Source organism: Pseudomonas sp. SDI (assembly GCF_003105155.1).
Taxonomy (GTDB): domain Bacteria; phylum Pseudomonadota; class Gammaproteobacteria; order Pseudomonadales; family Pseudomonadaceae; genus Aquipseudomonas.
Genome location: NZ_QETK01000014.1, coordinates 1 through 114,037, shown reverse-complemented (window position 1 = coordinate 114,037; position 114,037 = coordinate 1). Strand labels below are relative to the sequence as shown.

Annotated in this window: 102 protein-coding genes, 2 tRNA genes, 3 pseudogenes and 1 riboswitch (1 of these 108 cut by a window edge); of the genes and pseudogenes, 64 read left to right on the top strand and 43 right to left on the bottom strand. The window is 63.9% G+C overall.

From position 1 onward, the window contains the following. The 7 genes in view from DCO48_RS11710 to DCO48_RS11680 are tightly spaced (at most 26 nt apart) and all read left to right on the top strand, a layout consistent with a single transcriptional unit that may run on beyond the window. On the top strand, positions 1–208 hold the final stretch of the coding sequence (locus DCO48_RS11710; RefSeq protein WP_116550771.1) for a carbamoyltransferase. 1,550 nt of this gene lie to the left of the window's left edge; the window shows 208 of its 1,758 coding nt (coding positions 1,551–1,758); its start codon lies off the left edge, out of view; it ends in the stop codon at positions 206–208. Further along, entirely contained in the window at positions 192–1,322 is a 1,131-nt protein-coding gene (locus DCO48_RS11705; protein WP_116550770.1) for a glycosyltransferase, read from the top strand. The genes DCO48_RS11710 and DCO48_RS11705 overlap by 17 nt, the downstream gene beginning before the upstream one ends. Beyond that, positions 1,322–2,218: an antimicrobial resistance protein Mig-14 gene (locus tag DCO48_RS11700; RefSeq protein WP_116550769.1), complete on the top strand. Its 897-nt coding sequence runs from the start codon at positions 1,322–1,324 to the stop codon at positions 2,216–2,218. Before DCO48_RS11705 ends, DCO48_RS11700 begins: the two co-directional genes overlap by 1 nt. 3 nt (positions 2,219–2,221) lie before the next feature. Further along, on the top strand, positions 2,222–3,646 hold the full coding sequence (locus tag DCO48_RS11695) for a PIG-L deacetylase family protein (RefSeq protein WP_116550768.1): 1,425 nt from the start codon (positions 2,222–2,224) through the stop codon (positions 3,644–3,646). Continuing rightward, entirely contained in the window at positions 3,643–4,599 is a 957-nt protein-coding gene (locus tag DCO48_RS11690; RefSeq protein ID WP_116550767.1) for a glycosyltransferase, read from the top strand. The genes DCO48_RS11695 and DCO48_RS11690 overlap by 4 nt, the downstream gene beginning before the upstream one ends. A gap of 26 nt (positions 4,600–4,625) precedes the next feature. Beyond that, on the top strand, positions 4,626–5,396 hold the full coding sequence (locus tag DCO48_RS11685; RefSeq protein WP_116550766.1) for a glycosyltransferase family 2 protein: 771 nt from the start codon (positions 4,626–4,628) through the stop codon (positions 5,394–5,396). Further along, positions 5,386–6,552, top strand: a complete 1,167-nt coding sequence (locus DCO48_RS11680; protein ID WP_116550765.1) for an O-antigen ligase — start codon at positions 5,386–5,388, stop codon at positions 6,550–6,552. Before DCO48_RS11685 ends, DCO48_RS11680 begins: the two co-directional genes overlap by 11 nt. A gap of 50 nt (positions 6,553–6,602) precedes the next feature. On the opposite strand, the gene DCO48_RS11675 is transcribed toward DCO48_RS11680, so the two are convergent. Then, positions 6,603–7,241 (bottom strand): toluene tolerance protein, encoded by a 639-nt coding sequence (locus DCO48_RS11675; RefSeq protein WP_116550764.1) that lies wholly within the window; start codon positions 7,239–7,241, stop codon positions 6,603–6,605. A 115-nt stretch (positions 7,242–7,356) separates the two neighbouring features. Here DCO48_RS11675 and msbA point away from each other — a divergent pair, with 115 nt between their 5' ends. Further along, positions 7,357–9,159 carry a lipid A export permease/ATP-binding protein MsbA gene (msbA, locus tag DCO48_RS11670; protein WP_116550763.1) on the top strand — a complete coding sequence of 601 codons (1,803 nt, stop codon included), beginning with the start codon at positions 7,357–7,359 and terminating at the stop codon, positions 9,157–9,159. Positions 9,160–9,282: 123 nt separating this feature from the next. Further along, the gene (gene hldE, locus DCO48_RS11665; protein ID WP_116550762.1) at positions 9,283–10,704 is read left to right on the top strand and encodes a bifunctional D-glycero-beta-D-manno-heptose-7-phosphate kinase/D-glycero-beta-D-manno-heptose 1-phosphate adenylyltransferase HldE; all 1,422 of its coding nucleotides are present in this window, start codon (positions 9,283–9,285) and stop codon (positions 10,702–10,704) included. A gap of 114 nt (positions 10,705–10,818) precedes the next feature. Here the strand turns inward: hldE and DCO48_RS11660 are convergent, their stop codons facing one another. The 4 genes from DCO48_RS11660 to DCO48_RS11645 all read right to left on the bottom strand — a co-directional run bounded on the left by DCO48_RS11660 (position 10,819) and on the right by DCO48_RS11645 (position 14,197). Then, positions 10,819–11,772, bottom strand: a complete 954-nt coding sequence (locus DCO48_RS11660) for a metal ABC transporter ATPase (protein WP_116550761.1) — start codon at positions 11,770–11,772, stop codon at positions 10,819–10,821. A gap of 40 nt (positions 11,773–11,812) precedes the next feature. Continuing rightward, positions 11,813–12,625 (bottom strand): aldo/keto reductase, encoded by an 813-nt coding sequence (locus DCO48_RS11655; protein WP_116550760.1) that lies wholly within the window; start codon positions 12,623–12,625, stop codon positions 11,813–11,815. Then, entirely contained in the window at positions 12,622–13,797 is a 1,176-nt protein-coding gene (locus tag DCO48_RS11650) for an FAD-binding oxidoreductase (RefSeq protein ID WP_116550759.1), read from the bottom strand. Before DCO48_RS11650 ends, DCO48_RS11655 begins: the two co-directional genes overlap by 4 nt. A 67-nt stretch (positions 13,798–13,864) precedes the next feature. After that, on the bottom strand, positions 13,865–14,197 hold the full coding sequence (locus tag DCO48_RS11645; protein ID WP_116550758.1) for a multidrug efflux SMR transporter: 333 nt from the start codon (positions 14,195–14,197) through the stop codon (positions 13,865–13,867). A gap of 87 nt (positions 14,198–14,284) precedes the next feature. On the opposite strand from DCO48_RS11645, the gene DCO48_RS11640 reads away from it, so the two are divergent. Continuing rightward, positions 14,285–15,175 carry a LysR family transcriptional regulator gene (locus tag DCO48_RS11640; RefSeq protein WP_116550757.1) on the top strand — a complete coding sequence of 297 codons (891 nt, stop codon included), beginning with the start codon at positions 14,285–14,287 and terminating at the stop codon, positions 15,173–15,175. 14 nt (positions 15,176–15,189) lie between these two features. Further along, entirely contained in the window at positions 15,190–16,458 is a 1,269-nt protein-coding gene (gene waaA / locus DCO48_RS11635; protein WP_116550756.1) for a lipid IV(A) 3-deoxy-D-manno-octulosonic acid transferase, read from the top strand. A gap of 81 nt (positions 16,459–16,539) precedes the next feature. On the opposite strand, the gene DCO48_RS11630 is transcribed toward waaA, so the two are convergent. Next, positions 16,540–17,973, bottom strand: coding sequence for a TolC family outer membrane protein (locus DCO48_RS11630; protein WP_116550755.1), 1,434 nt, complete (start codon positions 17,971–17,973; stop codon positions 16,540–16,542). 139 nt (positions 17,974–18,112) lie between these two features. Beyond that, positions 18,113–18,217, top strand: a riboswitch (TPP riboswitch). Between the two features lie 146 nt (positions 18,218–18,363). Between DCO48_RS11630 and thiC the strand changes: the two genes are divergently transcribed. Together thiC and cytX are read left to right on the top strand one after the other, a co-directional pair. Next, a complete protein-coding gene (gene thiC, locus DCO48_RS11625) occupies positions 18,364–20,244 on the top strand; it encodes a phosphomethylpyrimidine synthase ThiC (RefSeq protein WP_116550754.1) in 1,881 nt (626 codons plus the stop codon). Between the two features lie 88 nt (positions 20,245–20,332). Then, positions 20,333–21,616, top strand: a complete 1,284-nt coding sequence (cytX, locus tag DCO48_RS11620) for a putative hydroxymethylpyrimidine transporter CytX (RefSeq protein ID WP_116550753.1) — start codon at positions 20,333–20,335, stop codon at positions 21,614–21,616. On the opposite strand, the gene DCO48_RS11615 is transcribed toward cytX, so the two are convergent. After that, positions 21,585–22,331 (bottom strand): RsiV family protein, encoded by a 747-nt coding sequence (locus tag DCO48_RS11615; protein WP_116550752.1) that lies wholly within the window; start codon positions 22,329–22,331, stop codon positions 21,585–21,587. The two genes, cytX and DCO48_RS11615, sit on opposite strands and share 32 nt — an antisense overlap. Positions 22,332–22,514: 183 nt before the next feature. Between DCO48_RS11615 and DCO48_RS11610 the strand changes: the two genes are divergently transcribed. The 9 genes from DCO48_RS11610 to DCO48_RS11570 all read left to right on the top strand — a co-directional run bounded on the left by DCO48_RS11610 (position 22,515) and on the right by DCO48_RS11570 (position 31,783). Beyond that, a complete protein-coding gene (locus tag DCO48_RS11610) occupies positions 22,515–23,132 on the top strand; it encodes an NUDIX domain-containing protein (protein WP_116550751.1) in 618 nt (205 codons plus the stop codon). Further along, on the top strand, positions 23,123–23,575 hold the full coding sequence (locus tag DCO48_RS11605) for a DUF1249 domain-containing protein (protein ID WP_116550750.1): 453 nt from the start codon (positions 23,123–23,125) through the stop codon (positions 23,573–23,575). The genes DCO48_RS11610 and DCO48_RS11605 overlap by 10 nt, the downstream gene beginning before the upstream one ends. 85 nt (positions 23,576–23,660) lie before the next feature. Then, entirely contained in the window at positions 23,661–24,473 is an 813-nt protein-coding gene (gene cpdA / locus DCO48_RS11600; RefSeq protein WP_116550749.1) for a 3',5'-cyclic-AMP phosphodiesterase, read from the top strand. A gap of 112 nt (positions 24,474–24,585) precedes the next feature. Continuing rightward, entirely contained in the window at positions 24,586–25,194 is a 609-nt protein-coding gene (locus tag DCO48_RS11595; protein ID WP_116550748.1) for a YqiA/YcfP family alpha/beta fold hydrolase, read from the top strand. Positions 25,195–25,230: 36 nt separating this feature from the next. Then, positions 25,231–27,135, top strand: a complete 1,905-nt coding sequence (gene parE, locus DCO48_RS11590; protein ID WP_116550747.1) for a DNA topoisomerase IV subunit B — start codon at positions 25,231–25,233, stop codon at positions 27,133–27,135. Continuing rightward, positions 27,132–28,118, top strand: coding sequence for an esterase-like activity of phytase family protein (locus DCO48_RS11585; RefSeq protein WP_116550746.1), 987 nt, complete (start codon positions 27,132–27,134; stop codon positions 28,116–28,118). The genes parE and DCO48_RS11585 overlap by 4 nt, the downstream gene beginning before the upstream one ends. Then, positions 28,115–28,633 carry a TIGR02281 family clan AA aspartic protease gene (locus DCO48_RS11580; protein ID WP_116550745.1) on the top strand — a complete coding sequence of 173 codons (519 nt, stop codon included), beginning with the start codon at positions 28,115–28,117 and terminating at the stop codon, positions 28,631–28,633. The genes DCO48_RS11585 and DCO48_RS11580 overlap by 4 nt, the downstream gene beginning before the upstream one ends. Before the next feature lie 10 nt (positions 28,634–28,643). After that, entirely contained in the window at positions 28,644–30,902 is a 2,259-nt protein-coding gene (gene parC, locus DCO48_RS11575; RefSeq protein ID WP_116550744.1) for a DNA topoisomerase IV subunit A, read from the top strand. A gap of 173 nt (positions 30,903–31,075) precedes the next feature. Continuing rightward, positions 31,076–31,783: a membrane integrity-associated transporter subunit PqiC gene (locus tag DCO48_RS11570; protein WP_116550743.1), complete on the top strand. Its 708-nt coding sequence runs from the start codon at positions 31,076–31,078 to the stop codon at positions 31,781–31,783. Between the two features lie 137 nt (positions 31,784–31,920). Here DCO48_RS11570 and DCO48_RS11565 read toward each other — a convergent pair whose 3' ends face one another. Beyond that, positions 31,921–33,417 (bottom strand): HAMP domain-containing protein, encoded by a 1,497-nt coding sequence (locus DCO48_RS11565; protein WP_116550742.1) that lies wholly within the window; start codon positions 33,415–33,417, stop codon positions 31,921–31,923. A gap of 135 nt (positions 33,418–33,552) precedes the next feature. Between DCO48_RS11565 and serB the strand changes: the two genes are divergently transcribed. After that, positions 33,553–34,767 (top strand): phosphoserine phosphatase SerB, encoded by a 1,215-nt coding sequence (gene serB / locus DCO48_RS11560; RefSeq protein ID WP_116550741.1) that lies wholly within the window; start codon positions 33,553–33,555, stop codon positions 34,765–34,767. 91 nt (positions 34,768–34,858) lie between these two features. On the opposite strand, the gene asd is transcribed toward serB, so the two are convergent. Genes asd through DCO48_RS11545 form a run of 3 tightly spaced genes read right to left on the bottom strand, consistent with a single transcriptional unit; the run spans position 34,859 to position 38,132 of the window. Further along, positions 34,859–35,722 (bottom strand): archaetidylserine decarboxylase, encoded by an 864-nt coding sequence (gene asd / locus DCO48_RS11555; RefSeq protein ID WP_116550740.1) that lies wholly within the window; start codon positions 35,720–35,722, stop codon positions 34,859–34,861. A gap of 15 nt (positions 35,723–35,737) precedes the next feature. Continuing rightward, positions 35,738–36,547 (bottom strand): rhodanese-like domain-containing protein, encoded by an 810-nt coding sequence (locus DCO48_RS11550; protein WP_116550739.1) that lies wholly within the window; start codon positions 36,545–36,547, stop codon positions 35,738–35,740. A 46-nt stretch (positions 36,548–36,593) separates the two neighbouring features. After that, positions 36,594–38,132, bottom strand: a complete 1,539-nt coding sequence (locus DCO48_RS11545; protein WP_116550738.1) for an HDOD domain-containing protein — start codon at positions 38,130–38,132, stop codon at positions 36,594–36,596. Positions 38,133–38,263: 131 nt separating this feature from the next. Here DCO48_RS11545 and motA point away from each other — a divergent pair, with 131 nt between their 5' ends. Then, positions 38,264–39,115, top strand: coding sequence for a flagellar motor stator protein MotA (motA, locus tag DCO48_RS11540; RefSeq protein WP_116550737.1), 852 nt, complete (start codon positions 38,264–38,266; stop codon positions 39,113–39,115). A 3-nt stretch (positions 39,116–39,118) separates the two neighbouring features. After that, positions 39,119–40,144 (top strand): flagellar motor protein MotB, encoded by a 1,026-nt coding sequence (gene motB / locus DCO48_RS11535; RefSeq protein ID WP_116550736.1) that lies wholly within the window; start codon positions 39,119–39,121, stop codon positions 40,142–40,144. Between the two features lie 93 nt (positions 40,145–40,237). On the opposite strand, the gene DCO48_RS11530 is transcribed toward motB, so the two are convergent. The 3 genes from DCO48_RS11530 to rsgA all read right to left on the bottom strand — a co-directional run bounded on the left by DCO48_RS11530 (position 40,238) and on the right by rsgA (position 42,542). Beyond that, entirely contained in the window at positions 40,238–40,639 is a 402-nt protein-coding gene (locus DCO48_RS11530) for a TIR domain-containing protein (RefSeq protein ID WP_116550735.1), read from the bottom strand. Positions 40,640–40,874: 235 nt separating this feature from the next. Then, positions 40,875–41,342, bottom strand: a complete 468-nt coding sequence (locus tag DCO48_RS11525; protein WP_116550734.1) for a toll/interleukin-1 receptor domain-containing protein — start codon at positions 41,340–41,342, stop codon at positions 40,875–40,877. 168 nt (positions 41,343–41,510) lie between these two features. Next, complete coding sequence (gene rsgA / locus DCO48_RS11520; protein ID WP_116550733.1) at positions 41,511–42,542, bottom strand: small ribosomal subunit biogenesis GTPase RsgA; 1,032 nt, start codon at positions 42,540–42,542, stop codon at positions 41,511–41,513. Between the two features lie 93 nt (positions 42,543–42,635). Here rsgA and orn point away from each other — a divergent pair, with 93 nt between their 5' ends. Both orn and DCO48_RS11510 read left to right on the top strand, forming a co-directional pair. After that, entirely contained in the window at positions 42,636–43,178 is a 543-nt protein-coding gene (gene orn / locus DCO48_RS11515) for an oligoribonuclease (protein WP_116550732.1), read from the top strand. Between the two features lie 93 nt (positions 43,179–43,271). Next, entirely contained in the window at positions 43,272–43,883 is a 612-nt protein-coding gene (locus DCO48_RS11510; protein ID WP_116550731.1) for a trimeric intracellular cation channel family protein, read from the top strand. Positions 43,884–43,949: 66 nt separating this feature from the next. On the opposite strand, the gene queG is transcribed toward DCO48_RS11510, so the two are convergent. Next, positions 43,950–45,038, bottom strand: coding sequence for a tRNA epoxyqueuosine(34) reductase QueG (gene queG, locus DCO48_RS11505; RefSeq protein WP_116550730.1), 1,089 nt, complete (start codon positions 45,036–45,038; stop codon positions 43,950–43,952). A 63-nt stretch (positions 45,039–45,101) separates the two neighbouring features. On the opposite strand from queG, the gene DCO48_RS11500 reads away from it, so the two are divergent. The 12 genes from DCO48_RS11500 to DCO48_RS11445 all read left to right on the top strand — a co-directional run bounded on the left by DCO48_RS11500 (position 45,102) and on the right by DCO48_RS11445 (position 59,404). Next, a complete protein-coding gene (locus tag DCO48_RS11500; protein WP_116550729.1) occupies positions 45,102–45,962 on the top strand; it encodes an NAD(P)H-hydrate dehydratase in 861 nt (286 codons plus the stop codon). Then, positions 45,950–46,420, top strand: coding sequence for a tRNA (adenosine(37)-N6)-threonylcarbamoyltransferase complex ATPase subunit type 1 TsaE (gene tsaE / locus DCO48_RS11495; protein ID WP_116550728.1), 471 nt, complete (start codon positions 45,950–45,952; stop codon positions 46,418–46,420). The genes DCO48_RS11500 and tsaE overlap by 13 nt, the downstream gene beginning before the upstream one ends. Positions 46,421–46,423: 3 nt before the next feature. Next, positions 46,424–47,848 (top strand): N-acetylmuramoyl-L-alanine amidase, encoded by a 1,425-nt coding sequence (locus tag DCO48_RS11490; protein WP_218276123.1) that lies wholly within the window; start codon positions 46,424–46,426, stop codon positions 47,846–47,848. Continuing rightward, on the top strand, positions 47,845–49,746 hold the full coding sequence (mutL, locus tag DCO48_RS11485) for a DNA mismatch repair endonuclease MutL (RefSeq protein ID WP_116550726.1): 1,902 nt from the start codon (positions 47,845–47,847) through the stop codon (positions 49,744–49,746). Before DCO48_RS11490 ends, mutL begins: the two co-directional genes overlap by 4 nt. A gap of 1 nt (position 49,747) precedes the next feature. Beyond that, positions 49,748–50,722, top strand: coding sequence for a tRNA (adenosine(37)-N6)-dimethylallyltransferase MiaA (miaA, locus tag DCO48_RS11480; RefSeq protein WP_116550725.1), 975 nt, complete (start codon positions 49,748–49,750; stop codon positions 50,720–50,722). A gap of 91 nt (positions 50,723–50,813) precedes the next feature. Further along, the gene (gene hfq / locus DCO48_RS11475; protein ID WP_065758756.1) at positions 50,814–51,074 is read left to right on the top strand and encodes an RNA chaperone Hfq; all 261 of its coding nucleotides are present in this window, start codon (positions 50,814–50,816) and stop codon (positions 51,072–51,074) included. Positions 51,075–51,086: 12 nt separating this feature from the next. Next, positions 51,087–52,388 carry a ribosome rescue GTPase HflX gene (gene hflX, locus DCO48_RS11470; protein WP_116550724.1) on the top strand — a complete coding sequence of 434 codons (1,302 nt, stop codon included), beginning with the start codon at positions 51,087–51,089 and terminating at the stop codon, positions 52,386–52,388. A gap of 96 nt (positions 52,389–52,484) precedes the next feature. Then, complete coding sequence (gene hflK, locus DCO48_RS11465; RefSeq protein WP_116550723.1) at positions 52,485–53,651, top strand: FtsH protease activity modulator HflK; 1,167 nt, start codon at positions 52,485–52,487, stop codon at positions 53,649–53,651. Then, positions 53,651–54,520, top strand: a complete 870-nt coding sequence (hflC, locus tag DCO48_RS11460) for a protease modulator HflC (protein WP_116550722.1) — start codon at positions 53,651–53,653, stop codon at positions 54,518–54,520. The genes hflK and hflC overlap by 1 nt, the downstream gene beginning before the upstream one ends. 276 nt (positions 54,521–54,796) lie before the next feature. Then, a complete protein-coding gene (locus tag DCO48_RS11455) occupies positions 54,797–55,984 on the top strand; it encodes an ATP phosphoribosyltransferase regulatory subunit (protein ID WP_116550721.1) in 1,188 nt (395 codons plus the stop codon). A 54-nt stretch (positions 55,985–56,038) separates the two neighbouring features. After that, positions 56,039–57,331 (top strand): adenylosuccinate synthase, encoded by a 1,293-nt coding sequence (locus DCO48_RS11450; RefSeq protein WP_116550720.1) that lies wholly within the window; start codon positions 56,039–56,041, stop codon positions 57,329–57,331. Positions 57,332–57,469: 138 nt separating this feature from the next. Then, the gene (locus tag DCO48_RS11445) at positions 57,470–59,404 is read left to right on the top strand and encodes a methyl-accepting chemotaxis protein (protein ID WP_116550719.1); all 1,935 of its coding nucleotides are present in this window, start codon (positions 57,470–57,472) and stop codon (positions 59,402–59,404) included. A gap of 104 nt (positions 59,405–59,508) precedes the next feature. On the opposite strand, the gene DCO48_RS11440 is transcribed toward DCO48_RS11445, so the two are convergent. From DCO48_RS11440 to DCO48_RS11425, 4 genes are all read right to left on the bottom strand, one after another. Continuing rightward, positions 59,509–61,074 (bottom strand): iron ABC transporter permease, encoded by a 1,566-nt coding sequence (locus DCO48_RS11440; protein WP_116550718.1) that lies wholly within the window; start codon positions 61,072–61,074, stop codon positions 59,509–59,511. Next, a complete protein-coding gene (locus DCO48_RS11435; RefSeq protein ID WP_116550717.1) occupies positions 61,074–62,087 on the bottom strand; it encodes an extracellular solute-binding protein in 1,014 nt (337 codons plus the stop codon). The genes DCO48_RS11440 and DCO48_RS11435 overlap by 1 nt, the downstream gene beginning before the upstream one ends. Before the next feature lie 170 nt (positions 62,088–62,257). Continuing rightward, positions 62,258–62,344, bottom strand: a tRNA-Leu gene (locus DCO48_RS11430). Positions 62,345–62,424: 80 nt separating this feature from the next. Further along, positions 62,425–62,511: transfer RNA gene (locus tag DCO48_RS11425), tRNA-Leu, on the bottom strand. A gap of 268 nt (positions 62,512–62,779) precedes the next feature. On the opposite strand from DCO48_RS11425, the gene rnr reads away from it, so the two are divergent. From rnr to DCO48_RS11375, 10 genes are all read left to right on the top strand, one after another. Beyond that, on the top strand, positions 62,780–65,368 hold the full coding sequence (gene rnr, locus DCO48_RS11420) for a ribonuclease R (protein ID WP_116550716.1): 2,589 nt from the start codon (positions 62,780–62,782) through the stop codon (positions 65,366–65,368). Further along, a complete protein-coding gene (rlmB, locus tag DCO48_RS11415; protein WP_116550715.1) occupies positions 65,365–66,117 on the top strand; it encodes a 23S rRNA (guanosine(2251)-2'-O)-methyltransferase RlmB in 753 nt (250 codons plus the stop codon). The genes rnr and rlmB overlap by 4 nt, the downstream gene beginning before the upstream one ends. A 209-nt stretch (positions 66,118–66,326) precedes the next feature. Beyond that, positions 66,327–66,752 (top strand): 30S ribosomal protein S6, encoded by a 426-nt coding sequence (rpsF, locus tag DCO48_RS11410; protein WP_116550714.1) that lies wholly within the window; start codon positions 66,327–66,329, stop codon positions 66,750–66,752. A gap of 28 nt (positions 66,753–66,780) precedes the next feature. Beyond that, on the top strand, positions 66,781–67,011 hold the full coding sequence (gene rpsR / locus DCO48_RS11405; RefSeq protein ID WP_009403887.1) for a 30S ribosomal protein S18: 231 nt from the start codon (positions 66,781–66,783) through the stop codon (positions 67,009–67,011). A 36-nt stretch (positions 67,012–67,047) separates the two neighbouring features. Beyond that, entirely contained in the window at positions 67,048–67,944 is an 897-nt protein-coding gene (locus DCO48_RS11400; protein WP_116550713.1) for a hypothetical protein, read from the top strand. 21 nt (positions 67,945–67,965) lie between these two features. Next, a complete protein-coding gene (rplI, locus tag DCO48_RS11395; RefSeq protein ID WP_116550712.1) occupies positions 67,966–68,412 on the top strand; it encodes a 50S ribosomal protein L9 in 447 nt (148 codons plus the stop codon). Between the two features lie 110 nt (positions 68,413–68,522). Further along, positions 68,523–69,920: a replicative DNA helicase gene (dnaB, locus tag DCO48_RS11390; protein ID WP_116550711.1), complete on the top strand. Its 1,398-nt coding sequence runs from the start codon at positions 68,523–68,525 to the stop codon at positions 69,918–69,920. 101 nt (positions 69,921–70,021) lie between these two features. After that, on the top strand, positions 70,022–72,325 hold the full coding sequence (locus DCO48_RS11385) for a YgiQ family radical SAM protein (RefSeq protein WP_116550710.1): 2,304 nt from the start codon (positions 70,022–70,024) through the stop codon (positions 72,323–72,325). 156 nt (positions 72,326–72,481) lie between these two features. Next, complete coding sequence (locus DCO48_RS11380; RefSeq protein ID WP_116550709.1) at positions 72,482–74,968, top strand: circularly permuted type 2 ATP-grasp protein; 2,487 nt, start codon at positions 72,482–72,484, stop codon at positions 74,966–74,968. Continuing rightward, positions 74,968–75,861 (top strand): transglutaminase family protein, encoded by an 894-nt coding sequence (locus DCO48_RS11375; RefSeq protein ID WP_116550708.1) that lies wholly within the window; start codon positions 74,968–74,970, stop codon positions 75,859–75,861. The genes DCO48_RS11380 and DCO48_RS11375 overlap by 1 nt, the downstream gene beginning before the upstream one ends. Here the strand turns inward: DCO48_RS11375 and DCO48_RS11370 are convergent. Further along, positions 75,858–76,445, bottom strand: coding sequence for a TIGR00730 family Rossman fold protein (locus DCO48_RS11370; protein ID WP_116550707.1), 588 nt, complete (start codon positions 76,443–76,445; stop codon positions 75,858–75,860). The two genes, DCO48_RS11375 and DCO48_RS11370, sit on opposite strands and share 4 nt — an antisense overlap. A gap of 351 nt (positions 76,446–76,796) precedes the next feature. On the opposite strand from DCO48_RS11370, the gene azu reads away from it, so the two are divergent. Next, entirely contained in the window at positions 76,797–77,243 is a 447-nt protein-coding gene (gene azu / locus DCO48_RS11365; RefSeq protein WP_116550706.1) for an azurin, read from the top strand. Positions 77,244–77,327: 84 nt separating this feature from the next. Here azu and nadE read toward each other — a convergent pair whose 3' ends face one another. Together nadE and pncB are read right to left on the bottom strand one after the other, a co-directional pair. Next, positions 77,328–78,155 carry an ammonia-dependent NAD(+) synthetase gene (gene nadE / locus DCO48_RS11360; RefSeq protein WP_116550705.1) on the bottom strand — a complete coding sequence of 276 codons (828 nt, stop codon included), beginning with the start codon at positions 78,153–78,155 and terminating at the stop codon, positions 77,328–77,330. Between the two features lie 6 nt (positions 78,156–78,161). After that, the gene (gene pncB / locus DCO48_RS11355) at positions 78,162–79,376 is read right to left on the bottom strand and encodes a nicotinate phosphoribosyltransferase (protein WP_116550704.1); all 1,215 of its coding nucleotides are present in this window, start codon (positions 79,374–79,376) and stop codon (positions 78,162–78,164) included. 458 nt (positions 79,377–79,834) lie between these two features. On the opposite strand from pncB, the gene DCO48_RS11350 reads away from it, so the two are divergent. From DCO48_RS11350 to DCO48_RS11325, 6 genes are all read left to right on the top strand, one after another. Further along, positions 79,835–80,971 (top strand): ABC transporter substrate-binding protein, encoded by a 1,137-nt coding sequence (locus tag DCO48_RS11350; RefSeq protein WP_116550703.1) that lies wholly within the window; start codon positions 79,835–79,837, stop codon positions 80,969–80,971. Positions 80,972–81,133: 162 nt separating this feature from the next. Further along, positions 81,134–82,048, top strand: a complete 915-nt coding sequence (locus DCO48_RS11345) for a branched-chain amino acid ABC transporter permease LivH (protein WP_116550702.1) — start codon at positions 81,134–81,136, stop codon at positions 82,046–82,048. A 2-nt stretch (positions 82,049–82,050) separates the two neighbouring features. Further along, positions 82,051–83,334, top strand: coding sequence for a high-affinity branched-chain amino acid ABC transporter permease LivM (livM, locus tag DCO48_RS11340; protein WP_116550701.1), 1,284 nt, complete (start codon positions 82,051–82,053; stop codon positions 83,332–83,334). Next, positions 83,331–84,206 carry an ABC transporter ATP-binding protein gene (locus tag DCO48_RS11335; RefSeq protein WP_116550700.1) on the top strand — a complete coding sequence of 292 codons (876 nt, stop codon included), beginning with the start codon at positions 83,331–83,333 and terminating at the stop codon, positions 84,204–84,206. Before livM ends, DCO48_RS11335 begins: the two co-directional genes overlap by 4 nt. Beyond that, positions 84,203–84,919 carry an ABC transporter ATP-binding protein gene (locus DCO48_RS11330; protein WP_116550699.1) on the top strand — a complete coding sequence of 239 codons (717 nt, stop codon included), beginning with the start codon at positions 84,203–84,205 and terminating at the stop codon, positions 84,917–84,919. The genes DCO48_RS11335 and DCO48_RS11330 overlap by 4 nt, the downstream gene beginning before the upstream one ends. Before the next feature lie 679 nt (positions 84,920–85,598). Beyond that, a complete protein-coding gene (locus DCO48_RS11325) occupies positions 85,599–86,366 on the top strand; it encodes an SDR family oxidoreductase (protein ID WP_116550698.1) in 768 nt (255 codons plus the stop codon). 69 nt (positions 86,367–86,435) lie between these two features. On the opposite strand, the gene DCO48_RS11320 is transcribed toward DCO48_RS11325, so the two are convergent. The 3 genes and pseudogenes from DCO48_RS11320 to DCO48_RS11310 all read right to left on the bottom strand — a co-directional run. Continuing rightward, on the bottom strand, positions 86,436–87,545 hold the full coding sequence (locus tag DCO48_RS11320; protein ID WP_116550697.1) for an AGE family epimerase/isomerase: 1,110 nt from the start codon (positions 87,543–87,545) through the stop codon (positions 86,436–86,438). 115 nt (positions 87,546–87,660) lie between these two features. Further along, positions 87,661–88,293, bottom strand: coding sequence for a TetR family transcriptional regulator (locus DCO48_RS11315; protein WP_116550696.1), 633 nt, complete (start codon positions 88,291–88,293; stop codon positions 87,661–87,663). Positions 88,294–88,428: 135 nt separating this feature from the next. Next, positions 88,429–88,749: pseudogene (locus tag DCO48_RS11310) on the bottom strand (phage infection protein); the annotation flags it as partial. A 341-nt stretch (positions 88,750–89,090) separates the two neighbouring features. On the opposite strand from DCO48_RS11310, the gene DCO48_RS11305 reads away from it, so the two are divergent. Then, positions 89,091–91,166, top strand: a complete 2,076-nt coding sequence (locus DCO48_RS11305) for an AsmA family protein (RefSeq protein WP_116550694.1) — start codon at positions 89,091–89,093, stop codon at positions 91,164–91,166. Positions 91,167–91,213: 47 nt separating this feature from the next. Here the strand turns inward: DCO48_RS11305 and DCO48_RS23240 are convergent. Beyond that, positions 91,214–91,297, bottom strand: a pseudogene (locus DCO48_RS23240) (bacterioferritin); the annotation flags it as partial. A gap of 61 nt (positions 91,298–91,358) precedes the next feature. Next, entirely contained in the window at positions 91,359–91,700 is a 342-nt protein-coding gene (gene osmE, locus DCO48_RS11300) for an osmotically-inducible lipoprotein OsmE (RefSeq protein ID WP_116550693.1), read from the bottom strand. A gap of 133 nt (positions 91,701–91,833) precedes the next feature. Here osmE and DCO48_RS11295 point away from each other — a divergent pair, with 133 nt between their 5' ends. Then, positions 91,834–92,724: a triacylglycerol lipase gene (locus DCO48_RS11295; protein WP_116550692.1), complete on the top strand. Its 891-nt coding sequence runs from the start codon at positions 91,834–91,836 to the stop codon at positions 92,722–92,724. On the opposite strand, the gene DCO48_RS11290 is transcribed toward DCO48_RS11295, so the two are convergent. Continuing rightward, positions 92,684–93,595 carry a DMT family transporter gene (locus DCO48_RS11290; RefSeq protein ID WP_116550781.1) on the bottom strand — a complete coding sequence of 304 codons (912 nt, stop codon included), beginning with the start codon at positions 93,593–93,595 and terminating at the stop codon, positions 92,684–92,686. The two genes, DCO48_RS11295 and DCO48_RS11290, sit on opposite strands and share 41 nt — an antisense overlap. A gap of 107 nt (positions 93,596–93,702) precedes the next feature. Here DCO48_RS11290 and DCO48_RS11285 point away from each other — a divergent pair, with 107 nt between their 5' ends. From DCO48_RS11285 to DCO48_RS11275, 3 genes are all read left to right on the top strand, one after another. Then, entirely contained in the window at positions 93,703–94,488 is a 786-nt protein-coding gene (locus DCO48_RS11285; protein ID WP_116550691.1) for a helix-turn-helix domain-containing protein, read from the top strand. A 72-nt stretch (positions 94,489–94,560) separates the two neighbouring features. Beyond that, the gene (locus DCO48_RS11280) at positions 94,561–94,854 is read left to right on the top strand and encodes a PsiF family protein (protein WP_116550690.1); all 294 of its coding nucleotides are present in this window, start codon (positions 94,561–94,563) and stop codon (positions 94,852–94,854) included. Positions 94,855–94,978: 124 nt separating this feature from the next. Beyond that, entirely contained in the window at positions 94,979–95,986 is a 1,008-nt protein-coding gene (locus DCO48_RS11275) for an AI-2E family transporter (protein WP_116550689.1), read from the top strand. 69 nt (positions 95,987–96,055) lie between these two features. Here DCO48_RS11275 and DCO48_RS11270 read toward each other — a convergent pair whose 3' ends face one another. Continuing rightward, positions 96,056–97,321 (bottom strand): Hsp70 family protein, encoded by a 1,266-nt coding sequence (locus DCO48_RS11270; RefSeq protein WP_116550688.1) that lies wholly within the window; start codon positions 97,319–97,321, stop codon positions 96,056–96,058. A gap of 167 nt (positions 97,322–97,488) precedes the next feature. On the opposite strand from DCO48_RS11270, the gene cbpA reads away from it, so the two are divergent. Next, positions 97,489–98,448, top strand: a complete 960-nt coding sequence (gene cbpA, locus DCO48_RS11265) for a curved DNA-binding protein (RefSeq protein ID WP_116550687.1) — start codon at positions 97,489–97,491, stop codon at positions 98,446–98,448. Between the two features lie 2 nt (positions 98,449–98,450). Then, the gene (locus tag DCO48_RS11260) at positions 98,451–98,756 is read left to right on the top strand and encodes a chaperone modulator CbpM (RefSeq protein WP_116550686.1); all 306 of its coding nucleotides are present in this window, start codon (positions 98,451–98,453) and stop codon (positions 98,754–98,756) included. A gap of 92 nt (positions 98,757–98,848) precedes the next feature. Here DCO48_RS11260 and DCO48_RS11255 read toward each other — a convergent pair whose 3' ends face one another. The 14 genes and pseudogenes from DCO48_RS11255 to DCO48_RS11190 form a co-directional block, all read right to left on the bottom strand. Then, positions 98,849–99,370: a GNAT family N-acetyltransferase gene (locus DCO48_RS11255; RefSeq protein ID WP_116550685.1), complete on the bottom strand. Its 522-nt coding sequence runs from the start codon at positions 99,368–99,370 to the stop codon at positions 98,849–98,851. 34 nt (positions 99,371–99,404) lie between these two features. Beyond that, positions 99,405–100,103: an urea ABC transporter ATP-binding subunit UrtE gene (gene urtE / locus DCO48_RS11250; protein ID WP_116550684.1), complete on the bottom strand. Its 699-nt coding sequence runs from the start codon at positions 100,101–100,103 to the stop codon at positions 99,405–99,407. Positions 100,104–100,166: 63 nt separating this feature from the next. Continuing rightward, on the bottom strand, positions 100,167–101,024 hold the full coding sequence (gene urtD / locus DCO48_RS11245) for an urea ABC transporter ATP-binding protein UrtD (protein WP_165840762.1): 858 nt from the start codon (positions 101,022–101,024) through the stop codon (positions 100,167–100,169). Next, on the bottom strand, positions 101,021–102,100 hold the full coding sequence (gene urtC / locus DCO48_RS11240) for an urea ABC transporter permease subunit UrtC (RefSeq protein ID WP_116550682.1): 1,080 nt from the start codon (positions 102,098–102,100) through the stop codon (positions 101,021–101,023). Before urtC ends, urtD begins: the two co-directional genes overlap by 4 nt. Continuing rightward, a complete protein-coding gene (gene urtB, locus DCO48_RS11235; protein ID WP_116550681.1) occupies positions 102,100–103,590 on the bottom strand; it encodes an urea ABC transporter permease subunit UrtB in 1,491 nt (496 codons plus the stop codon). The genes urtC and urtB overlap by 1 nt, the downstream gene beginning before the upstream one ends. A 121-nt stretch (positions 103,591–103,711) precedes the next feature. Continuing rightward, positions 103,712–104,977 (bottom strand): urea ABC transporter substrate-binding protein, encoded by a 1,266-nt coding sequence (urtA, locus tag DCO48_RS11230; protein WP_116550680.1) that lies wholly within the window; start codon positions 104,975–104,977, stop codon positions 103,712–103,714. Positions 104,978–105,177: 200 nt separating this feature from the next. Further along, the gene (gene cycA / locus DCO48_RS11225; protein WP_116550679.1) at positions 105,178–106,584 is read right to left on the bottom strand and encodes a D-serine/D-alanine/glycine transporter; all 1,407 of its coding nucleotides are present in this window, start codon (positions 106,582–106,584) and stop codon (positions 105,178–105,180) included. Between the two features lie 122 nt (positions 106,585–106,706). Continuing rightward, a pseudogene (locus DCO48_RS11220) lies at positions 106,707–108,071 on the bottom strand (PepSY-associated TM helix domain-containing protein). A 60-nt stretch (positions 108,072–108,131) separates the two neighbouring features. After that, entirely contained in the window at positions 108,132–110,204 is a 2,073-nt protein-coding gene (locus DCO48_RS11215) for a TonB-dependent copper receptor (protein WP_116550678.1), read from the bottom strand. Positions 110,205–110,284: 80 nt separating this feature from the next. Beyond that, on the bottom strand, positions 110,285–110,722 hold the full coding sequence (locus DCO48_RS11210; RefSeq protein ID WP_116550677.1) for a DUF2946 domain-containing protein: 438 nt from the start codon (positions 110,720–110,722) through the stop codon (positions 110,285–110,287). Positions 110,723–110,741: 19 nt separating this feature from the next. Next, the gene (locus tag DCO48_RS11205; protein ID WP_116550676.1) at positions 110,742–111,212 is read right to left on the bottom strand and encodes a copper chaperone PCu(A)C; all 471 of its coding nucleotides are present in this window, start codon (positions 111,210–111,212) and stop codon (positions 110,742–110,744) included. Between the two features lie 47 nt (positions 111,213–111,259). Beyond that, complete coding sequence (locus DCO48_RS11200) at positions 111,260–111,646, bottom strand: DUF2946 domain-containing protein (protein ID WP_116550675.1); 387 nt, start codon at positions 111,644–111,646, stop codon at positions 111,260–111,262. Positions 111,647–111,755: 109 nt separating this feature from the next. Beyond that, positions 111,756–112,610: an SPFH domain-containing protein gene (locus DCO48_RS11195; RefSeq protein WP_116550674.1), complete on the bottom strand. Its 855-nt coding sequence runs from the start codon at positions 112,608–112,610 to the stop codon at positions 111,756–111,758. A gap of 33 nt (positions 112,611–112,643) precedes the next feature. Continuing rightward, positions 112,644–113,081, bottom strand: a complete 438-nt coding sequence (locus DCO48_RS11190) for an NfeD family protein (protein ID WP_116550673.1) — start codon at positions 113,079–113,081, stop codon at positions 112,644–112,646. Between the two features lie 441 nt (positions 113,082–113,522). On the opposite strand from DCO48_RS11190, the gene DCO48_RS11185 reads away from it, so the two are divergent. Continuing rightward, positions 113,523–113,831, top strand: coding sequence for a DUF3077 domain-containing protein (locus DCO48_RS11185; RefSeq protein WP_116550672.1), 309 nt, complete (start codon positions 113,523–113,525; stop codon positions 113,829–113,831). The last annotated feature ends 206 nt before the right edge of the window (positions 113,832–114,037 follow it).

Genomic DNA, 114,037 nt, shown 5'->3' with positions numbered 1-114,037 from the left:
GCGCTACTACGACATGATGAAGGCGTTGGAAACCCTGACTGGCAATGGCGTGTCGCTGAACACCTCGCTGAACCGTCGTGGCGAACCGATGATCTGCTCGCCGACCGACGCGCTGAACATGTTCTTCGGCTCCGACCTGCAATACCTGATCATGGAAGACATCCTGGTGGTCAAGGACGGCGCGGACACCTATGACTCGCTCGGCTGATCGTCAGGTCCTGCAGTTTTGTCACGGCTATGACGGGCCTTTCCTCGATTGCGCCCGTCAGTACGCCAGCCTGTTCGCCGGCAGTGGCTACAAGGTCACCACGGTGTTCCTCACCGGCAAGGCCGACCCGCAGGTAGCGGCCGGCTGTGCCAGTGACGAAGTGCTGTTCATGGAGTTCAGTTCCAAGGCCATCCGTGGCCTGAAGCTGGGCGCCATCCGCGCGCTGCGGCAGATCGCCGCCAGCCGCAACTTCAGTTTCTGCATCGCGCATCGCTTCAAGCCGATCTACATCACCCTGCTGGCGACCCGCCTGCCGGTGATCGGCGTGCACCATGCGTTCGATGACTACAAGCGTGGCAGCCGTCAGCTGTTCGCCAACCTGTTCAGCAAGCGCCTGAGCCTGCTCGGGGTGTCGGACGCGGTGCGCGACGACATGCGCAAGTGCCTGCGCAAATGGCCGGCCGAGCGTATCCAGACGCTGTACAACCGTATCGATATCGAAGCCCTGCAGGCTGTGCAGGTGCCCGCTGCCGAAGCACGCCAGGTGCTTGGGCTGGACCCGCAGGCCTGGATCGTCGGCAACGTCGGTCGCCTGCATCCGGACAAGGATCAGGCCACCCTGCTGCGCGGCTTTGCTGCGGCGCTGCCGGGCTTGCCGGCCGGTGCGCGGCTGGCGGTGCTCGGCAAGGGCCGTCTGGAAGCAGACCTGAAGGCCTTGGCCGGCAAGTTGGGCATCGCCGCCCAGGTCGACTTCCTCGGCCAGGTGCCGGACGCCCGGCGTTACTTCCGGGCGTTCGACGCTTTTGCGCTGAGCTCGGACCATGAGCCGTTCGGCATGGTCCTGCTCGAAGCCATGGTCGCTGGGGTACCGCTGCTGGCCACCCATTGCGGTGGCGCTACCGAAGTGGTCGAAGGTGTTGGCCTGCTGTTCCCACTGGGCGATGCCGAGCGTCTGGCCCAGGGCCTGCAACACTTGGCTGGGCTGGACGAAACGCAGCGCCGGGCGTGCGCCGAGCGCATGCTTGAGCGTTTGCAGCAACGGTTTTCCGACAGCGCGGTGCGCGAGGCGTTCTGGCGTCTGCCGCAGGTCGTCGCGCTGGCCGCGGAGGCGTGATGTTCAATCGAATTCAAGCCGTACGCGAGCGTGGCTGGAGTGAAATCGACGCCGCCACGTACGCGCAGGCCTGGCAGCGTTTCGGCGGCAGCGTCGCTACACACCCGCTGGTGATCGAGCAACTGGCGCAACTGGCCGAAATCCCGGTGCGCTACTTGGGCTTTGCACAGCAGGGCGAACTCAAGGCGGCCATTCCGACGTGGGGACGGCACCTGGCGCTGTCCAAGGACGTGCTCAAGCGGCATGGCAAGAAAGGCCTGTTCGACCTGGGCAACGCCGAATTGATCCTGCCGGCGGCGGCCGATGCGCAGGCCCCGCTGCGGCATGCCGGGCGCTATCTGTCCGAGCTGAACCAGGGCCGCTTTACCGGCCTCAAGCCGCAGGCCGAGCAACTGGCCATGGCCCGCACGCCGGAAGACCTGTCGAAAAAGTTCCGCTACAACCAGCGCCGTGAACTGCGCCTGCTGGAAGAAGCCGGTGGCGTGGTAAAGCCGATCAGCGACTTCCGCAGCGACGAAATTGCGGCGATGTACTGCGACCTGTTCCTGCGCCGTTGGGAGTTTGTCGCAACCGGTGCCGAGCGTATGGCCGAGGTGGTCGAGCGCCTGCGCCCGCTGCTGATCGGCTCGGTGGTGTTCCTCAATGAAAACCCGATTGCGATTCAGCTGGTGTACCGGGTCGAGGCGCCAGAGTGGGTGAGCGTCGAATACGTCAATGGCGGCGTCGACCCGCAAACCCGCGACTTCAGCCCGGGCAGCGTACTAAGCTTCCTCAACACCCAGTCCGCATGGGAACACGCCCGGGCTGCTGGCAAACCGCTGCGTTTCTCCTTCGGGCGGGCTGATCGGGAATACAAGGATCGTTGGTGTGGCCGCGTCCCCGTATTTCAGGTCTGACCGATGAGTGCACGCAAGCAGCAATTGCTCAAACAGCACCGTAAACGCAAGCGCCTGGTGCTGCTGGTCGCCTTGTTCGTGCTGCTGGCCAGCACCTGGCTGGCCTGGTGGCTGCCGGTGTTGCTGGGTGTGCTGCTGTGGGTGGGCCACGAAGCCTGGTTCTCCGACCACCTGTTCTACACCCCGGCCAGCGATTACGACTACCAGCTTGATGCCGATCAGCGTCATGCGCTGAAACTGGATCAGGGCACGCTGAGTCTGCCGCAAGGCTGCACGTTGCAAGCGGGCGACACCCTGCTGCTCAAGGTGCGCCTGCGTGGCGGCTGGCTCGGGCGCTTTCTCGACCCGGCGGTGCGTATCCAAGGCGATGTCGACGATTGCCAGGCATTCGAGCGAGGTGTGCAGGGCATTCGCTATCTGAACCTGACCGGCCAGCATGCTGCACTGAACGAAGGGCGCTTGCGCTTGAGTGGGTGGCATTGCCGGCTGGATGACGACGTCGAGCTGTTGGTCTGTCGGCACCCGGATTATCTGCAAGGGCCGCTCCTGGTCATCGCGCCCCACGCCGACGATGCCGAACTGGCCGCATTTGGCGCCTACGCTCAGGCCACGGAAAGCTGGATCGTCACCCTGACTGCCGGTGAAATCGAAACCGAACACTACCGCGACATGGGCCTGGAGCCTGTTGCCGCGGCACGCCTCAAGGGCCAACTGCGCGCCTGGGACAGCATCAGCGTGCCGCTCTGGGCCGGTGTGCCGCAACAGCGTTGCGTGCAGCTAGGCTACTTCTGCCTGCAACTGCCGGCGATGCAGGCCGAGCCGGCGTTGGCGGTGGGATCGCGCGAAGCCGAGCTGCACGACACCCGCCTGTTCCGGCGCTTCAACAGCCTGGCGCTGCGCAGCGATGCCGATGGCGTGCCGTCGTGGCGCAACCTGATCCAGGACCTGGGTGAACTGATCGAGCAGATCCGGCCGGCGACCATCGTGCTGCCCGAACCGCGGCTTGATCCACACCCGGACCATATCTGTGCCCGCGATGCAGTGATCGAAGCCCTCGCGCAAACGCAATGGCAGCCAGAGGTGATCCTGCAGTACGCCAACCACCTGCACGACAACGATCGCTGGCCGATGGGCAATGCTGGCAGCGGGGTGGCGTTGCCGCCGCACTTCGACAGCCAGGTGCCGATGCGTCCCTGGGTTTTACCGGTGAGCACTGAAACACAGTGGCACAAGGCTATGTCTTTGGGCATGATGCACGACCTGCAGCCCAGTCCTCCTTTCAAGCGTCGCCTGCGGCGGTTCCTGCAGCGTTATCTGGCCGGTCGCCAATGGCCGGCTTTTGGTGAAAACGAATTCTTCCGCAAGGCCGTGCGTCGGCACGAGCTGTTCTGGGTCGGCGCGAAGGCTGACAAGAGAGTGCAACAGTGAAAGTCCTTTTTCTGGTTCAGAAAGAACAGCGGGCTATTCTGGACCGTCTGTACGACGGCATCGCCGCCGATTGCGAGTGCGATATTCGCTGGCTGAGCTCTGCCGAACAGGACGACCTGCGCGGTTACTTCCGCCAGCATGTAAAGGTCGAGGACTACGACCGCATTCTGTTCTTCCTGCGCTTCAAGAAGGAAATTCGCCAGGCCGGTTTCATTCGTACGCTGCCTAACCTGGTGATCCTCGAGCACGACGCCTACCAGAATTACATCCCCTGCAAGTACACCGGCAAGTTCAGCGAGTATTACCGCAAGCTGCCGTGGGCACGGGTAATCACGTCCGGTGCGGTGGTCACCCGCAAGCTCTGCGACGAGGGCTTCGATGCCGTGTTCGTGCCGAAGGGCTACGACCAGGCGTTGTTGCGTCATGAGCAGCGCGAGCGCGATATCGAGCTGGCCTTCGTCGGCAGCCTGCGCAGCGTGGCCTATTCCGGGCGCAAGGCGATGCTGGAGTCGATCGCCGCAGTGGAAAACCTGCTCATCACGCGCACCAACTCGGGTGAGGAGTACAGCCAGACCCTCAGCCGTATTCGCTACTTCGTCAGTGCCGATGTCGGCATGGGCGAATACATGATCAAGAACTTCGAAGCCATGGCCTGTGGCTGTGTGCTGTTTGCCTTTGATCAGGGCGAAGAAGAGAATCGCGCGCTGGGCTTCGTCGATCTGCACAACATCGTCCTGTACCGGGACCTGGCCGAACTGCGCGCCAAGTTGCAGCAGTTGCGTGCCGACCCGGCGCTGGCCGATACGATTGCGCGTAATGGCCAGCAGTTGGCCGAGCAGCATTTCACCTTCCATGCCCTGGGTAAACGAATCGTCGAGGCAATGCGCGCGCCGCTGCGTCCGCGAGGCGAAGCCAGCTGGTGGGAAAAGTTGCGTAGCGTCGTCGGCTTTTGAGCCCGCCCTATTTTTTACGAGGAACAATGATGGTCTTCAGCCAAAGCAGTGAAATCACGCTGATGGTGACCAGCTGCGGCCGGTTCGACCTGTTGAAGCGCACCCTGGAAAGCTTCGATCGCTACAACACCGCGCCGATTCGCGAAGTCTTCATTACCGAAGACTCCGGCGACGAGGCGGTGCGCGATTGTGTGCCGGCGCATTGGCGCGAGCACACCACGTGCATCGTCAACAACCCGAAACTGGGCCAGATGCGGTCGATCGACGTGGCCTACGCCCAGATCAAGACCACCTGGGTGTTCCACTGCGAAGACGACTGGGACTTTTACCGCCCCGGCTTTATCGAAGACTCCCAGGCCCTGCTCGAGGCCGACCCGCAAGCCTTGCAGGTGTGGCTGCGCAGCTTCAACCACGATCTGCAGGTGCACAGCCCGTATGTGTTCCTCAACGAACGGCAGGTGCTCGATGGCATCCCGTTCTACCAATTGGGCTCGCACAAGCCCGACTGGCAGGGTTTCTCGTTCAACCCCGGGCTGCGCCGACTGGCCGATTACCAGCAACATGCCCCGTATGCCGGGCACTCCGGGGAAAAAGCACTTTCACGTCTGTACGCCGGCGAAAATCGTTATGCCTTGATCCTGGAAAACGATGCCGTACTGCACACAGGTTTTGGTGGGCATGTCGAGGTGCCGCAAGAGCGCCTCAACAAGCAACGCCGGAAACGCAGGGATCGCTTCAAACTCATTGGAGCGCTGGTCATTGGATTGGTTATAGGTTGGCTGCTGAATGTTATTTAGTGGGGTAAACGTGGAAAACAGAACGAGTCGGCGCTATTTCGGTGCGATGACCATTGTGTTTCTGCTCAGTTACATACTGATGGATTCGTCCAAATGGACGAACAACATCTTTTACGCCTTTATCGCACTGCCTGGATTGGTGTTCTTGATCAAGGAGCGCGGCGCCGGCTTGCTGGCGCAACCGTTGACCTGGGCATGGCTGGCGTTTCTGCTGTGGTTCCTGGTTCCCGCGGCGATTGCCAGTGATGGCCAGTTCTACAAGCACATTCTCTACGTGGCGCTGTTCGTGTTTATCGTGGCGGGGCTGCTCGATGCCGACCTGTTCCGCAGCGGGCCATTTGTGCGTGGAATGTTCTGGATCCTCTGCCTGTACATCTTTGGCTATGCTGCGTATGGCTACCTCACTGGGGTATTTGCGTTCGGTGCGCGGGTAGACTTGTTGCCCTCGCGTCTGCAGAACGTCATTTATGCCAGTATCTGGTTGTTGTGCGCCCTGGCCCTCGCGATGCCCGCGTGGGTTAAGGAACGCCGCTGGATCGAGGCTGGCGCTGCGGTCATCCTCTCGCTGGTGGGGGTCGCGTTTGTAATGCAGACCCGTACGGCATTGGTTGGCGCGGCGTTCCTGTTTGCCATCTGGGCGGCCTGCGTCGTATGGCATTACCCCAAGCGCGGTGTGCTCGGCCTGGTCGCCGGCGCAGTGCTGCTGGCGCTGGTCTTGTGGGCGGTGCGCGACGAAGCCTGGTTCCTGTCATTGCTCAACCGTGGTGACTCGTATCGGGTGGAACTGTTCCGGATCATGACGGGTGAGTGGCGCAATTGCGGCTGGATGCTGGGTTGCGGGGTTGAGTTCGTGACCACGCAGACACTTGGAGGCGGAATGCCGATCCAGCACCCGCATAACATCTTCGTGGCCATGGGGCTTTACACCGGCGGTGTTTCGCTGGCGCTGTTCCTGCTGGTGATGGCCATCACCCTGTGGCAAGCCTGGCGCTTGCGCGATGCCTGGGGCCTGTACCTGGCCTGCGCGCTGGTGATGCTCAACTTCGACGGCAGCAAGCTGATCGGCAACCCCGACGAGCTGTGGCCGCTGGTGCTGCTGCCGGCCGCGATGGTGCTGGGCCGAGTGCTGCAGCAGTCGCGCCGCAACACCTTCTGATGCTTCTACTGCTGTAGCCATCGACCACCCTTCGGGGTGGTCGATTGGTTTCAGGCCAGGGCCAGGCTCAGTTCGTTGGCGTTGCAGGTGGCCTGGGCGCCGAGGTAGGCATTGGCGAACACCGCGTGGCCATCGCCGAGCAACCAGGCGCGATCCTCCTGGTAACGCAGCATGTGCTTGAAGTTGCGCAGGCGCTGGGCCTTGCGCAGTGGGCGGCGGTAGGTGCGCAGGTCGGCGATGTCGATCAGGCCAAGCTGGCCGTCGGGGGTCAGCACCACGTTGCCCAGGTGCGCCGAGCGGAAGTAGATGCCCTTTTCATGCAACTGGGCAATGAACCTGCCCAACTGACGGCGCAGTTCGTCGCCGCTGCTCGGTTCGTCGAGCAGTTGGCGCAGGGTCTTGCCTGGCAGCGGGTCGTAATGCACAGCGTCGCGGGCGATCTCGGCGATGCGGTACACCTGGCGCACCTGCGGGCAGGGGATGGCGCGTTCGGCGAGGGTCTTGCAGTTGTCGGCAAAGCGCCGCGCGTACGGGTACCAGGCGGCCGAGGTGATCAGGCGTTTGCGCCGGAACAGCTTCAGCATCGAGCCGTCGCGCAGGCGTAATACCTTGTCGCCGGTGCCATCGGCTTCCAGAACGTGCGCACCTTCGCGCAGGGCAAGGTAGCGGGCATGGTCGAGCGCTTGCATCGATACTCCGGTGTAGAGGCCCTGAGGCTTGAACGGCCGGCTATCTTACCGCAGCAGGGGGTGGCGAAAACCGCTTGTGATACAATCGCGCCTCTTTTTCACACGACGGATTCTCATGACTGCTCCCGAATCTGCTGCCCCATCGAGCCTGAAGATCTACTTCCGTCTGCTCAGCTATGTGAAGCCGTATATCGGCATTTTCCTGCTCAGTATCGTCGGCTTTATCATCTTCGCCTCGACCCAGCCCATGCTGGCCGGCATTCTCAAGTATTTCGTCGATGGCCTGAGCAACCCCGAAGCGGTGTTGTTCCCGACCGTGCCGTACCTCAAGGACCTGCAACTGCTGCAGGCCGTGCCGCTGCTGATCGTGCTGATCGCCGCCTGGCAGGGCCTGGGTTCGTACCTGGGCAACTACTTCCTGGCCAAGGTCTCGCTGGGCCTGGTGCATGACCTGCGCGTCGAGCTGTTCAACAAGTTGCTGGTGCTGCCCAACCGCTATTTCGACAACCATAACTCCGGGCACCTGATCTCGCGTATCACCTTCAACGTGACCATGGTCACCGGCGCCGCCACCGATGCCATCAAGGTGGTGATCCGTGAAGGCCTGACCGTGGTGTTCCTGTTCATCTACCTGCTGTGGATGAACTGGAAACTGACCCTAGTGATGCTGGCGATCCTGCCGCTGATTGCCCTGATGGTCGGCAGTGCGAGCAAGAAATTCCGCAAGCAGAGCAAGAAGATCCAGGTGGCCATGGGCGACGTGACCCACGTGGCCTCGGAAACCATCCAGGGCTATCGCGTGGTGCGCAGCTTCGGCGGCGAGCAGTACGAGCAGGAGCGTTTCGCCAAGGCCAGCCAGAGCAACACCGACAAGCAACTGCGCATGACCAAGACCGGCGCGGTGTACACGCCGATGCTGCAACTGGTGATCTACTCGGCGATGGCCGTGCTGATGTTCCTGGTGCTGTTCCTGCGTGGCGATGCCACGGCCGGCGACCTGGTGGCCTACATCACCGCCGCCGGTCTGTTGCCCAAGCCGATCCGTCAGCTCTCTGAAGTCAGCTCGACCATCCAGAAGGGGGTGGCGGCGGCCGACAGTATCTTCGAACAGCTCGACGTCGAGCCGGAAGTCGATACCGGCACCATCGAGCGTGATCGCGTCAGTGGCCGGCTGGAAGTGCGCAACCTGAGCTTCGCCTACCCGGGTAGCGAACGGTCGGTGCTCAACGACATCAATTTCACCGCCGAGCCGGGGCAGATGATCGCCCTGGTTGGCCGCTCCGGCAGCGGCAAGTCGACCCTGGCTGGGCTGATCCCGCGCTTCTACCAGCACGAGCATGGCGAAATCCTGCTCGACGGCATCGAGGTCGAGGACTACCGCCTGCGCAACCTGCGCAAGCACATTGCCCAGGTTACCCAGCACGTCACCCTGTTCAACGACACCGTGGCCAACAACATCGCCTATGGCGACCTCGCCGGCGCGCCGCGTGCCGACATCGAGGCAGCGGCTGCCGATGCTTATGCCAAGGAGTTCATCGAGCAACTGCCGCAGGGCCTGGACACCGAAGTCGGTGAAAACGGCGTGCTGTTGTCCGGTGGTCAGCGCCAGCGTCTGGCGATTGCTCGGGCGCTGCTGAAGAACGCGCCGCTGCTGATTCTCGACGAGGCCACCTCGGCGCTCGACACCGAGTCGGAGCGGCACATTCAGGCCGCCCTCGACCAGGTCATGAAGGGGCGCACCACGCTGGTGATCGCGCACCGTCTGTCGACCATCGAGAAAGCCGACCTGATCCTGGTGATGGACCAGGGGCGGATCGTCGAGCGCGGTACGCACCAGCAGTTGCTGGCCGAAAACGGCTTCTACGCGCGCCTGCATGCGATGGGCCTGGACGAGCCGAGCAAGGCCGACATCACCTGATCGCAATAGGCCTGGGCGCGTCCTGCGCCCGGGCCGTCACTGCAGGTAACCGGCTGTAATCTGGCTGGCGCGTTGCCTGTGCTAATATCCCGCCCCTGTTCAATTTGTCTATATGGGTTGCCCATGAAGTTATCCATGCCGCGTTTCGATCAAGCCCCGGTGCTGGTGGTCGGCGATGTCATGCTCGACCGCTACTGGCATGGCGGTACTTCACGCATCTCGCCTGAAGCCCCGGTCCCGGTGGTGAAAGTCGAGCAAATCGAGGATCGTCCCGGCGGTGCAGCCAACGTTGCCTTGAACATTGCCGCGCTTGGCGCGCCGGCGTCGCTGGTCGGTGTTACCGGTCAGGACGAAGCTGCCGACAGCCTGGCCAACAGCTTGCAGGCTGCCGGTGTGCGGTCGATCTTCCAGCGCATTGCCCACCAGCCGACCATCGTCAAGCTGCGGGTCATGAGCCGTCACCAGCAACTGCTGCGTATCGATTTCGAAGAACCCTTCGCCACCGACCCGCTGTCGCTGGGCGCCGAAGTCGACACCCTGCTCGAAGGGGTCAAGGTGCTGGTGCTGTCGGACTACGGCAAAGGCGCACTGAAGAACCACCAGAGCCTGATCCAGGCGGCGCGGGCCAAGGGCATTCCGGTGCTGGCCGACCCCAAGGGCAAGGATTTCTCGATCTACCGTGGCGCGAGCCTGATTACCCCGAACCTCAGCGAGTTCGAAACCATTGTCGGCCGCTGCGCCGATGAGGCCGAGCTGGTCGCCAAGGGCGCTAAGCTGATGCACGAGCTGGAGCTGGGCGCCTTGCTGGTGACCCGTGGCGAGCATGGCATGACCCTGCTGCGCCCGGAGCATCCGGCACTGCACCTGCCCGCGCGAGCGCGCGAAGTGTTCGACGTGACCGGTGCTGGCGATACGGTTATTTCTACCCTGGCGGCAGCGATTGCTGCCGGCGAAGAGCTGCCGCATGCCGTTGGCCTGGCCAACCTGGCCGCCGGCATCGTGGTGGGCAAGCTGGGTACCGCGGCCATCAGCGCACCGGAGCTGCGTCGGGCGATTCAGCGCGAAGAAGGCTCCGAGCGTGGCGTGTTGAGCCTCGACCAGTTGCTGCTGGCTATCGACGATGCGCGGGCGCACAACGAGAAGATCGTGTTCACCAACGGCTGCTTCGACATCCTGCACGCCGGGCATGTGACCTATCTGGAGCAGGCGCGGGCGCAGGGCGACCGGTTGATCGTCGCGGTCAACGACGATGCTTCGGTGAGCCGTCTGAAGGGGCCGGGTCGGCCGATCAACAGCGTCGACCGGCGCATGGCCGTGCTGGCCGGCCTGGGGGCGGTGGACTGGGTCATCAGCTTCCCGGAAGGTACCCCGGAAAACCTGCTGAGCCAGGTCAAGCCGGATGTGCTGGTGAAGGGCGGGGACTACGGCATCGCGCAGGTGGTGGGCGCCGACATCGTCAAGGCCTATGGCGGTACGGTGAAGGTGCTGGGCCTGGTCGAGAACAGCTCGACCACGGCGATTGTCGAGAAAATCCGCAAGCACTGAGGCATCTGCAAAAGCATCGCCGGACGAGCCCGCTCCCACAAGGGAAACGCAATACCCTGTGGGAGCGGCGGTGCGGCGTTCCGACTCGTCCCGCGATGAGGCCCTCAAGCCGTATTACTTGTTCAGCGCCATCTGCAACAGCTCCCGGGCCTTGCCGGTCAGCCGCTTCAACCCCGACTCCGGTTTCTGTGCCACCAGCCCCTGCTGGCGCAACCAGTCCTTCCAGCGAATCCGCTCATCGCGCACCAGCCAGCCTTCCTGGCGGGCGAAGCTCTCCGCCAGATACAGCCCACGGGTACTTGCCGGCACCAGCCGATCCTTTTTCAGCGTGTACAGCTCGGCGCGCGGCTGGCCCTCTTCCAGTGGCATCAGGTACAGGTCCGGCCGGCTCCGGTTAAGCCGCGCCACCAACTGATCGCCCTCCAGCCGCTCATCGACGTGAAACAGGCTGAGCGACTTGGCCTCCCGCGGTACCTGCAGGCGCAGGTCGTAGATCAATTGCAACGATGCCGTCGGCAGGTGCACATAGGCCCGTGGCCGCTCGATCAGTTGCAGGTTGCCGCAGCGCACCGGTCGCGCCGCGCCGGAGTGTGGTGTCAGTACGAACGGCAAGGCTTCGCGGTAGTGCAGGGCGTCGGCATATGGCGCTGGCAGCCAGGTGTCGTTGAAACGCCCGCCGAGCCAACCTTGCGGGGTCTCCAGCAAGCACTCCTCGGCCACTTCCTGCACGGCGGTGTGCAGTGGCAGGTTCAGCTCCTGTGCCGGGACGTAGCCGGAGATCAGCTTGAGCACCACATCGCCACGGTCTTGCCGGCGCTGGCGCACCAACACCCAGTAGTCGCGGTTCTGCCAGTGCAGGGTCAGGCGTACCGAAACGCCGAGGTTGGCCAGCTCCACGGCAAACCGCTCGCTGTCGGCAAGCTGGATGGCCTTGCGCCGCTGCAAGGTCTGGGCAAAGTTCAGCGGTCGGCCGATGCTTTGGTAAGTCAGCCCATCCGGGCCGGCCTCGACGTGCAGCGGCAGGGTCTTGAAGTTGCTCGGGTTCTTGCGGATCAGCGTTCGCGGCATGTCGGCGCCTTCTTGCGTTGGGGTCGGCCGCGGCGGCGGCTCAGCGCTGTTCGAGTACCCGCGCGACGGTCGCCACGTTGTGGGCCAGGTGCACGGGGTTGATGGTGCCGACAATAGCACTGCACACGCCCGGATGGGCAAACAGCAGCTCGAAGCTGGCGCGCACCGGGTCGACCCCCGGGCTCAGGCACACGTGACCGCTGGCCAGGGCCTTCTTTACCAGGATCGCCTTGCCGTGTTCGGCAGCATAGTCGAGCACCGGGCGCTCGCCCTGCTCGTTGAGATTGTAGGTGACCATTGCACAGTCGCCGCGCTCCAGTGCCTTCAGGCCGCCGGCGGCGGTCTTTCCGGAGAAGCCGTAACCGAGGATCTTGCCGTCCTGTTTCAGCTGCTCCAGGGCGTCGTATACCCCTTCCTGCTCCAGGATATGCAGGTCGTTGCCGTCCGAATGCACCAGTACCAGCTCGAGATGATCGGTTTCCAGGCGCTTGAGACTGCGCTCCACCGACAGCCGGGTGTGCGCGGCACTGAAGTCGAAGCGCGATTGGCCGTTCTCGAACTCTTCACCCACCTTGCTGACGATCACCCATTCATCGCGCTGCCCGCGCAGCAGCGGGCCGAGGCGCTCTTCGCTGCGGCCATAGGCCGGCGCGGTGTCGATCAGGTTGATGCCCAGCTCGCGGGCCTGTGCCAGCAACTGGCGGGCCTGCTCGTCGTCAGGGATGGTGAAGCCGTTGGGGTATTTAACGCCCTGGTCGCGGCCAAGCTTGACCGTGCCCAGGCCCAGCGGCGAAACCGTCAGGCCGGTGCTGCCCAGTGGGCGTTGCAGGGTGTGCAGGGTTGGCAGGCTCATGGCAACAGTTGCTCCCACACCGGGGTGGCCAGCGGCGGGTGCGGCAGGTCGGGTAGGGCAGGGTAGTTACCGGGCTTGATGCCGTCGCGTTCGAGGCTGTTAAGTACCCGTTCGCTGAAGTCGGGGGCCAGGGCCAGCTTGGTTGGCCAGCCGACCAGCAGCGGTTGTTCCTCGGCGAGGAAGGCGTTGTCCGGGCGCACCAGGCCCGATTGTGCTGGTTCGGCGCGGTCGATGCGCACGGTGGCCCAGTTGACCTGGCTCAGGTCGACCCAGGGCAGCAGGCTCGCCACTTCCTTTTTCGCGGCGGCGATCTGCGCTTGCGGATCGCGCGCCACGCCGTCGGCTTCGGCCAGGTCACCGCCCAGGTACCAGACCCACTCGCCGTTGGCTGCCGGGTGGCTGGTGACGGTGATGCGTGGCTTCGGCCCACCCCCCAGGCAGTGCGCGTACAGCGGTTTCAGACTCGGGCCCTTGGCCATGACCATGTGCAGCGGCCGGCGCTGCATGGCCGGCTGGCTCAAGCCCAGCGCCTGCAGCAGTTCGGCGTTACCGGCGCCGGCACTGAGCACCACACGTTGGGCGCGGATCTCGCGGCCATCGACGCGCAGGCCGACCAGTTTGTCCTGTTCGCGCAGCGGTTCGATCTGTTCGCCGGCCAGCAGGCTGTCACCGGCCAGTTCGGCGAGGCGGGCGAGCAGGCTCGGCACGTCGACCACCAGTTCCGCCAGGCGGTAGACCTTGCCCTTGAAGGCGCGGTCTTGCAGGGCGGGTGGCAGTTGGTCGCCCTTGACCTGATCGACCCGGCCGCGCACGGCCTTGCTGGCGAAGAAGCTGGTCAGGTTGCCGGCCAGGGTGCCGGGCGACCATAGGTAGTGGGCCTCGGACAGCAGGCGGACCCCCGACAGGTCCAGCTCGCCGCAGCCATCGAGGGCCTCGCGCCAGCGGCGTGGCATGTCGGCAATGGCTTCCGAAGCGCCGGTCAGGGCGCCGTGCAGGGCATATTTGGCGCCGCCGTGGATGATCCCCTGCGACTTGAGCGTCTGCTCGCCGCCGAGGCTGGCGCGTTCCACCAGCACTGTCGAGTAGCCCAGGCGGCGCAGGCGGGCGTTGAGCCAGAGGCCTGCGACCCCTGCGCCGACGATCAGGACGTCGGTGGAAATAACGGATGGCATGCACGCACCTCACAAACTGGGACAGAGGCGCAGTATACAGCCTGTAACGCGATCTACCGTGTGGCGATCAATGCCCGGTGGTTTTCGAGAACACCTGAATCACCACCACGCCACCGACGATCATGGCCATGCCGAGCATGGCCGGCAGGTCAAGCTTCTGCCCGTAGATCAGCAACGCGGCAATACTGATCAGGACGATGCCCAGGCCCGACCAGATGGCGTAGGCGATGCCCACCGGCACGCTGCGCACCACCAGGGTCAGCATCCAGAACGCCACGGCATAGCCACAGACCATCAGCAGCAGCGGCAGCGGCGTGCTCAAGCCCTTCACAGCCTTCATCGAGGCAGTGGCGATGACTTCGGCGCAGATGGCGATGGCCAGGTAGGTGTAGGCATTCATGACGGTAATCCTCTGATCTGGTCGGGCATTTTAGTGGATGACCGGATGCGGTAAAGTCATTTCCCATCTGATTTGGAGATAGGCTAGATGGCCGAGCAGTGGAATCTCGAACAGCTGCGGCTGTTCGTCAGGGTAGCCGAGCAGCGCTCGTTTTCCGCCGTGGCGCGCGAGATGCGCAGGGCGCAGTCGGCGATCAGCAGCGGCATCGCGCTGCTGGAGGCGGACCTTGGGGTGAGCCTGTTCGAGCGCAGCAGTGGCCGCCAGCCGCAGCTCACTGCGGCCGGCGCCGCCTTGCTGGAGGATGCCCGCGAGCTGCTGCGCCAGTGTGAGCGCCTCGACGGCCGCGCGCTGGCGCTGTTGCGTGGGCAAGAGGCGCAATTGCGGGTGGCCCAGGACGAGGCCATGCCCTATCAGCCGGTGATCGACAGCCTCGATGCCCTGGCCACGCAATTTCCGCTGCTTGAAGTGCAGTTGGCCAGCGGCGCCCAGGGCGATGTGGCACGCAAACTGGTGGAGCGGCGTGCCGACCTTGGGCTGTTGTTCCATCACGAGCAGATGCCGGTGGCGCTGGAGCGGCGGGCGCTGGGCAGCGTCGAGATGGTCACGGTGTGCGCGGTGCATCACCCGCTGGCGCAACTACCGTGGGTCAGCCGCCAGCAACTGGCGCGGCACCGGCAATTGCTGATCACTCCGCAAGCCAGCGGCTATCCGGGCGGCGAGCCGATCAGCCCGCAGATCTGGCGCGCCGACAGCTTTTACGCGATGGCCGAGCTGCTGATGCGCGGGCTGGGCTGGGCCTGGCTGCCGCGGCATGTGGTGCAGTACCCGACCTACCAGGCGCAGATGGTCGAACTGGCCAGCGAGTGGACGCCGCCGGCGCTGGTGGTAGAGCTGGCCTGGCGCCGCGACGAGCCGTTGGGGCCGGCGGCACAGTGGCTGGCCGAGCGCTTCGCAGTGCACTTGCGTGCAATTGGCTAGTACACTTCGCCGCCATGAACAGAACCCTTTATTCCCTGCTGTTTCACCTGGGCCTGCCGCTGGTTGCGCTGCGCCTGTTCCTGCGCTCGCGCAAGGCGTCGGCCTATGGCCAGCGTATCGGCGAGCGCTTTGCCTTTGGCTTGCCGGCGCTGAAGCCGGGTGGGATCTGGGTGCATGCGGTGTCGGTGGGCGAGAGCATCGCTGCGGCACCGATGATCCGCGCGCTGCTGGAGCGTTATCCACAGCTGCCGATCACCGTCACCTGCATGACCCCGACCGGCTCCGAGCGGATCAAGGCCATGTTCGCCAACGAACCGCGCATCCAGCACTGCTACCTGCCGTATGACCTGCCGTGGGCGGCGGCGCGCTTTCTCGACAAGGCGCAGCCGCGGCTGGCGGTGATCATGGAAACCGAGCTGTGGCCCAACCATATTCACCAGTGCGCCAAGCGCGGGATTCCGCTGGCGCTGGCCAATGCGCGGCTGTCCGAACGCTCGGCGCGGGGCTATGCGCGCTTTGCCAGGCTGACCCGGCCGATGCTGGCCGAACTGAGCCTGATTGCGGTGCAGACCGAAGCCGAGGCCGAGCGGTTCCGCCAACTGGGCGCGCGCCCGGAATGCGTGAGCGTGACCGGCTCGATCAAGTTCGACCTGACCATCGATGCGCAACTGCTGGTGCGCGCCGCCGAACTGCGCGGGCAGTGGGCCGCGCAGCAACGTCCGGTGTGGATTGCCGCGAGTACCCACGAGGGCGAGGACGACGTGATCCTGGCGGCGCACCGGCAGTTGCTGGAGCATCATTCGGACGCCTTGCTGATGCTGGTGCCACGTCACCCGGAGCGCTTCAACGCGGTACATGAGCTGAGCCGACAGCAGTTCACGACGCTTCGCCGCTCGTCTGGCGAGCCGGTGCAGGCCGATACCCAGGTGCTGCTTGGCGACACCATGGGCGAACTGCTGTTCTTGTATGCGCTGGCGGATATTGCCTTCGTTGGCGGCAGCCTGGTGGCCAACGGCGGGCATAACCTGCTGGAGCCGGCTGCGCTGGAGAAGCCGGTACTGAGTGGGCCGCACCTGTTCAACTTCCTTGAGATCGCGGCACTGTTGCGCGAGGCGGGGGCGTTGCAGGAGGTAGACGATGCGGCGGGGCTGGCAGCGGCAGTGCGCCGGCTGATCGAGCTGCCCCGTGATGCGCAGCGCATGGGCGCCGCAGGGTTGGCGGTGATGAAGGCGAATCAGGGGGCGTTGCAGCGTCTGCTGGAGGGGCTTGGGCAGTTGCTGTGATTCAGCCCCATTGAACCTGTAGGCGCTGGCTTGCCTGCGATCGCCCGAACGCGGACCGGGTGATCGCAGGCAAGCCAGGTCCTACAGCGGCCGCTCGAAATTCGCTGCGGCAGCCTTGGCCAGGTCCGGCGGCAGGAAGTCGCGGTCCGGGTTGTAGTCCGGCTTCAGGTACCGGCTGAGGTCCTGCAGGTCCTGCGGGCTCAGGGTCCCCGCTGCCTGTTTCAGGCGCAGGTTGTCGAGAATGTAGTCATAGCGCGTGTTGTTGTAGTCGCGCACCGAGGTGTACAGCTGACGCTGTGCATCCAGCACGTCGACAATGTTGCGTGTCCCTACCTGATAGCCGATCTCCGTCGCTTCCAGCGCACTCTGGTTGGAAATGATCGACTGCTTGCGCGCCTGCACCTGTTCCACGTCGGTGTTCACCGCGCGGTGCAGGTTGCGGGTGTTCTCCACCACCTGGCGGCGCAGGCTTTCGCGCTGCTGCTCGGTCTGGCTCAGCCGCGAATAGGCCTCGCGCACTTGCGAGCTGGTCAGCCCGCCGCTGTAGATCGGGATGTTCAGTTGCAGGCCGATGCTGGTCTGCTCGGCATCGCCGCGATATGGCTGGCCGGTCAGGTTCGGGTTGGTGAAACCGAGGTTGTCGTTGTCGCCTTTCTGATAGCGCGCCACGGCGTCCAGGGTTGGCGCATGCCCGGCCTTGCGCTGGCGCAGGGTCTCTTCGGCGGCGCTGACGGCGTAGTTGGTCGCTTGCAGGTTGAGGTTCTGCTTGGCTGCGGTATCCACCCAGGCCTTGGCATCGTTCGGTACCGGCAGCACCACCGGCAGGGTATGGACGATGCCCTGCAGTGCGTTGTAATTGCGGTTGGTCAAGGTCACCAGCGCTTCGAAGGCGTCGTCGACCCGGCGCTGCGCAACGATCCGGTTGGCCCGCGCGGTGTCGTAGCTGGCTTGCGATTGCAGCACGTCGGTCTTGTCCGACAGGCCGACGTCGAAGCGCTCGTTGGACTGGTCGAGCTGGCGCTTGAACGCCGCTTCCTCGGCCTTGGTCGAGGCCAGGTTGTCCTGGGCACGCAGCACCGCGAAGTAGTTCTCGGCACTTTGCAGGATCAGGTTCTGCTCGGTGGCCGACAGCTCCAGCGCCGCCTGCTCGTTGACCGCCTCGGCCGCCTGCAACTGGAACCAGCGGTCAGCGCGGAAGATCGGCTGTGACAGGGTGGCGGTCCAGGAATTGCCGCTGCGGTTGGAGGTGATCGACGGCTGGTCGAGTTTGGTGCGCGTGTTCTGCATCTCGGCGCCGGCCGAGAGGTTCGGCAGCAGCCCGGCGCGTGCCTGCGGCACGATTTCGCGGCGGGCACCGTAATCGGCTTGCGCCGCGGCGAGGTCAGCGTTGTTGGTGACCGCCTCCTGATAGACGCTGACCAGGTCGGTCTTCGCCGACAAGGGCTGCTCAGCGGCCCAGGCCATTCCGTTGGTAGCACAAGACACGGCAAGGGCCAGTGAAAGTTTGCGCAGCATAGGGCGATCCTTGAACGATGGGTGATTGCGCAGGGCAGTGTAGATGCGTGAGCATTTTGCAACAATCTGCCATTTGCGCCATTTATCGTGCGTATGTTTGTCCTGTTGCCGTTTGGGGGTAGTGCAGTCTAGACTGGCCGCGTTCTTGTCGGGGTGCCTTGCGTTGAGGCTGAGATCGGAAATTCCGGATCCCGTTGAACCTGATCAGGTTAGCGCCTGCGTAGGGAACAAGATTGCTCGTCATTGCGCGAGCCCTCTTGTGCCGGCTTCGGAATGATCGATGCAGCCAACAGGGCCGCCCGTCATGTTCGTTTTCGGCACAGCACCAGCCCCGGTGCGTCCGTGCCTTTCAGGTTCACTCCGACACCCCTACCGTCTGGAGAGCCTGTGATGAGCAAACAACAAAAATACCCCGCCCACCTGAGTGAATCGGCTAAGGTCGACGCGCAATCCGTGCAGCCGTTTACCCGTTCGCGCAAGATCTATGTCGAAGGCTCGCGCCCGGACATCCGCGTGCCGATGCGCGAAATCAGCCTCGACGACACCCCCACCGATTTCGGCGGCGAAACCAATGCCCCGGTGCTGGTGTACGACACCTCCGGCCCGTACACCGACCCGAACGTGCAGATCGACGTACGCCAGGGCCTGGGCGATGTGCGCTCGGCCTGGATCGATGCGCGCGGCGACACTGAACGGCTGCCGGGCCTGACCTCGCACTTCGGCCAGCAGCGCCTGAACGACGTCGAGCTGACCAAGCTGCGCTTCGCCCACGTACGCAACCCGCGCCGGGCCAAGGCCGGCGCCAACGTCAGCCAGATGCACTACGCGCGCCAGGGCATCATCACTGCCGAGATGGAATACGTCGCCATCCGCGAAAACATGAAACTGCAGGAAGCCCGCGCCGCCGGTCTGCTCGATCAGCAGCACGCCGGTCACAGCTTCGGCGCAAGCATTCCGAAGGAAATCACCGCCGAGTTCGTCCGTGAGGAAATCGCCCGTGGCCGAGCGATCATCCCGGCCAACATCAACCACGTCGAGCTGGAGCCGATGATCATCGGCCGCAACTTCCTGGTGAAGATCAACGGCAACATCGGCAACAGTGCCCTGGGTTCTTCCATCGAGGAAGAAGTGGCCAAGCTGACCTGGGGCATTCGCTGGGGCTCGGACACGGTGATGGACCTCTCTACCGGCAAGCACATCCATGAAACCCGTGAGTGGATCATCCGCAACTCGCCGGTGCCGATCGGTACCGTACCGATCTACCAGGCCCTGGAAAAAGTCCACGGGGTGGCCGAAGACCTGACCTGGGAGCTGTTCCGCGACACCCTGATCGAGCAGGCCGAGCAGGGCGTCGACTACTTCACCATCCACGCTGGGGTACTGCTGCGCTACGTGCCACTGACCGCCAAGCGGGTGACCGGCATCGTCAGCCGCGGCGGCTCGATCATGGCCAAGTGGTGCCTGGCGCATCACCAGGAGAACTTCCTCTACACCCACTTCGAGGAAATCTGCGAAATCATGAAGGCCTACGACGTCAGCTTCTCGCTGGGCGATGGCCTGCGTCCGGGGTCGATTGCCGACGCCAACGACGCAGCGCAGTTCGGCGAGCTGGAGACCCTCGGCGAACTGACCAAGATTGCCTGGAAACATGATGTCCAGTGCATGATCGAAGGCCCCGGCCATGTGCCGATGCAACTGATCAAGGAGAACATGGACAAGCAGCTGGAATGCTGCGACGAGGCGCCGTTCTACACCCTCGGGCCCCTGACCACTGACATTGCGCCGGGCTACGACCACATCACCTCGGGCATCGGTGCGGCGATGATCGGCTGGTTCGGTTGCGCGATGCTCTGCTACGTCACGCCCAAGGAACACCTGGGCCTGCCGAACAAGGATGACGTCAAGACCGGGATCATCACCTACAAGATCGCGGCACATGCCGCCGATCTGGCCAAGGGACACCCCGGCGCGCAGATTCGCGACAATGCGTTGAGCAAGGCGCGCTTCGAGTTCCGCTGGGAAGACCAGTTCAACCTCGGCCTGGACCCGGACACCGCGCGGGCGTTCCACGATGAAACGTTGCCGAAGGACTCGGCCAAGGTCGCGCATTTCTGCTCGATGTGCGGGCCGAAGTTCTGCTCGATGAAGATCACCCAGGAAGTGCGTGAATACGCCGCCAACCAGCCGGTCGAGGAGGCCGTGGCGGAGGGCATGCGCGAGCAGGCCGAGCGCTTCCGCCAGGAAGGCAGCCAGTTGTACCAGAAGGTCTAAAAAGCTATCGCGGCACGAGTCGGCGACCCGACTCGTGCCGCGATGAGGCCCCCAATAACAATCAGAATCTTCCTGTAGAGACCTTGTCGTGAGCACACCCAGCCACTACTCCCCCGATATTCCAATCCCCGCGCAGCAGCGTCCGTTTGGCGCGCGCGACCTGTTTTCCCTGTGGTTCTCCCTCGGCATCGGCCTGATGGTGCTGCAGACCGGCGCCTTGCTCGGCCCAGGCCTGGGCCTGTCCGGCTCGGTGCTGGCCATCGCCCTCGGCAGCCTGGTGGGCGTGCTGTTGCTGGCCAGCGCCGCGGTGATTGGCAGCGACACCGGCCTCTCGGCCATGGGCACCCTGCGGCTGAGCCTGGGCCGCCACGGCGTGGCCCTGCCAGCCGTGCTCAACCTGCTGCAACTGATCGGTTGGGGCGCCTTCGAAATCATCGTGATGCGCGACGCCGCCAGCCTGCTCGGCGCGCGCGCGTTCGGCGAACACAGCGTGTGGGTCAGCCCATTGCTCTGGGCGGTATTCTTTGGCGCCCTGGCTACCTTGCTGGCCGTGGCCGGGCCGCTGACCTTCGTCCGCCGCATCCTGCGCAAGTGGGGTATCTGGCTACTGATCGGCGCCTGCCTGTGGCTGACCTGGAACCTGTTCAGCAAGGTCGACCTGGCCGCGCTGTGGGCGCGCAGCGGCGACGGTTCGCTGTCGTTGGCCGGCGGCTTCGATATTGCCATTGCGCTGCCGCTGTCGTGGCTGCCGCTGATCGCCGATTACTCGCGTTTCGGCAAGCGTAGCGACGGCGTATTCGTTGGCACGGCGTTGGGTTATTTCATCGGCAACCTGTGGATGATGAGCCTTGGGGTGGCCTACATCCTGGCCTACGCCCCGGATGGCGAAGCCAATACCCTGCTGTTGGCGCTGGCCGGCGCCGGCTTCGGTATTCCGTTGCTGCTGGTGCTGCTCGACGAGTCGGAAAAGGCCTTCGCCGACATCCACTCGGCGGCGGTGTCGAGCAGTCTGCTACTGCGGGTCAAGGTCGAGCACCTGGCGCTGGCGATCGGCGTGCTGTGCACCCTGATCGCCTGCTTCGCGCCGCTGGCGCAGTACGAGAACTTCCTGCTGCTGATCGGCTCGGTGTTCGCCCCGCTGTTCGGCGTGGTGCTGACCGATCACTTCATCCTCCGTCGGCGTCGTTTGCCGCTGGCGGTCGATGGCCTGCACGGCGGCGCCTTGCTGGCCTGGTTCGGTGGCGTGGTCACCTACCACCTGCTGGCGAACTACGCGCCGGAGCTGGGGGCAACCCTGCCGGCGCTGGCCATGGCCGGGTTGCTGCAGGCGCTACTGAGCTTCAGCCGCGGCCGGGAAACAATTCCGGCCTGATCACGCCGTTCAGGCGCGGGTAGGGGATCTTCAGTTCGATGTGACCCATGGAGTACGGGGCGATGGCATAGACCTCGTACTTCAGCACCAGCGCGCCGTAGGTCAGGGCAATGTGCGGGGTTTTCTGGAACGGCCAGTTCTTCACGAACTCGGCGTCCTTGTCCATGCCAGTGGCTGCCAGCCAGCCACGGTGGGCTTCTTCGGCGGTTTTCCAGAAGGTTTCTTCCTGGCCCGGGACGAGCATGTCCTTGAGGGTCAGGACTTTGTCCTGCTGGCGCGAATAGTTGATGAAACCGCGCCCTGGCATGCCGTGGGCACCGCCGGTGTCCAGGTAGCTGGACAGTTCGACGATCACCAGTCCGTCATGCTGCTCGCGTACCTTGGCTTGCAGGTAGCTGCTGTGGCGGGCCTCGGCTTCGCGCAGGAAGTTGTCTTCATAGGACTTCAGCGAGGCCGGCAGCGCTGCGCCTTCGCCGTCGCGGGTCAGGCCGAGCAGGCTGCGCTCGACGATGGCATCGAGCTTGGGCAGCGCCGGGAAGTGTACGGTGTCGATGTTCACCAGTGGGCAGTCGGCGGCGGTGCAGCCGGGCTTGATGTGCTCCCAGGCGTCGCGCTTGACCTCCAACGGGGTGCGCATGTTGGGCTTGAACAGGCTCTGGCAAGCACCCAGCGCCAGCGCCAGGACGGCCACGGCAGTCAGTTTGGCAAGCGTCATGATGATCCTTTATGACAACGATGATCGGGCTTGGACCGTCGGCAGCGCCTTCGGTTCGCCACTAAGCTGAATAGACCAGCGGGCCCCTATCCTCGCAGCCCGCCGGGGAGTTTTAAAGGGGTGAAAGGCAACGGTGTGCAGGTTAGGATGGCGCGAAGCGCGATTGGGTTAACGAGGTTGCAGATGACTGACACGCAAAACGCCGAACCGACGGCAATCGAAATCACCCGGCGGGAAAACTGCTTCAAGGGCTTCTACCGACTGGACCGTGTGCACCTGCGCCACGAGCTGTTCGCCGGGGGCATGAGCCGCGAAATCAGCCGTGAGCTGTTTGTGCGCCACGATGCCGTCTGCGTGCTGCCGTACGACGCGCAACGCGACGAAGTGGTGTTGATCGAACAGTTTCGGGTCGGTGCGCTGGGCAAGGTCGATAACCCGTGGATGGTCGAGCTGGTCGCCGGTCTGATCGACAAGGATGAACAACCAGAAGCAGTTGCACACCGCGAGGCGCAGGAGGAAGCTGGGCTGGAGATTCAGGCACTGTGGCCAATGACGCGGTACTTCCCGTCTCCTGGCGGCAGCGATGAATATGTGCACTTGTATCTGGGTCGATGTGAAAGCGCCGGGGCGGGCGGCTTGCATGGCCTGGAAGAAGAGGGCGAGGACATTCGCGTGAAGGTCTGGGCGTTCGAGGATGCCCTGCAGGCTGTACGCGATGGGCAAATAGCCAATGCGGCGACCATCATTGCCTTGCAATGGCTGGCGTTGAACCGCGATGAAGTCAGGGGGCTGTGGTCGTGAATCTGTTACGCGAGCGCTACCGGGTTGATCTGGTCGGGTTGCAGGCTGCCTGCGAGGCCAACTATGCCCGTCTGATGCGGCTGCTGCCGGACATGCGCAGCGCGCAAAGCTCGCGGCGTATCGGCATGACCCAGGGCGACCAGATGCTCGGCGTGCTGGTGCTCGACGTGGTCCTGGCCTGCCCTTACACCACCACCTTGCGCGTGCGCCAGGAGCACAGCCTGCCGTGGCTGCCGGTACCGCAGCTGGAAGTGCAGGTGTATCACGACGCGCGCATGGCCGAAGTGGTCAGCGCCGAGCATGCGCGGCGGTTTCGCAGTGTCTACCCGTATCCCAATGCAGCCATGCACCAGCCGGACGAAAAAGCCCAGCTCAACCTGTTCCTTGGCGAATGGCTGAGCCACTGCCTGGCCTGCGGCCACGAACTGGAAACCGTGCGCTGAAACTGTGACCGGTGTCCCTGCTGGCGGTTTGCTCCGTTGCCGCATCGCCACCATAATCGTGCTGAATCCGCCCAAGGAGACGGCCTTGCCGCAAGCAATCCCTTCATCCAGCCCTGCCGCGCTGCTGGTGCAGCTTTCCGACAGCCACCTGTTTGCCGACCCCAGCCGCACGCTGCTCGGCATGAACACCCGCGACAGCCTGGCACGGGTGATCGAACGGGTGCTGGCCGAGCAGCCGCAGGTCGATCTGTTGCTGGCCACCGGCGACCTGTCGCAGGATGGCACGCTGGCGTCCTATCAGGCCTTCCTGCAGTTGAGCGCGCAGATTGGCGCGCCGGCGCGCTGGTTGGCCGGCAACCACGACGAGCCGTTGTCGATGGAGCAGGCCGCTGCGGGTAGCGATCTACTCGAGCCAGTAGTCGACATCGGCAACTGGCGGGTGATCATGCTCAATTCTGCGGTGCCGGGCTCGGTGCCCGGCGTGCTCGGCGACGACCAGTTGCAGTTGTTGCGCCACGCCCTCGACGAAGCGCCGCAACGCCACGCGTTGATCTGCTTCCATCACCAGCCCGTCGACATTGGCTGCGCCTGGATGACCCCTATCGGGTTACGTAACGCCGAAGCGCTGTTTGACCTGTTGCAGGGTTATCCACAGGTACGCGCTGTGCTCTGGGGTCATGTTCATCAGGAACTGGACCAGTGGCGCGACCAGGTGCGCCTGCTGGCCTCGCCCTCCACCTGTATCCAGTTCGAACCGGGCAGCGCCGACTTCAAGGTCGGCGAGCAGGCCCCTGGCTACCGCTGGCTGCGCCTAGCGTGCGACGGGCGCATCGACAGCGGGGTGTCGCGGGTCAGCGATTTCGCCTTTACCGTGGATTACGCCGGCGACGGCTATTGAGTAGCGGATTAGCGGTTGCCAAACGCTAAAGCTGATCCAGTCATCGTCGAACAGGCTAAACTGCGCGTCTTTGTGCCTGACTGACAGGCAGGTTTCGGTAACTGGGGGCGGCATGGCGGGTTCGATTCTCTATATTCACGGTTTCAACAGCGCGCCGGCCTCGACCAAGGCCCGTCAGTTGCTCGCCGTCATGGCGCAATTGGGCCTGAGCGAGCAATTACGCGTACCGGCCCTGCACCATCATCCGCGTCAGGCCATCGAGCAACTGGACGCCGAGATCCAGGCCCTGGGCCGGCCATTGCTGGTCGGCAGCTCGCTCGGCGGCTACTATGCGACCCATCTGGCCCAGCGCCATGGCCTCAAGGCCCTGCTGATCAACCCGGCGGTCAACCCGCACCAATTGTTCGACGGTTACCTGGGGCCGCAGCAGAACCTCTATACCGGCGAAACCTGGGAGCTGACTCTGGAGCATGTCCAGGCGCTGGCCGCACTCGAGGTGCCGCCACCCGAGGATGCCGAGCGCTTTCAGGTCTGGCTGCAAACCGCCGATGAAACACTGGACTACCGCCGTGCCGAGCGTTTCTACCGGGCCTGTGCCCTGCGTATCCAGGCCGGCGGCGACCATAGCTACCAGGGCTTTGCCGCGCAACTGCCGGCCTTGCTCGCTTTTGCCGGGGTACCGGCAGACACGTACCAGACGCTCGATTTTTCTGTATTTTGAGTGCTTATTTTCACTTTCAAATGACGATGAGAACCCATGGCCACTCCCAGCGCTAGCGCCTATAACGCAGACGCCATCGAAGTCCTCTCCGGCCTTGACCCGGTGCGCAAGCGCCCGGGCATGTACACCGACACCAGCCGGCCGAACCACCTGGCCCAGGAAGTCATCGACAACAGCGTCGACGAAGCCCTGGCCGGCCACGCCCGCTCGGTACAGGTCATCCTGCATGCCGACCATTCCCTGGAAGTGTCCGACGACGGTCGTGGCATGCCGGTGGACATCCACCCCGAAGAGGGCGTGTCGGGCGTCGAGCTGATCCTCACCAAGCTGCACGCCGGCGGCAAGTTCTCGAACAAGAACTACCAGTTCTCCGGTGGCCTGCACGGCGTCGGTATTTCCGTGGTCAACGCCTTGTCCAGCCAGGTCCGCGTGCGGGTCAAGCGCGACGGCAACGAATACCAGATGACCTTCGCCGACGGCTTCAAGGCCTCCGAGCTGGAAGTGGTCGGTACGGTCGGCAAGCGCAACACGGGCACCAGCGTGTACTTCACGCCGGACCCGAAATACTTCGATTCGCCGAAATTCTCCATCAGCCGCCTCAAGCATGTACTCAAGGCCAAGGCAGTGCTGTGCCCGGGGCTGCTGGTCAGTTTCGAAGACAAAGGCACCGGCGAGAAGGTCGAGTGGCATTACGAAGACGGCCTGCGTTCCTACCTGGTGGATGCGGTCAGCGAATTCCAGCGTCTGCCCGACGAGCCGTTCTGCGGCAGCCTGGCCGGCAACAAGGAAGCCGCCGACTGGGCCCTGCTGTGGCTGCCCGAAGGCGGCGACAGCGTGCAGGAAAGCTACGTCAACCTGATCCCGACCGCGCAGGGCGGTACCCACGTCAACGGCCTGCGCCAGGGCCTGCTCGACGCCATGCGTGAGTTCTGCGAGTTCCGCAACCTGCTGCCACGCGGCGTCAAGCTGGCGCCGGAAGACGTCTGGGAGCGCATCAGCTTCGTGCTCTCGATGAAGATGCAGGAGCCGCAATTCTCCGGGCAGACCAAAGAGCGCCTGTCGTCGCGCGAAGCCGCCGCCTTCGTCTCCGGGGTGGTCAAGGACGCCTTCAGCCTGTGGCTCAACGCTCATCCCGAACTGGGCATGCAACTGGCCGAGCTGGCGATCAACAACGCCGGCCGCCGCCTGAAGGCGAGCAAGAAGGTCGAGCGCAAGCGCGTGACCCAGGGCCCGGCCCTGCCGGGCAAACTGGCCGACTGCGCCGGGCAGGACCCGATGCGCGCCGAGCTGTTCCTGGTGGAGGGCGATTCCGCTGGCGGTTCCGCCAAGCAAGCGCGGGACAAGGAGTTCCAGGCGATCCTGCCGCTACGCGGGAAAATCCTGAATACCTGGGAAGTCGATGGCGGCGAAGTGCTGGCCAGCCAGGAAGTGCATAACATTGCCGTGGCCATCGGCGTCGACCCAGGTGCGGCCGACATGAGCCAGCTGCGCTACGGCAAGATCTGCATCCTCGCCGACGCCGACTCCGACGGTCTGCACATCGCTACCTTGCTCTGCGCCCTGTTCGTCCAGCATTTCCGTCCGCTGGTCGAGGCGGGACACGTCTACGTGGCCATGCCGCCGCTGTACCGCATTGACCTGGGCAAGGAGATCTACTACGCCCTCGATGAAGCCGAGCGCGATGGCATTCTCGACCGCCTGGTGGCCGAGAAGAAACGTGGCAAACCGCAGGTCACCCGCTTCAAAGGCCTGGGCGAAATGAACCCGCCGCAGCTGCGCGAAACCACCATGGACCCGAACACCCGGCGCCTGGTGCAACTGACCCTGGAAGACTTCGACCAGACCCGCGAAATGATGGACATGCTGCTGGCCAAGAAACGCGCAGGCGACCGCAAGAGCTGGCTGGAAACCAAAGGTAATCTGGCCGAGGTTCTGGCTTGATTCGTCTGGCCCTGGCTGCGCTGTTGTCGTTGTGGGCCGGGGCGGCGCTGGCCGAGCCATGGCCTGAGCTGAAGCTGCTGAGCGAACACCCGGTCGACGGCATGTACGGTGGCAATCTGTCTGGGCTGGCGCAATGCAACGGGGTGTTGTGGACGGTTTCCGACCGTGACGACAACCTGCTGTATCGCCTCGACACCCAGGCCACGGTCTGGCGCGCCGAAGGCCAGCCGCTGATGGTGCCGCCGGTGCCGGATACCGGGCTGCCGTGGGGCATTCGTTCGCGTAACTGGGCGGCGTCCTATGTGCGTGGCGGTGAGCTGGACTACGAGGGCATCAGCTGCGACGCGGCGGGCAACCGCTACCTGGTCAGCGAAGCCCACGCGGCGGTGTTGCAGGTGCCACTGGACGGTGCGCCGAACTGGTTGAAAATTGACCCGAGCATGGTTCGCCAGGCACGGGCCAGCGGCATGCTGCTGCATTTCAACGCGCTGTTCGAAGGCCTGGCGATCAGCCCCGAGGGCGACCGTCTGTGGCTGGCCGCCGAGCGCGAGCGGCGTGGCTTGTTGATGGTGAAACGCCAGCAGACGACCTGGACCTGCGGTCAGGGTTGCGTGCTGCTCAGCGAAGCCGGCACCGAGCTGCAACCGCAGCAGATGAACAAGCCCCGCGAACTGTCGCGCGACTTCGCCGACCTGACGCTGTTCAATGGCAAGCTGTTCACCCTGGAGCGCAACGCCTACCGCATCTGCCGGCGGAATGCGCAAACCGCAGCCGTCGAGCGCTGCTGGTCGTTCGCCGCCGATGCCCTGGTCGATGCGCGGCGCTACAGCCAGCCGTTCGGCCTGGCCGAAGCGCTGGTCATCGATGCCGACGGCGCCTGGATCGGCGTGGACAACAATGGCGGTACCCGCGCCGACGGTGAAGAACGTCCGCTGGTCTGGCGCTTTGCCGCGCCGAAGGGCGGCTGGAGTGCCAAACGATGAGCCAGGCACCGGGCAAGCGTGCCGGGCGGGTATTGCTGGTGCTCGCCTGGGCGGCGGGGCTGTTCCTCGCTACGCGTTTTTTCGGTGCCTGGGAAGCGCGTCAGGCCAACCCCAACAGTGAGATCAGCTCGCAGCATGGCGAAGGTTACATCGAGGTGCGTCTGGCCAGTAACGGCCAGGGGCACTTCGTCGCCGATGGCCTGATCAACGGCCAGGCGGTACATTTCCTGCTCGATACTGGCGCGACCGATGTGGCGATCCCCGAGTCGATGGCCCGGCAGTTCAGCCTCGAACGCGGCGCGCCGGTCACACTGAGCACCGCCAATGGCCGTACCCAGGGCTACCGGACCCGTCTGGACAGCCTGCAACTGGGCGATATTCTCCTGCGCGATGTCCGTGCCCTGGTCGTGCCGGGGCTGGATGGCGAGCAGGTGCTACTGGGCATGAGCGCCCTGAAACAACTCGAATTTACCCAGCGCGGCGGCACCTTGCTGCTGCGCCAGACCTTGAAATGATGAGGCCCGCATGAGCGACTCCCTTGATCTCAGCCTCGATGGCGTAGAGCGCCGGTCACTGGCTGACTTCACCGAACAGGCCTACCTCAACTATTCCATGTACGTGATCATGGACCGGGCGCTGCCGCATATCGGCGACGGCCTCAAACCGGTGCAGCGGCGTATCGTCTACGCCATGAGCGAACTGGGCCTGGACGCCGATTCCAAGCACAAGAAGTCGGCGCGTACCGTCGGCGACGTGCTCGGCAAGTTCCACCCGCACGGCGACTCGGCCTGCTATGAAGCCATGGTGTTGATGGCGCAGCCGTTCAGTTACCGCTACACCCTGGTCGACGGCCAGGGCAACTGGGGTGCGCCGGACGATCCGAAGTCGTTCGCCGCCATGCGTTACACCGAAGCGCGGCTGTCGCGTTATTCCGAAGTGCTGCTCAGCGAGCTGGGCCAGGGCACCGCGGACTGGGTGCCGAACTTCGACGGTACGCTGGACGAGCCGGCCGTGCTGCCGGCGCGGCTGCCGAACATCCTGCTCAACGGCACCACCGGTATTGCCGTGGGCATGGCCACCGACGTACCGCCACACAACCTGCGCGAAGTGGCGGCGGCCTGCGTGCGCCTGCTGGATGAGCCCAAAGCCACCATCGAGCAACTGTGCGAGCACATCCAGGGCCCGGATTATCCGACCGAAGCGGAAATCATCACCCCGCGCGCGGAGTTGCTGAAAATCTACGAAAGCGGCCGTGGCTCGGTACGCATGCGTGCGGTGTACCGTATCGAGGACGGCGACGTCGTGGTGACTGCCCTGCCGCATCAGGTCTCCGGGGCCAAGGTGCTTGAGCAGATCGCCGCGCAGATGCAGGCCAAGAAGCTGCCGATGGTCGCCGACCTGCGCGACGAGTCGGACCATGAGAACCCGTGCCGGATCGTCATCATCGCCCGTTCCAACCGGGTCGACCTCGACGAGCTGATGCAGCATCTGTTCGCCACCACCGACCTGGAGTCGAGTTACCGGGTCAACGTCAACATCATCGGCCTGGACGGTCGGCCGTCGCTGAAGAACCTGCGCGCGCTGCTGCTGGAGTGGCTGGAGTTCCGCGTGCAAACCGTGCGCCGGCGCTTGCAGTTCCGCCTCGACAAGGTCGAGCGTCGCCTGCACCTGTTGCAAGGTTTGCTGGTTGCGTTCCTCAACCTGGATGAAGTGATCCATATCATCCGTACCGAGGACCAGCCCAAGGCGGCGCTGATCGCCCGGTTCGAACTGAGCGAAACCCAGGCCGAGTACATCCTCGAAACCCGCCTGCGCCAGCTGGCGCGGCTGGAAGAGATGAAAATCCGCAACGAGCAGGACGAGCTGGCCAAGGAGCAGGCCAAGCTGATTGCCCTGCTCGGCAGCGAAAGCAAGCTGCGCAAGCTGGTACGCAGCGAACTGATCAAGGACGCCGAAACCTACGGCGACGAGCGCCGTTCGCCGATCGTCGCGCGGGCCGAGGCCAAGGCGTTGTCGGAAAACGAGCTGATGCCGACCGAGCCGGTCACTGTGGTGTTGTCCGAGAAGGGCTGGGTGCGTTGCGCCAAGGGCCACGATATCGATGCCACCGGGCTTTCCTACAAGGCCGGCGATGGCTTCAAGACGGCCGCTATGGGGCGTTCCAACCAGTTTGCCGTGTTTATCGACTCGACCGGGCGCAGTTACTCGGTGGCCGCGCATACCTTGCCGTCGGCTCGTGGCCAGGGCGAACCGCTGACCGGCCGCCTTGCGCCGCCGCCGGGCGCGGCTTTCGAATGTGTGCTGTTGCCGGACGACGACGCGCTGTACGTGATCGCTTCCGACGCCGGCTACGGCTTCGTGGTCAAGGGCGAAGACCTGCAGGCCAAGAACAAGGCCGGCAAGGCCTTGCTCAGCCTGCCTAACGGCGCCAAGGTGCTGAGCCCGCGGCCGGTGGCCGATCGTGAGCAGAACTGGCTGGCGGCGGTGACCACCGAAGGGCGTTTACTGATCTTCAAGGTCAGCGACCTGCCGCAGCTGGGTAAAGGAAAGGGCAATAAAATCATCGGCATTCCGGGCGACCGGGTGGCCAGTCGTGAAGAATATGTCACTGATTTGGCGGTGATTCCCGAGGGGGCGACGCTTGTATTGCAGGCCGGCAAGCGTACGCTGTCCCTCAAGGGCGATGACCTTGAGCACTACAAGGGCGAGCGCGGGCGGCGTGGCAACAAGCTACCGCGTGGCTTCCAGCGGGTCGATGCGCTGTTGGTCGAAAACCTCGAATAGCCGTCGCAGACGCCTCGAACAGGGATTTTCCTGCCTGTTCGGGGCTTAAGCACTGGAGTCGTGCAGCTATTTCGCGGATGATAGGCCCCCTGAGGTGCCAGCGTAGCTGTGTGCCCGAACGTTTTCGTGTGTATCACTGCGGTAAGCCGTATGGCGGCCGCCTGGATGGGATGATGAAATTTCTGCGCCTTCCATTTGTATTAATGCTCAGTGGCGTCCTGGGCCTGGCCGGTTGCAGCATGCATCAGCCGGTCGCGCTTTATCAGCTCGACAGCGGTGCGCCTGAGCAGCCGAAGCAGAGCGCAGGCATGGCCGTGGTGCTGGGGCCGGTGTCGGTTGCCGACTACCTGCAACGCGAGACCCTGCTGCAACGCCAGGCCGATGGCAGCCTGACGGCGGCCACCGATGGCCGTTGGGCCGGCAGTCTGTCGGCCGATATCGATCAGTTGCTGGTGCGTCAGTTGGCCTGGCGTCTGGACAGCCAGCGTGTGGTGCTGGCTCCGGCGAGCACTGGCTTCAGCCCGGATGTACAGGTGTTGTTGTCGATCACGCGTTTGGATTCGGGGGCTAACCAGCCAGCGGTGCTCGATGCGCAGTGGCGTCTGCTCGACCGTCGTGGCAAGGTGCGGGATAACCGTATCGTCCACCTTGAACAGCCGCATGCCGGCAGTTCGGCGGCGCAGGTACAGGCGCAGGGGCAATTGCTGCAGCGTCTGGCCGAGCAGTTGAGCGTGGCGTTGAAGCCGTTGGCCAACCAGCCGGCGATTGTCGAGGAAGCGCCGAAGAAGGCTGCACCGGTGCAGGTGCGCAAAGAGCCGGAGAAGCCGAAGATTCCGCTGGCTTCGCCGATTCGTACCGATATGGAAGTGTTCCGCTTCTGATGTACTGACGCGTAGAGAGCCCGCAGCGATGCGGGCTTTTTTATGGGCGCTGTTTGTTTTCGGTAGTCGGTGATAAGACCCGCCCAGTCTGGCCGGCAGCCACAAAAAAGCCCGCATCGCTGAGGGCTTTCTGTCAGTCAGCCTTTGACCTGTCGCTCGTGCATTCGCGCCAGTTGGCGCTCCAGCATCGACGGATAGGGCTCCATCAGTCGTTCCACGCAGCAAGCGCCTTCGGGGCTGGCAATCGGGCGGATCCGTGCGCGCTGGCGAATTAGCACATCGTCGCTGACCTTGCGTTCCACCAGCAGCAGGTTGCGGCTGTGCTGCGACAGGGCCAGGGCGTCCTGCGCCTTCTCGGTCAGCAGCAGATCGATCTGGCTCAGGCCGTTGAGGTCTTCGCCCAGCGCCAGGCCCAGTTGCAGCTGCAGGGTAATGCCGCTGTCGGCCACTTCTACCTGCAAGGCGTGCCCCAGCGCCCGCAACAGCTCGCCGCAGCAGATGGCGTTGGTGAGGTAGTCCTCGCCGCTGTCGGCACTGTGGAACAACAGCAGGGTGCTGCCATCGTTCAGTGTGTGTACTTCGCTTTCATACAGCGAGGCTGCCTGGTCCAGGCAGTCGCGATAACGCTCCAGCAACTCGGTCAGGCGCGCGCGCGGCAAGCGGCGCAATTGCTCCTGCGAGCCGAGCTGCACTGCCAGCACTGCACTGGCGGTCGGCTGGCGCGGTACGGCCACCAGCGGTTTGGCCGGCTGCGCATCGCTGTCGTCGCGCAGGTCGGCAAAGGCCTCGTCGTCTTCATCTTCCGTTGCCGTCAGCGTGCGTACCGGCGCCTTGGCCAGTGCCGACGCCTCGTCAAAGCTCGGGTCGCGCAGGTTGCGCACCTGGAACGCTGGCTCCTGTTCGTCGTCCTCGACCTCAGGCTCCGGCTCGACTTCCCGCGGCGGCGGAGCGAAGCGCGCATGCAGCTGCCGGGCCAGGTCGCCGATCTCGTCCTGGCGCTCGGTGGCTGGGGTGTACTCGTCCAACTCGCGCAGCCACACGCGCAATTGCAGCAGCGGTGTGGAGATGAAGCGACCCAGGCGCAGGCTCAAGGCCAGGGCCAGGGCCAGCAGGATCGCGGCCAGAATGCCCATGCTCTGCAGGCTGATGGTCAGCGGCTGCTGGAACTGGCTCATGTCCAGGCTGATGCGCAGTTGCCCGGCGGTCACGTCCTGGAAGGTGATCTTGGTCTGGTACAGGCCTTCGACTTCGCCCAGCAGGCTGTTTTTCGGGCGTTGCCCGGCCTCGGCGAGGATCCGGTTGTCGACGCTGTAGATCGCCGCATGAGCCACCAGCGGGTTCTTCACCAGGTTGCCCAGCAACACGTTGAGGCTGAGGATGTCGTTGGACACCAGCAGCTCGGTGGCCGAGGTCGCGGTCTGAGTGGTCAGGCTTTGCCCGAGGGCGTCCGCCTGCTCATGCATGGCCTGCTTGAACTGCAAGCCCATCACACAGGCGTAGATCACCAGGGCCAGCGCGACCAGGAACACGTTGTGACAGGCAATCCGCAATGCCAGGGGGATACGACGCTGGCGCAGGGCACGGAAGATCAGCAGAAAGAAGTTGTCGGTTTTAACGGGCGTGGGCCGGTTCACAGAGCGCGGCTCTTTATGTCGGAGAAGTTGCTGCGCAGTATAGCGAGCGGTCATGGACCGGCAAAGCATCGACTGCGCCCGATGGTCTGCGAAAGTCGGTAGAATGCGCTTTTTTTCAACCAGTCGGAGCCCGTCTTGCGCGAAATTGTCCTGATCAACATCACCGGTGAGGACCGTCCAGGTCTTACCTCGGCCATCACCGGCGTCCTCGCCCAAGGCGGTGTGAACATCCTCGACATCGGCCAGTCGGTGATTCACAACACCGTTTCGTGCGGCATCCTGCTCGAAGTGCCAGCCAGCCAGCAGCCGTCGACGGTGCTCAAGGATCTGCTGTTCAGCGGCCACCAACTGGGCCTGCAGGTGCGCTTTACGCCGGTTTCCGAGGCCGACTATCAGCGCTGGGTCGACGGCCAGGGCAAGGATCGCCACATCGTTACTCTGCTCAGCCGCAAGATTACCGCCGAGCAGTTGCAGCGGCTCAGCAGCATCACCACCGAACATGGCCTGAACATCGACCATATCGACCGCCTGTCGGGTCGCGTTGCCCTGGGCGCCGCCGATGACAATAGCAAGGCCTGCGTCGAGCTGTCGGTACGCGGTGAGCCGAGCAACGCACTGGCCCTGCGCGCCGCGTTCCTCAACCTGTCGCAGGAACTGAACGTCGATATCGCCTTCCAGCAGGACTCGCTGTTCCGCCGCAACCGCCGCCTGGCGGTGTTCGATATGGACTCGACGCTGATCGAAGCCGAAGTGATCGACGAACTGGCCAAGGCTGCCGGGGTCGGCGAGCAGGTTTCCGCCATTACCGAGCGTGCCATGCGTGGCGAGCTGGACTTCCGCGCCAGCTTCAAGGAGCGCCTGGCCCTGCTCAAAGGCCTGGACGTGGGTGTGCTCGACGAGATCGGCGCCTCGCTACGCCTGACCGAAGGTACCGAGAACCTGTTCGCCGAGCTCAAGCGCCTGGGCTACAAGACCGCCATTCTTTCCGGCGGTTTCACGTACTTCGCCAAGCAGCTGCAAGCCAAGCTCGGCATCGACTACGTGTTCGCCAACGAACTGGAAGTGGTCGATGGCAAGGTCACCGGCGCGGCCATCGAGCCGATTGTCGATGCCCAGCGCAAAGCCGACTTGCTGACCGAACTGGCCCAGCGCGAGGGCTTGCAGATGGAACAGACGATTGCCGTCGGCGATGGCGCCAACGACCTGCCGATGCTGGCCATCGCCGGTTTGGGCGTGGCCTTCCGCGCGAAGCCGCTGGTGCGCCAATCAGCCAAGCAGGCGATCTCCACCCTTGGCCTGGACGGAGTGCTGTACTTGCTTGGCATGCGTGATCGCGAAGGTCGTGCCTGATTGCGCATGGACCTAGCCGTTCTGCAGTAGGCGCCAGCGCCGAGGCTAAAGAGCCGCCCCGTGCTAGCCGGGGCGGTTTGCTACGCGGATATCAGGCCTGCGCAGGCGTGGCCAGCAACTGACCCATGTTGACTGCGGAGCCGGCGCCGAGCGATTCGGCCCACTTGACCTGTTCCGGGCCAAACAGCACCACGGCCGTCGAACCCAGCTTGAAGCGACCCAGCTCGGCACCTTTTTCCAGGTGGATCGGCGCGCGGGCGGCTTCGTCGTAGCGGAAGGTTTTCAGTTCGCGTTTCGGCGGCGTCACCAGGCCAGCCCAGACGGTTTCGATCGACGCCACAATCATTGCGCCCACCAGCACCACGGCCATCGGTCCACGTTCGGTGTCGAACAGGCACACCACGCGCTCGTTACGGGCGAACAGCTCCGGGACGTTTTCGGCGGTGGTCTGGTTCACCGAGAACAGCCGGCCCGGTACGTAGATCATTTCGCGCAGGGTGCCGGCCAGTGGCATATGCACACGGTGGTAGTCTTTCGGCGACAGGTAGATGGTGGCGAACTCGCCGCCCATGAACGGCGCGGCATTGACCGGGTCGCCGCCGAGCAGCTCGACGGTGCTGAAGCTGTGACCCTTGGCCTGGAAGATCCGCCCGTGTTCGATCGGTCCCAGCTGGCTGACGGCGCCGTCGGCTGGGCAGAGGATCGCCCCCGGGGTGTCGTCCAGCGGGCGCGCGCCGGGTTTCAGGGCACGGGTGAAGAAGGCGTTGAAGTGTTCATAGGCGCTGAGGTCTTCGACCAGCGCCTGCGACATGTCGACCTGGTAGCGTTTGGCGAACCAGGCAGTGAAGGCGTTCTTGAACCAGCGCACACGGCACTCGGCAATGCAGCCGGCCAGGCGCGAGAGCAGGTGATGCGGCAGCAGGTACTGGCTGATGATGAACAAGCGGGATTTCATTGGGTTTCCTTAACGTCAAACGTCTACGGGCGTATGCGGGTGATTGCCCCATTCGCTCCAGGAGCCGGCATAGGCTTTGACCCGTGGGTAGCCCAATTGCTTGGCCACCAGGTAGGTCAAGCCGGAGCGGCGATGTGTCTGGCAGTGGGTGACCACTTCCTTGTCCTTGGTGATGCCCAGGGCTTCGAGGTCCTTGAGAACGTCGGCGCGGATGCGCTGCTTGTCGTTCAGGTCCAGGGCCTTGGTCCACTCGAAGTTGACCGCACCCGGAATGTGTCCGCCACGGGCGGACAGCACTTTTTCGCCACGGTATTCGGCCGGGCTGCGGGCATCCCAGATCACCAGGTCGTCCGCCCCGAGGCGGCTTTGCAGGTATTCGAGGGTAGCGGTAGGCTCGGCATGCAGGCGCAGGTTGACCGGGGTCGCGCGGCTCGACGGCACGTCAGTGCTCAACACGCTGGCCGGCCAGGCTTGCAGGCCGCCATTGAGGTAGTGATAGCGGCTGTGACCGATGACGTCGAGCAGCCAGATGAAACGGCCGGACCAGCTACCGCCCTCATCGTCGTACACCACGTACACCGCATCGGGGTTGTGCCCGAGCTCGGCGAACAGCTTTTCCAGCTCGACCTTGGCCGGCAGCAGCCCCGGCGCCGGCGGCTGGCCGAGCTGGGTGCGCTTGGGGTCGACGAAACGGGCACCGGGAATGTGCCCGCTGCCGTAGCGTTCGACACTGGTCAGGTCGACCAGGATCAGCTCCGGCGCATCGAGGCGGGCCTGCAGGTCGGCGGGTTCGATCACCAGGGGCAGGCCAGAAAAGTCAGTCATCCAGTGTCTCCAGGACGGAACAGAGTGAGCGATTGTAGCGCATGGGTCAGGCGCTGCGGTTGCCGAAGGCGGTCAGGGCGCGCTCGATGCATTGCGCGGTTTTGCCGAAGGCCTGCACGCTGACATCGGAGAACGGTCCGCCGCCCTGGTCGGCGAGGATCAGCATGACCACCCGGCCATTGCTTGCCAGCGAGCGCAGCAGCAGGTTGTCGCCACGGAACAGGGTGCGCAGGCTGGCCGGCAGCAGGGCCGCGAACTGGGCGTAGTTCTCCGGGGTCAGGCGCAGTTGCGCCGACTGGGTGAGCAGGCGCTGTAGCAGTTTGCTCTGGTTGACCGCCACGGTGAGGCTGCTGATATCGCTGGCCAGGCCGGCTTGGTGGTGCACGCGCAACAGGCTGTGCTCCTTTTCCGGCGTCAGCATCAGTACCCGGCGCATGCCGCAGGCCTTGAAGGCGTCGAAGGCCTTGCCGGTCAGGTGCATGGCATTGGTGAACGGGCTCGGCTCCTTGAGCAGCTCGGCACAGTGCGCGCGCCATTGGCCGAGCGCCTCCGGGGTGGGCGCCGCTGGCGCGCGCATGCCGCGTGGCACGTAGTGCGCGTCCCACGGCCAGATCAGCATCTCGGCCGGGTGGAACAGGCCCGGACCGGCGTGTTTGCGGGCGCTGATCGCCGCCTGCTGGTGGACCATGTGCTGGACGTCCTCCAGCGCTACTTGCAGGTACAGGCTGGTGAGCTGCTGCCAGCGCAGGATATGTGGGCAGTTCCAGGCCTGCTGCGCGGCCAGCGCCAGGCCGTTGGCCAGCAGTACGGTATTGGCCGGCTGGTTGAGCCAGCGGCTCAGTGGCGGGTCGTCGTCCAGGCGTTGCTGTTGGCGCAGCGGGCTGCTGTGGTCGCGGGCGATGTGCATCACCTTCACCAGCGAGCGCCGCTCGCCCTGCAGCAGGTGATAGCCCTGGGTGACCCAGGCCGGCAGGCGCCAGAACTCGGCGAGGGTCTGGCATAGGCTGAGCAGGCGCACGCCAAACAGCTCACGCTCGACCCGCGGGGCCGGTTCGCCCTTGTGCACTACACGTAGCTCCCATTCCTCAAGCAGCTTGGGATGGGTCAGCGCCAGCGGCCAGAGCGGCGCGAAGAACAGCAGGCTGCCCCAATGGATCTCCTGCCAGAGGCGCGCCAGGCGGCTGGCAAACAACCCGCTGGCCTGCTGGCAGGCGTGCTGGCTGATCATCTGCAGGTGGCGCAGGGTCGGCGGGATCTGCTCGGTGGGCAGCGTTGGCAAACGTTGCAACAATTCTTCGGCCCGTTTCAGACCGAGGCGGTTGAGTGCGATTTCAAGGCTTTCGGCCGGTGCCGAGATACTTTCGTGGGTATGCCGGTTGGCTTCGCGCATCACGCTGAGGACCAGTGCTGGACTATCCTGCATCAGTTCGGCGATGTCGCGAAGGGAGCGGCGACTGTCGCCGATCGCCGTTTTTACCCGTTCGTGGCTGTCCGCTGGTACCGGCAATTGCACGCCGTCCAGTAGCTTGACCCAGGCGTCGAGTGTCTTTGGAGTGTGAGTTGGCACGATGGTTTCACTAGGCATGCTGGAAAATGGCCGAACTGGCTTTTCGCCTTGACTGGCTATAGTCTGGCGCAGTTCTGCCGATAAGTAGAAGAAGAGTTTTACGAACTTCCGCCCCCGACCCTGACCACGACTGTAAGTGCTTTCTATCTATGGCTAAAATTATCGGCATCATCGTCGTATTCGCGAGCGTGCTTGGCGGATATGTGCTTTCTCACGGCAAGATCGCTGCACTGATTCAGCCTTTCGAAGTGCTGATCATCGGTGGCGCGGCGTTCGGTGCATTCCTCCAGGCCAACCCTGGTTACATGACCATGCATGTAATCAAGAAGTCGCTGAGCATGTTCAGCACCCGCTTCACGCACACCTTCTATATAGAGGTGCTGGGCCTGGTCTACGAGATTCTGAACAAGAGCCGCCGCGAAGGCATGATGGCCATCGAAGGCGACATCGAAGACGCCGCGGCCAGCCCGATTTTTGCCAAGTACCCGGCGGTCCTCAAGGACGAGCGCATGACCGCGTTCATCTGTGACTACCTGCGCATCATGTCCACCGGCAACATGGCGCCGCACGAGCTCGAGGGCCTGTTCGACATGGAGCTGCTGAGCCTGAAGGAAGAGCTGGAGCACCCGTCCCACGCGGTGAACGGTATTGCTGACGGTATGCCCGGTTTCGGTATCGTCGCGGCGGTACTGGGTATCGTGGTGACCATGGCCTCGCTCGGCGATGGCGACCAGAAGTCCATCGGCCTGCACGTGGGGGCGGCGCTGGTCGGTACCTTCTTCGGTATTCTCGCGGCCTACGGCTTCTTCGGCCCACTGGCCAACTCGCTGCGTCACGACGCCAAGGAAGAGCTGAACGTCTACGAGGCAATCAAGGCTTCGCTGGTGGCTTCGGCCTCGGGCATGCCGCCGTCGCTGGCGGTGGAATTCGGTCGCAAGGTGCTTTACCCAGCGCACCGTCCGAGCTTCGCCGAGCTGGAACAAGCGGTCCGCGGTCGCTAAGCCATGGAGAACAATCAGCCCATTATCGTCAAGCGCATCAAGCGCTATGGCGACGGCCACCACGGTGGCGCCTGGAAGATTGCCTTCGCCGACTTTGCCACGGCGATGATGGCGTTCTTCCTGGTGCTGTGGCTGCTGTCGACCGCCACGCCTGAGCAGAAGATCGCCATCGCCGGTTACTTCAAGGACCCGATCGGCTTCAGCGAGAGTGGCACGCCGTTCATCATCGACCTCGGTGGTTCGCCACAGCTGGCACCGGAAAAAACCATCAACCCGGAAGAGAAGTCCGAGCCGACCCCTGACACCAGCATCCCGCTGAGCCAGGATGCGGTGGAGAACATGGCCGAACAGGTAGAGCGCGAACGTCTGGAGCTGTTGCTGCAGGAATTGCAGAACAAGGTCGAAGAAAACCCGCAACTGCAGAAGTTCAAGGATCAGATTCTCTTCGAGATTACCCAGGACGGCCTGCGCATCCAGATCATGGACGCCGAGAACCGCCCGATGTTCGACATCGGCAGTGCGCGCCTGCAGCCGTATTTCGAGGACATTCTGCTGGCCATGGCCGACACCATCAAAGCGGTGCCGAACAAGATCAGCATCAGTGGCCACACCGATGCCAAGCCTTACGCCGGCACTGGCGATTTCGGCAACTGGGAGCTCTCGGCCAACCGTGCCAACGCCGCGCGTCGGGCGCTGGTGGCGGGCGGTTACCCGGACACGCAGGTGGCGCGGGTGGTCGGTTATGCCTCGTCGTCGCTGTTCGATCGGGCCAACCCGTTCAACCCGGTGAACCGTCGCATCGACATCATTGTGCTGACCAAGAAAGCCCAGCGCGCGCTGGAAGGCGAGCAGGAGCAGACGCCAGCCAGCCCCGACGCCGGCAGCGCCGATCCGGCGGCGCCAGGCGCAACGCCAGCGCCGGGCTCGGCTGTCCCGGTCGAGCCGGAGCCGATGCAGCCGCGAGAACTGCGACAGAAGCTGAACATCTTTGAAGATGGCGTGCTGAAGATGGATGAGCCCAAGCAGTAACGGTGCTAACCACAACGCCCGCCCGGAGCGATCCGGGCGGGCGTTGTGCATTGTGCGTAGCAACATCTCAGGCGGCCCGGCCCGCGGTGCGCTTCATGCGTGCAGGCGAATGGCGTCGATGACGCTGTCGCTGTTCCAGGCGCATTCGGCATTGGCGGCCTTGCGCACTACCGTGCTGATGCGTTCGGCCCCAAAGGGCTTGACCGCGATGATCGGCTTGCCCAGGCGCTGGGCGATCTCTATTTCCTGATTGATCCAACGGCTGTGGGTGGCATAGACCCCGGCCATGATCAGCACGGCCGAACAGCGCAGGATCTTGTTCTCGATGGCCAGTGCCAGCTGGGCGTCGTTGGCGGCGTCGAGGATGGGGTTGTCCTGCGGTACCAGGAAATTCCGGTAGTTGAACGAGGGCTGGGCCTTGAGCAACTGGTTCAGGCGGTCGTAGCTGTCGGAGTAGTTCCAGGAGTGGCTGATGAACAGGTGGTAGGTGTTCATGGGGTGTCCCTTCAGGAAAGCGAAGTGAAGGGAGACAATTGATGATTACAAGGGCTGCGACAATAGGGCGAAATGAATCAGGAGTAGTCCTACCTATACAGGTAAAAATGCCTACAAATATCCGTGGAGGAGAAGCACGGGGTGTTTAGTGGCGCCCCGCGCTCGGTCGTCCAAGCCCGCTGATACGTCCCTGTGAATGCCTTGTGGGCGTCGGGCCTAACACCTTCTTCCGGGGCTAATAGCCGCGACGGATACGGGCTTTCAGGTCGGTATGGAACACGTCGGCGCTGACCATGTGGTCTTCGGCGCCGCCCAGCCCACTGAAGGTTTTTTCGTCGTGGTAGGCGCCGACGAAGAGGTCGATCTGGTCCCGGCAACCGAGCACAGGCCACTTTTGCAGGTACTCGGGCGGCGGCACCTCGGTGCTCTGGTACAGCGCGATGCGCCGGTTGTGGGCGCTGGCCATGCCCAGACCGAATGGTAGCCACCAGGTGTCGTTGCTGGCGGCGTCGCCAAGGACGACGATCATGTGGCTGCATGAGGTCAGGTTGTGCTGGAAGATCCCGTACACATCGCTGGTGGTTTGATGAGCCTCGGCGTCGAACAGCTCCAGGCAGGTATCGATACCTTCCAGTTGCAGGCGCTCGTTGAGGATGAAGGCGTAGAGGCGTTCGGTATGGCGATAGCTGATGAAGACCGGCATCACAGGGCATCCTTTGCAAGTGAAAGGCTGACCATCAGCGAGTTTTGTCAGGTGGGCAAGGGTGCGCAAGCAATAGAGAAGCGCCCTCCAATGCTTTGCGATATTTCCTACAGATTATTGGCTCGGGATGCGGTTCATGCACGTTGACCGTGCATGAACCGTCCGCCGTTAGTAGCTGTCTTGCGGCAGGCTGGCGATGATCGAACGGTAGCTGTTCATCCGCTGCTGCTGCACGCGGCCATCTTCCAGCGCTTTGAGCAGGGCGCAGCCGGGTTCGCGGTCATGCTTGCAATCGCGGAAGCGGCAGGTGCCGATCAACTCGTTGAACTCGATGAAGCCGGCTTCGACGTCGGCGCGGCTGACATGGCCCAGGCCGAACTCGCGGATACCCGGCGAGTCGATCAGCTCGCCGCCACCGGGGAAGTGGTACAGACGTGCAGTGGTGGTGGTGTGTTGGCCCTGGCCGGACCACTCCGACAGTTCGCCGACACGGGTTTGCACGTCCGGCAGCAGGCTGTTGACCAGCGACGACTTGCCCACTCCGGACTGACCGACGAACACGCTGATATGGCCGTCGAGCTGGGTTTGCAACTGCAGCATGCCGTCGCCATGGTGCGCCGACACTTCCAGCAACGGATAACCCAACTGACGGTACACCGCCAGCAGGGCATTGAGCGCCGGGGCGTTCTGCTCGTCGATCAGGTCGGCCTTGTTCAGCAGCAGCAGGGGGCGGATGCCGGCATGCTCGGCGGCTACCAGGTAGCGGTCGATGAGGTTGGCATGCGGCTCGGGCGCCGGGGCGAAGACGATCACGATCAGGTCGACGTTGGCCGCCACTGGCTTGAGCTGGCCGCGGCTGTCCGGGCGGCACAGTTCGGTGTGGCGCGGCAGTTGCGCGACGATCACGCCGATGCCCTGGTTGCCAGCCCGCCAGACCACCTTGTCGCCGGTTACCAGCGCCGGCAGGTTGGCCCGCAGGTGGCAACGGAACACCTGGCCGGCGTCGTCGCCGTCCTGCGCCTCGACTTCTACCTGCACGCCAAAGTGCGCAATCACCAGGCCGACCTGTTCGGGGCCCAGGTCACCGCCTTCGAGCACCTCCAAGGCGCGTTCTTCACGTTTGGCGGCGCGAGCGGCGCGTTCACCCTGGATTTTTTCGATGCGCCAGTTCTGGCGACGGTTGAGCTGGCGTTTGGCCATGGAGGTCTCGTGTGTGTGCAGCGTATGAATAAACGGCGTCGAGTTTAGCACGCTCCACTAGGCTAAACTGCGCACCTACCGAGGAGCACAACCATGCAAAACCCACAGAACCTGATCTGGATCGATCTGGAAATGACCGGCCTGGACCCGGACAACGACGTCATTATCGAGATGGCGACCATCGTCACCGACAGCGACCTCAACACCCTGGCCGAGGGCCCGGTGATTGCCATTCACCACAGCGACGAGGTGCTGGCCCGCATGGACGAGTGGAACACCCGCACCCACGGCGCCTCCGGCCTCACCCAGCGTGTGCGCGACAGCCGCGTGAGCATGGCCGAAGCCGAAGCACAAACGATTGCCTTCCTGGAATCGTGGGTACCGAAGGGCAAGTCGCCGATCTGCGGCAACAGCATCTGCCAGGACCGGCGTTTCCTGTACCGGCATATGCGCGGGCTGGAGAACTACTTCCATTACCGCAACCTCGACGTTTCGACCCTCAAGGAACTGGCCGCGCGCTGGGCGCCGGAGGTGCGCGACAGTTTCAAGAAGGGTGGCACGCACCTGGCGCTGGACGACATTCGTGAGTCGATTGCCGAGTTGCGCCACTACCGTGAGCATTTCATCAAGTTCTGATCTGCCTGCGCCGGCGTGCCAACGCCGGCTTGCCCCCTTTTGGTGCCCGAGGCAACTGGTTAGACTGCGCGCCCCTTTGCACGGATCTGCACCATGTTGTTGATGCTCTACCTTATTGCGATCACTGCCGAAGCCATGACTGGCGCGTTATCGGCTGGCCGGCGCGGCATGGACTGGTTCGGCGTGGTGCTGATTGCCTGTGTCACCGCCCTGGGCGGTGGTTCGGTGCGCGACGTGCTGCTGGGGCATTACCCGCTGACCTGGGTGAAACACCCGGAATACCTGGTACTGACCAGTGTCGCGGCGTTGGTGACAATCTTTATCGCGCCGTTGATGCGGCATTTGCGCTCGTTCTTCCTGGTGCTCGATGCGCTGGGCCTGGTGGCGTTTACTCTGATTGGCTGCATGACGGCGCTGGAGCTCGGCCATAGCCTGCTGGTGGCATCGATCAGCGGGGTGATTACCGGGGTGTTCGGCGGCATCCTGCGGGATATCTTCTGTAACGACATTCCGCTGGTGTTCCGTCGTGAGCTGTATGCCAGCGTATCGTTCGTGGCGGCGTGGTTCTATCTGGCCTGCGTGTACTTCAAGGTGCCGGGTGAGCAGGCGATCCTGCTGACGCTGTTTGGCGGCTTCCTGCTGCGCTTGCTGGCGATCCGTTTCCATTGGGAAATGCCGAAGTTTCAGTACAACGACGAGCAGTGATGCTGGCCGGTCTGGCCTCATCGCGGGACTTGCCTGCTCTCGCCGACTGCCCAAGGTGGACGCGGGCTAGCCCCGCGATGCCGGTGCTGCGGACCTCAGGGCATGCTGCTGCAGCGCCCACTCCACATGCTCGCGCACCAGCGCCGACGGGTACTCCCGGCGTGCCTCCAGCGCTTCTAGTACCGGAATCGTCGACGGCGCATTGCCCAGCCCCACGGCCAGGTTGCGCAACCAGCGCTCATACCCGGCCCGGCGCAGTGGCGAGCCTTCGGTGCTGGCCAGAAAGCGCTCCTCATCCCACAGGAACAGTTCCGCCAGGCCGGCATTGTCCAGGCCATGCCGTGGCTTGAAGTCGGCTTCGGCGGTGGGCTTGGCGAAGCGGTTCCACGGGCAGACGATCTGACAATCGTCGCAGCCGAACACCCGATTGCCGATCATTGAGCGCAACTCCACCGGGATCGCGTTTTTCAGCTCGATGGTCAGGTACGAAATGCAGCGCCGCGCATCCAGCACATAGGGCCCGACAAAGGCCTGGGTCGGGCAGATGTCGAGGCACGCCGAACAGCGTCCGCAATGCTCGGTGGCCTGGGCTTCGTCCACCGGTAGCGGGAGGTCGACGAACAGTTCGCTGAGGAAGAAGTAGCTGCCTGCCTTGCGATTGAGCAGCAGGGTGTTCTTGCCGATCCAGCCCAGCCCGGCCTGCTCGGCGATGGCTTTTTCCAGCACTGGCGCGCTGTCGACAAAGGCGCGGAAGCCAAATGGGCCGATTTCCTTCTGGATGCGCTCGGCCAGGTGCTGCACGCGCTTGCGCACCAGCTTGTGATAGTCGCGGCCCAGCGCATAGCGCGAGATGTAGGCCTTTTCCGGTTGCGCCAGTAACTGCGCCATCTGGGTGTCGCCCGGCAGGTAGTCCATGCGCAGCGAAACCACGCGTAAGGTGCCCGGCACCAGTTCGTCCGGGTGCGAGCGCTTGCTGCCGTGGGCGCCCATGTAGTCCATTTCGCCGTGATAGCCCGCCGCGAGCCAGCGCTCCAGGTGTTTTTCGTGTTCGGCCAGGTCCACGCCGGCAATGCCAACGTGCGCGAAGCCCAGTTCACGGCCCCAATCCTTGATCGATTGGGCGAGGGCGGGAAGATCGGTGAGGGAAGCGGACATGCGAGATAGGGCAACGGTGACTCAGGTGCGTATAATTCTGCCAGACATCGGAGCCGGACACCCATGCCTCAGACCAAACACCCTGCAAATGAGCCGCAAACGCTCACCAGCGTCATCCTTGCGCCGCTGGCGCCGCGCCCGGCCGACGCCTACAAGAGCCAGTTCGGCCATCTGCTGGTGGTGGGCGGCGATCGTGGCACCGGCGGTGCGGTGCTGCTTGCCAGCGAGGCGGCGCTGCGTTGCGGCGCCGGCCTGGTGTCGGTGGCGACCCGCAGCGAGCACGTTGCCGCGTGCCTGGCGCGGCTGCCCGAGGCGATGTGCCTCGGCGTGCATTCGGCCAACCAGCTGATGGCACCGATTGAACGCGCCTCGGTGCTGCTGGTCGGACCGGGGCTGGGGCAGGCCGCGTGGGGCCGCAGCCTGCTGTCTGCCGTGGCCAGCGCCGGCATCCCGCAAGTGTGGGACGCCGATGCGCTCAACCTGCTGGCACGCGCACCGTTGCCGCTGCCCAGTGGCAGTATCATCACCCCGCACCCTGGAGAGGCGGCGCGCCTGCTAGGGGTATCCACAGAGGCGGTGCAGGTCGACCGTGCTGCGGCGGCGCGCAAGCTGGCGCGCAAGTATGGCGCGGTGTGCGTGCTCAAAGGTGCCGGTACCCTGGTCGCCGACCCGGCCGGGCAACTGGCGCAGTGCCTGCGCGGACACCCGGCGATGGCCGGTGCAGGCCTGGGCGATGTGCTCGGCGGCGTGCTCGGTGCGCTGCTGGCCCAGGGCATGACTGCCTGGGACGCCGCGAGCCTGGGTGTCTGGCTGCATGCCTGTGCCGGCGAACGGCAAGGCGCCAATGGTCGCGGGCTTGCGGCCAGCGATCTGATTCCGGCAATTCGACAGTTATTGGAGGAGCATTCAGCGTGTCAGGCGTAACCCTGTTTTTGGCCGATGAGCAGGCCATGGTCGATTTTGGTGCGCGTATCGCCCAGACGACCGGCGGTCACGGCGTGATCTTTCTCGAAGGCGACCTCGGTGCCGGCAAAACCACCTTGTCGCGGGGCATCATCCGTGGACTCGGGCATACCGGCGCGGTGAAAAGTCCTACTTTCACGGTGGTTGAGCCCTACGAGATCGGTGAGGTCCGCGCTTTCCATTTCGACCTCTATCGGCTGGTCGATCCGGAGGAACTGGAATACATGGGCATTCGCGACTACTTCGACGGTGATGCCTTGTGCCTGTTCGAATGGCCGGATAAAGGGGCGGGCGTTTTGCCAAAGCCGGACCTGACCATTACCATAAGCCCCCAGGCGGACGGTCGTTCGCTGAACCTGTCGCCGCAGGGCTCACGCGGCGAGGCCTGGTGTGCCGCTCTGGCTGTGGAATTCAAATAGAAAATGGGGATAGGTATGCGCATTCGCGCGCTGGTTGCCGTCGTAGGACTGCTTCTTACAACAGTGACCGTTAACGCTTTTGCTGTCACACAAGTCAAAAGCGTACGTTTATGGCGGGCACCGGATAACACGCGACTGGTTTTCGACCTGTCCGGGCCGGTACAGCATAGCGTCTTCACCCTCACGGCCCCCGATCGCCTGGTCATCGACATCAACGGCGCCACCCTGGCGGCGCCGCTGAGTGTGTCTACCTCGAATACGCCGATCACCTCGGTGCGCTCGGCGCAGCGCACGCCAACCGATCTGCGTGTGGTGATCGACCTGAGCAAGTCGGTGACGCCCAAGAGCTTCACCCTGGCGCCGAATGCCCAGTACGGCAACCGCCTGGTGGTCGACCTGTTCGACAGCGAAGCCGACGCTGCGCCGTCCGCCCCGACGCCACCGGTCGCGACCACCCCGGCCGTACCGGTAACCCCGGCGCAGCCGGCGATCAAGTTGACCCCGGTGCCGAATGGCAAGCGCGATATCGTGATCGCCATCGACGCCGGCCACGGCGGCGAAGACCCGGGTGCCTCCGGCTCGCGCGGCCAGCACGAAAAAGACATCGTCTTGCAGATCGCCAAGGAGCTGCAGCGCCAGATCAACACCGAGAAGGGCTTCCGCGCCGAACTGACGCGGACCGGCGACTACTTCATTCCGCTGCGCAAACGTACCGAGATCGCCCGTAAGAAGGGCGCCGACCTGTTCATCTCGATTCACGCCGACGCCGCGCCGTCGACCGCGGCCTTCGGTGCCTCGGTGTTCGCTTTGTCCGACCGCGGGGCGACTTCGGAGACCGCGCGCTGGCTGGCTGACAGTGAAAACCGCTCCGACCTGATCGGCGGTGCCGGCAACGTCAGCCTCGACGACAAGGACCGCATGCTCGCCGGGGTGCTGCTCGACCTGTCGATGACGGCTTCGCTGAGCTCCAGTCTGAACGTCGGGCAAAAGGTGCTGGGCAACATTGGCCGGGTTACTTCGCTGCACAAGCGTCGTGTCGAGCAGGCGGGGTTCATGGTGCTGAAGTCGCCGGACATCCCGTCGATCCTGGTCGAAACCGGGTTCATCTCCAACGCCAACGAGGCCTCCAAGCTGGCCACCGCGAGCCACCAGCAGGCACTGGCGCGTTCGATTCACAGCGGCGTGCGGCAGTTCTTCCAGCAAAACCCGCCGCCGGGCACCTATGTCGCCTGGCTGCGTGACAGTGGCAAGATCGCCCAGGGCCCGCGGGAGCACACCGTGCGCCCGGGCGAGACGCTGGCGATGATTGCCGTGCGTTACCAGGTCAGCGTGGCCAGTGTACGTAGCACCAACAACCTGAAAACCGACGAGCTCAAGGTCGGCCAGCAGTTGGACATTCCGTCGACTGCCCTGGCGGCGCAGCAATGAGCAGCAGCGCCCGTATCGAGCTGCTCAGCCCGCGGCTGGCCAACCAGATTGCCGCCGGTGAAGTGGTCGAGCGCCCGGCCTCGGTGATCAAGGAGCTGCTGGAGAACAGCCTGGACTCCGGTGCCCGGCGCATCGACGTCGAGGTCGAGCAGGGTGGTGTGAAACTACTGCGGGTGCGTGACGACGGCAGCGGCATCGATGCCGACGACCTGCCACTGGCCCTGGCCCGGCACGCCACCAGCAAGATCCGCAACCTCGAAGACCTTGAGCAGGTCATGAGCCTGGGCTTTCGTGGTGAGGCGCTGGCATCGATCAGCTCCGTCGCCCGGCTGACCCTGACCTCGCGTACGCGCAGCGCCGAACAGGCCTGGCAAGTGGAAACCGAAGGCCGGGACATGGCCCCGCGGGTTCAGCCGGCGGCGCACCCGGTCGGGACCTCGGTGGAAGTGCGCGACCTGTTCTTCAACACCCCGGCGCGACGCAAGTTTCTCAAAACCGAGAAAACCGAATTCGACCACTTGCAGGAAGTGATTCGGCGCCTGGCGCTGGCGCGTTTCGATGTGGCGTTCCACCTGCGGCACAACGGCAAGAGCATCCTCAGCCTGCACGAGGCGCATGACGAAACCGCCCGTGCGCGGCGGGTGGCGTCGATTCTCGGGGCCGGGTTCCTGGAGCAGGCGCTGCCGATCGAGATCGACCGCAACGGCCTTCGCCTGTGGGGTTGGGTTGGTTTGCCGACCTTCTCGCGCAGTCAGGCTGACCTGCAATATTTCTTCGTCAACGGCCGTGCGGTACGCGACAAGCTGGTTGCCCATGCGGTGCGCCAGGCTTATCGCGACGTGCTGTTCAATGGCCGGCACCCGACGTTCGTGCTGTTCCTTGAGGTCGACCCGACCGGCGTCGACGTCAACGTGCATCCGACCAAGCACGAAGTGCGCTTCCGTGACGGGCGCATGGTGCATGACTTCCTGTATGGCACACTGCACCGTGCCCTCGCCGATGTGCGCCCGGAAGATCACCTGGCCGTACCGGCCCCCGGCGAGGCCGTGGCCAAGCCGAGCGGGCTGCAGGCCGGCGAGTTCGGCCCGCAAGGCGAGATGCGCCTGGCCGCCAACTTGCTGGAGCCGCAGCCGGCGCAGCCGAGCGCATATCAGCCGTCTTCGGGCGAAAGCCGCGGCGGCGGTTATCAGTACCAGTACAGTCCGCGGCCAAATGCCGGGGTGCCGGTCGCCGAAGCGCAAAGCGCCTACCGTGAATTCTTCGCGCCGCTGCCGGACGCTGCACCGAGTGCGTTGCCGCCAGGGCAGGGCGACATTCCGCCGTTGGGTTACGCGCTGGCGCAGCTCAAAGGCATCTATATCCTCGCCGAGAACGCCCAGGGGCTGGTGCTGGTCGACATGCACGCCGCCCACGAGCGGATCATGTACGAACGCCTCAAGGTGGCCATGGCCAGCGAGGGTCTGAGCGGCCAGCCACTGTTGGTGCCGGAGTCGCTGGCGTTGAGCCAGCGCGAGGCCGATTGCGCTGAAGAGCATGCCGAGTGGTTCCAGCGGCTGGGCTTCGAGCTACAGCGGTTGGGCCCGGAAAGCCTGGCGATCCGGCAGATTCCGGCGTTGCTCAAGCAGGCCGAGGCTAATCGCCTGGTGCAGGACGTGCTCGCCGACCTGATGGAATACGGCACCAGCGACCGCATCCAGGCGCACCTGAACGAACTGCTCGGGACCATGGCATGCCACGGTGCGGTGCGCGCCAACCGGCGTTTGGCCCTGGCGGAAATGAACGGTCTGCTGCGCGACATGGAAAACACCGAGCGTAGTGGTCAATGCAACCATGGCCGACCGACCTGGACCCAGATGGGCCTGGACGATCTGGACAAACTGTTCTTGCGCGGTCGCTGATATGGCAGGTTCGAAACCTCCAGCAATATTTCTCATGGGGCCGACGGCTGCGGGCAAGACCGACCTGGCCATCGAGCTGACCAAGGTGCTGCCGTGCGAGTTGATCAGCGTCGACTCGGCCCTGGTCTATCGTGGCATGGACATCGGCACTGCCAAACCGTCGAAGGACATACTCGCGGCGCACCCGCACCGCCTGATCGACATCCTCGACCCTGCGCAAAGCTATTCGGCTGCCGATTTTCGGCGCGATGCGCTGGAGGCGATGGCCGACATCACCGCCCGCGGCAAAATACCGCTGCTGGTCGGCGGCACCATGCTTTATTACAAAGCACTGCTCGAAGGCCTGGCGGATATGCCGCCAGCCGATCCGCACGTGCGCGCCGAGCTTGAGGCCGAAGCCGCAAGCCTTGGCTGGCAGGCCTTGCACGATCAGTTGGCCGCGGTAGACCCGGTGTCGGCGGCACGCATTCATCCCAATGACCCGCAGCGGCTGGTACGGGCGCTGGAGGTTTACCGAGTCAGTGGCCTGACGATGACATCACATCGTCAGCGTCAATCGGCCCAAAGTAGCGACGCAGGCGCTTCTGGCGCCGGACAATTGCCCTATACTGTCGCCAGCCTGGCAATCGCTCCGCAGGATCGACACATCCTGCATGAACGTATTGCGCTACGATTTGGGCAAATGCTGGAACAGGGCTTCGTAGATGAGGTCCGATCGCTGCGGGCCAGAAGTGACTTGCATGCGGGGCTACCGTCTATACGGGCAGTCGGGTATCGCCAGGTTTGGGATCACCTTGATGGCAAGCTGACTTCAGTGGAAATGCAGGAGCGCGGCATCATTGCCACTCGCCAATTGGCGAAACGGCAATTTACCTGGTTGCGTAGTTGGGCTGACCTGCATTGGTTGGACAGCCTGGCTTGCGACAATCTGTCTCGCACCTTGAAATACCTTGGAACGGTCTCCATATTGGGCTGAGTCCTTGCAATTGCCGTCTATCCTTGGGGTGGGGCGGTTTTAGCCATCAGTTTCTTGTTTTTTACTATTGATCCTTACAGGAGTGCGGCATATGTCAAAAGGGCATTCGCTACAAGACCCTTACTTGAATACTTTGAGAAAAGAAAAAGTTGGGGTTTCGATTTATCTGGTTAACGGCATCAAGCTGCAAGGCACGATCGAATCCTTCGACCAGTTCGTGATCCTGCTGAAGAACACCGTCAGCCAGATGGTGTATAAGCATGCTATCTCGACCGTTGTCCCAGTGCGTCCGATCCGTCTGCCAAGCGCAGCCGATGCAGAGCACGGCGACGCTGAGCCAGGTAACGCCTGATAGGAGTCTGCTTTGTTCTTTGAGCGCCACGGTGGTGGTGAACGAGCGGTCCTCGTTCACTTGGAAGGTCAGAGCCCTGAGGCGCGCGAAGACCCGCAGGAGTTCCGGGAGCTGGCACTATCGGCCGGCGCCGATATTGTCGCGTTCGCAAATGTGGCGCGACATCAGCCCACTGCAAAATTCCTGATTGGCAGCGGCAAGGTCGAAGAGTTTCGCGACCTGGTCAAGGCCGAACACGCCGATCTGGTGATTTTCAATCACACCCTCACGCCCAGTCAGGAACGTAACCTCGAACGTATTTTCGAGTGTCGCGTGCTTGATCGTACCGGCCTGATTCTCGACATCTTCGCCCAGCGTGCACGTACCCACGAGGGCAAGTTGCAGGTGGAACTGGCCCAGCTCGAGCACATGAGCACGCGGCTGGTTCGCGGCTGGACTCACCTTGAGCGGCAGAAAGGCGGTATCGGTCTGCGCGGCCCGGGTGAAACCCAGCTGGAAACCGACCGGCGTCTGTTGCGGGTTCGCCTGCGGCAGATCAAGGCACGCCTGGAGAAGGTCCGCAGCCAGCGCGAGCAGGCGCGGCGCGGGCGCAAGCGCGCGGATATCCCGTCGGTGTCGCTGGTGGGTTACACCAACGCCGGCAAGTCGACCCTGTTCAACGCCCTGACGGAATCCGAGGTGTATGCGGCCGATCAGCTGTTCGCCACCCTCGACCCGACCCTGCGCCGGCTCGAACTGGATGACGTCGGGCCGATCGTACTGGCCGACACCGTGGGCTTCATTCGTCACCTGCCGCACAAGCTGGTCGAGGCATTTCGGGCTACGCTCGAAGAGTCGAGCAACTCCGACCTGCTGCTGCACGTGATCGATGCCCATGAGCCGGACCGCATGGAACAGATCGAGCAGGTCATGGCGGTGCTGGGCGAGATCGGTGCCGAAGGCTTGCCGATCCTTGAGGTGTATAACAAACTCGACCTGCTTGAGGGCGTCGAGCCGCAGATCCAGCGCGATGCCGATGGCAAGCCGCAGCGGGTCTGGGTGTCGGCTCGCGACGGTCGTGGTCTGGAGTTGGTGGGGCAGGCGATTGCCGAGTTGCTGGGGGATGACCTGTTTGTCGGTACCTTGCGCCTGGAACAGCGTTTTGCCCGCTTGCGTGCGCAATTCTTTGCGCTCGGTGCGGTGCAAAGCGAAGAGCATGACGATGAAGGCAGCAGCCTGCTGGCGGTGCGGGTGTCCCGGGTCGAGTTGAATCGCCTGGTCAGCCGTGAGGGGATTGAACCCTCGGTGTTCATCGAGCAACACACTTTGCAATAAAAGCCCGGCGAAGCGGTCGGGCAGCCGTGACAGGCATTCTGTAGCATTGGACGGCGCGCCGTGGGCGCGTCTTTGCTTTATCAGATGGAGAGCGCTATGGCTTGGAATGAGCCGGGTGGCAACTCGAATAATCAGGATCCTTGGGGTGGGCGTCGCGGTGGCGGCGACAAGAAAGGGCCACCGGATCTCGACGAAGCCTTCCGCAAGCTGCAGGATAGCCTGAACGGCATGTTCGGCAGTGGCAAGAAACGTGGCGGTGACAACGGCGGCGGCAAGGGCGCTGGCTTCGGCCTGCTCGGTGTCGGCCTGGCCGTATTGGCGGCCATCTGGCTGTACAGCGCCGTGTATGTGGTGGACGAGCAGGAGCAGGCCGTTGTCCTGCGCTTCGGCAAATACTACGAAACCGTAGGGCCGGGCCTGAACATCTACTTCCCGCCGATCGATCGCAAATACATGGAAAACGTCACGCGTGAGCGGGCGTACACCAAGCAGGGGCAGATGCTCACCGAGGACGAGAACATCGTCGAGGTGCCGCTGACCGTGCAGTACAAGATCAGCAACCTGCAGGACTTCGTCCTCAACGTCGACCAGCCTGAAGTTAGCCTGCAGCACGCCACCGACAGTGCGCTGCGCCACGTGGTGGGTTCCACCGCGATGGACAAGGTCCTGACCGAAGGTCGTGAGCAGATGGCGGTGGAAATCAAGGAGCGTCTGCAACGCTTCCTCGACACCTACCGTACCGGTATCACCGTGACCCAGGTGAACGTACAGAGCGCGGCAGCCCCGCGTGAAGTACAGGAAGCCTTCGACGACGTGATCCGCGCCCGTGAAGACGAACAGCGTGCGCGCAACCAGGCCGAGTCCTACGCCAATGGCGTGGTGCCAGAGGCCCGTGGTCAGGCGCAGCGCATCATCGAGGATGCCAACGGCTACCGCGATGAAGTCATCTCGCGTGCCAAGGGTGAGGCCGACCGCTTCACCAAGCTGGTAGCCGAGTACCGCAAGGCGCCTGAAGTCACCCGTCAGCGCCTGTACCTGGACACCATGCAGGAAGTCTACAGCAACACCAGCAAGGTCCTGGTTTCCGGTAAGGACGGCCAGAGCAACCTGCTCTACCTGCCGCTGGACAAGATGATCGACAGCAGCCGTTCGGGCGCTGCCCCGGTCGGCAGCGTGCCGCCATCGGCCAACGATGCGGCCAATCGCGCAGCATCGGATCTGCAACAGCAAACCCGTGAGCTGCGTACTAGGGAGAGCCGCTGATGAGCAATAAATCGCTGATCGCCCTGATCGTTGGCGTGGTGCTGGCGATCGTGGCCTGGAACAGCTTCTACATCGTCGCGCAAACCGAACGTGCGGTACTGCTGCAATTCGGTCGTGTGGTGCAGGCCGATGTCCAGCCTGGCCTGCACGTGAAAGTGCCGTACGTTAACCAGGTGCGCAAGTTCGACGCCCGGCTGATGACCCTCGACGCCCCGACCCAGCGGTTCCTGACCCTGGAGAAGAAAGCGGTGATGGTCGACGCCTACGCCAAATGGCGGGTGAAGGACGCCGAGCGCTTCTATACCGCTACCTCGGGTATGAAGCAGATCGCCGACGAGCGCCTGTCGCGTCGTCTGGAAAGCGGCCTGCGCGACCAGTTTGGTAAGCGCACCCTGCACGAAGTGGTTTCCGGTGAACGTGACGCGCTGATGGCTGACATCACCGCCTCGCTGAACCGCATGGCCAGCAAGGAACTGGGCATCGAAGTGGTCGACGTTCGCGTCAAGGCCATCGACCTGCCGAAAGAAGTGAACCGCAGCGTGTTCGAGCGGATGAGCACCGAGCGTGAGCGTGAAGCCCGCGAGCACCGCGCCAAGGGTAACGAGTTGGCCGAAGGTATTCGCGCCGACGCCGACCGTCAGCGGCGTGTGCTGCTGGCTGAAGCCTATCGTGAGTCTGAAGAGACCCGCGGTGACGGCGACGCCCAGGCTGCTTCGATCTACGCCAAGGCCTACGGCCAGGATCAGGATTTCTACGCGTTCTACCGTAGCCTGAAAGCCTACCGCGAGAGCTTTGCCGACAAGAGCGACGTGCTGGTGCTCGACCCGAGCAGCGACTTCTTCAAGTTCATGGGCAAGTCCAAACCGTAAGTCAGAACACCCCGCCGGGCGGCTAAAACGTCTGGTGGGGTGATCCCGCGTGAAAACGGGTGTATGATGCGGCAGCCGGGAAATTCCCGGCTTTTTTGCGTCTGCAAGATCGATTGGCTGAAATCAGCCCGGGACGGCAGCGCGGCGCAAGGTATTAGAGGGTGTTGGAACGGCGGTAGCGCTGGAATCGGTGCTGCGCGTCATTGTTTGCCGACACCTGCTCCACTCAAGGCTCGCCCTACGGCTGGCCGCCCGGACCATAGGGGAAATGGCGTAATGGCAACGGTAGACCGCTGGCTGCTGCCAGATGGCATCGAAGAAGTACTGCCACCTGAGGCGACGCGTATCGAGATTGCGCGTCGGCAGGTGTTGGATCTGTTCCAGAGCTGGGGCTACGAGTTCGTCGTAACCCCGCATATCGAGTACCTGGAATCGCTGCTCACCGGTGCCGGCCAGGACCTGGACCTGCGGACCTTCAAGGTCATCGACCCGCAATCGGGCCGGCAGATGGGCTTCCGTGCCGACATCACGCCACAGGTTGCGCGCATTGATGCGCACACCCTGCGCCGTGAGGGGCCGAGCCGCCTGTGCTATGCCGGCAGCGTGCTGCATGCGTTGCCGCGGGCCCTGTCGACGTCGCGCAGCCCGATCCAGCTGGGGGCCGAGCTGTACGGTGATGCGAGCCCGGTCAGCGACGTGGAGATCATCAGCCTGATGCTGGCGATGCTGCAGCTGGCCGACGTGCCGGATGTGCACATGGACCTCGGGCATGTCGGTATCTACCGTGGCCTGGCTCGCGCCGCTGGCTTGCCGCCATCGGTCGAGCAGCAGTTGTTCGACGCCTTGCAGCGCAAGGCGGTCGACGAAGTGATCGAGCTGACCGCCAACCTGCCGGCGGACCTGGCTGGCATGCTGCGTTCGCTGACCGAGCTGTGTGGCGGTCGCGAAGTGCTGGAAGCGGCCCGCGTTCGCCTGGGCCGTGCCCCGGCGGCGGTACTGGCGGCGCTGGACGACCTGCTGGCCATTGCCGAACGGCTGGCGGCGCGGTATCCGCACCTGCCGCTGTACTTCGACCTGGGCGAGTTGCGCGGCTACAACTACCACACGGGCGTGGTGTTCGCCGCGTTCGTGCCGGGCGTCGGTGAGTCGATCGCCCAGGGCGGTCGTTATGACGACATCGGAGCAGACTTTGGCCGGGCACGTCCGGCCACCGGTTTCTCCACGGATTTGAAGACCCTGGTCACACTGGGGCGAGCCGAGGTCGTGTTGCCGTCTGGCGGGATCTGGATGCCCGACAGCAGCGATGCGGCACTCTGGCAGTTGGTCTGCCAATTGCGCAGTGAGGGTCAGCGGGTGGTTCAGGCGCTGCCTGGGCAGCCGCAAAAAGCCGCCATCGAGGCGGACTGCGATCGGCAATTGATTCAGCAAAACGGGTCTTGGCAGGTTCTGCCGCTGGCCATTTGAGATTCCCCGCCGGCATGGGCCGGCGCCAAGTTTGCGCGAATGAGGACAAGTGTTATGGGTAAGAATGTCGTAGTCCTGGGCACCCAGTGGGGTGATGAGGGCAAAGGCAAGATCGTTGATCTGCTGACCGAACATGCTGCCGCCGTAGTGCGCTATCAGGGTGGCCACAATGCGGGTCACACCCTGGTGATCGACGGTGAGAAAACCGTGCTGCACCTGATCCCCTCGGGCGTACTGCGCGAAGGCGTGCAGTGCCTGATCGGCAACGGCGTGGTAGTGGCTCCCGACGCCCTGCTGCGTGAGATCACCAAGCTGGAAGAGAAAGGCGTACCGGTGCGCGAGCGGCTGCGTATCAGCCCGTCCTGCCCGCTGATCCTGTCCTATCACGTTGCCCTGGACCAGGCCCGCGAAAAAGCCCGTGGCGAGCAGAAGATCGGCACCACCGGTCGCGGCATCGGCCCAGCCTACGAAGACAAGGTTGCCCGTCGTGGCCTGCGTATCGGTGACCTGTTCCACCGCGAGCGTTTCGCCGCCAAGCTGGGTGAGCTGCTGGACTACCATAACTTCCAGCTGGTCAATTACTACAAAGAGCCGGCCATCGACTTCCAGAAAACCCTGGACGAGTGCATGGAATACGCCGAGCTGCTGCAGCCGATGATGCTCGACGTCACCGCCGAACTGCACAACCTGCGTCGCGCCGGCAAAGACATCATGTTCGAAGGCGCCCAGGGCTCGCTGCTGGACATCGACCACGGTACCTACCCGTACGTCACCAGCTCGAACACCACCGCTGGCGGCATCGCCACTGGTTCGGGTGTGGGGCCGATGTACCTGGACTACATCCTCGGTATCACCAAGGCCTACACCACTCGCGTCGGTTCCGGTCCGTTCCCGACCGAACTGTTCGACGACGTCGGTGCGTTCCTCGCCAAGCGTGGTCATGAGTTCGGTGCCACCACCGGTCGTGCCCGTCGTTGCGGCTGGTTCGATGCCGTTATCCTGCGTCGCGCTATCGACGTCAACAGCATCTCGGGCCTGTGCCTGACCAAGCTGGACGTGTTGGACGGCCTGGAAACCATCCGTATCTGCGTTGGCTACAAGAACGAGAACGGTGCCGTTATCGACGCGCCGACCGACGCCGACAGCTACATCGGCCTGGAGCCGGTGTACGAAGAAATGCCGGGCTGGAGCGAGTCGACCCTGGGGGCGAAAACCCTGGAAGAGCTGCCGGCTAATGCCCGTGCCTACATCAAGCGTGTGGAAGAGCTGGTCGGCGCGCCGATCGACATCATCTCCACCGGCCCGGACCGCAACGAGACCATCGTGCTGCGCCATCCGTTTGCCTGATACACGTTAGGTGTAATCGCAAAGGCCCCTTTTTAGGGGCCTTTGTCGTTTCTGTCGGCCACCCGGCACAACCTTTGCTGTAAGAATCGCTCCAGGGATGCCATCACTATAGTGGCCCCAGTTGTAGAGGGTTCTCTTGTGTCCGCCGTTCTCTCACTGTTACGAAGCCGCCTATTGCGGCCTGTTTTTGTTGCCCTTGGTATCGCTCTTTTGGTGCAGGTGCTGGTCGCGGTTGCGCTGACCCGGAGCACAGTGACCCATCTTGAAGCCGATCTGGGCAATCGTTTGGCTGCTGACAGCCAGAAACTGTCGTCCGAGCTGGAGCAGGCGGGCAAGGAGGTCAGCTCCGGGCTGGAAAGCCTCTCGGCCAGCACCCGGCAGCGTCTGAGCGCAGGGTTGTCAGCCCGTCTGGAAGACGAGCAGGCGCAACTGCGCAGCACCCTTGAGAAAAACCTCAAGGACTCGGCCAATGACATGGCCGAGTTGCTGGCCTCCGTTGCACCGCGGGCCATGTGGGATAACGATGTACCGACCCTGTCGGAGTTTTCCCGGCGCGCCCAGCGCAATCCCAATGTGCTCTTCGTGGTCTATGACGACGCCCAGGGCGAGCACCTGACCCGTTACCTGAACCGGCAGAACCCGATCAACCAGGCCCTGTTGGAAAAAGGCAAGGGCGAGCGGGCGCTGGACAAGGTGCTGGAGGCGGCCCGCAACGACCCGTCGGTGTACGTCGTCGAAGCCTCGATCAACCCCAATGGGGTGGAGATCGGCAAGGTGCTGATGGGGGTGTCCACGGCGTCGGTCGATCATGAGCTCAAGGCCCTCGACCAGCGCTTCTCGGCCCTGATTGCCAGTGGCGACCAGTTGGTTGCCGACAGCCTGGTAGGCGCTGCGGCCGACAGCAACAAGGCCCTGCGGGCGCGGCTGGAGGCGGCGCAGACGAGTGCGGCGGGGATGCAGGCGAGCACCTCGCAAAGCGTTCAGGATGCGGCGGCCACCCTGCGCTGGAACATTGGCGTGGGCCTGGCCCTGGTCGGCCTGGGTGTCCTGCTGGTAGTGGCGGTGGTGCTTGGGCGGCGGGTGGTCAACAAGCTGCGCTTGCTGATCGCTGCGCTCAACGATCTGGCCGCGGGCGAGGGCGACCTGACCAAGCGTGTGCAGATCGACAGCCGCGACGAGATTGGCGACATGGCGGCGGCGGTCAACCAGTTCGTCGACAAGCTGCAGCCGATCGTGCGCGAGGCGGGCGAGGTGGCGCAGCGTACCGGTGTCGAGATCGGTACCATGACCCAGCGCAACGCTGGCGCCGATGCCGCGGCCGAATTGCAGCGCGACGAGGTGGCGGAGAGCTTGCGTGCACTGTCGACCATGGCCGACGAGGCGCAGGCGGAAAGCCAGGCGATGCAGGCGGCCTTGCAGCAGGTGGTGGATATTCGCCGGGCGACCGACGAGAACAGCCGCACCTCGGCGCAAGTGGCAGGGCTGATCGAGACGCTGGCGGGGCAGGTGCAGACCGGCTCCAAGGTGATCGAGCGGCTGGCCGAGCAGAGCGAACAGATCGAGGTGGTGCTGACGGTGATCCATGGGATTGCCGAGCAGACTAACTTGTTGGCGTTGAACGCGGCGATCGAGGCGGCGCGGGCTGGCGAGACCGGGCGTGGGTTTGCCGTGGTGGCCGACGAGGTGCGGGCGCTGGCGAGCAAGACGCAGAGTTCGACCGGGGACATTCAGGCGCATATCGGTGCATTGCAGCAGGGGGCCAAGGAGGCTGTGGCGGCGATCAGCCAGGCTGGGCGTCAGGCCAGCGAAGGCTTGCTGGTGCTGCGCGACAATGCGCGCTTGCAGCAGAGCGTGCAGGCGTCGGTGGAGCAGGTGCATGCAGCGATTGGCCTGGCGACGCGGGCGGCGGAGCAGCAGGCGCAGGGTGCGCAGGCGGTGCGTGGGCGGGTCGAGACCATCCATGCCCAGGCTGAGCGCGCGGCGCAGGTGGTGATGCAGACCACGGCAAGTAGTAAGGTGCTCGATGATCTGGCGGGGCAACTGAAGGCCAGCTTGGGGCAGTTCAGGGCTTGATCTAGTCGGGAGCGGGCTCATCGCGGGGCGAGCCCGCTCCCACGGGAACGCTGTGATTCGTGTGGGAGCGGCGGTGCGGCGACCCGGCTCGTCCCGCGATGCTTTTAGGCGCGGTTCAGGTACATCCGCGTCGTCAGCAGATACACCGGCAGCCCCGACACCACGATCAGCAGTGCCGCATACGGCGCCGCCGCCGCGAACTCGACGTTGGCGGTGTGCGCCCACACTTCGGTCGCCAGCGTGGTCATCCCGGTCGGGCTGAGCAGCAAGGTCGCCGTCAGCTCCTTCATCGCATCCAGGAACACCAGCGCAAATGCTGCTGCCAGCGCCGGGAAAATGATCGGCAAGGTCACCCGGCAGAACGCCGTGAACGGTGTGGCGCCCAGCGTGCGCGCCGCCTCTTCCAGTTGCGGTGCCGCCTTGTTCAGCGCGGTGCGCACCGGCGCCTGCGCCAACGGCAGGAACAGCAAGGCATACGCCAACAGCAGCAAGCCGGTGGTCTGGTACAGCGCCGGCACATAGTGCAGGGCGAAATACACCAGTGTCAGTGCAATCACCAACCCTGGCAGTGCGTGCAACAGGTACGGCAGGCGCTCGGCCCAGATCGCCAGCTTGCCTTTGTAGCGCACCACCAGGAAGCTCACCGGCAAGGCCAGCAACAGGCTCACCCCGGCGCCGCCCAGCGACAGCGACAGCGACGAGAGCAGCGCCTGGCTGATCGCCGCCACCGGGAACGCCGCCGACGAACCGACACTCAGCCAGTAGCCGAGCATGCCCAGCGGAATCCCGCTGCCCAACAGTGCCAGGCCGCCGCAGAACAACTGCCCCAGCGGCATCCAGCTGCGCAGGCGGATCGGTGCCGCGCGGCGCGCCACGCCTTGGCCAATTCGTACGTGCCGTGCCTTGCCGCGGACCTTCAGCTCGAACCACAGCAGCAGCAGGCACATGAACAGCAACACGGCCGACAGCATCGCTGCATTGGCGTTGCTGAATTCCAGTTCGAACTGTTGGTAGATCGCGGTGGTGAAGGTTTGCAGGCCAAGAATCGACAGTGCGCCGAACTCCACCAGCATGTGCAGGGCGATCAGCAGGCTGCCGCCGAGAATCGACGGCCACAGCAGGGGCAGGGTGACCCGGCAGAACACGCCCCAGCGGTTGAAGCCCAGGGTGCGCGCCGATTCTTCCAGCGAGGTATCGAGGTTGCGCAGGGTCGCTGCCACCGGCAGGAACACCAGTGGGTATTTCGACAGGGCCATGACCAGGATTGCCCCGCCCAGGCCTTCGAATTTCGGGCTGAGCGACACCCAGGTGAAGCCGCTGACAAACGCTGGCACGGCAAACGGCAGGCAGAGGATCACCCCCCACAAGCGCCGTCCTGGCAGGTCGCTGCGTTCCAGCAGCCAGGCGAGGGCCAGGCCGATGACCATGCACGCGGCGGTTACCCCGGCCATCAGCAGCAAGGTGTTCTTCATCAGGCCCCAGACGAACGGCCGCCAGAGCAGGCGAAACGCTTCGTGCCAGCCGGCCTGCCAGGCCTTGAGTCCGACATAGGCCAGTGGCAGCAGGCTCAGGCAGACCAGGAGCAGTACCGGCAGCACTACCCATACCGACGGGCGCTTGCGCCGTGGGACGAAGCGGGTCAAGGCCTGTTCAGGCAGGGCGGCACTCATCAGAGCAGGCCGACTTCGCGTTCAAGTGCCAGGGCTTCTTCGGCATTACCCAGGTCGGCCGGAGTGACCTTGGGCGGACGCAGGTCCTCGAACGGCTTCAGGCCCTGGTCGGAGACCATGCCTTTATGCAGTGGGTACTCGGCGGTGGTCTGGGTGATCACGCGCTGGCCTTCTTCACTGGCCATCCAGGCCAGCAGCGCCTGGGCCTCCTGCGGGTGCTTGCTGGCTTTGACTGCGGCGGCGCTGGAGATGGTTACCAGGCCACCGGCATCGCCATCGGCCAGGTAGTAGAGTTTGGAGTCGAGCTGGCCGCGCTCTTTCTTCAGGGCATACCAGTAGTAGTTGTTCACCAGGACGGCGGCCACTTCACCGTTTTCCACGGCTTTCAGGGCGACCATGTTGTTGGTGTAGGTCTTGCCGAACGCCTTCAGGCCGGTCAGCCATTCTTCGGCAGCGTCGCGGCCGTGCAGCTTGAGGATGGCCACGGCTTGTTCCTGGAAGGCGCCGCTGGTCGGTACGAAACCGATCTTGCCGTCCCACTCGGGATTGGCGAAGTCCATGACCGACGGTGGCAAGTCTTTCTCGTCGATCACTTTCGGGTTGAACGCTACCACGCGAGTGCGCGCCGTCACGCCCATCCAGGTGCCGTTGCTGGCGACGTATTCCTTGGGCAGCACTTGCAGCGTGGACTCGTCGATTGTCGCCAGCAGGCCTTTTTCGCCCAGATTATTCAGCGGTGGCGACTCTTCGGTGTAGATCACGTCGGCCGGCGAACGAGCGCCTTCCTCTTCGATCTGGCTGGCCAACTGGTTGCTGCTGCCCTTGCGGATATTGATATGAATGCCAGTCTTGGCCTCGTAGGCCTTGGCGATGGCTTCGCCGATTTCCTTGTGTTGACCGTTGTACAGGGTCAGGCTCACCGGATCGGCTGCCAGGGCAACCGGTGCACCGAGAGCCAGACCAAGAAGGGAAACGGCCAGGCCGCGCACAATCGGGTTGATGCGGATCGTCATGCGGGTATTTCCTCGCTTGCGGGCTACAAATTTTGAAACAATGATAAACGATATAGTTTCTCAAGTACGCCCATGTGAAAAAATTCATGAGCACGCTATTGGCCGTTTTGACGAGGAGGGGGGTTATCGCAGGCATAAAAAAACCCGCTTTCGCGGGTTTCTTTAGAATATGGTGCCCAGAAGAAGACTCGAACTTCCACGACCGTAAGGTCACCAGCACCTGAAGCTGGCGTGTCTACCAATTTCACCATCTGGGCAAATTTGAAGCATTGAAACAGAAAACAGTGTAGCGTGTCGCGTAAATTCCAGACGCTTTAAGCAGTCTGCAATTTGAAATTGGTGCCCAGAAGAAGACTCGAACTTCCACGACCGTAAGGTCACCAGCACCTGAAGCTGGCGTGTCTACCAATTTCACCATCTGGGCAATTTCGCTGAGGCTACTAGGATGCTTCACATCCCGCCGCTTCTCAACTATAACGACGCTGTCCGTCGTTGTGGTGCGCACTATACGGATGCCTCAGGGGGCTGTAAAGCCCCGTTTGGTAAAAAACTTAAAAATTTCAAGTCGTTGTTCCTTGAGCAGTTTTAGCTGCATTCAGGGAGCCCTGGCGGGGCTGTCCAAGCCTGACATTTCCGGTTTCAATACGCCTATGCCAAACTAACCCTTATATAGACAAGGTGAACCCCTCCTAATGGCCGATTGGCAGTCCCTCGATCCCGAGGCCGCTCGTGAAGCGGAAAAATACGAAAACCCTATTCCTAGCCGTGAGCTGATCCTGCAGCGTCTCGACGAGCGTGGCTCCCCAGCTGCGCGCGAGCAGCTGGTGGAAGAATTCGGCCTGACCACCGAGGACCAGATCGAGGCCCTGCGTCGCCGGCTGCGCGCCATGGAGCGTGACGGCCAGCTGATCTACACCCGGCGCGGCACCTATGCCCCGGTAGACAAGCTGGACCTGATCCTTGGGCGCATTTCCGGCCACCGCGACGGTTTTGGCTTCCTGATTCCCGACGACGGCAGCGAAGACCTGTTCCTCAGCCCGGCGCAGATGCGCCTGGTGTTCGACGGCGACCGGGCGCTGGCCCGGGTGTCCGGCGTCGACCGCCGTGGCCGCCGCGAAGGCGTGGTGGTCGAAGTGATTTCGCGTGCCCACGAAAGCATCGTTGGCCGCTACTTCGAAGAAGGCGGTATCGGCTTCGTCACCCCCGATAACCCGAAGGTCCAGCAGGAAGTACTGGTGACTCCGGGGCGTAACGGCGGGGCGAAGATCGGTCAGTTCGTCGAGGTGAAGATCACCCACTGGCCAACCCCACGCTTCCAGCCGCAGGGCGACATTGTCGAAGTGATCGGCAACTACATGGCGCCGGGCATGGAAATCGACGTGGCGCTGCGCAGCTACGACATCCCGCACGTCTGGCCGGAAGCGGTGATCAAGGAAGCCCGCAAGCTCAAGCCGGAAGTGGAAGAGAAGGACAAGGAAAAGCGCATCGACCTGCGCCACCTGCCGTTCGTCACCATCGACGGTGAAGACGCGCGCGACTTCGACGACGCGGTGTACTGCGAGAGCCTGGGCAAACTGCGCCTGTTCTCCGGTGGCTGGCGTCTGTACGTGGCCATCGCCGACGTTTCCAGCTATGTGCGCCTGGGCTCTGCCCTGGACGCCGAAGCGCAGGTACGGGGCAACTCGGTGTACTTCCCCGAGCGCGTTATCCCGATGCTGCCGGAAGAGCTCTCCAATGGTCTGTGCTCGCTGAACCCGCACGTCGACCGGCTGGCGATGGTCTGCGAGATGACCATGAACAAGTCCGGCCAGATGGTCGACTACCAGTTCTACGAAGCGGTGATCCATTCCCATGCGCGTCTGACCTACAACAAGGTCAGCAGCATGCTCGAACACGCCCGCACCCGTGAGGGCAAGGCGCTGCGCGAGGAGTACAGCCAGGTCGTGCCGCACCTCAAGCAGCTGTATGCGCTGTACAAGGTGCTGCTCGATGCCCGTCACGCCCGTGGTGCGATCGACTTCGAGACCCAGGAAACCCGGATCATCTTCGGCTCCGAGCGCAAGATCGCCGAAATTCGCCCGACGGTGCGCAACGATGCTCACAAGCTGATCGAAGAGTGCATGCTGGCGGCCAACGTGGCCACTGCCGAATTCCTCAAGAAGCACGAGATCCCGGCGTTGTACCGGGTGCACGATGGTCCACCGCCGGAGCGCCTGGAAAAACTCCGTGCCTTCCTCGGCGAGCTGGGCTTGCACCTGCACAAGGGCAAGGAGGGTCCGTCGCCGAAGGATTACCAGGCATTGTTGGCGCAGATTGCCAATCGCCCGGACTTCCACCTGATCCAGACGGTGATGCTGCGCTCGTTGAGCCAGGCGGTTTACAGCGCCGACAACAACGGTCACTTCGGCCTGAACTACGAGGCGTACACCCACTTCACCTCGCCGATTCGCCGTTACCCCGACCTGCTGACCCACCGGGCCATCCGCAGCGTGATCCGTTCGCGCCAGGAAACCCCGCACGTCAAGCGCGCTGGCGCGATGAGCATCCCGAAAGCGCGGATCTACCCGTACGACGAAAACACCCTGGAGCAGTTGGGCGAGCAGTGCTCGATGAGCGAGCGGCGTGCCGACGAGGCCACTCGCGACGTGGTCAACTGGCTCAAGTGCGAGTACATGAAAGACCGCGTCGGCGAGAGCTTCCCGGGCGTGATCACGGCTGTGACCGGCTTTGGCCTGTTTATCGAGCTGACCGACATCTACGTCGAAGGCCTGGTGCATGTCAGCGCCTTGCCGGGTGACTACTACCACTTCGATCCGGTTCACCATCGCCTGGCCGGCGAGCGTACCGGGCGCAGTTTCCGCCTGGGCGATACGGTGGAAGTGCGGGTGATGCGCGTCGACCTCGAACAGCGCAAGATCGACTTCGAAATGGCCGAGAAAACCCTCAGCGCGCCAATCGGTCGGAAAAACCGCGAAGGCAAGCCGGCTGCCGTGGCCGACAAACCCGCCGCTGCGCCGGCCAAGCAGGTGTCGGCGGCCACCGAGCCGTCCCGCCGTAGCAAGAAGAGCGAAACCGCCGAAGCCTACTTCCCGTCCCACGCGGCAGCGGCCAACGCCGAAGTGCGCAAGAGCCGGGAAATGAAAAAGGCGCTGATGTCCGACGCCAAGCATGGCGGCGCCAGCAGCAAGCCGGCCAAACCGTCGTCGGGTAAACCGACCAAGCATCGCAAGGGGCCACCGAAAGCCGGTTCCGCCTCACGTAAACCCAAGGGCAAGTCATGAGTCAGTTGGAAAAGATCTACGGCGTTCACGCCGTAGAAGCCCTGTTGCGGCATCACCCCAAGCGGGTCAAGCAGATCTGGTTGTCCGAGGGGCGCAGCGACCCGCGGGTCCAGGTGCTGGTAGAGCTGGCCGGGCAGAACCGCGTGTCGATCGGCCAGGCCGAGCGGCGCGAGATGGATGCCTGGGTCGAAGGCGTGCACCAGGGCGTGGTTGCCGAGGTGAGCCCGAGCCAGGTGTGGGGCGAGGCGATGCTCGAAGAGCTGCTCGATCGCACCGAAACGGCGCCTTTGCTCCTGGTGCTCGACGGCGTGACCGACCCGCACAACCTCGGCGCCTGCCTGCGGACTGCCGATGCGGCGGGGGCGCTGGCAGTCATCGTGCCCAAGGACAAGTCGGCGACCCTGACCCCAGCGGTGCGAAAAGTGGCCTGCGGCGCGGCGGAAGTGATTCCGCTGGTGGCCGTGACCAACCTCGCACGCACCCTGGAGAAACTCCAGCAGCGCGGCCTGTGGGTCGTTGGTACCGCCGGCGAGGCGGAGCAGGAGTTGTACCAGCAGGACCTGACCGGGCCGACCATCCTGATCATGGGGGCCGAAGGCAAGGGCATGCGCCGCTTGACCCGCGAGCACTGCGATTTCCTGGTGAAGCTGCCGATGGCGGGCAGCGTCAGCAGCCTGAACGTCTCGGTGGCTACCGGGGTGTGCCTGTTCGAAGCAGTGCGTCAGCGCCAGGCCAAGGCGAAGGCCTGATCCTAATCGCGGGCTCGTCCCGCGATGCTTTTAAGGCTGTTCAAATATTCACCAATTTCCTTGCTTGTGCTTCGGGCCTTCTCTACAATTGCGCCCCTTGCCGTACTGGCAGGCACGCATGTGCCTCTTTTACCCAGGCAAGTCATACAGTGTCATTCACTCCTTGTCTGACCACCCTGGTGGCAGACTACAACCCGTAAGGAGCATTCATGCGTCATTACGAAATCATCTTTCTGGTCCACCCTGACCAGAGCGAGCAAGTCGGCGGCATGGTTGAGCGTTACACCAAGCTGATCGAAGAAGACGGCGGCAAAATCCACCGTCTGGAAGACTGGGGCCGTCGTCAACTGGCCTACGCAATCAACAATGTTCACAAGGCTCACTACGTGATGCTGAACGTTGAGTGCACCGGCAAGGCCCTGGCCGAGCTGGAAGACAACTTCCGCTACAACGATGCCGTGATCCGTAACCTGGTCATCCGTCGCGACGAAGCCGTCACCGGCCAGTCCGAGATGCTCAAGGCTGAAGAAAACCGCAGTGAGCGCCGTGAGCGTCGCGACCGTCCTGAGCACGCTGACAACGCCGATGGCGATGACAGCGACAACAGCGACAACAGCGATAACGCTGACGAGTAATCCACGGACCTTTTGAGGAGCCTATTACATGGCACGTTTCTTCCGTCGTCGTAAATTCTGCCGCTTCACTGCTGAAGACGTGAAAGAGATCGATTACAAAGATCTCAACACCCTGAAAGCTTACGTATCCGAAACCGGCAAGATCGTTCCAAGCCGTATCACCGGTACCAAAGCTCGTTATCAGCGTCAGCTGGCTACCGCTATCAAGCGCGCCCGCTTCCTGGCCCTGCTGCCCTACACCGACAGCCACGGCCGCTGAGACCGGGTCGTCGACAAGTAGCAAGGGATAGAGTGCATGCGAGCGTTAGCTGATTTCATCATGCGCGGTCGCGTGCAGGCCACCTTGGTGGTGGTTGGTTGTGCGGCATTGCCGCTGTTGTTCTGGCTGAGTGCCGCTGCGGGGAGCCTGATCTTCCTGCGGCGTGGTTTCAAGGATGCCTCCGGGGTTCTCGTCTGGGCGTTATTGCCGGCGTTGGCCTGGTGGTTCTTCGGCGAGCCGCGCACCTTGATGGTGTTGCTGGGTACGCTGGGTCTGGCCGCTGTATTGCGCGCCGGGCATTCCTGGAACCGGGTGCTGTTGTTCAGCATCGCCTGGGGCCTGGTGTACGGGGTTGTTCTGGGTTCGGTGTTCCGCGAACCGATCGAGGCGTTGGCGCAAGCGATTGAAAAAGTCCTTCCGCAGATGCTCGATGGGCTCTACCAGCAGTTGTCGGTAGAGGAGCGGGCCCGCCTTGGCAGCCTCATTGCACCGGTGCTGACCGGCCTGATTGCGGCCTTGTTGCAGGCAGTCAGTGTGTTGGCCCTGATGTTGGGCCGCTACTGGCAAGCCAGTTTGTATAACCCGGGAGGGTTCGGTAGCGAGTTTCGCGCCGTGCGCCTGCCGCTGCTACCAGCGTTGTTGCTGCTGGCGTGCATGCTGGTCGGTCCGAATTTCGGTCCCGACCTGGCCATGTTGACGCCGTTGTGCAGTGTGCCGCTGGTGTTTGCCGGGCTGGCCCTGATTCATGGGCTGGTGGCACAGAAGCGATTGGCCAGGTTCTGGCTGGTCGGGTTGTACGTAACCCTGGTGCTGTTCATGCAGCTGACCTATCCGTTGCTCGTGGTCCTGGCCATTGTCGACAGCCTGATTGATTTTCGCGGGCGCCGGGCATCGAAAGATGCCGATAACGGTTCCGCGAACGGTGAAGGTTAAAAGTTAAGAGGTTATTACCAAATGGAACTGATCCTGCTGGAAAAAGTCGCCAACCTGGGCAACCTGGGCGACAAGGTAAATGTTAAGGCTGGTTACGGCCGTAACTTCCTGCTGCCATTCGGCAAAGCCACCGCTGCTACCGCTGCCAACGTGGCTGCGTTCGAAGAGCGTCGTGCTGAGCTGGAAAAACTGGCTGCAGAGAAAAAAGCTTCGGCTGAAACCCGCGCTGCCCAACTGGCCGAGCTGGAAGTGACCATCACTGCCACCGCCGGTGACGAAGGCAAGCTGTTCGGTTCGATCGGCACCCACGACATCGCTGACGCCCTGACCGCCTCCGGCGTTGAAGTGGCCAAAGCTGAAGTTCGTCTGCCGAACGGCACCATCCGTAACGTTGGCGAATACGACGTAGCCGTGCACCTGCACAGCGACGTTGAAGCCACCGTTCGCGTGGTTGTTGTCGCAGCCTAAGCTGGACCAATCGACTGGCACCCTGGGTGCCAGCCGGTTAACATCGGGCACGATCCTGTTCTACAGGTCGTGCCCTTTGTTTTTTTCAACACCCTGATTTCCAAGTGGCCATGAACGAGATAACCGCCCCCGAGCAATATGATCTGCAAACCGCTGCCCTGAAGGTGCCGCCGCATTCCATCGAGGCCGAACAGGCCGTGCTCGGTGGCTTGATGCTGGACAACAACGCCTGGGAGCGGGTGCTCGATCAAGTCTCCGACGGCGACTTCTACCGGCATGACCACCGCCTGATCTTCCGCGCGATCCACAAGCTGGCCGACCTCAACACCCCCTTCGACGTGGTCACGCTGCACGAGCAGTTGGACAAGGAAGGTTTGAGCTCGCAGATCGGCGGCCTGGGTTACCTCGGCGAGCTGGCCAAGAACACCCCGTCGGTGGCCAACATCAAGGCCTATGCGCAGATCATTCGTGAGCGCGCCACCCTGCGCCAGCTGATCAGCATCAGCACCGAGATCGCCGACAGCGCCTTCAACCCGCAGGGGCGCAACGCCGCCGAGATCCTCGACGAAGCCGAGCGACAAATCTTCCAGATCGCCGAAGCGCGGCCAAAAACCGGCGGCCCGGTGGGGGTCAACGAGCTGCTGACCAAGGCCATCGACCGCATCGACACGCTGTTCAACTCCGACAGCGACATCACTGGCCTGTCCACTGGCTATACCGACCTCGACGAGAAGACCAGCGGCTTGCAGCCGGCCGACCTGATCATCGTCGCCGGCCGTCCGTCGATGGGTAAGACCACCTTCGCCATGAACCTGGTGGAGAACGCCGTACTGCGCAGCGACAAGGCGGTGCTGGTGTACTCGCTGGAGATGCCAGGCGAATCGCTGATCATGCGTATGCTGTCGTCGCTGGGGCGTATCGACCAGACCAAGGTCCGTTCCGGTCAGCTCGACGACGACGACTGGCCACGCCTGACCTCGGCGGTCAACCTGCTCAACGACCGCAAGCTGTTCATCGACGACACCGCCGGCATCAGCCCGTCGGAGATGCGCGCACGGACCCGGCGCCTGGTGCGTGAGCATGGCGAGATCGGCATGATCATGATCGACTACCTGCAGCTGATGCAGATCCCAGGTTCCAGCGGTGACAACCGGACCAACGAGATTTCCGAGATCTCGCGTTCCCTGAAAGCCCTGGCCAAGGAATTCAACTGCCCGGTCATCGCCCTGTCGCAGCTCAACCGCTCCCTGGAGCAGCGCCCGAACAAGCGCCCGGTGAACTCCGACTTGCGTGAATCCGGAGCGATCGAGCAGGACGCCGACGTGATCATGTTCGTTTACCGCGACGAGGTGTATCACCCGGAGACCGAGCACAAGGGCATCGCCGAGATCATCATCGGCAAGCAGCGGAACGGCCCGATCGGCTTTATCCGCCTGGCCTTCATCGGCAAGTACACACGCTTCGAAAACCTCGCGCCGGGCAGTTACAACTTCGACGACGACGAATAAGTGACCGTGAGCAAATCCGACTCTTGACGTCGGATTTGGTCAAAATTTGTGCTATATTCCGCGCCCGCGATTTTCCTGCACATAAAGAACCGGTCACTGACATGCAAGCAGCCAAACCACTTTTCGACTATTCCAAGTACTGGGCCGAATGCTTCGGGCCAGCGCCTTTCCTGCCGATGAGCAGGGAGGAGATGGATCAGCTCGGCTGGGATTCCTGCGACATCATCATTGTGACCGGCGACGCCTATGTCGACCATCCGTCGTTTGGTATGGCGATCATCGGCCGTCTGCTCGAAGCCCAGGGTTTCCGCGTCGGCATCATTGCCCAGCCGAACTGGCAGTCCAAAGACGACTTCATGAAGCTCGGTGAGCCGAACCTGTTCTTCGGCGTCGCGGCCGGCAACATGGACTCGATGATCAACCGCTACACCGCCGACAAGAAGATCCGCTCCGACGACGCCTATACCCCCGGCGGCCTTGCCGGCAAGCGCCCGGACCGCGCCAGCCTGGTCTACAGTCAGCGCTGCAAGGAAGCCTACAAGCACGTACCGATCGTGCTCGGCGGCATCGAAGCGTCGCTGCGCCGGATCGCCCACTACGACTACTGGCAGGACAAGGTCCGCCACTCGATCCTGATCGACGCCTGCGCCGACATCCTGCTTTACGGCAACGCCGAGCGGGCCATTGTCGAAGTCGCCCAGCGACTGTCCCATGGCGAGAAGGTCGAGAACATCACCGATATCCGTGGCACCGCGTTCATTCGTCGCGACACGCCGAAAGACTGGTACGAAGTCGACTCCACGCGGATCGACCGGCCGGGCAAGGTCGACAAGATCATCAACCCGTACGTCAACACCCAGGACACTCAGGCCTGTGCCATCGAACAGGAAAAGGGCCCGGTCGAAGACCCGAACGAAGCCAAGGTCGTGGAGTTGCTGCCAACCCCGCGCATGACCCGCGACAAGACCGTCATCCGCCTGCCGTCGTTCGAAAAGGTTCGTAACGACCCGGTGCTCTACGCTCACGCCAACCGCGTGCTGCACCTGGAAACCAACCCGGGTAACGCCCGCGCGCTGGTACAGAAACACGGCGAGGTGGACGTCTGGTTCAACCCGCCACCGATTCCGATGACCACCGAAGAAATGGACTACGTGTTCGGCATGCCCTATGCGCGCATTCCGCACCCGGCCTACGGCAAGGAGCGCATCCCGGCCTACGAGATGATCCGCTTCTCGGTGAACATCATGCGTGGCTGCTTCGGTGGCTGTACCTTCTGCTCGATCACCGAGCACGAAGGGCGGATCATCCAGAACCGTTCGCACGAGTCGATCATTCGCGAGATCGAAGAGATCCGCGACAAGGTGCCGGGCTTCACCGGGGTGATTTCCGACCTCGGCGGGCCGACCGCGAACATGTACCGGATTGCCTGCAAGAGCCCGGAGATCGAATCCGCCTGCCGCAAGCCGTCCTGCGTGTTCCCCGGTATTTGCCCGAACCTGAACACCGACCACTCGGCGCTGATCAAGCTGTATCGTAGCGCGCGCGAGTTGCCGGGGGTGAAGAAGATCCTGATTGCCTCGGGCTTGCGTTACGACCTGGCAGTGGAATCGCCGGAGTATGTGAAGGAGCTGGTGACCCACCACGTGGGGGGGTACCTGAAGATTGCCCCGGAGCACACCGAAGAAGGCCCGCTGAACCAGATGATGAAGCCGGGCATCGGTTCCTATGACCGCTTCAAGCGCATGTTCGAGAAGTACTCGAAGGAGGCGGGCAAGGAGCAGTACCTGATCCCGTACTTCATCGCGGCGCACCCGGGCACCACCGACGAAGACATGATGAACCTGGCGCTGTGGCTCAAGGGTAATGGTTTCCGTGCCGACCAGGTGCAGGCGTTCTACCCGTCGCCGATGGCTTCGGCGACCGCCATGTACCACTCGGGCAAGAACCCGCTGCGCAAGGTCACCTACAAGAGCGACCCGGTCACCATCGTCAAGAGCGAAGCGCAGCGTCGCCTGCACAAGGCGTTCCTGCGTTACCACGATCCAAAAGGCTGGCCGATGTTGCGTGAAGCGCTGGAGCGCATGGGGCGGGCTGACCTGATCGGGCCGGGCAAGCACCAGTTGATCCCGCTGCATCAGCCGGCGACCGACACCTACCAGAGCGCGCGGCGCAAGAACTCGACGCCAGCGGGCAGCCACAAGGTGGGCAAGGATCAGAAGATCCTCACCCAGCACACGGGCCTGCCGCCGCGTGCCAGCGATGGTGCCAAGCCGTGGGACAAGCGCGAGGAGGCCAAGGCGGCAGCCTTCGCCCGTAATCAGGAAGCGGCCAAGGCGCGCAAAGACGCTGCCAAAGGCAATGGCAAGGGCGGCAAGAAGCCGCGCCAGCCGGTGTTCCCGCGCTAGATCCTCTCGCCGGACGAGCCCGCTCCCACAAGAGCACTGCGCTCTCCTGTGGGGGCGGGCTCGTCCCGCGCTGGGGCGTGGCACAACTCTTGCCCCGCTTTTCGCCATCGCGCGCGCGCGTTACCCTGACGCCACCTGCCGTCTTCGAGCTCGCCCATGGCCGACCTGCTGGACGCTTACCCACTCAGTACTGCCACCTACCACGAGCTGCTGCAGCCCGACGGCAGCGTGCGCCCGCACTGGCAAGCGCTGTTCGCCCAGTTGCAACGCAGCGGCCCGGCTCAGCTGGCCCAGCGCCAAGCTCTGGTGGATCGGCAATTGCAGGAAAACGGCGTTACTTACAACATCTACGCCGATCCGCAAGGCTCCGACCGGCCCTGGGAACTCGACCTGCTGCCGCACCTGCTGGCCGCCGCCGAATGGCAGCAATTGGCCGCTGGCGTGGCGCAACGTGCACAGCTGCTTAATGCGGTACTGGCCGATCTCTATGGCCCGCAACAGCTGATCGCCGACGGCCTGCTGCCGGCCGAGCTGATCTATGGCCATAACAACTTCCTCTGGCCATGCCAAGGCGTTGGCGTACCCCACAACACCTACCTGCACCTGTATGCCGTCGATCTGGCGCGTGGCCCGGATGGCCGCTGGTGGGTGACCGCCGACCGCACCCAGGCGCCTTCTGGCTTCGGTTACGCGCTGGAAAACCGCACCATTGTGGCGCGTGCCTTTCCCGACCTGTACCGCGAGCTCAACGTCCAGCACCTGGCCGGGTTCTTCCGCACCCTGCAACAAAGCCTCCTGCAGCAGGCACCGTGCGGCGAAGAAACGCCGCTGGTGGTGCTGCTGACCCCGGGGCGGTTCAACGAAAGCTACTTCGAACACCTCTATCTCGCCCGCCAGCTTGGCTATCCGCTGGTCGAGGGCAGCGACCTTACCGTGCGCGACGCCACCGTCTACCTCAAGACCTTGAGCGGCCTGCGCCGGGTGCACGCGATCCTGCGGCGGCTCGACGACGATTTCTGCGACCCGCTGGAGCTGCGCACCGATTCGGCGCTCGGCGTGCCCGGCCTGCTCGATGCGGTGCGTCAGGGCCGGGTGCTGGTGGCCAACGCGCTGGGCAGCGGGGTGCTGGAATCGCCTGGCCTGCTCGGTTTTTTGCCGGCGATCAACCAACAGCTGTTCGGCACCGCGCTGAGCCTGCCGTCGATTGCCACCTGGTGGTGCGGCGAGGCGCAGGCCATGGCCCAGGTGCTGGAAAAACTGCCGGAATTGCTGATCAAGCCGGCGTTCCCTTCGCAGAGTTTTGCGTCCGTGTTCGGCCGCGATCTGGACCCGACCGAACGCCAGGCGCTGGCCGCGCGGATTCAGGCGCGGCCCTATGCCTATGTCGCCCAGGAACGGGCGCAACTGTCTCAGGCACCGGTCTGGCAAGCCGACCAGGGCTGTCTGCAGGCACGCCCGGTCGGTATGCGCGTGTATGCCGTGGCCAGCGCCGACGGCTACCGGGTATTGCCTGGTGGCCTGACGCGGGTGGCGGCGCTGGCCGATGCCGAGGTCATCTCGATGCAGCGCGGCGGCGCCAGCAAGGACACCTGGATCGTCGGCGAAGCCGCGCCAGCTGGTGAGCAATGGCGCGCCAACCGCCCGCTGGGCGTCGCCGACGTGATCCGCCAGGACCCCTACCTGCCTTCACGGGTGGTGGAAAACCTGTTCTGGTTCGGCCGCTACTGCGAACGCTGCGACGCCAGCGCGCGGCTGCTGCGCAGCCTGCTCAGCCGCTACCTCGATGGCGACGACCCGCAGGCGCTCGACGCCGCCGTGGCCCTGGCGGAAAAGGTTTCGCTGCTGCCGCCGCACGGTAGCCTCGAGCAGCGGCTGCGCAGTGCCTTGCTCGATGCGGACTGGGCGTTCAGCCTGCGCGCCAACCTGCAACGCCTGCAGTGGGCGGCGGCGCAGGTGCGCGGCAAGCTCTCGCGGGAGAACTGGCAGGCGCTGGTCGAGTTGCAGCGCGAAGCGCAGGGGCTGGAGGGCGCGGGTGCCGACCTGGGTGAGTTGCTGGAGTTCCTCAACCGCCTGGTGATGTCGCTGGCGGCGATGTCCGGCTTTGCCCTGGACGACATGACCCGCGACGAAGGCTGGCGCTTCCTCATGACCGGCCGGCGGATCGAACGCCTGTATTCGCTCAGCACCAGCCTGGCGAGCTTTCTGCGTGGCCCCGGCGCGTTCGATCAGGCCGCGCTGGAATGGTTGCTGGAGCTGGGCAACAGCAGCATCACCTACCGCTCGCGCTACCTGGCGGTGGCGCAGTTGATCCCGGTGCTCGACCTGCTCCTGCTCGACGACCAGAACCCTCACGCGGTGCTGTTCCAGCTCAAGTTGCTGCTGCGCTCGCTGGAACGTCTGGGCGAGGCGTTCGGCACGCCGCAGGACCCGGCCCTGGGCGTGCTGGCCTCGCGCCTGCGCCCTCTCGACCTCGGCAGCCTGGAGCATCCGCTGTTCGGCAACGCCAGCGTGCGCGCGGTGCTCGACGGCTTGGCCGAGTTGCTGGAAAGCATAGCCCTGGCCAGCGAGCAGGTTTCGGCGCGTCTGGCGCTGCGCCACTTCGCCCATGTCGACGATGTCAGCCAGCAGACGGTATCGACCTGATGAGCGCCCGTTACCGGATCCTCCACGACACCCATTATCGCTACGACAGCCCGGTATCGCTGGCGCAGCAACTGGTGCACCTGTGGCCGCGGCCCTGTGCCTGGCAGCGTTGCATCAGCCGGACGCTGGACGTGGCGCCGGTGCCGACCCGCCAGCGCGAAGAGTACGACATCTTTGGCAACCTGCTGATTCGCCTGGCGCTGGAACGTCAGCACGAGTCGTTACGGGTTGGCAGTCAGGTCGACGTGGATGTGTTGCCTCGGGCCGTGCCGGACCTGGCCGGCTCGCCGCCCTGGGAGCAGGTCCGTGCAGCGCTGGCCTACAGCGGGCAACCGCTGCCGGCGGAGCACCTGGACGCCTGCCGCTACCGCTTCGAGTCGCCCTATGTGCGCCTCAAGCAACGCCTGGTGCAGTTTGCCGAGGCGTGTTTCCCAGCCGGCCAGCCGGTACTGCTCGGGGTACAGGCGTTGATGGAAACGATCTTTCGCGAATTCACCTTCGATGCCGGCGCCACCCAGGTCGCCACGCCGCTGCTGGAAGTGCTGGAGCGGCGTCGCGGGGTGTGCCAGGACTTCGCCCACCTGATGCTCGCCTGCCTGCGTTCGCGCGGGCTGGCGGCGCGCTATGTGAGCGGCTACCTGCTGACGCAGCCGCCGCCCGGCCAGCCGCGACTGATCGGTGCCGATGCCTCGCACGCCTGGGTGTCGGTGTTTTGCCCGGGGCAGGGCTGGGTGGATTTCGACCCGACCAACAACCTGCGTCCGGCGCTGGAGCACATTACCGTGGCCTGGGGCCGGGACTTTTCCGATGTGTCGCCGTTGCGCGGGGTGATTCTGGGCGGCGGTAGCCATGACCCACAGGTGCAGGTCACGGTGCTACCGCTGGAGCCTTAGCGCGGCGGCTGTTCGGCCCATTTCGGTGCGGCCAGCGGCTGCCAGGCGGCGAGGGCGTCGAGCAGCGCCTCGGGTTCGCCGTTGCGCTGCAGCATGGCCCGGTGCTGCGGGCGGACGAAGCCTTCGCCGACCAGATGGTCGAGGAAGCCGCTGAGCTTCTCGTAGAAACCGTTCACCTCCAGCAGGCCCAGTGGCTTGCCGTGGTAACCCAGCTGGCCCCAGGTCCACACCTCGAACAGTTCTTCGAGGGTGCCCAGGCCGCCGGGCAGGGCGATGAAGGCATCGCTTAGCTCGGCCATGCGGGCCTTGCGTGCGTGCATGCCGTCGACCACTTCCAGGCGGCTCAGGCCAGGGTGGCCGATTTCGGCGTTCTTCAGGCTTTCGGGAATGATCCCGAGCACTTCGCCGCCCGCCGCCAGTGCGGCATCGGCGACGATGCCCATCAGGCCGACGGCGCCGCCGCCGTACACCAGGGTCAGGCCCCGGCGGGCGATGGCCTGGCCGAGGGCGATGGCGGCTTCACGGTAGACGGGGTTGTTGCCGGTGCTGGCACCGCAGAAGACACAGACGGAACGTAAAGACATGGCTGACTCCTGGTCGAATTCGCGCCACAGGGTACGGTGCCGACCTGGGTCTTCCAAGCCTTGTGTCATTCCGCGCGGCTGAACGCCATGGCGCTACCGCTGGCGCCGCACGCATAGGCGGCCAGCAGGTTGTGTATCAGGCTATTGATGGTCATGGCAAAAAGTCCTTGTTGAGAGGTTGTCGCATCCTCCCTTATTGGCGCATGATGGTCTCTTAGATTTCCTGTATACAATCCATAGAACAAAATCACTGCCTGGCTACCGGCCTCGGGCTTGACCCACATCATGGGCTTGCCGGGTGCACTCGGGCAGTCTTGAAATCGATAAAACCCCCTGCCATGGAGATTCACGATGTTTGCCAAAGTTGTAGCAGTATCCTTGCTGACCCTCGCCGGCACTCAGGCGTTCGCTGCTGAATGCAAGGTCACCGTCGACTCCACCGACCAGATGGCCTTCAGCACCAAGGCGATTGAAATCGACAAGAGCTGCAAGACCTTCACCGTTGAGCTGACCCACTCCGGCTCCTTGCCGAAGAACGTCATGGGCCACAACTGGGTGCTGAGTAAAGAAGCCGACATGCAGCCGATCGCCACCGACGGTCTGAGCGCCGGTATCGACAAGGCTTATCTGAAAGAAGGCGACACCCGTGTGATCGCTCACACCAAGGTGATTGGCGCCAAGGAATCCGACTCGGTGACCTTCGACGTGGCCAAGCTGGCAGCAGGCGAGAAGTACGGCTTCTTCTGCTCGTTCCCTGGCCACATCTCGATGATGAAAGGCACCGTTACCCTCAAGTAATCGCGCCACCCTTATCGCGGGGCGAGCCCGCTCCCACAAGAGCACTGCGCTCTTTTGTGGGAGCGGGCTCGCCCCGCGATGCTGTTAAGGGGCGAGCGGCAGCTCACGCTTGTGCTGCGTCTTGCGGTACGTGTTGGCGATAATCTCGAACGCCTGCGCGCTCACCGGCTGCCCATGCAGGAAGGCATCGATCTGCGCATAGGTCACCCCGTGCGAGGCCTCGTCCGGCTTGCCCGGCGCCAGGTCTTCCAGATCCGCCGTCGGCACTTTCTCCACCAGCGATTCCGGCGCGCCAAAGCTGCGCGCGATATCCCGTACCTGGTTTTTCACCAGCCCGCTCAGCGGCGCCAGGTCGCACGCGCCATCGCCGAACTTGGTAAAGAAGCCCATCACCGCTTCGGCCGCGTGATCGGTTCCGATCACCAGCCCCTGCCGTGCACCGGCGATGGTGTACTGCGCCACCATGCGCATGCGCGCCTTGGTATTGCCCACGACGAAATCGACCATGCTCGGCGCACCGCCTTCCAGGGCCTTCACTTCCAGGGCCAGGGCACGCACCGCCGGCGCGATGTCGACCGTATGCACCTCGTCGGCCTTGATCACCTCCAGGCAGGCCTGGGCGTCATGCTCATCGTGCTGCACCTGGTACGGCAGGCGCACCGCGATGAAGCGGTAGGCGGCGTCGCCGGTCTCGCTGCGCAGCTCGTTGACCGCACGCTGGGCCAGCAGCGCGGCGGTCAGCGAATCGACCCCGCCACTGATGCCGAGCACCAGCACCTTGAGCTGGGCGTTGTGCAGGCACTGCTTGATAAAGGTCACGCGCCGGGCCACTTCGGCCTGCCGGGCGGCGGCGTCGGCGAACGGCGGCTGCACCTTGAGCGCTTGGGCAATCTCTTGCTGAACGGCTTGCATGCTGGGCTACTCCTTGGAATCGGTCGGGGGAACTTTGAATACGTGGCGCAAGTAGGCGACAAAGTTCGGATCGCGGCATTGGGTCTTGGCCGCCTCGTCGGAAATCTTCGCCACGGGCTGGCCGTTACAGTCGGTCATTTTAAGCACGATGCTCATCGGCGCCACGCCGGGAATGTCGCAGGTCAGGTTGGTGCCGATGCCGAAGCTGACATTGATCCGCCCGCGCAGCGCCCGGAAGATCTCCAGCGTGCGCGCCAGGTTCAGGCCGTCGGAGAACACCAGGGTCTTGGTCATTGGGTCGATGCCCAGGCTGCGGTAATGCGCGATGGCTTTTTCGGCCCAGACCACCGGGTCGCCGGAGTCATGGCGCAGGCCGTCGAACAGCTTGGCGAAGTACAGGTCGAAATCGCCGAGGAAGGCATCCATGGTGATGCAGTCGGTCAGTGCGATACCGAGCAGGCCCCGGTATTCGCGGACCCAGCAATCGAGCGCGGCGATCTGGCTGTCGATCAGCCGCGGGCCGAGTTGCTGGTGGGCCATGATCCATTCATGGGCCATGGTGCCGAGCGGCTTGATGTCCAGTGTGCGTGCCAGGTGCACGTTGCTGGTGCCGACGAAGCGCGCCGGGAAGTCGGCCTTGAGCAGCTGCACCACCTGTTCCTGCACGGCGTAGGAAAACCGCCGGCGGGTGCCGAAATCGGCGACCTGCAATTCGCGCAGTTCCTCGCTGCTGGCGTTCGCCCGCAGCCAGTCGAACTTGCGGTACAGCTGCTCGCTGGCCTGGTCCAGGCGCACCTGTGGATAACGGTTGCGGTTGCGCACTTCGCTGATGATCGCCAGCAGCGGCACTTCGAAGAGGATCACGTGTAGCCACGGGCCGTGCAGGCGCAGCACCAGTTCGTCGTGCTCGATGCCCAGGTGCAGGTAGCGCAGGTTGAAGCGAAACAGACCGAGAAAGCGCAGGAAATCTGGCTTCATGAAGCTGATCTGCTCAAGGAAACCCAACTGCTCGGCGCTGATGCTCAGTTCGGCCAGGCGCTCGATCTCGCTGCGGATCTGCGCCAGGTATGGCCGCAGGTCTTCACCGTTGCGGCAGCGGAACTCCCATTCGACGTCGACGTTGGGGTAGTTGTGCAGTACCGCCTGCATCATCGTCAGCTTGTAGAAGTCGGTGTCGAGGATGCTTTGCACGCTGCGCTCGGCGAATGCGCTTTCGCTCATAAGAGGCTCCAGAGGTGGCGCGTGCCATCAAGGCCGCCAATGGTGCTCATTGTGCCAGTGTTTGCCGCGCTATTGCCGTCGGTAATGGGGTAAATCGGTAGCAGGCTATGGGTAGCGGCGGTTTGTCGTTCCAGCGGCTAGCCTCAAATGGTGCCCGCTGTAGCAGTCGCGCACCAAGGATGTGCAGTTCGGTTACGCATCCTGTTACAGGCTGGTTGCACGTAAACACTCGGCAGGGTTGCAATGATGGCACGGGGTGGTTGCGCTTTTTTCCTATCGACGGTGGCGCTTACCGTGGGGCAGACGGTTGCACGGCCAATGAAATTGGCTCGGCAGACGCGGGTGGCAATCCTGAGCGGGCATTTTTCCAGAACAAAAATCTACTGGCACGGCCCTTGCTCATTGCAATTGCTGATCGTTGTAGTGCCAACCAAAAAAATTATCAGGAGCACCACCTCATGTCGCAGACGTTTTACAAGAAAGGCTTCCTGGCCCTGGCCGTAGCAACGGCGCTGGGCGTTTCTTCGTATGTTCAGGCCGACGTCAAGATCGGTGTAGCAGGGCCTATGACGGGGGCCAACGCAGCGTTTGGCGAGCAATACATGAAAGGTGCGCAGGCAGCGGCCGATGCGATCAACGCTGCCGGCGGGGTAAACGGCGAGAAGATCGTCCTGGTCAAGGGCGACGACGCCTGTGAGCCGAAGCAGGCTGTGGCCGTGGCCAACCGCCTGGCCGATCAGGACAAGGTGGCCGGCGTGGTCGGGCATTTCTGCTCGTCCTCGACCATTCCCGCCTCGGAGGTGTACGACGAAGCGGGGATCATCGCCATCACCCCTGGCTCCACCAACCCACAGGTGACCGAGCGTGGCCTGGGCGCGATGTTCCGCATGTGCGGGCGTGACGACCAGCAGGGCATCGTGGCCGGCGACTACATCGTCGACGTGCTCAAGGGCAAGAAAGTCGTCGTGCTGCACGACAAGGACACCTACGGTCAGGGCCTGGCCGATGCCACCAAGGCGCAGTTGGCCAAGCGCGGCGTGACCCCGGTGCTGTACGAAGGGCTGACCCGTGGCGAGAAAGACTTCAGCGCCGTGGTCACCAAGATTCGCGCCGCCGGTGCCGACGTCGTCTACTTCGGCGGCTTGCACCCGGAAGCCGGCCCGCTGGTTCGCCAGCTGCGCGAGCAGGGCCTGAAGGACGTGAAGTTCATGTCCGACGACGGTGTGGTCACCGACGAACTGGTCACCACCGCCGGTGGCGCGCAATACGTCGACGGCGTGTACATGACCTTCGGCGCCGACCCACGCCTGCTGCCCGACAGCAAGGCGGTGGTGGATGCCTTCCGCAAGGCCGGCACCGAGCCTGAAGGCTACACCCTGTACGCCTACGCCTCGGTGCAGGCACTGGCCGCCGGTTTCAATGGCGCCAAGTCGAACAAAGGCGAAGACGCGGCCAAGTGGCTCAAGGCCAACCCGGTGAAAACCGTGATGGGCGAGAAGGCCTGGGACGCCAAGGGCGACCTGAAAGTCTCCGACTACGTGGTCTACCAGTGGGACAAGGACGGCAAGTACCACCAACTGGAAAAACAAAAATAACAACGGTAACCGACCCGGGCCCGCGTGGCCTGGGTCGCTACCCGGTTTTGCGCCGTACCTGTCTTTTCTCGTAGATCTGCACAACCCTGCGCTGCGAGGGCCGCTTCATCCGTGGCTCACCGTAGTCGGCGCTTGTGCAATCTCAACTCGTGAGATTGCGTTATGGATGGTATTTTCCTGCAGCAACTGATCAATGGTCTGACCCTGGGGTCGGTCTATGGTCTGATCGCCATCGGCTACACAATGGTCTATGGCATCATCGGCATGATCAACTTCGCGCACGGCGAGGTGTATATGATTTCCGCGTATCTCGCGGCAATCAGCCTGGCATTGCTGTCGTATTTCGGGCTCGAATCCTTCCCGCTGCTGATTCTCGGCACCCTGATCTTCACCATCGTGGTCACCGGCGTGTACGGCTGGACCATCGAGCGTATCGCCTACAAACCCTTGCGTAACTCCACCCGGCTGGCACCGCTGATCAGTGCCATCGGCATCTCGCTGATCCTGCAGAACTATGCGCAGATCAGCCAGGGCGCACGCCAGCAAGGGGTTCCGACCCTGCTCGAAGGCGCCTGGCGCCTGGACATCGGCACCGGCTTCGTACAGCTCACCTACACCAAGATCTTCATCCTGGTGGCGGCGTTCGTCGGCATGGGCCTGCTCACCTACATCATCAAGTTCACCAAGCTCGGCCGCATGTGCCGCGCTACCCAGCAGGATCGCAAGATGGCTTCGATCCTCGGCATCAATACCGACCGGGTGATCTCCTACGTATTCGTCATCGGTGCCGTCATGGCGGCCCTGGCCGGCGTGCTGATCACCATGAACTACGGCACCTTCGACTTCTATGCCGGCTTCATCATTGGCATCAAGGCCTTCACCGCGGCGGTACTCGGTGGCATCGGTTCGTTACCGGGCGCCATGCTCGGCGGGATCATACTCGGCATCTCCGAGTCGCTGTTCTCCGGGCTGATCAACTCCGACTATAAAGACGTGTTCAGCTTCTCGCTGCTGGTGCTGATTCTGATCTTCCGTCCTCAAGGCCTGCTGGGTCGCCCACTCGTGGCGAAGGTGTAAGTATGTCTGCTGCCAAAACAACCCGATTCGATATCAAGCGCAGCCTGATCGACACGATCCTCGCCGGGCTGCTTTCCCTGATCGTCTTTGGCCCGATCGTCGGCGTGGTGCTCGACGGCTACAGTTTCAACCTCGAACCCAAACGTGTGGCCATGCTGGTGGCGGTGGTGATGGCCGGGCGCTTCCTGCTCAGCCTGTTCATGCAGACCCCCAAGGGCCAGGCCATCCTGCAGGGCTTCGAGGGCGGCGGTTCCGGGGTGCACGTGCTGGCGCCGGACTACAAGTCGCGGCTGCGCTGGATCATTCCGGCGCTGATCGTGATCGCCATCATCTTCCCGATCTTTGCCAACAAGTACCTGCTGACCGTGGTCATCCTCGGCCTGATCTACGTGCTGCTGGGCCTGGGCCTGAACATCGTGGTCGGCCTGGCCGGCCTGCTCGACCTGGGCTACGTGGCGTTCTACGCCATCGGTGCCTATGGCCTGGCGCTTGGCTACCAATACCTCGGTTTGGGCTTCTGGACGGTGCTGCCACTGGCCGCCATCGCCGCTGCGCTAGCCGGGTGCATATTGGGCTTTCCGGTGTTGCGGATGCACGGCGACTACCTGGCTATCGTCACCCTGGGCTTTGGCGAAATCATCCGCCTGGTACTGAACAACTGGCTGTCGTTCACCGGTGGGCCGAACGGCATGCCGGTGCCGTCGCCGACGTTCATGGGCCTGGAGTTCGGCCGCCGGGCCAAGGACGGCGGGGTGCCGTTCCATGAGTTCTTCGGCATCGACTACAACCCCAACCTGAAATTCCTGTTCATCTACATCGTGCTGTTCCTGGTGGTGCTGGCGGTGCTGTACATCAAGCACCGGCTGACCCGCATGCCGGTCGGGCGCGCCTGGGAAGCGTTGCGCGAAGACGAGATCGCCTGCCGCTCGATGGGCCTGAACCACGTGCTGGTCAAGCTCTCGGCGTTTACCCTGGGGGCTTCAACCGCCGGCCTGGCCGGGGTGTTTTTCGCCAGCTACCAGGGCTTCGTCAACCCGTCCTCGTTCACCTTCTTCGAGTCGGCGCTGATCCTCGCCATCGTCGTGCTCGGCGGCATGGGTTCGACGGTCGGCGTAGTGATTGCCGCCTTTGTGCTCACCGTGGCCCCTGAGCTGCTGCGCAGCTTCTCCGAGTACCGCGTGCTGCTGTTCGGCGTGTTGATGGTGCTGATGATGATCTGGCGACCGCGTGGGCTGATCCGCATCAGCCGCACCGGTGTGACCCCGCGTAAAGGAGTGGCGCCATGAGCGACGACGTTATTCTCTCGGTCGACAACCTGATGATGCATTTCGGCGGGATCAAGGCCCTCAGCGACGTGAGCCTGAAGGTCAAGCGCAATGCCATCTTCGCCCTGATCGGCCCCAACGGCGCCGGCAAGACCACCGTGTTCAACTGCCTCACCGGGTTCTACAAGGCCAGCGGCGGCAAGATCGAGCTGAACCTGCGCGGCACCCGCACCAATGTGATCCAACTGCTCGGCGAACGCTTCCAGGCGGCCGACTTCGTCTCGCCCAAGCGTTTCGGCAGCCGGCTGTATTACAAGATGTTCGGCGGTACCCACCTGGTCAACCGCGCCGGGCTGGCGCGGACCTTCCAGAACATTCGCCTGTTCAAGGAAATGTCCGTGGTGGAAAACCTGCTGGTGGCCCAGCACATGTGGGTCAACCGCAGCCTGCTGGCCGGGGTGCTCAACACCAAGGCCTACCGCAAGGCCGAGAGCGATGCGCTCGACCATGCGTTCTACTGGCTGGAGGTGGTCGACCTGGTCGACTGCGCCAACCGCCTGGCCGGGGAACTGTCCTACGGCCAGCAGCGGCGGCTGGAGATCGCCCGGGCGATGTGCACGCGCCCGCAGGTGATCTGCCTCGACGAACCGGCGGCGGGCCTCAACCCGCAGGAAACCGAAGCGCTGAGCAAGATGATCCGGGTATTGCGCGACGAGCACGACCTTACGGTCGTCCTGATCGAACATGACATGGGCATGGTAATGAGCATTTCCGACCATATCGTGGTGCTGGACCACGGCAACGTGATCGCCGAAGGCGCGCCGCAGGAGATCCGTCACAACCCGACGGTGATTGCCGCCTACCTGGGTGCCGACGAAGAGGAACTGGTATGAGTGCACCTATCCTCGAACTGAAAGAGCTCGACGTGTTCTACGGGCCGATCCAGGCCCTGAAAAAAGTCTCGCTGCACATCGACGAAGGCGAAACGGTGAGCCTGATCGGTTCCAACGGCGCCGGCAAATCGACCCTGCTGATGTCGATCTTCGGCCAGCCGCGGGCGGCGGCCGGGCAGATCATCTACCGCGGCACCGACATTACCCACAAGTCCTCGCACTACATCGCCTCCAACGGCATCGCCCAGTCGCCGGAAGGGCGTCGGGTGTTCCCGGACATGTCGGTGGAAGAGAACCTGATGATGGGCACCATCCCGATTGGCGACAAGTTCGCCAGCGAGGACATGCAGCGCATGTTCGATTTGTTCCCACGGCTCAAGGAACGGCGTAACCAGCGGGCCATGACCATGTCCGGTGGTGAGCAGCAGATGCTGGCCATCGCCCGCGCGTTGATGAGCCGGCCGAAGCTGTTGTTGCTCGACGAACCGTCACTGGGGCTGGCGCCGATCGTGGTCAAGCAGATCTTCGCCACCCTGCGTGAACTGGCCAAGACCGGCATGACCATCTTCCTGGTCGAGCAGAACGCCAACCACGCGCTGAAGCTGTCGGACCGAGCCTACGTGATGGTCAACGGGCAGATCCGCCTGAGCGGTACCGGGCAGGAGCTGCTGGTCAACGAGGAGGTGCGTAACGCCTATCTTGGCGGACATTGACCGCATGTTCAGGAAAAGCCCCGCCAAGCGGGGCTTTTTTTCGTTCGCGGTTTTGTGGACAAGTTATTCGCGATGCTGCGTGTAACGCGACAGAAAGTCGCTGCAAGCAGTTGTTTTAGCGGCGCTTGGAGTTGTCCACGGTTCGTGTGGAAGCGACTGTGGGTAACTTGGTAGTACCTGTCCGCAGGCCACGGTTTATAAGGGTTACAGCCTTGTGATCGTTTTTTGACCAGTGCTCGAGCGGTGGGCCGAAGGCGTGATTGTCAAGGTTTTTATAGCGAGCCGAAAACACCCTCAAAGCCGTCTATCAGCCTGTGGATAACTCTGTGGGCAAGCCTTGGAAAGACCGCCGTGGGCAGCGGAATTACAGGCCCGGCGCCATCATCGCGAGTTATCCCCGTGTGGCGTATGCGAACGGGTGGTTCAACGCCGGCAGCGGGCGTCAAGGAAAATACTTTTGCGTACACCCCGCAGGCTGTGGAAAACCGCGCCCTGGCGCGCGCGCAGTTGCCCCCAATCTGTGTGGAAGGGCTTGTGGATAACATGCGCATAGGCTGCGCCAGCCCAGCGGCCACGGGGCTTTGCCGGGGTTGATCGTTTTTTGTACAGCGACACAAGCGACTTGCTGTGCGGTGGGCTGGCGGGGCAAGCTTGCAGGCCTGACTCCAAGGAGAATCACATGACTTCCACCGTATTCATCACTGGCGCCACGTCCGGTTTTGGCGAGGCCTGCGCCCGTCGTTTTGCCGCGGCAGGCTGGTCGCTGGTGCTTACCGGCCGCCGTCAGGAGCGCCTGGATGCGCTGTGCGCCGAGCTTTCCCAGCACACCGACGTGCACGGCCTGGTGCTGGATGTGCGCGACCGCAAAGCGATGGAAGCGGCGATTGAACAGCTGCCGCCGACATTCGCCAAGCTGCGTGGGCTGATCAACAACGCCGGGCTGGCGCTGGGCGCGGACCCGGCACCCACATGCGACCTGGATGACTGGGAAACCATGGTCGACACCAACATCAAGGGCCTGATGTTCAGCACCCGCTTGTTGCTGCCGCGGTTGATCGCCCATGGGCGTGGGGCGACGATTCTCAACGTCGGTTCGGTGGCGGGTAATTATCCGTACCCGGGCAGCCATGTGTACGGCGGCACCAAGGCGTTTGTCGGGCAGTTCTCGCTGAGCCTGCGTTGCGACTTGCAAGGCACCGGGGTGCGGGTGAGCAACATCGAGCCGGGGCTGTGCGAGAGCGAGTTCTCGCTGGTGCGCTTCGGCGGTGACCAGGCGCGGTATGACGCCACCTATGCCGGGGCGGAGCCGATCCAGCCGGAGGATATTGCCGAGACGATCTTCTGGATCATGAATCAGCCGGCGCATATCAATATCAACAGCCTGGAGCTGATGCCGGTGAGTCAGGCCTGGGCCGGGTTTTCGATTGACCGATCCGGCAAGGCTTGAGGGCCCTATCGCAGGCAAGGCCAGCTCCTACAGAGGGTCGTGTGGGAGCCGGCGTTGCCGGCGATAGCGTCAGAGCAGCCGCTGCAACCCTTGCAGGCAGGTCGCCAGATGGTAAGGCGTCGTCGACGGCATGTCGCTGCGGCTCACCTGGCCAGCCGCGTCGCGGCACTCATACCAGCCGGCCTCCGGCAGGAAGCGCGCCTGTAGCGTGCGCAACTGCGCCAGCACCTTGTCGGCCGCCCCCGGCCGCAAGGCCAGCGCCCGCAGGTACTCGGCCTGGGCCCAGATCCGCTGGGTGGCATCGCGCACCTCGCCTTCGGCACTGAGCATCGCCAGCACCGCGCCATCCTTCACTCCGCACTGCTCGGCATAGCCGAACGCGCGCTGCAGCGAGCCATGCAGCTCGCCCCCGCGCAGTAACGGCGAGGACTCCAGCAGGTAGAACCATTCGAATTGGTGACCCGGCTCGAACCAGTTATCCACAGCCCCGCGCGGCTTCTCCAGCATCACTCCGTGCTGCGGTTCGACGAACTGCGCCTGCATGGCCTCGGTCAGTGCCAGCAGTGCGGCGTGCGCCTGGGCGTCTTCGCGCACGGACACCGTGGCCAGGAACGCCTCGGCCAGGTGCATCAGCGGGTTTTGCAGCGGCCCGCTGTTGAGGTCCGACCAGTCTTCGCCGAGGCTGGCCTCGTACAGGCCGTCGCCTGTGGAAAACTGTTCGGCGATCACCGTCAGTGCGGCGTTGAGGGTCGACTCCACCAGCGGCTCTTTGACCTTGCTCCAGTAATGGGCGCAGGCGAACACGATGAAGGCGTGGGTGTAGAGGTCCTTGCGCCGGTCCAGCGGTTTGCCCTGGGCGTCAATGCTGTAGAACCAGCCGCCGTGTTCGGCGTCGTGGAAGTGCCGTTGCAGCGAACGGAACAGCGCAGCGGCGCGGTCGCTGGCGCCGGGCTGCTCGAAGCGGCTGCTGAACAGGTACAACTGACGCGCGCAGGCCATGGCTCGGTAGCGTTGCGCCGGCAGCGGCTGGTGCTGCGGGTCGAGGGCTTCGAAGGGCAGGGCCATCTCGGCATTCCAGCCCGGGCCTTGCCAGAGCGGCACGATGCGCTGGTCGAAGTGTTGCTGGATTTCGTCGAGCAGGGCGGGCAGTTCAGGCTGGGCGGTGCGCAGGTCGGGCATGGGCAAGTCGTCGCGGTGGAGGCGGTTTGGGCGCAATGGTAGCAGGATTTGTTAGCGGCTTTCGGGCCACATCGCGGGACGAGTCGGGTCGCCGCATCGCCACACAGAGGTGCGGTCAGTCCAGGCTGCCCAGCCCCTGCCAGTACTTGGCACCGACAAAGATAAAGCGCAACTGCTGAAGAATCTTCGCCTGCGCGCTCAACTGCCCAGGCTTCAGTTCCTGTGGCGGGTCGATCAGCTCCGGCAAGGTGGCGAACACGGTCTTCACCACCAGGTCGGCCATCACCGCCAGCGCCGCCTGGTCCAGGTGCTGCCAGCGCGGCATGCGCCCGAGGTCGGCAGCGAGGTCCGAGCTGATCGCTTCGCGCAACTTGGCAATTGCCTGGCGCACCGGTTGCGAGCCGCCGTACTGCTCTCGGGCGAGAAACAGGAACTGCGCACGGTTGGCCGTGACCACATCGAGAAAGATCCGCACCGAGGCATCGGTGATACCACCCAACTCGAATTCGTTCTGCCGCACCAGGCGGATGGTCTGGCGGAAGGTTTCGTCGACTTCGGTCACCAGGGCCAGGCCCAGTTGATCCATATCGGCGAAATGCCGGTAGAAACCGGTTGGCACGATGCCCGCACTCCTGGCCACTTCACGCAGGCTGATGCTGCCGAAGCCGCGACCGCTTTCCATCAGGTGGCGGGCTGCATCCAGCAGGGCTTGGCGGGTCTGTAGTTTCTGTTCGGCGCGCGGCAGCATGGCGGGTATCGGTATGCAATAAAACAGCCCTGCACTCTAATGGCAGCGAGGCGGAAAACAAAGCCCGGTCAATAGACCGGGCTGGGAGGATAGGTGCAAGTGCATGCGGGCATCTTGTTATGGGGCATAGGCTTAACTCACGCGCTGGTTTTTCTCGATCAGGCGATCGGAGCCGCCCTCGGCAACCGCGTTATTACGCTCCAGCAGACGCTCCGAACCGCCTTCGGCAACACGGGCGGCACGTTCTTGCAGGCGCTCGGCGCCACCTTCGGCGACCCGGGCAGCACGCTCATTCAGACGATCCGAACCGCCTTCGGCGAGGCTGTTCAGTGGCTGGGAAATCACCGCCGAACTCGACCGCGCTTCGGCAGACAGGTGCTGGTCGGCAGCGGGAACAGCGAAGGCGTTGGCGGCCAGGATGGACAGGGACAGGCTCAGCAGCAATTGGCGTTTCATGGCTTGGCGCTCCTTGGGAGGGCTGGAAAGTGGGTACGGGGCCAATGCTACGCTCGAGAATTAGATATAAAAGTTCATAAAGGTAATGGTAACAATCAACGGGATTGATACTTTCCGGCGGGGGCTCTAGGTCGCTTGTTTGCGCGGAGTGAGTGTGGTCGTTGCGGCGCCCGTGCAGGGTTTTGCAGGCCGCCCCCCGAAGGGCGAAACTGGCGAAAGCGTCAGGAAAAACCTGGTTATCATCGCCCGCCGATTAAACCCCGCGACGTTTCGTCAGTCCCAAGGTTAAGTGCCATCATCGCGCACGCTTTACGCCCCACCGTCATCAGGAGATCCGTGCAATGACGCGCCGTGCCAAAATCCTCAGCTGGACCTTCGCCACCCTGTTACTGGTGCTGGCGGTGCTGCTGATCGTCATCGCCAGGTTCGACTGGAACCGGGTCAAGCCGCTGCTCAACGAGAAAGTCTCGGCGGCCTTGCAGCGGCCGTTCGCCATCAACGGCAACCTGGCTGTGCGCTGGCAGCGCGAGCCGGACGAGGGCGGTTGGCGGGCCTGGATGCCGTGGCCGCGGTTCATTGCCGACGACATCACCCTGGGCAACCCGGACTGGCTCAAGCAGCCGCACATGGCCAGCCTGGCGCGTGTCGAGTTCCGCCTGTCGCCGCTGCCGCTCCTTGCCCAGCGCATTGTCATCCCGCGCATCGACCTGACCAAACCGAGCGGCCGTCTGACGCGCCTGGCCGACGGTCGTGCCAACTGGACCTTCGACTTTGGGCCGAAAGACGAGAACGCCGCGCCGTCGAGCTGGGTACTGGACATCGGCGCCATCGGCTTTGACCGGGGCCAGGTCGGCTTCGACGACCAGACCCTGCAAACCCAGGTTGACGTCGTGATCGACCCGCTGGGCAAGCCGATTGCCTTCTCCGAGATCGTCGGTAACGCGTCGGCGAAGCAGGCCGCCGAGCAAGGCCGGGTGCCCCAGGCGTACGCTTTCGCGCTCAAGGTCAACGGCCGCTACAAGGGCCAGGCGCTGGCCGGTACGGGCAAGATCGGCGGGCTGCTGGCCTTGCAGGATGCCACCCGGCCGTTCCCGCTGCAGGCCGACATGCAGATCGGCGACACTCGCATCGCCGTCGCCGGCACCCTGACCGACCCGCGCAACCTCGGCGCCCTGGACCTGCGCCTGAAACTGGTTGGCGCCAGCCTGGGCCATCTCTACCCGCTGACCGGCGTCACCCTGCCGGACTCGCCGGCCTATGCCACCGACGGCCATCTGATCGCCAAGCTGCATGAGCCGGGTGGGGCGACGTTCCGCTACGAGGGCTTCAACGGCACGATCGGCGACAGCGACATCCATGGCGACCTGGCCTTCGTCGCCAGCCAGCCGCGGCCCAAGCTCTCGGGCAACCTGGTGTCGAACCAGTTGCTGTTCAAGGACCTCGGCCCGCTGATCGGCGCCGATTCCAACGCCGAGCAGAAGGCCCGTGGCGCTGCCAGCAAGCAGCCGGCCGGCAAGGTGCTGCCGGTGGAAGCGTTTCGTACCGAGCGCTGGCGGGCGATGGATGCCGACGTGAACTTTGCCGGCAAGCGCATCGTGCACAGCGAGAAACTGCCGTTCAACGACCTTGCCGCGCATGTGCTGCTCGACGATGGCCTGCTGCGCCTGGAGCCGCTGCGCTTTGGCGTGGCCGGCGGCAAGCTGGACGCGCAGATCCGCCTGGACGGTCGCAGCGTGCCGTTGCAGGGGCGGGCACGGCTGACCGCGCGCGGGTTCAAGCTCAAGCAACTGTTCCCGACCTTCGAACCGATGAAAACCAGCTTTGGCGAGTTGAATGGCGATGCTGATATCAGCGGCCGGGGCAATTCGGTGGCGGCCTTGCTGGGGACCGCCAATGGCGACCTGAAGATGCTGATCAACGATGGGGCGATCAGCCGTAGTCTGATGGAGATTGCCGGATTGAACGTGGGCAACTATGTGGTCGGCAAGTTGTTCGGCGACAACGAGGTGAAGATCAACTGCGCGGCGGCGGATGTCGGCATCAAGGATGGCCTGGCGAAGACCCGGCTGTTTGTGTTCGATACCGAGAACGCTGTGGTGTACATCGATGGTACGGCGAACCTGGCCAGCGAGCAGCTGGATTTGAAGATCAACCCGGAGTCGAAGGGGCTGCGCTTGTTCTCGCTGCGCTCGCCGCTGTATGTGCGCGGGGCGTTCGCCAAGCCGAGTGCTGGTGTGCAAGCGGTGCCGCTGGCGCTGCGGGGGGCGGGGATGGTGGCGCTGGGGGTGGTCATTGGTCCGGCGGCAGGCCTGCTGGCGCTGGTGGCGCCGAGCAGCGGCGACGCGCCGAACCAGTGCACGCCGTTGCTGGAGCAGATGAAAGCGGGCAAGGCGCCGAAAACGGTGAAGGCCGGCTAAGCGCAATCGCGGGGCTGGCCCCGCGATGAGGCCCCTGAGGCTTACAACCCGTTCAACAGATCCACCCTATCGTCGGCATGTTCCAGCGCCTGGGTGGCATGTTCGAGAAACTCGTCCGCCGCCACGCTCGCGCAGGGTGTTCTCATCGGTCAGTGCTACCTTGCTCATTATCTTCTCCAGGCTGAAACAGGGTTATGCAGCGGAGACCGCGAGGTCATCCTTCTGGCGCTGCTCACAGGTCTTGAAGCCTTTCGCGTCGACATGCCCGGTGGCATCGAAGCGCACGTAATAAGGCTGCTGGCGGCCCTCATGGTTGAGCACATAGTTGTTGCAGGTGCCACCGTGGGGCAGGTCGATCACTGTCGACGGGCTGCCGCCAATGGCAATGACCCGCTGCATGGTCATGCCGTTCTCCACCTGCTTGACTAACGGTTCGTCGCGGTAGGTGGCGTAGTTGATCGGGTTTTCCGGGCGGCTGCCGCAGCCGACCAGGGTGGCACTTGCCAGAACGACTGCCAGAACGTGCTTGTACATGGTTGCGCTCCTTCGGGTGAGCCGTCATGGCCCGTTACCTGATTGGAACCACAGCGCACGCCAGGAGTTCGATTGGCATGCCGACGCGCTGCCTGTAGTGTGTGCCGAGCCTCCACGGATCGGGAACGCCGCCATGTCGCGTGCACTTGCCACACGTTATCCACTGGTTCTGGTACCGGGCATGCTCGGCTTCGTGCGTCTGCTGCTGTACCCCTACTGGTTCGGTATCGTTGCCGCCCTGCGCCGCGGCGGCGCCGAGGTGTTCGCCATCCAGGTCTCGCCGCTCAACAGCACCGAAGTGCGCGGCGAGCAGTTGCTGGCGATCATCGCGGACATCCGGCGGCGCAGCGGCGCCGACAAGGTCAACCTGCTCGGCCACAGCCAGGGTGCGCTGAGCGCCCGCTACGCCGCGGCGAAACGGCCGGAATGGGTGGCCTCGGTGACCTCCATCGCCGGGCCCAACCACGGCTCGGAGCTGGCCGACTACCTGCACCAGCATTACCCAAGCGATTCGCCGCGCGGGCGCCTGCTCAAGGCCCTGCTGCATGGCCTGGGCGTGCTGATGCACTGGCTGGAAACCGGCTGGCGCGGGCCACGCCTGCCCATCGACGTGCACGCCTCGCACCATTCGCTGACCGCCGCTGGGGTCGCACTGTTCAACCAGCAATGCCCGCAGGGCCTGCCCACTACCTGGGGCGGCGAAGGCCCGGCCGAGGTCGATGGCGTGCGCTATTACTCGTGGTCCGGCACCTTGCAGCCGGGCATTACCGACCGTGGCCTGAACCGGCTGGACGGCAGCAGCCGCTTCTGCCGGCTGTTTGCCCGCACCTTCGTGCGTGAAGCGGGGCAGTGCGACGGCATGGTCGGGCGCTTCAGTTCGCACCTGGGCCAGGTGATCGGCGACAACTACCCGCTCGATCACCTGGATATCGTCAACCAGTCACTTGGCGCTGTCGGCAAGGGCGCCGAGCCGGTCCGCCTGTTTACCGAGCACGCGGCGCGGTTGAAGGCGGCTGGGCTTTGAGGCGCCGCAGCGGGGTGGTCCAGCGTTCGGCGAGGACCACCCCGGCCAGGGTCAGCAGGCCGCCCACCAGGTGATACAGGGCCAACTGCTCGCCAAGCACCACCGAGGCGATCAGCGCGGTGACGATCGGCAGCAGGTTGAAGAACAGCGTCGTGCGGCTCGGCCCGAGGCGGCTCACCGCCCGCATCCAGGCCAAGGGCGCGATCATCGAGGCGAGCACGCAGGCGTACAGTACCAGGCTGATATTGCCCAGGCCCAACCCGCTGTGCGGCGACATCAGGTACAGCGGCAACAGCACCACAATCGCCACCAGCACCTGCAGGTACAGCAACTGTAAGGGCGGCAGGCGCAGCTGCCATTTCTTCAGCAGTGTGCTGTACACGGCGTAGGCCAGGGTGGCGATCAGCATCATCGCGTCGCCGAGGTTCAGGCCATGTTCGAGCACGGTCGCGAAGCTGCCGCCGGACACCACCAGCAGCACCCCGGCAAACGACACCACGGCGCCGACCAGCGCGCCGGCGGTGAGTCGTTGCCCCAGGCTGATGATCGCCAGGGCCAGCGACATCAGCGGCATCAGCGAAAGGATGATGCCCATGTTGGTGGCCGTGGTGATCGCTGCGGCGAAGTACGCCAGGCTCTGGTACACGGCCATGCCGAGCACGCCGAGGATGAAGATCTTGCCCAGGTGCGGGCGGATGTTCGGCCAGTTGCGCAGTACCGGGCGGAGCATGAAGGGCGTGAACAGCAGGCCGGCCAGCAGCCAGCGCCAGAAGCCGATTTCGGCCGGGAAGATGGCGCCGACGGCCAGCTTGTTGACCACCGTGTTGCCGGCCCAGATCAGGATTGCCAGTAAGGGAAACGCGTAATTCATGAAGCAGGAACTCTGAGGGATAACGCTGGCCATTATCCGCTTGTCTGTCTTGCAGCTTATACTTCGATCCAGACAAGCCGCCCATCGATCCAGACAATCGCCCGAGCATGACCCGCAAATACCTCGCCATCCCGCAGTTCGACGCCTTGCCGGCGCCGGTGTACTTCCGCTACGACGAGTTCGGTGCCGACACCCACAGCGCCGCGCACCGGCACGCCTGGGGCCAGCTCAACTACGCGGCGCACGGGGTGATGCAACTGGAGATCGGTGGCCAGCACTTCTATTCGCCGCCGCATTACGCGGTGTGGATTCCGCCCGACACCGAACACAGCTGTTATAACCCGCAGGCCATCGTCTACCGCTCGGTGTACCTGACCCGCGAGCTGTGCGCGGCACTGCCGGCGCAGGCCTGTACGCTGGTGATCAGCGGCATCCTCAAGGCGATTCTCGGCGACTTCGCCAGCCGCGACGTGCATATCCCGCAAGACCCGGCCGACCAGCGCCTGGCGCAGGTGCTGGTCGACCAGTTGCAGCGCGCACCGATGCAGACCTGCTACCTGCCGTACGCGCAAAGCCCCGGCCTGCTCGCGGTGCTCCAGGCGCTGCACGCCGAGCCTGGGGATAACCGTGCGCTGGGCGAGTGGGCGGCGCAGGTGCATGTCAGCGAGCGCACCCTGGCTCGGCAGTTCGTCCGCGAGCTGGGCATCAGCTTCGGCGAGTGGCGGCAGCGCTTGCGCTACCTGCGCGCCATCGAGGCACTGGAGGGCAGCCAGTCGATCCAGGAGATTGCCTTCGACCTCGGCTACAGCACGCCCTCGGCGTTCATCGCCATGTTCCAGCGCCAGGCCCGTTGCACCCCGGAGCAGTACCGGCGGCAGGCGCGGCGTGCCTGAAAGCGTGTAAAAATTCTTGTCTACACTGAGGTCGAGGCTGCGCGCAGGGCGCGGCAACCAGGAGACGACTCCATGAAACTGTTGCGTATGCCGTTGCTGCTGTTGGGATTGTTGATGTGCTCACAAGGATTCGCCGACACGGCTCAGCAGAACAAAATGAAAACCTGCAACGCCGACGCCACCACCAAGGCGCTCAAGGGCGATGAGCGCAAGGCGTTCATGAGCACCTGCCTCAAGGCGGACCCGGCGGCCAAGCCGCTCACCGCGCAACAGGAAAAGATGAAGCGCTGCAACGCCGAAGCCGCCACCAAGGCGCTCAAGGGTGATGAACGCAAGGCGTTCATGAGTACCTGCCTGAAAAAATGACCCCGCCTGCGTGCGCGTTGTTGCCCTGTGGCAATGGCGCGCACCGCGTCGCCGCACGGCCCTATGCCTGTCCGCCGAAGGCTGGCAGACTGCCTGCTTTATTGGCGTGCCCGTTCGAGGTTGTATGACTTTCACCCAGCGTCAGGTAGTCCTTGCCAGTTGGATCATCGTGTTCGGCGGGCTGTTGCTGGTGTTGCCGCTCAAGTTGCTGCCGAGCCTGCTGGCCGGCTTGCTGGTGTTCGAGCTGGTCAACATGCTCACGCCGAAGCTACAGCACCTGCTGGCCGGGGAGCGCGCGCGCTGGTTGGCGGTGGCGTTGCTCGGCACCCTGATCGTCAGCGTACTGACCTTGCTGTTTGCCGGCGCGATCAGCTTTTTGCTGCATGAGGCGGAAAACCCCGGCGCCTCGCTGGACAAGTTCATGCTGCTGGTGGATCAGGCGCGTGGGCAACTGCCGCCGTTTGTCGATGCCTACCTGCCGGCCAGTGCGGCCGAGTTCAAGGTGGCGATTGGCGAATGGCTGAAGACCCACCTCGGTGAGCTGCAACTGGTGGGCAAGGGCGCGGCGCACATGTTCGTCACCCTGCTGATCGGGATGATCCTCGGCGCGATTGTGGCCTTGCAGCGGATCCCCGACATCTCGCGGCGCAAGCCGTTGGCGGGGGCGTTGTTCGAGCGGTTGGCGCTGCTGGTGCAGGCGTTTCGCAATATCGTCTTTGCGCAGATCAAGATCTCGCTGCTGAACACGGCGTTTACCGGGGTCTTCCTGGCGGTGGTACTGCCGATGTTCGGCGTGCACCTGCCATTGACCAAGACGCTGATCGTGCTGACCTTCCTGCTGGGCTTGTTGCCGGTGATCGGCAACCTGATGTCGAACACGCTGATCACCATCGTCGGCCTGTCGCTGTCGATCTGGGTGGCGATGGCGGCGTTGGGCTACCTGATCGTTATCCACAAGGTCGAGTACTTCCTCAACGCGCGGATCGTCGGTGGGCAGATCAGCGCCAAGTCGTGGGAGCTGCTGCTGGCGATGCTGGTGTTCGAGGCCGCGTTCGGCCTGCCCGGGGTGGTAGCGGGGCCGATCTACTATGCGTACCTGAAGAGTGAGCTGAAGCGGGCGGAGCTGGTGTGAAGCCTGGCGCGGGACGAGCCCACCCCCACAGGGTCTGCTGTGGGTGCGGGCTCGCCCCGCGCTAGGGCCTCAACCGTAACGCTTGCGCGCCTCGATCGCCAGCCCGCTGCCGATGCTGCCGAAGATGTTGCCTTCCACATGCTGCGCATTCGGCAGCATCGCCGCCACGCTCTGGCGCAGCGCCGGGATGCCGCTCGAACCGCCGGTGAAGAACACCGTATCGACCTGCTCCACACCCACACCAGCCTTGAGCAGCAGCTCGTCGACGCTAGCGCGCACGCGCGCCAGCAGGTTCTCGATGGAGGCCTCGAACAGCGCCCGGCTCAGGTCCACTGCCAGGCCCTGCTCGATCCGTCCCAGATCCACCCGGCGCGCCTGCGCCTGGGTCAGTTCGATCTTGGTCGCTTCCACTTCCATCGCCAGCCAGTGCCCGGCACGCTGCTCGATCAGCTTGAACAGCCGGTCGATACCGCCGGTATCCTCGATGTCGTAACGCATGCTGCCCAGCGCCAGCTGCGACTTCTGCGAGTACACCGAGTTGATGGTGTGCCAGGTCGCCAGGTTCAGGTGATAGCTGGTGGGCATCAGGGCCTGGCTTTTCATCCGGCTGCCATAGCCAAACAGGGGCATCACGCCCTGCAGGCTCAGTTGCTTGTCGAAGTCGGTGCCGCCGATGTGCACGCCGCCGGTGGCGAGAATGTCGCCCTGGCGGTCGTCGAGCATGTGCCGTTCCGGCGCCAGGCGCACCAGCGAGAAGTCCGATGTACCGCCGCCGATGTCGACGATCAGCACCAGCTCTTCCTTGCTGATGTTCGACTCATAGTCGAACGCCGCCGCAATCGGCTCGTACTGGAACGAGACGTTCTTGAAGCCAATCTTCTTCGCCACCTCCGCCAGGGTGTCTTCGGCTTCCTGGTCGGCGGCCGGATCGTCGTCGACGAAGAACACCGGGCGGCCCAGCACCACGTCATCGAATGCGCGACCGGCATTGTGTTCGGCGCGTTTTTTCAGCTCGCCGATGAACATCCCCAGCAGGTCCTTGAACGGCAGGGCGGTGCCCAGCACGCTGGTGTCGTGCTTGATCAGCTTGGAGCCCAGCAGGCTCTTCAGCGAACGCATCAACCGGCCTTCGTAGCCTTCGAGGTATTCGTGCAGGGCCATGCGGCCGTAGGCCGGGCGGCGCTCCTCGATGTTGAAGAACACGACCGAGGGCAAGGTGATCTTGCCGTCTTCCAGGGCGATCAGCGTTTCCTCGCCCGGGCGGTGCCAGCCGACGGTGGAGTTGGAGGTGCCGAAGTCGATGCCGCAGGCGCGGGCCGGGGAAGGTTGACTCATGGGGGAAACCTTGCGGGGGAAAAACGGCCGCGCAGTGTATGCCAGTCGGCGACAGAATCAAGACCGAATATCTGCTCGGCAGCAAACCTTTGGTTGCCTTGAAAGGCTATGCTTGACCCCAATCTTCAGCAGCAGTGAAGCATTCGACAACATTGGTGATCGCTTAGATGGACTTCAAAGACTATTACAAGATCCTTGGCGTAGAGCCGACTGCGGACGAAAAGGCGATCAAGACCGCCTACCGCAAGCTTGCGCGCAAGTATCACCCCGACGTCAGCAAAGAACGCGACGCCGAAGAAAAATTCAAGGAGGCCAACGAGGCCTACGAGGCCTTGGGCAGCCCGGAAAAACGCGCCGAATACGACGAACTGCGCAAGTACGGTCAGCATGGCCGGCCGTTCCAGGGCCCGCCGGGCTGGGAAAGCCGTGGCGGCGCCGGTGGCGGTTTCGGCGAGGGCGGCGACTTCTCGGACTTCTTCAGCTCCATTTTCGGCTCGGCCGGGCGTGGCAACGGCAACCCGTTTGGCCGTGGCCAGCAACGCAGCGCCGGTCGGCGAGGGCAAGACGTGGAAATGGAACTGGCGATTTTCCTAGAGGAAACCCTGGCCAACGAATCGAAGAAAATCAGCTTCCAGGTGCCGCAATACAACGCGGCCGGGCAGCGTACCGGTGACACCACCAAGACCCTCAACGTGAAGATTCCGGCCGGGGTCACCGACGGCGAGCGTATCCGCCTCAAGGGCCAGGGCGCACCGGGCATTGGCGGCGGGGCGAATGGCGACCTGTTCCTGATCATTCGCCTGGCACCGCATCCGTTGTTCGATGTCGAAGGTCATGACCTGATCATCACCGTGCCGCTGGCACCGTGGGAAGCGGCGTTGGGCACCAAGGTCGAGATGCCGACCCTGACCGGCAAGGTCAACCTGACCATTCGTCCCGACAGCCAGAGTGGCCAGCGCCTGCGGATCAAGGGCATGGGCCTGAGCAACAAGCAGGGCCAGCGTGGCGACCTGTATGCGCAACTGAAGGTGGTGATGCCGACGCAGTCGGACGCGGCGGTGAAGGAATTGTGGAGCAAACTGGCGGAGAAGGCCGCGTTCAACCCGCGAACTCAATGGAGTAAGTGACCATGAGCAGTACCCTGATCGTTCAACTGGACATGCGTACCCTTTGTCAGGAAGCCGACTTACCGGCGGACTACGTGATCGAGATCGTCGAGCACGGCATTGTTGAACCGTCGGGGCGAACGCCGGAGGATTGGCTGTTCGACGACCACGCGCCGGTGCTGGCCAAACGCGCTGCCAAGCTGCATCAGGAGCTTGAGCTGGAGTGGGAAGGGGTAGCGCTGGCGCTGGAGTTGCTGGAGGAAGTGCAGCAGCTGCGCAGTGAGAATTCGATGCTCAAGCAGCGGTTGGGCCGGTTTGTGCAGGGCTGACTTCATCGCGGGATGAGTCGGGTCGCCGCACCGCCGCTCCCACAAGATCACCGCTGTACCCTGTGGGAGCGGGCTAGTCCCGCGAAGGGGCCCTACCGCCCAGGCTGCGCCCCTGGGTTCAGGATCAACTGCATAAACGTCAGATCCAGCCAGCGCCCAAACTTCACCCCCACCTGCGGCATACTGCCGTTCTGGGTAAAGCCCAGTCGCTGATGCAGGCGTACCGATGCGGCATTGCCGCTTTCAATCGCGGCCACCATCACGTGCTTGCCGCAGGCCCTGGCGCGTTCGATCAACGCCAGCATCAGCGCCGGCCCCAGGCCGTTGCCACGCTGATCGGCGCGGATATACACCGAATGCTCCACGGTGTAGCGGAAACCCTCGAACGGCCGCCAGTCGCCGAACGACGAATAGCCCAGCACCTCGCCCGCTGCATTCACCGCCACCAGAATCGGGTACTGCTGCGCCTGGCGCGCGGCAAACCAGGCCTGGCGGTTGCCGAGGTCGACCGGTTGTTCGTTCCAGATCGCCGTGGTGTTGAGCACGGCATCGTTGTAGATGTCACGGATACCTGGCAGGTCGGCATGCACGGCATCGCGGATCAGGTAGGTCATGGCAGGTTCTCGAAGCGTTGAGCAGGGCGTCAGATTAAATGGTTACCAGGCCGCGCACACCCTCGGCCTCCATGTTTTCGCCACGGCCCTGCTGCACGATCTCGCCCCGCGACATCACCAGGTACTGGTCGGCCAGCCCGGCGGCAAAGTCGTAGAACTGTTCCACCAGCAGAATTGCCATGTCGCCGCGCGCGGCAAGCGTGCCGATCACCGTGCCGATCTCCTTGATCACCGACGGCTGGATGCCCTCGGTGGGTTCGTCGAGGATCAGCAGGCGTGGCCGGCTGGCCAGGGCACGGCCGATTGCCAGTTGTTGCTGCTGGCCGCCGGAAAGGTCGCCGCCACGACGCTGTTTCATCTGCAGCAGCACCGGGAACAGCTCGTAGATGAATGCCGGCACTTCACGGGCGTCTCCGGCACTGAAGCGCGACAGGCCCATCAGCAGGTTTTCCTCCACACTCAGCCGCGGGAAAATTTCCCGACCCTGCGGCACGTAGGCAATCCCGGCCCGCACCCGCTGGTGCGGCTTGAAGCCGGTGATGGCCTGGCCTTCCCAGTGCACACTGCCCTCACGCGCTGGCAGCAGGCCCATCAGGCAACGCAGCAGGGTCGTCTTGCCGACGCCGTTGCGGCCGAGCAGGCAGGTCACTTCGCCGACCCTGGCCTCGAAGGAGAGGCCGCGCAGGATGTGGCTGCCGCCGTAGTATTGGTGCAGGGAGTCGATCTTCAGCATGCTTTGAACCTTGTATTGTTCTGGCTGGCCTCATCGCGGGACTAGCCCGCGATGCTCTTGAAGCTATCGACCGAGGTACACCTCGATCACCCGGTCATCCGCCTGCACCTGCTCCAGCGAGCCTTCGGCCAGCACGCTGCCCTGGTGCAGCACCGTCACATGGTCGGCAATGCTGCCGACAAAGCCCATGTCGTGCTCCACCACCATCAGCGAATGCTTGCCGGCCAGGCCCTTGAACAGTTCGGCGGTAAATTCGGTCTCGGCATCGGTCATCCCCGCCACCGGCTCGTCGAGCAGCAGCAACTGTGGTTCCTGCATCAGCAGCATGCCGATCTCCAGGAACTGCTTCTGCCCATGCGAGAGCAACCCGGCCAGGCGCTGCTGCGCCGCCTCCAGCCGGATCGTGCGCAGCACCTCGTCGATGCGATCCTTCTGCGCGCCGCTCAGGCGCGCACGCAGGCTGGCCCACACTGATTTGTCGGTGTGCTGCGCCAGCTCCAGGTTCTGGTACACGGTCAGCGCCTCGAACACCGTCGGCTTCTGGAACTTGCGACCGATACCGGCCTGGGCGATCTGCACTTCGCTCATTCGCGTCAGGTCCAGGGTCTCGCCGAACCAGGCCTTGCCGGCGCTGGGCCGGGTCTTGCCGGTGATCACGTCCATCAGCGTGGTTTTGCCGGCGCCGTTCGGGCCGATGATGCAGCGCAGCTCGCCCACGCCGATGTAGAGGTTCAGCGCGTTCAACGCCTTGAAACCATCGAAGCTGACACTGAGGTCCTCCAGCGTGAGCACAGTGCCGTGGCGCACGTCGAGCCCCGGCTCGCGGCGCTGGCCAAGGCCGATGGCGTCGCGGCCGGCGCCGTCGAGGAGCGGTTCGAGCATGAATTCCGGGTGCACGGCCGGTAACGGTACGCTTCTCATTGTTCGCCCCTTTTCTTCAGCAGACCGACCACGCCCTTGGGCAGGTACAGCGTCACCAGAATGAACAGCGCGCCGAGGAAGAACAGCCAGAACTCGGGGAAGGCCACGGTGAACCAGCTCTTCATGCCGTTCACCAGCCCGGCGCCGAGCAGCGGCCCGATCAGCGTGCCGCGCCCACCCAGGGCCACCCACACGGCGGCTTCGATGGAATGGGTCGGCGACATTTCACTGGGGTTGATGATGCCCACCTGCGGCACATACAGCGCCCCAGCCAGGCCGCACAGCACCGCGCTCAGCACCCAGACGAAGAGCTTGAAACCGCGCGGGTCGTAGCCGCAGAACATCAGCCGGTTTTCGGCATCGCGCAGTGCCGTCAGCACCCGGCCGAATTTGCTGCGCGCCAGCCGCCAACCGAGCAGCAGGCTGGCCAGCAGCAGTGCCACGGTGAGCAGGAACAGCGTCGCCCGGGTGCCGGGCGCGGTGATTTCGAAGCCGAGGATGCTGCGAAAGTGGGTGAAGCCGTTGTTGCCGCCAAAGCCGGTTTCGTTGCGGAAGAACAGCAGCATGCCGGCAAAGGTCAGCGCCTGGGTCATGATCGAGAAATACACGCCCTTGATCCGTGAACGGAAGGCGAAGAAGCCGAACACCAGCGCCAGCAAGCCCGGCGCCAGCACCACCAGGCACAGCGCCCAGGCGAAGTGCTGGGTGCCGGCCCAGTACCAGGGCAGCTCGCTCCACGACAGGAAGGTCATGAACGCCGGCAGGCTGTCGCCGGCCGCTTCGCGCATCAGGTACATGCCCATCGCGTAACCGCCCAGGGCGAAGAACAGGCCGTGGCCGAGCGAAAGCAGCCCGGCATAGCCCCAGACCAGGTCCAGGGCCAGGGCGACGATGGCGTAGCAGAGGATCTTGCCGACCAGCGTCAGGGTGTAGGCCGACACCTGCAAACTGTGCCCGGCGGGCAGCAGCGATAGCAGCGGCAGGGCGAGCAGCACCAGCAGCACGACGGCGCCGATGGCCAGCGACAGGTGCGGGCCGGCTTTTTGCGTGGCAGTCACAAGCAGAGGCTGGTTCATCAGTCGATTACCCGTCCCTTGAGGGCGAACAGGCCTTGCGGACGCTTCTGGATGAACAGAATGATCAGCGCAAGGATAAGGATCTTGCCGAGCACCGCACCGATCTGCGGTTCCAGCAATTTATTCGCGATGCCCAGGCCGAAGGCCGCCCAGAGGCTGCCGGCCAGTTGCCCGACGCCGCCGAGCACCACCACCAGGAACGAGTCGATGATGTAGCTCTGGCCGAGGTCCGGGCCGACGTTGCCAATCTGGCTCAGGGCCACCCCGCCGAGGCCGGCGATGCCCGAGCCGAGGCCGAAGGCGAGCATGTCCACGCGCCCGGTCGGCACCCCGCAGCAGGCGGCCATGTTGCGGTTCTGGGTGACCGCCCGCACGTTCAGGCCGAGCCGGGTGCGGTTGAGCAGCAACCAGGTCAGCAGCACCACGCACAGCGCGAAGCCGATGATGACGATGCGGCTGTACGGCAGCACCAGGTTCGGCAGCACCTGAATGCCGCCGGAAAGCCAGGCCGGGTTGGCCACTTCGACGTTCTGCGCGCCGAACAGCAGGCGGATCGCCTGGATCAGGATCAGGCTGATGCCCCAGGTGGCCAGCAGGGTTTCCAGCGGCCGGCCGTAGAGGTGACGGATCACCGTGCGCTCCAGCAGCATGCCGACCCCGGCGCTGACCGCGAAGGCCACCGGCAGTGCCAGCAGGGGGTAGAACTCGAGGGCGCCGGGGGCGAAGCGTTGCACCAGCAGTTGCACCATGTAGGTGCTGTAGGCGCCGAGCATGAGCATTTCGCCGTGAGCCATGTTGATCACCCCGAGCAGGCCGAAGGTGATCGCCAGGCCCAGGGCGGCCAGCAGCAGGATCGAGCCCAGCGACAGGCCGCTGAAGGCCTGCCCGAGCAGTTCGCCGAGCAGCAGCTTGCGCTTGACCTGGGCCAGGCTGGTTTCGGCGGCGGTGCGCACGCCAGGGTCGGTTTCTACGGTCGGGTCGAGCAGTGCTTCGAGGCGGGTCCGCGCCAGCGGGTCGCCGGTTTCGCCGAGCAGACGCACGGCCGCCAGGCGTACCGCCGGTTCGGGCGCCGCCAACTGCAGGTTGGCCAGGGCCAGGCCGAGGGCCGCCTGCACGCCGGCATCGGCCTCGGCCGCGTAGCGGCGGTCGAGGAAAGCCACTTGCGCCGGCTGCGCGGATTTCTGCAATTGCTGGGCGGCGGCGAGGCGCAGGCGGACGTCGTCGCTGAGCAGGTGGTGCGCCGCGAGGGCGTTGTCGACCAGCCCGCGCAGGCGGTTGTTCAGGCGCAGCTTGCGATTGTCGTCAGCGCTCAGGCGGCCTTGGTGCAGCGCGTTGAGCAGCGGCAAGCGGGCCGGCTCGGGTTGCGCCGCCCAGTCCTGGAGCAGGCGGGCCTGCTCGTTGGGCTTGGCGGCGCTGAAAAACTCGGCATCGCCGGCCTGGGCGGCCAGCGGTAGCAGCAGTAGCAGGAGGTAGAGCAGGGCCTTGGGCATGGCGGTGTTCCTGTGTTGTTCTTCAGGGCCTTGTCGCTGGCAAGGCCAGCTCCCACAGGGCGGCATAAACAGTTTTCCCGCTGTGGGAGCGGGCCGTGCCCGCGCTAGCGTCACCGCCGAATCAGTTGCCTTTCACCGCATAGTCAGGCCGCTTGTCGTTGCCCGGAATGAATGGGCTCCATGGCTGCGCGCGCAGCGGCTGCTCGGTTTCCCAGACCACGTTGAACTGCCCGTCGTCCTGGATCTCGCCGATCATCACCGGCTTGTGCAGGTGGTGGTTGGTCTTGTCCATGGTCAGGGTGAAGCCCGACGGTGCCTTGAACGACTGCCCAGCCAGCGCCGCACGAACCTTGTCGACATCGGTGGACTTGGCCTGCTCGACCGCCTGCGCCCACATATGGATGCCGACGTAGGTGGCCTCCATCGGATCGTTGGTTACCGCCCTGTCCGCGCCCGGCAGGTGCTTGGCCTTGGCGTAGGCTTTCCAGTCGGCAACGAACTGGCTGTTCACCGGGTTCTGCACCGACTCGAAGTAGTTCCACGCCGCCAGGTGGCCGACCAACGGCCTGGTGTCGATACCGCGCAGTTCTTCCTCGCCCACCGAGAAGGCCACCACCGGCACGTCGGTGGCCTTCAGGCCCTGGTTGGCCAACTCCTTGTAGAACGGCACGTTGGAGTCGCCGTTGACCGTGGAGATCACCGCAGTCTTGCCGCCGGCGGAGAACTTCTTGATGTTGGCGACGATGGTCTGGTAATCGCTGTGGCCGAACGGCGTGTAGACCTCTTCGATGTCCTTGTCGGCCACGCCCTTGCTGTGCAGGAACGCACGCAGGATCTTGTTGGTGGTGCGCGGGTAGACGTAGTCGGTGCCGAACAGGAAGTAGCGCGTGGCCGCGCCGCCGTCCTCGCTCATCAGGTACTCCACCGCCGGGATGGCTTGCTGGTTGGGCGCCGCGCCGGTGTAGAAGACGTTTGGCGACATTTCCTCACCCTCGTACTGCACCGGGTAGAACAGCAGCCCGTTGAGTTCCTCGAACACCGGCAATACCGACTTGCGCGACACCGAGGTCCAGCAGCCGAACACCACCGCGACCTTGTCCTGGGTCAGCAGCTGGCGGCTCTTTTCGGCGAACAGCGGCCAGTTCGACGCCGGGTCGACCACCACCGGCTCCAGCAGCTTGCCGTTCACCCCGCCCTTGGCGTTGATCTGCTCGATGGTCATCAGGGCCATGTCCTTGAGCGATGTCTCGGAAATCGCCATGGTGCCCGACAGCGAATGCAGGATGCCGACCTTGATGGTCTCGGCGGCCTGGATACTCCAGCTCAAGCCCATCGCTGCAATCGATGCGCTGAGGGTAAAGGCCTTGATCAGACTGCGACGCTTCATGGTGCTCTCTCCGATGAGTGGTTCTGCCAAGCAGAGGTCGACTTCGGAGTGGAGCTTTAGCAAGCGCTGTGCCTACTCGGGCAAGCGCTCTACGACGGGGTTTTGCGTGTGAGGAGCGGGCATGCCTGCACCGGCCTGGAGCTAGCCGGTGCACGCTGCCCGGCAGGTTGCGCTGTGCTGGTGCGCAACCTGCCGGGGGCTCAGTCGGCCTGCGGCGCCAGCGCCTGCTGGCGGTTACGCCGGACGAACTGATAGGTGATGGTCAGCAGCACGAACCACAGCGGCGTGACGATCAGCGCCTGGCGGGTATCGCTCTCCAGGCTCAGCAGCACCAGGATGGCGGCGAAGAAGGCCAGGCATACCCAGCACATCAAGCGCCCGCCGGGCATCTTGTACTTCGAGGCCTGGTGCAGGGCCTGGCGCTGTTTGCGGTAGGTCAGGTACGACAGCAGGATCAGCGACCAGACGAACATGAACAGGATTGCCGACACCGTGGTCACCAGGGTGAAGGCTTCCACCAGGTCCGGGATCACGTACATCAGCGCTGCACCGAGCAGCAGGCAGGTGCACGAGAAGTACAGGCCGTTGGCCGGCACATCGCGCTTGGACAGGGTTTCGAATGGCTTTGGTGCGTCGCCTTGCTGGGCCAGGCCGAACAGCATGCGGCTGGTGGAGAACACCCCGCTGTTGGCCGAAGACGCGGCCGAAGTCAGCACCACGAAGTTGATGATGCTGGCGGCGGCGGGCAGGCCGGCGAGGATGAACAGCTCGACGAACGGGCTCTTGCCCGGCACCACGTCGCGCCATGGGGTCACCGCCATGATCGCGATCAGAGCCAGCACGTAGAACATGATGATGCGGATCGGGATCGAGTTGATGGCCCGTGGCAGGGTGCGTTCGGGGTTCTTCGCTTCGGCGGCGGTGGTGCCCACCAGCTCGATCCCGACGAAGGCGAACACAGCGATCTGGAAGCCGGCGAAGAAGCCCATCAGGCCGTGCGGGAACATGCCGTCGTCGTTCCACAGGTTGGTCAGGCTCGCGGTGCGTCCGGCGGGCGATTCGAAGCCGGCGAAGACCATGTACAGGCCGGTGCCGACCAGCGCGAGGATGGCGACGATCTTGATCATGGCGAACCAGAACTCGATTTCGCCGAACAGTTTTACCGTGATCAGGTTCAGCGACAGCAGCACGCCGACACAGGCCAGGGCCGGGGCCCATTGCGGCAGCTCGGGGAACCAGAACTGCGAGTAGGCGGCGATGGCGATCACGTCGGCGATGCCGGTGATGATCCAGCAGAACCAGTAGGTCCAGCCGGTGAAGTAACCGGCCCAGGGGCCGAGCAGGTCGGCGGAAAAATCGATGAAGGATTTGTAGTTCAGGTTCGACAGCAGCAGTTCGCCCATGGCGCGCATGACGAAGAACAGCATGAAGCCGATGATCATGTAGACGAAGATGATCGAGGGGCCGGCGAGGCTGATGGTTTTGCCGGAGCCCATGAACAGGCCGGTGCCGATGGCGCCGCCGATGGCGATGAGCTGGATGTGGCGGTTGCTGAGGTTGCGTTGCAGGTGGTGTTCGCTTGGATCGGGGGTCGAGGTCCGGGTCATAGGCTGCATTCCATTGTGGTTCAGTCTTCTTGTACGTAGTGAGCGCCGGCTACGTTAACACGGGATTTTCCGGCGCTGGCGCGACAAGTCGTCTCAACCGGGCAGGGCTGGCGTCGGCAGGGTCAGGCCCGAACCGCCAGCATCCGCCGCCCGAGCAGCCGATCCAGCCCCCACACCACCAGCATCGACACCCCCACCAGTGGGAACGCCACCCCCAACCCCACCATCACCACCGTCGCCACCTTCCAGCGCGGCAGGTCATGGCGCAGCGGCGGCACGCCCAGGCCACCTTGCGGCCGGCGTTTCCACCACATCACCAGGCCACTCACCGACCCCAGCAAGATCAGCAGGCAGACCAACAGAATCAGCAGCTGGTTGACCCAGCCGAACATCTTTCCCTCATGCAGCATCACGCCCAGTTCGGTCGCCTGCGCCACCGGGCTGTAATCGGCCCAACGCACGTCCACCAGCACCCGCCCGGTGTACTGGTCGACATGCAGGGTGGCGTCGTTGCGCGGGTCATCGGCAAACACCGCCACGGTGAACACTCCGCTGGCGCTGGTCGGCAGGGTAATGCTGTACCCCGGCTCGACCCCACGGGTGTTCGCCAGGTCCTCGACCTGCTGCAACGTCACCTGCGGCGCTGCCGGCGCATCGTTCATTGCAGCATGGCCCATGTGTTCGGCATGCGCCCCGGACACCGGCATCGGCGTGTTTTCCAGCGCCCACGGCACGGTCTGGCGCGCGGCACTGTTCAAGGTCCCGGCGTGCTGATCCGACGTCGGCACGTCGTTCCACATCGCCGCCGGGAAGGTATTCCACACATCCGCGTACTGCTTGCCCCAGAACCCGGTCCAGGTCATGCCACTGAGCAACATCAGCAGCAACAACGCCGAACCCCAGAACCCGCTGACGGCGTGCAGATCGCGCCACAGCAGTCGCCCCCGCGCACCGAAGCGCGGCCACAGCACCCCGGCTGTCGCCCGCCCACGCGGCCACCACAGGTACAGCCCGGACACCACCAGAACGATGCCCCAGCCCGCCGCCAGCTCGATCAGCCGGTCGCCAACGGTGCCGATCATCAACTCGCCGTGCAGCGCTCGCGCCACCGCCTGCAGGTTCTGCTTGGCATCCTGCGCGCCGAGCACGCTGCCGGTGTAGGGGTCGACGAACACATTCAGCTCGCGTCCGGCGTCGCTGATCACGAACTGCGCGCTGCGCGCGCTGTTCAACGCCGGCAGGTACTGGCTGACCTGGGCCTGTGGATAAGCGGCTTTCACCTACGCCAGCAGGCTGTCGGCGCTGTGCCGGTGATGGCCAGCTTCTACGACCATCAAGGGGCGGTACAGCAACGGGTCGAGCTGCGGTTTGAACAGGTAGATGATCCCGGTGATGGCCAGCAGAATCATGAACGGTGCGACGAACAACCCGGCATAGAAATGCCAGCGCCAGGCCAGGTTGTAGAAAGAAATCTGCGGTTTGCTCATGGAGCACTCCCTTATGGCTGCCGGAGTAGGGCGCGGCCAACGACCGCGCCCCGGGTTGCATCAGAAACTCAGGTCGACCTTGCTCCAGAACGTCCGCCCCGGCTCGTTGATCGCCTGTGGATCGCTCGCCGGGTAACCGAACCCGGCGTTGCCGGCCAGGTTCAGGTGCTCGGCATAGGCCTTGTCGAACAGGTTGTCGACGCCGGCGCTGAGCTTGACGTTCTTGCTCACGCGGTATGCGCCGTTGAGCGAGAACACGCCAAAGCCGGCGCTCTTTTCATAGTCCTTGCCAACCACGTTGCCCGCATTCTGGTCGATGCGGTTCTGTGCCGAGACCAGCCGCCAGAGGGCGCCGGCGCTCCAGTCGTCGCGGCTGTAGGTCAGGCCCAGGCGGCTTTCCAGCGGTGGCATCTGCGGCAGTGCCTTGCCATCGCTGCTGTTCTTGCCCCAAGCGTAGGCCAGGGTCGCATCGGCCTTCCAGTTGCTGGTCAGCTGATAAGCCGCGCCCAGTTCACCGCCCATGATCCGTGCGTCGATATTCTCGGCCTGGGAGTTGAGCATGCCCATCATCCCCGGCCGGTAGTCGAACAGGATGTAGTCGCGGACCTGGCCGATGTAGCCCGAGGCCCAGGCTTCGAGCTGCTCGGTCTTGTACTGGATGCCGACGTCGAGCTGGGTGGTTTTTTCCGGCTTGAGCTTGTCGAAGGCATTGCGCGAACCGTCCGGGCCGGACTTGGGCGAGAACAGCTCCCAGTAGTCGGGGAAACGCTGCGCATGGCCCAGGCCGATGTAGGTGGTGGCCGGGATCGCCGCCAGGTCGTGCTCGAAACGCACAAAGCCGCTGGGCAGGGTATCGGCACGGGTGTCGTCGCGGGTCGGGCTGGCTTTGCGGTAGTCCTTGGCCGAGGCGCGGTCGAGGCGGGCGCCGGTGATCAAGCGGTCCTGGCTGCTGGTGTCCCAGGTCAGTTCACCGAACAGGCCGTAGTTGTGGAAGTCAGCGTCCTTGTTCCAGCTCTTGCCGCGATGTGCATCGATGCCCATGCCGCCGCGCTGGCGGTGTTCGTTGGTTTGCGCGTCGATCCCGCCGACCAGCGCCACATCGTCCCAGCGCCAGGTAGCCTTGATCCGTCCGCCGAGGGTACGGCGGTCGACGTTGCTGACCATCGGCCCGGCCATCATGCCGCTGGTGGGCGAACTGCGCAGGCTGTAGTTGTCCATCACATGGTCGGCGTAGTTGTAGTAGACCTGTGCCTCGACCTTGTCGAGCACCTCGCCGAGGTTGGATTTCTCGACGCGCAGGCCGAGGCTTTCGCGCTCGAACTGCGAACCGTCCATGCCACGTCCGGCATAGCGCGCTTCGCCATCGCCCTTGCCGGCGGTGAGTTCGAGCAGGGTGTCGGCATCCGGGGTCCAGCCGAGGGTGACGTCGCCGTTCCACTTGTCCCAGCGCGATGGCACGGTGTCGCCATTGCCGTCGTCGTAGTCGTCCGAGCGCGACTGGTTGCCGACGAAGCGCACATAGCCGTAACGGTTGCCGGCAGCGGTATCGAGCACTTTGTCGAAGCGGCCGTTGGAGCCGGCCAGCAGGCTGGCGTTGACCCGCGTGCCGAGCTCGCCGAAGGTCTCCGGCTCACGTTCGAAGAGGATCGTCCCGGCCGACCCGCCCGGGCCCCAGAGCACGGTTTGCGGGCCCTTGATCACGGTCAGGCGGTCGTAGGTTTCCGGCGAGATGTACGAGGTGGGCGCGTCCATCCGGTTCGGGCAGGCGCCGAGCATGACCCCGCCGTTGGTGAGAATGTTCAGCCGCGAGCCGAACATGCCGCGCAGTACCGGGTCGCCGTTGGTGCCGCCGGCACGGATTGCCGAGAAGCCGGGGATGGTCTTCAGGTAGTCGGCGCCGTCGCTGGCCGGGACGGGCTGGCGCGGGTCCTTGGGGTTGGTGACGATGGTCAGTGGTGAGCTGGGCGCTACGGCGGTGATTACCGTGGGGCTCAGTTCGCCCTTAACCTGGGCGTGTGTGTGGTCGTCGGGGTGCGCGTCGGTGGCCAGGGCCAACGGGCTGAGCAGGGTGCCGCAGAGTACGGCAATGGTCCCTTGCAGGGACAGACGATAAACAGCGGTGTAGCCGGACATAGTGATTCCAACATCGATCAGTCATGAAGGTGCGCGCGTGGCCCGGCGAGTGCCGAGCCGCGCAGGCGCATACGGTGGTTTCAGACGACGAGGCTGGCCGGTGGCGCGCGTGAGCGGGCGCCGGGGAATATTGCCTGGCGGGCATGGCCCTGGCGGGGTTGGCTGATCAGCCCGCGCGGGGCGGGGGCGGCGGTGGTGGTGAGCAGGCTCAGCGGTTGCGGCAACGCCGGGCAGTGGAAGAACAGGCTGCAGTAGCCGCATTTCTCCCAGATCACATGCAGCGACGGGTCGCCGTGGCGGGTGTCGCTCGCACTGGCAGTGTGGCAATCGTGCGCGCTGTCCATGTCCATCGGCATGGACATGCCCGGCATGCTGGCGCGGTGATCCATCGGCATCGACTGGGAAACCAGTGGGCCGATAAAGATCATCAACATGGCGAACAGGCTCAGCCAGCTGCCGCGCAAGGTCCGTTCAGGGAGCCTTGCGCGCGGGGCGAGTCGGTTGCGGGCGATGCTCATGACGAGCAGGGCTCAGCGATCAGTGCGTATGGGCTGCGCCTTCAGGCGCCTGCTTCTGCACGGCGACGTCGACGGTGACGTCGCCGGCTTTCTCGAAGTGCAGAGTCAGCGGGAAGTGCTTGCCGTCGCTGAGCAGGCTGCGGTCCTTGGGCTGCATCAGCATCACGTGGTAGGCGCCGGGGGCAAATACCAGGTCTTTGCCGGCGGGCACCACGACGCTGGGCACTTGCTGCATTTTCATCAGGCCGTCCTTGTGCACGTGTTCGTGCAGTTCGGCGCGGTCGGTGATCGGGCTGTCGACGCCGAGCAGGCGGTCATCGGCCGTGCCGTTGTTGTGCACGACGAAATAGGCCGCGACGTTGGGGGCGTTGGGCGGCAGTTCCTGCGACCACGGGTGGGCGATGTGCAACTCGCCCTGGGTGAATTCGTGGGCGTTGGCAAAGGTCGCCGGCAGGCACAGGGCGGCCAGCAGCAGGGCGTTCTTGAACATGGTGCTTCTCCAGTCGATTCGGGTTCGCAGCAGTGAGCGTAGTGAATCTAGACGGAAGGGGAAGCGCGCGGGTTGAGCGCCGGCCATTGCTGGCGCGGTGTGGCCTGGGCAATGGCCTGAGGCGTGCGGCTGGCCAGGTAATCGTGGCTGGGGTGCCGCAATTGCAGCGGCTGCCCAGGTAGGGCCAGCAGCGGTGCGGCGCCGGAGCAGCACCAGCAGTGCTGCATGGTCGAGTGGTCGTCGTTCTGCGGGGTGGCGTCTTGCGGGCCGAGCGAGATGGCGACCATCTTGCTGCCGCCGGCGGCGCAGAACACCCCCCACAACAGTTGCTCGGCCGGGCCCTTGGGCGCTGCCGAAGACAACGGCATTGCCAGCAGATTGAACAGCACTGCGAGGCAGGCAATCCAGGCGGGGGCAAGCCGATGTCGAGGCATGGAGGGATCCGGTCAGGATTCGATGGTGGCTATTTAGCCAGAGTTGCACGTATATGTAAAAAAGCCGGGGGTGCGATGAAGTGCCGCAGCCCCAGCTGGCGGGCCCTGGTCAGGCCTTGTTGCGCCCCATCAGGCCGCGCACGGTTTCCTGCAGGTCGGCCGGCAGTACGACGATCTTGGCGTTTTCGCTTTGTGCCAGGTTTTCCATGGCGCCGATGTAGCGTTCGCCGAGCAGGTACATGGCTGGGGTGACTTCGCTGCCGATGGCGTTCTTCACCAGGGTGATTGCCTGGGCCGAGGCTTCGGCGAGGTTGATCTGTGCTTCGGCGTCGAGTTTGGCCGATTGCTGGCGGGCCTGGGCTTCGAGAATGGCGGCCTGCTTGGCGCCTTCGGCGCGGGTCACGTCGGCTTTACGCTCACGCTCGGCGGCGGCCTGGCGCTCCATGGCCGCTTGCATGTTTTCCGAAGGGCGGATGTCCTGGATCTCGACCGAGCGCACGGTCACGCCCCAGTCTTCGGTCTGTTCCGACATCACTTCACGCAGGCGTGCCTTGATCTGTTCGCGGCCGGAGAGGGCTTCGTCGAGGTCCATGGCGCCGACGATGGCACGCAGTGAGGTCATGGTCAGGCTGGTCACGGCATAGGAAAAGTCCTGCACACCGTAGGAAGCCTTCTGTGGGTCGACGACCTTGGCGAAGCACAGGGCGTTGGCGACGATGACAGCGTTGTCGCGGGTGATGATTTCCTGTTGCTGCACGTCGAGGATGATGTCCTTGGTTGGCAGGCGGTAGGCGACCACGTCCATGTACGGGATGAGGATGTTCAGGCCGGGTTTGAGGGTGGCGTGGTAGCGGCCGAGGCGCTCGACGATCCACTCTTCGCCTTGCGGCACGATGCGTACGCCTTTGAACAGGGTGATGAGGACGAACAGGGCTATCGTGCCGGTGACTATGAGGCTGGTCATGTCGTGAATCTTCCTTTGATGGGTGGCGCGGTGTCAGGCGCGGGTGACGCGCACGGTATTGCCTTCGATGGCGAGGATGCGCACGCGCTCGCCGCTGGCGATTTCGGCGTCGGCGATGCAGGTCCACTCTTCGTTGCCGAGGATGGGTTTCTGGAAGCGCACGCGGCCTTTGTGGAATTCGGAGACGGTTTGGGTGAGCAGACCGACTTCACCGATGGCGGTGTCGGCGGTCCAGCGCACGTCGGCGGTTTTTTTGCGCAGGAGCTTGAACCAGAGGGCGGCGGTGGTGCTGGAAAGGGCGACCCAGAGCAGCACCTGCATGTCCAGTTGCAGGGTCGGGATCAGCCAGGCGATAACGGCGACGACCACGGCGCCGATGCCGAACCAGAGGATGAAGAAGGTTGGCAGGACGAGTTCCAGAACGATCAGGCCGAAGCCCAGGACCAGCCAGATCCACCATTGAATTTCCATTTCTAGGCCTTGAGGTCAGCGGCAGGTGAGGGGGGAGTTTAATGGACTCCGTGGGGCAGGCCATACCCAATGTGTGAGCAATCTTTGTGGGCGCTGGTCTTGCCGGTGATGCATTTGATTGTTGGGGGGTAACGCTTTGACATACCTAGTTGTTGCCGCTCCAGCTTTCGCCGGTTGTCGCCAAAGTCCAAGTCCTCTATCCTCGCTCAGCCGCTGCCAATTCGGCGGCCGGGTGTGCAAGCCCGACAGAATATAGCGCGACAGCGCCCAACGACCTTTTCGGCGCTCATGTCCGCGAAGGCGCTTTATGGCGGCTGTGCGTGGGAGACCTTCGGGTCTGCCGGGTCCTATATCCTCGGTCTTGCACACCTGCGCACAGCTGCCACCCATTCGTGTGCAAGCGGATGCTGGTAGCTCCCATGGCGATATAGGAGCTGCACCATGAACAAGATTGTCCCTGATCCTCCGCCAGCCGGCGCTCCTGTAACAACCTTCAGCACGGCCTTCGCTTCTTGCTCAGGCAGTCATGATCCAGTATTCGCAGTACGCGCGGGGGTCGATATCGAAGATGCCCTGGTGCATCTTTCTGTGCTGCTTCGGTGTGCTCAAGTCACCACGGTCAAGGCGTTGGAACTGGCCGAGGGTGAGCAGCAGTCGCTACTTTGGTCGACTCAGCAGTCTCTGGATATGTCTCATGCCTTGACTGAGGCGGTGTTGAAAGGGGTCGAGGTGCATACGAAAACGACCTAGGTAATTGGTCGGGGTTGGAGTGTGGGAGCCGGCCTTGCCGGCGATGCGCTTGATCTTGGGGGGCATATCCATTTGCCGTGGCGAGGCTGCCGGCCCCTTCCGCCCTGACGGCGGCCAACTTTTGACGGCGCAAAAGTTGGCAAAACGCCCCGGCCCTGCATACGGCCCCTGCGCTGCGCTCCGGGGTTCCCTCGCTCCGCACCTGC

Coding starts and splice junctions, on each gene's coding strand:
- DCO48_RS11705 (WP_116550770.1), top strand. CDS start 192: ATGACTCGCTCGGCTGATCGTCAGGTCCTGCAGTTTTGTCACGGCTAT.
- DCO48_RS11700 (WP_116550769.1), top strand. CDS start 1,322: ATGTTCAATCGAATTCAAGCCGTACGCGAGCGTGGCTGGAGTGAAATC.
- DCO48_RS11695 (WP_116550768.1), top strand. CDS start 2,222: ATGAGTGCACGCAAGCAGCAATTGCTCAAACAGCACCGTAAACGCAAG.
- DCO48_RS11685 (WP_116550766.1), top strand. CDS start 4,626: ATGATGGTCTTCAGCCAAAGCAGTGAAATCACGCTGATGGTGACCAGC.
- DCO48_RS11680 (WP_116550765.1), top strand. CDS start 5,386: ATGTTATTTAGTGGGGTAAACGTGGAAAACAGAACGAGTCGGCGCTAT.
- DCO48_RS11675 (WP_116550764.1), bottom strand. CDS start 7,241: ATGCAAGCGCTCGACCATGCCCGCTACCTTGCCCTGCGCGAAGGTGCG.
- msbA (WP_116550763.1), top strand. CDS start 7,357: ATGACTGCTCCCGAATCTGCTGCCCCATCGAGCCTGAAGATCTACTTC.
- hldE (WP_116550762.1), top strand. CDS start 9,283: ATGAAGTTATCCATGCCGCGTTTCGATCAAGCCCCGGTGCTGGTGGTC.
- DCO48_RS11660 (WP_116550761.1), bottom strand. CDS start 11,772: ATGCCGCGAACGCTGATCCGCAAGAACCCGAGCAACTTCAAGACCCTG.
- DCO48_RS11655 (WP_116550760.1), bottom strand. CDS start 12,625: ATGAGCCTGCCAACCCTGCACACCCTGCAACGCCCACTGGGCAGCACC.
- DCO48_RS11650 (WP_116550759.1), bottom strand. CDS start 13,797: ATGCCATCCGTTATTTCCACCGACGTCCTGATCGTCGGCGCAGGGGTC.
- DCO48_RS11645 (WP_116550758.1), bottom strand. CDS start 14,197: ATGAATGCCTACACCTACCTGGCCATCGCCATCTGCGCCGAAGTCATC.
- DCO48_RS11640 (WP_116550757.1), top strand. CDS start 14,285: ATGGCCGAGCAGTGGAATCTCGAACAGCTGCGGCTGTTCGTCAGGGTA.
- waaA (WP_116550756.1), top strand. CDS start 15,190: ATGAACAGAACCCTTTATTCCCTGCTGTTTCACCTGGGCCTGCCGCTG.
- DCO48_RS11630 (WP_116550755.1), bottom strand. CDS start 17,973: ATGCTGCGCAAACTTTCACTGGCCCTTGCCGTGTCTTGTGCTACCAAC.
- thiC (WP_116550754.1), top strand. CDS start 18,364: ATGAGCAAACAACAAAAATACCCCGCCCACCTGAGTGAATCGGCTAAG.
- DCO48_RS11615 (WP_116550752.1), bottom strand. CDS start 22,331: ATGACGCTTGCCAAACTGACTGCCGTGGCCGTCCTGGCGCTGGCGCTG.
- DCO48_RS11610 (WP_116550751.1), top strand. CDS start 22,515: ATGACTGACACGCAAAACGCCGAACCGACGGCAATCGAAATCACCCGG.
- DCO48_RS11595 (WP_116550748.1), top strand. CDS start 24,586: ATGGCGGGTTCGATTCTCTATATTCACGGTTTCAACAGCGCGCCGGCC.
- parE (WP_116550747.1), top strand. CDS start 25,231: ATGGCCACTCCCAGCGCTAGCGCCTATAACGCAGACGCCATCGAAGTC.
- DCO48_RS11580 (WP_116550745.1), top strand. CDS start 28,115: ATGAGCCAGGCACCGGGCAAGCGTGCCGGGCGGGTATTGCTGGTGCTC.
- parC (WP_116550744.1), top strand. CDS start 28,644: ATGAGCGACTCCCTTGATCTCAGCCTCGATGGCGTAGAGCGCCGGTCA.
- DCO48_RS11570 (WP_116550743.1), top strand. CDS start 31,076: ATGAAATTTCTGCGCCTTCCATTTGTATTAATGCTCAGTGGCGTCCTG.
- asd (WP_116550740.1), bottom strand. CDS start 35,722: ATGAAATCCCGCTTGTTCATCATCAGCCAGTACCTGCTGCCGCATCAC.
- DCO48_RS11550 (WP_116550739.1), bottom strand. CDS start 36,547: ATGACTGACTTTTCTGGCCTGCCCCTGGTGATCGAACCCGCCGACCTG.
- DCO48_RS11545 (WP_116550738.1), bottom strand. CDS start 38,132: ATGCCTAGTGAAACCATCGTGCCAACTCACACTCCAAAGACACTCGAC.
- motA (WP_116550737.1), top strand. CDS start 38,264: ATGGCTAAAATTATCGGCATCATCGTCGTATTCGCGAGCGTGCTTGGC.
- motB (WP_116550736.1), top strand. CDS start 39,119: ATGGAGAACAATCAGCCCATTATCGTCAAGCGCATCAAGCGCTATGGC.
- DCO48_RS11530 (WP_116550735.1), bottom strand. CDS start 40,639: ATGAACACCTACCACCTGTTCATCAGCCACTCCTGGAACTACTCCGAC.
- DCO48_RS11525 (WP_116550734.1), bottom strand. CDS start 41,342: ATGCCGGTCTTCATCAGCTATCGCCATACCGAACGCCTCTACGCCTTC.
- rsgA (WP_116550733.1), bottom strand. CDS start 42,542: ATGGCCAAACGCCAGCTCAACCGTCGCCAGAACTGGCGCATCGAAAAA.
- orn (WP_116550732.1), top strand. CDS start 42,636: ATGCAAAACCCACAGAACCTGATCTGGATCGATCTGGAAATGACCGGC.
- DCO48_RS11510 (WP_116550731.1), top strand. CDS start 43,272: ATGTTGTTGATGCTCTACCTTATTGCGATCACTGCCGAAGCCATGACT.
- queG (WP_116550730.1), bottom strand. CDS start 45,038: ATGTCCGCTTCCCTCACCGATCTTCCCGCCCTCGCCCAATCGATCAAG.
- DCO48_RS11500 (WP_116550729.1), top strand. CDS start 45,102: ATGCCTCAGACCAAACACCCTGCAAATGAGCCGCAAACGCTCACCAGC.
- DCO48_RS11490 (WP_218276123.1), top strand. CDS start 46,424: ATGGGGATAGGTATGCGCATTCGCGCGCTGGTTGCCGTCGTAGGACTG.
- mutL (WP_116550726.1), top strand. CDS start 47,845: ATGAGCAGCAGCGCCCGTATCGAGCTGCTCAGCCCGCGGCTGGCCAAC.
- miaA (WP_116550725.1), top strand. CDS start 49,748: ATGGCAGGTTCGAAACCTCCAGCAATATTTCTCATGGGGCCGACGGCT.
- hfq (WP_065758756.1), top strand. CDS start 50,814: ATGTCAAAAGGGCATTCGCTACAAGACCCTTACTTGAATACTTTGAGA.
- hflK (WP_116550723.1), top strand. CDS start 52,485: ATGGCTTGGAATGAGCCGGGTGGCAACTCGAATAATCAGGATCCTTGG.
- hflC (WP_116550722.1), top strand. CDS start 53,651: ATGAGCAATAAATCGCTGATCGCCCTGATCGTTGGCGTGGTGCTGGCG.
- DCO48_RS11455 (WP_116550721.1), top strand. CDS start 54,797: ATGGCAACGGTAGACCGCTGGCTGCTGCCAGATGGCATCGAAGAAGTA.
- DCO48_RS11450 (WP_116550720.1), top strand. CDS start 56,039: ATGGGTAAGAATGTCGTAGTCCTGGGCACCCAGTGGGGTGATGAGGGC.
- DCO48_RS11440 (WP_116550718.1), bottom strand. CDS start 61,074: ATGAGTGCCGCCCTGCCTGAACAGGCCTTGACCCGCTTCGTCCCACGG.
- DCO48_RS11435 (WP_116550717.1), bottom strand. CDS start 62,087: ATGACGATCCGCATCAACCCGATTGTGCGCGGCCTGGCCGTTTCCCTT.
- rnr (WP_116550716.1), top strand. CDS start 62,780: ATGGCCGATTGGCAGTCCCTCGATCCCGAGGCCGCTCGTGAAGCGGAA.
- rlmB (WP_116550715.1), top strand. CDS start 65,365: ATGAGTCAGTTGGAAAAGATCTACGGCGTTCACGCCGTAGAAGCCCTG.
- rpsF (WP_116550714.1), top strand. CDS start 66,327: ATGCGTCATTACGAAATCATCTTTCTGGTCCACCCTGACCAGAGCGAG.
- rpsR (WP_009403887.1), top strand. CDS start 66,781: ATGGCACGTTTCTTCCGTCGTCGTAAATTCTGCCGCTTCACTGCTGAA.
- DCO48_RS11400 (WP_116550713.1), top strand. CDS start 67,048: ATGCGAGCGTTAGCTGATTTCATCATGCGCGGTCGCGTGCAGGCCACC.
- rplI (WP_116550712.1), top strand. CDS start 67,966: ATGGAACTGATCCTGCTGGAAAAAGTCGCCAACCTGGGCAACCTGGGC.
- dnaB (WP_116550711.1), top strand. CDS start 68,523: ATGAACGAGATAACCGCCCCCGAGCAATATGATCTGCAAACCGCTGCC.
- DCO48_RS11385 (WP_116550710.1), top strand. CDS start 70,022: ATGCAAGCAGCCAAACCACTTTTCGACTATTCCAAGTACTGGGCCGAA.
- DCO48_RS11380 (WP_116550709.1), top strand. CDS start 72,482: ATGGCCGACCTGCTGGACGCTTACCCACTCAGTACTGCCACCTACCAC.
- DCO48_RS11375 (WP_116550708.1), top strand. CDS start 74,968: ATGAGCGCCCGTTACCGGATCCTCCACGACACCCATTATCGCTACGAC.
- DCO48_RS11370 (WP_116550707.1), bottom strand. CDS start 76,445: ATGTCTTTACGTTCCGTCTGTGTCTTCTGCGGTGCCAGCACCGGCAAC.
- azu (WP_116550706.1), top strand. CDS start 76,797: ATGTTTGCCAAAGTTGTAGCAGTATCCTTGCTGACCCTCGCCGGCACT.
- nadE (WP_116550705.1), bottom strand. CDS start 78,155: ATGCAAGCCGTTCAGCAAGAGATTGCCCAAGCGCTCAAGGTGCAGCCG.
- pncB (WP_116550704.1), bottom strand. CDS start 79,376: ATGAGCGAAAGCGCATTCGCCGAGCGCAGCGTGCAAAGCATCCTCGAC.
- DCO48_RS11350 (WP_116550703.1), top strand. CDS start 79,835: ATGTCGCAGACGTTTTACAAGAAAGGCTTCCTGGCCCTGGCCGTAGCA.
- DCO48_RS11345 (WP_116550702.1), top strand. CDS start 81,134: ATGGATGGTATTTTCCTGCAGCAACTGATCAATGGTCTGACCCTGGGG.
- livM (WP_116550701.1), top strand. CDS start 82,051: ATGTCTGCTGCCAAAACAACCCGATTCGATATCAAGCGCAGCCTGATC.
- DCO48_RS11335 (WP_116550700.1), top strand. CDS start 83,331: ATGAGCGACGACGTTATTCTCTCGGTCGACAACCTGATGATGCATTTC.
- DCO48_RS11330 (WP_116550699.1), top strand. CDS start 84,203: ATGAGTGCACCTATCCTCGAACTGAAAGAGCTCGACGTGTTCTACGGG.
- DCO48_RS11325 (WP_116550698.1), top strand. CDS start 85,599: ATGACTTCCACCGTATTCATCACTGGCGCCACGTCCGGTTTTGGCGAG.
- DCO48_RS11320 (WP_116550697.1), bottom strand. CDS start 87,545: ATGCCCGACCTGCGCACCGCCCAGCCTGAACTGCCCGCCCTGCTCGAC.
- DCO48_RS11315 (WP_116550696.1), bottom strand. CDS start 88,293: ATGCTGCCGCGCGCCGAACAGAAACTACAGACCCGCCAAGCCCTGCTG.
- DCO48_RS11305 (WP_116550694.1), top strand. CDS start 89,091: ATGACGCGCCGTGCCAAAATCCTCAGCTGGACCTTCGCCACCCTGTTA.
- osmE (WP_116550693.1), bottom strand. CDS start 91,700: ATGTACAAGCACGTTCTGGCAGTCGTTCTGGCAAGTGCCACCCTGGTC.
- DCO48_RS11295 (WP_116550692.1), top strand. CDS start 91,834: ATGTCGCGTGCACTTGCCACACGTTATCCACTGGTTCTGGTACCGGGC.
- DCO48_RS11290 (WP_116550781.1), bottom strand. CDS start 93,595: ATGAATTACGCGTTTCCCTTACTGGCAATCCTGATCTGGGCCGGCAAC.
- DCO48_RS11285 (WP_116550691.1), top strand. CDS start 93,703: ATGACCCGCAAATACCTCGCCATCCCGCAGTTCGACGCCTTGCCGGCG.
- DCO48_RS11280 (WP_116550690.1), top strand. CDS start 94,561: ATGAAACTGTTGCGTATGCCGTTGCTGCTGTTGGGATTGTTGATGTGC.
- DCO48_RS11275 (WP_116550689.1), top strand. CDS start 94,979: ATGACTTTCACCCAGCGTCAGGTAGTCCTTGCCAGTTGGATCATCGTG.
- DCO48_RS11270 (WP_116550688.1), bottom strand. CDS start 97,321: ATGAGTCAACCTTCCCCGGCCCGCGCCTGCGGCATCGACTTCGGCACC.
- cbpA (WP_116550687.1), top strand. CDS start 97,489: ATGGACTTCAAAGACTATTACAAGATCCTTGGCGTAGAGCCGACTGCG.
- DCO48_RS11260 (WP_116550686.1), top strand. CDS start 98,451: ATGAGCAGTACCCTGATCGTTCAACTGGACATGCGTACCCTTTGTCAG.
- DCO48_RS11255 (WP_116550685.1), bottom strand. CDS start 99,370: ATGACCTACCTGATCCGCGATGCCGTGCATGCCGACCTGCCAGGTATC.
- urtE (WP_116550684.1), bottom strand. CDS start 100,103: ATGCTGAAGATCGACTCCCTGCACCAATACTACGGCGGCAGCCACATC.
- urtD (WP_165840762.1), bottom strand. CDS start 101,024: ATGAGAAGCGTACCGTTACCGGCCGTGCACCCGGAATTCATGCTCGAA.
- urtC (WP_116550682.1), bottom strand. CDS start 102,100: ATGAACCAGCCTCTGCTTGTGACTGCCACGCAAAAAGCCGGCCCGCAC.
- urtB (WP_116550681.1), bottom strand. CDS start 103,590: ATGCCCAAGGCCCTGCTCTACCTCCTGCTACTGCTGCTACCGCTGGCC.
- urtA (WP_116550680.1), bottom strand. CDS start 104,977: ATGAAGCGTCGCAGTCTGATCAAGGCCTTTACCCTCAGCGCATCGATT.
- cycA (WP_116550679.1), bottom strand. CDS start 106,584: ATGACCCGGACCTCGACCCCCGATCCAAGCGAACACCACCTGCAACGC.
- DCO48_RS11215 (WP_116550678.1), bottom strand. CDS start 110,204: ATGTCCGGCTACACCGCTGTTTATCGTCTGTCCCTGCAAGGGACCATT.
- DCO48_RS11210 (WP_116550677.1), bottom strand. CDS start 110,722: ATGAGCATCGCCCGCAACCGACTCGCCCCGCGCGCAAGGCTCCCTGAA.
- DCO48_RS11205 (WP_116550676.1), bottom strand. CDS start 111,212: ATGTTCAAGAACGCCCTGCTGCTGGCCGCCCTGTGCCTGCCGGCGACC.
- DCO48_RS11200 (WP_116550675.1), bottom strand. CDS start 111,646: ATGCCTCGACATCGGCTTGCCCCCGCCTGGATTGCCTGCCTCGCAGTG.
- DCO48_RS11195 (WP_116550674.1), bottom strand. CDS start 112,610: ATGACCAGCCTCATAGTCACCGGCACGATAGCCCTGTTCGTCCTCATC.
- DCO48_RS11190 (WP_116550673.1), bottom strand. CDS start 113,081: ATGGAAATTCAATGGTGGATCTGGCTGGTCCTGGGCTTCGGCCTGATC.
- DCO48_RS11185 (WP_116550672.1), top strand. CDS start 113,523: ATGAACAAGATTGTCCCTGATCCTCCGCCAGCCGGCGCTCCTGTAACA.